The sequence below is a fragment of the Alcaligenes sp. Marseille-Q7550 genome (genome assembly GCF_965112015.1).
In genome coordinates this window covers 1065584-1178162 of sequence record NZ_CBCOPU010000002.1, presented here as the reverse complement: position 1 = coordinate 1178162, position 112579 = coordinate 1065584, and the positions used below count along the sequence as shown (strand labels likewise).

Annotated in this window: 101 protein-coding genes, 2 tRNA genes and 7 pseudogenes (2 of these 110 cut by a window edge); 60 read left to right on the top strand and 50 right to left on the bottom strand. The window is 63.9% G+C overall.

Annotated features, from left to right (window positions below; all coding sequences use genetic code 11):
- From ACWPWO_RS14995 to ACWPWO_RS14970, 6 genes and pseudogenes are all read left to right on the top strand, one after another.
- Positions 1 to 390: the final stretch of a CgeB family protein gene (locus tag ACWPWO_RS14995; protein ID WP_454007256.1), read on the top strand. It extends 696 nt beyond the left edge of the window; only the last 390 of its 1086 coding nucleotides appear in the window; its start codon lies beyond the left edge, outside the window; the stop codon is at positions 388 to 390.
- Positions 391 to 402: 12 nt separating this feature from the next.
- Positions 403 to 1881, top strand: coding sequence for a glycosyltransferase (locus tag ACWPWO_RS14990; RefSeq protein WP_454007255.1), 1479 nt, complete (start codon positions 403 to 405; stop codon positions 1879 to 1881).
- Positions 1862 to 2637 (top strand): annotated as a pseudogene (locus tag ACWPWO_RS14985) (SDR family NAD(P)-dependent oxidoreductase). Before ACWPWO_RS14990 ends, ACWPWO_RS14985 begins: the two are co-directional and overlap by 20 nt.
- Positions 2627 to 4147, top strand: coding sequence for an LTA synthase family protein (locus tag ACWPWO_RS14980; protein ID WP_454007254.1), 1521 nt, complete (start codon positions 2627 to 2629; stop codon positions 4145 to 4147). Before ACWPWO_RS14985 ends, ACWPWO_RS14980 begins: the two are co-directional and overlap by 11 nt.
- A gap of 141 nt (positions 4148 to 4288) precedes the next feature.
- On the top strand, positions 4289 to 5860 hold the full coding sequence (locus tag ACWPWO_RS14975) for a hypothetical protein (protein WP_454007253.1): 1572 nt from the start codon (positions 4289 to 4291) through the stop codon (positions 5858 to 5860).
- A 12-nt stretch (positions 5861 to 5872) separates the two neighbouring features.
- Positions 5873 to 6274 (top strand): hypothetical protein, encoded by a 402-nt coding sequence (locus ACWPWO_RS14970; protein ID WP_454007252.1) that lies wholly within the window; start codon positions 5873 to 5875, stop codon positions 6272 to 6274.
- A gap of 42 nt (positions 6275 to 6316) precedes the next feature.
- On the opposite strand, the gene ACWPWO_RS14965 is transcribed toward ACWPWO_RS14970, so the two are convergent.
- From ACWPWO_RS14965 to pta, 6 genes are all read right to left on the bottom strand, one after another.
- Positions 6317 to 6688, bottom strand: coding sequence for a PIN-like domain-containing protein (locus ACWPWO_RS14965; RefSeq protein WP_454007251.1), 372 nt, complete (start codon positions 6686 to 6688; stop codon positions 6317 to 6319).
- Complete coding sequence (locus ACWPWO_RS14960; protein WP_454007250.1) at positions 6685 to 7356, bottom strand: DUF433 domain-containing protein; 672 nt, start codon at positions 7354 to 7356, stop codon at positions 6685 to 6687. The genes ACWPWO_RS14965 and ACWPWO_RS14960 overlap by 4 nt, the downstream gene beginning before the upstream one ends.
- Before the next feature lie 145 nt (positions 7357 to 7501).
- Positions 7502 to 9094, bottom strand: a complete 1593-nt coding sequence (gene pgi, locus ACWPWO_RS14955; protein ID WP_454007249.1) for a glucose-6-phosphate isomerase — start codon at positions 9092 to 9094, stop codon at positions 7502 to 7504.
- A 97-nt stretch (positions 9095 to 9191) separates the two neighbouring features.
- Complete coding sequence (locus ACWPWO_RS14950) at positions 9192 to 10166, bottom strand: Bug family tripartite tricarboxylate transporter substrate binding protein (protein WP_454007248.1); 975 nt, start codon at positions 10164 to 10166, stop codon at positions 9192 to 9194.
- A gap of 114 nt (positions 10167 to 10280) precedes the next feature.
- Entirely contained in the window at positions 10281 to 10790 is a 510-nt protein-coding gene (locus tag ACWPWO_RS14945; RefSeq protein ID WP_454007247.1) for a DUF3060 domain-containing protein, read from the bottom strand.
- Between the two features lie 82 nt (positions 10791 to 10872).
- Positions 10873 to 11880, bottom strand: coding sequence for a phosphate acetyltransferase (gene pta, locus ACWPWO_RS14940; RefSeq protein WP_454007246.1), 1008 nt, complete (start codon positions 11878 to 11880; stop codon positions 10873 to 10875).
- Positions 11881 to 12036: 156 nt separating this feature from the next.
- Between pta and ACWPWO_RS14935 the strand changes: the two genes are divergently transcribed.
- A complete protein-coding gene (locus ACWPWO_RS14935) occupies positions 12037 to 12831 on the top strand; it encodes an IclR family transcriptional regulator (protein ID WP_394062352.1) in 795 nt (264 codons plus the stop codon).
- 54 nt (positions 12832 to 12885) lie between these two features.
- On the opposite strand, the gene ACWPWO_RS14930 is transcribed toward ACWPWO_RS14935, so the two are convergent.
- On the bottom strand, positions 12886 to 14589 hold the full coding sequence (locus ACWPWO_RS14930; protein WP_454007245.1) for a cobaltochelatase CobT-related protein: 1704 nt from the start codon (positions 14587 to 14589) through the stop codon (positions 12886 to 12888).
- On the bottom strand, positions 14586 to 15560 hold the full coding sequence (locus ACWPWO_RS14925; RefSeq protein ID WP_454007244.1) for an AAA family ATPase: 975 nt from the start codon (positions 15558 to 15560) through the stop codon (positions 14586 to 14588). Before ACWPWO_RS14925 ends, ACWPWO_RS14930 begins: the two co-directional genes overlap by 4 nt.
- 222 nt (positions 15561 to 15782) lie before the next feature.
- Between ACWPWO_RS14925 and xsc the strand changes: the two are divergent.
- The 9 genes and pseudogenes from xsc (at position 15783) to ACWPWO_RS14880 (ending at position 26021) form a co-directional block, all read left to right on the top strand.
- Positions 15783 to 17600, top strand: a pseudogene (xsc, locus tag ACWPWO_RS14920) (sulfoacetaldehyde acetyltransferase).
- Between the two features lie 63 nt (positions 17601 to 17663).
- Positions 17664 to 18458 carry a thiazole synthase gene (locus ACWPWO_RS14915; protein WP_394062344.1) on the top strand — a complete coding sequence of 265 codons (795 nt, stop codon included), beginning with the start codon at positions 17664 to 17666 and terminating at the stop codon, positions 18456 to 18458.
- Positions 18459 to 18552: 94 nt separating this feature from the next.
- On the top strand, positions 18553 to 20091 hold the full coding sequence (gene pdxR / locus ACWPWO_RS14910) for a MocR-like pyridoxine biosynthesis transcription factor PdxR (protein ID WP_454007243.1): 1539 nt from the start codon (positions 18553 to 18555) through the stop codon (positions 20089 to 20091).
- Positions 20092 to 20201: 110 nt separating this feature from the next.
- Positions 20202 to 20597: a nuclear transport factor 2 family protein gene (locus ACWPWO_RS14905; RefSeq protein WP_394062340.1), complete on the top strand. Its 396-nt coding sequence runs from the start codon at positions 20202 to 20204 to the stop codon at positions 20595 to 20597.
- Between the two features lie 3 nt (positions 20598 to 20600).
- Positions 20601 to 22040, top strand: a complete 1440-nt coding sequence (locus ACWPWO_RS14900) for an NAD(P)/FAD-dependent oxidoreductase (RefSeq protein WP_454007242.1) — start codon at positions 20601 to 20603, stop codon at positions 22038 to 22040.
- Between the two features lie 71 nt (positions 22041 to 22111).
- Positions 22112 to 23110, top strand: a complete 999-nt coding sequence (locus tag ACWPWO_RS14895) for a TRAP transporter substrate-binding protein (protein ID WP_454007241.1) — start codon at positions 22112 to 22114, stop codon at positions 23108 to 23110.
- Positions 23111 to 23197: 87 nt separating this feature from the next.
- Positions 23198 to 23770 (top strand): TRAP transporter small permease, encoded by a 573-nt coding sequence (locus ACWPWO_RS14890; protein WP_454007240.1) that lies wholly within the window; start codon positions 23198 to 23200, stop codon positions 23768 to 23770.
- A 48-nt stretch (positions 23771 to 23818) separates the two neighbouring features.
- Complete coding sequence (locus ACWPWO_RS14885) at positions 23819 to 25108, top strand: TRAP transporter large permease (RefSeq protein ID WP_454007239.1); 1290 nt, start codon at positions 23819 to 23821, stop codon at positions 25106 to 25108.
- A 4-nt stretch (positions 25109 to 25112) separates the two neighbouring features.
- A complete protein-coding gene (locus tag ACWPWO_RS14880; protein ID WP_454007238.1) occupies positions 25113 to 26021 on the top strand; it encodes a cache domain-containing protein in 909 nt (302 codons plus the stop codon).
- Positions 26022 to 26060: 39 nt separating this feature from the next.
- On the opposite strand, the gene ACWPWO_RS14875 is transcribed toward ACWPWO_RS14880, so the two are convergent.
- The 10 genes from ACWPWO_RS14875 to ACWPWO_RS14830 form a co-directional block, all read right to left on the bottom strand.
- Positions 26061 to 26939: a helix-turn-helix domain-containing protein gene (locus ACWPWO_RS14875; protein WP_454007237.1), complete on the bottom strand. Its 879-nt coding sequence runs from the start codon at positions 26937 to 26939 to the stop codon at positions 26061 to 26063.
- 143 nt (positions 26940 to 27082) lie between these two features.
- Entirely contained in the window at positions 27083 to 28429 is a 1347-nt protein-coding gene (locus ACWPWO_RS14870) for an MFS transporter (protein ID WP_454007236.1), read from the bottom strand.
- A 63-nt stretch (positions 28430 to 28492) separates the two neighbouring features.
- The gene (locus ACWPWO_RS14865) at positions 28493 to 29299 is read right to left on the bottom strand and encodes an enoyl-CoA hydratase/isomerase family protein (protein WP_454007235.1); all 807 of its coding nucleotides are present in this window, start codon (positions 29297 to 29299) and stop codon (positions 28493 to 28495) included.
- Positions 29296 to 30867: an AMP-binding protein gene (locus tag ACWPWO_RS14860; protein ID WP_454007234.1), complete on the bottom strand. Its 1572-nt coding sequence runs from the start codon at positions 30865 to 30867 to the stop codon at positions 29296 to 29298. Before ACWPWO_RS14860 ends, ACWPWO_RS14865 begins: the two co-directional genes overlap by 4 nt.
- The gene (locus tag ACWPWO_RS14855) at positions 30860 to 31369 is read right to left on the bottom strand and encodes a (2Fe-2S)-binding protein (RefSeq protein ID WP_454007233.1); all 510 of its coding nucleotides are present in this window, start codon (positions 31367 to 31369) and stop codon (positions 30860 to 30862) included. Before ACWPWO_RS14855 ends, ACWPWO_RS14860 begins: the two co-directional genes overlap by 8 nt.
- The gene (locus ACWPWO_RS14850; RefSeq protein WP_454007232.1) at positions 31366 to 32211 is read right to left on the bottom strand and encodes an FAD binding domain-containing protein; all 846 of its coding nucleotides are present in this window, start codon (positions 32209 to 32211) and stop codon (positions 31366 to 31368) included. The genes ACWPWO_RS14855 and ACWPWO_RS14850 overlap by 4 nt, the downstream gene beginning before the upstream one ends.
- On the bottom strand, positions 32168 to 35212 hold the full coding sequence (locus ACWPWO_RS14845) for a xanthine dehydrogenase family protein molybdopterin-binding subunit (protein ID WP_454007231.1): 3045 nt from the start codon (positions 35210 to 35212) through the stop codon (positions 32168 to 32170). The genes ACWPWO_RS14850 and ACWPWO_RS14845 overlap by 44 nt, the downstream gene beginning before the upstream one ends.
- A gap of 335 nt (positions 35213 to 35547) precedes the next feature.
- Complete coding sequence (mnmH, locus tag ACWPWO_RS14840; RefSeq protein WP_454007230.1) at positions 35548 to 36642, bottom strand: tRNA 2-selenouridine(34) synthase MnmH; 1095 nt, start codon at positions 36640 to 36642, stop codon at positions 35548 to 35550.
- The gene (selD, locus tag ACWPWO_RS14835; RefSeq protein WP_454007229.1) at positions 36642 to 37676 is read right to left on the bottom strand and encodes a selenide, water dikinase SelD; all 1035 of its coding nucleotides are present in this window, start codon (positions 37674 to 37676) and stop codon (positions 36642 to 36644) included. The genes mnmH and selD overlap by 1 nt, the downstream gene beginning before the upstream one ends.
- Before the next feature lie 524 nt (positions 37677 to 38200).
- Entirely contained in the window at positions 38201 to 39286 is a 1086-nt protein-coding gene (locus tag ACWPWO_RS14830; RefSeq protein ID WP_454007228.1) for a hypothetical protein, read from the bottom strand.
- A gap of 314 nt (positions 39287 to 39600) precedes the next feature.
- On the opposite strand from ACWPWO_RS14830, the gene ACWPWO_RS14825 reads away from it, so the two are divergent.
- The 4 genes from ACWPWO_RS14825 to ACWPWO_RS14810 all read left to right on the top strand — a co-directional run bounded on the left by ACWPWO_RS14825 (position 39601) and on the right by ACWPWO_RS14810 (position 42715).
- The gene (locus ACWPWO_RS14825; RefSeq protein ID WP_454007227.1) at positions 39601 to 40569 is read left to right on the top strand and encodes a Bug family tripartite tricarboxylate transporter substrate binding protein; all 969 of its coding nucleotides are present in this window, start codon (positions 39601 to 39603) and stop codon (positions 40567 to 40569) included.
- 10 nt (positions 40570 to 40579) lie between these two features.
- A complete protein-coding gene (locus ACWPWO_RS14820) occupies positions 40580 to 41191 on the top strand; it encodes a glutathione S-transferase family protein (RefSeq protein ID WP_454007226.1) in 612 nt (203 codons plus the stop codon).
- Positions 41192 to 41237: 46 nt separating this feature from the next.
- Positions 41238 to 42020 (top strand): aldolase, encoded by a 783-nt coding sequence (locus ACWPWO_RS14815; RefSeq protein ID WP_454007225.1) that lies wholly within the window; start codon positions 41238 to 41240, stop codon positions 42018 to 42020.
- Between the two features lie 80 nt (positions 42021 to 42100).
- Positions 42101 to 42715 carry a helix-turn-helix domain-containing protein gene (locus ACWPWO_RS14810; RefSeq protein WP_454007224.1) on the top strand — a complete coding sequence of 205 codons (615 nt, stop codon included), beginning with the start codon at positions 42101 to 42103 and terminating at the stop codon, positions 42713 to 42715.
- Here the strand turns inward: ACWPWO_RS14810 and ACWPWO_RS14805 are convergent.
- Entirely contained in the window at positions 42694 to 42966 is a 273-nt protein-coding gene (locus tag ACWPWO_RS14805) for a hypothetical protein (RefSeq protein WP_454007223.1), read from the bottom strand. The genes ACWPWO_RS14810 and ACWPWO_RS14805 overlap by 22 nt on opposite strands.
- Positions 42967 to 43062: 96 nt before the next feature.
- Between ACWPWO_RS14805 and ACWPWO_RS14800 the strand changes: the two genes are divergently transcribed.
- Positions 43063 to 43881: an AraC family transcriptional regulator gene (locus ACWPWO_RS14800; protein ID WP_454007222.1), complete on the top strand. Its 819-nt coding sequence runs from the start codon at positions 43063 to 43065 to the stop codon at positions 43879 to 43881.
- Here ACWPWO_RS14800 and ACWPWO_RS14795 read toward each other — a convergent pair.
- The 14 genes and pseudogenes from ACWPWO_RS14795 to ACWPWO_RS14730 form a co-directional block, all read right to left on the bottom strand.
- Positions 43839 to 43934, bottom strand: a tRNA-Sec gene (locus ACWPWO_RS14795). The genes ACWPWO_RS14800 and ACWPWO_RS14795 overlap by 43 nt on opposite strands.
- Positions 43935 to 43953: 19 nt before the next feature.
- A complete protein-coding gene (gene selB / locus ACWPWO_RS14790) occupies positions 43954 to 45900 on the bottom strand; it encodes a selenocysteine-specific translation elongation factor (protein ID WP_454007221.1) in 1947 nt (648 codons plus the stop codon).
- Positions 45897 to 47332 (bottom strand): annotated as a pseudogene (selA, locus tag ACWPWO_RS14785) (L-seryl-tRNA(Sec) selenium transferase). The gene selB and the pseudogene selA overlap by 4 nt, the downstream one beginning before the upstream one ends.
- 73 nt (positions 47333 to 47405) lie before the next feature.
- Positions 47406 to 48331: pseudogene (gene fdhE, locus ACWPWO_RS14780) on the bottom strand (formate dehydrogenase accessory protein FdhE).
- A gap of 85 nt (positions 48332 to 48416) precedes the next feature.
- Positions 48417 to 49070: a formate dehydrogenase subunit gamma gene (locus ACWPWO_RS14775; protein WP_454007220.1), complete on the bottom strand. Its 654-nt coding sequence runs from the start codon at positions 49068 to 49070 to the stop codon at positions 48417 to 48419.
- A complete protein-coding gene (gene fdxH, locus ACWPWO_RS14770) occupies positions 49063 to 49980 on the bottom strand; it encodes a formate dehydrogenase subunit beta (protein ID WP_394062305.1) in 918 nt (305 codons plus the stop codon). Before fdxH ends, ACWPWO_RS14775 begins: the two co-directional genes overlap by 8 nt.
- Positions 49981 to 49989: 9 nt before the next feature.
- Positions 49990 to 53058 (bottom strand): annotated as a pseudogene (fdnG, locus tag ACWPWO_RS14765) (formate dehydrogenase-N subunit alpha).
- A 415-nt stretch (positions 53059 to 53473) separates the two neighbouring features.
- On the bottom strand, positions 53474 to 53953 hold the full coding sequence (locus tag ACWPWO_RS14760; RefSeq protein WP_454007219.1) for an NUDIX domain-containing protein: 480 nt from the start codon (positions 53951 to 53953) through the stop codon (positions 53474 to 53476).
- Complete coding sequence (locus ACWPWO_RS14755; protein WP_454007218.1) at positions 53911 to 54519, bottom strand: adenylyltransferase/cytidyltransferase family protein; 609 nt, start codon at positions 54517 to 54519, stop codon at positions 53911 to 53913. The genes ACWPWO_RS14760 and ACWPWO_RS14755 overlap by 43 nt, the downstream gene beginning before the upstream one ends.
- A 24-nt stretch (positions 54520 to 54543) precedes the next feature.
- The gene (gene pncB, locus ACWPWO_RS14750) at positions 54544 to 55773 is read right to left on the bottom strand and encodes a nicotinate phosphoribosyltransferase (RefSeq protein WP_454007217.1); all 1230 of its coding nucleotides are present in this window, start codon (positions 55771 to 55773) and stop codon (positions 54544 to 54546) included.
- 91 nt (positions 55774 to 55864) lie between these two features.
- Positions 55865 to 57007, bottom strand: coding sequence for a YbfB/YjiJ family MFS transporter (locus ACWPWO_RS14745; RefSeq protein ID WP_454007216.1), 1143 nt, complete (start codon positions 57005 to 57007; stop codon positions 55865 to 55867).
- A complete protein-coding gene (locus tag ACWPWO_RS14740) occupies positions 57004 to 57879 on the bottom strand; it encodes a LysR family transcriptional regulator (protein ID WP_454007215.1) in 876 nt (291 codons plus the stop codon). Before ACWPWO_RS14740 ends, ACWPWO_RS14745 begins: the two co-directional genes overlap by 4 nt.
- A gap of 158 nt (positions 57880 to 58037) precedes the next feature.
- Positions 58038 to 58997, bottom strand: a complete 960-nt coding sequence (locus ACWPWO_RS14735) for a carbon-nitrogen hydrolase family protein (RefSeq protein WP_394062293.1) — start codon at positions 58995 to 58997, stop codon at positions 58038 to 58040.
- A gap of 18 nt (positions 58998 to 59015) precedes the next feature.
- Positions 59016 to 60335, bottom strand: coding sequence for an MFS transporter (locus ACWPWO_RS14730; protein ID WP_454007214.1), 1320 nt, complete (start codon positions 60333 to 60335; stop codon positions 59016 to 59018).
- Positions 60336 to 60471: 136 nt separating this feature from the next.
- Between ACWPWO_RS14730 and ACWPWO_RS14725 the strand changes: the two genes are divergently transcribed.
- From ACWPWO_RS14725 to ACWPWO_RS14705, 5 genes are all read left to right on the top strand, one after another.
- Positions 60472 to 61377 (top strand): LysR family transcriptional regulator, encoded by a 906-nt coding sequence (locus ACWPWO_RS14725; RefSeq protein ID WP_454007213.1) that lies wholly within the window; start codon positions 60472 to 60474, stop codon positions 61375 to 61377.
- A 49-nt stretch (positions 61378 to 61426) separates the two neighbouring features.
- On the top strand, positions 61427 to 61672 hold the full coding sequence (locus ACWPWO_RS14720; RefSeq protein WP_454007212.1) for an AbrB family transcriptional regulator: 246 nt from the start codon (positions 61427 to 61429) through the stop codon (positions 61670 to 61672).
- A gap of 159 nt (positions 61673 to 61831) precedes the next feature.
- Positions 61832 to 62926: an AbrB family transcriptional regulator gene (locus ACWPWO_RS14715; protein WP_454007211.1), complete on the top strand. Its 1095-nt coding sequence runs from the start codon at positions 61832 to 61834 to the stop codon at positions 62924 to 62926.
- Between the two features lie 139 nt (positions 62927 to 63065).
- Positions 63066 to 64253, top strand: coding sequence for a hypothetical protein (locus tag ACWPWO_RS14710; RefSeq protein WP_454007210.1), 1188 nt, complete (start codon positions 63066 to 63068; stop codon positions 64251 to 64253).
- Between the two features lies 1 nt (position 64254).
- Positions 64255 to 64983, top strand: coding sequence for a ferritin Dps family protein (locus ACWPWO_RS14705; RefSeq protein WP_454007209.1), 729 nt, complete (start codon positions 64255 to 64257; stop codon positions 64981 to 64983).
- Positions 64984 to 65053: 70 nt separating this feature from the next.
- Here the strand turns inward: ACWPWO_RS14705 and ACWPWO_RS14700 are convergent, their stop codons facing one another.
- From ACWPWO_RS14700 to ACWPWO_RS14690, 3 genes are read right to left on the bottom strand one after another with little or no spacing between them, the layout of a single operon-like run.
- Entirely contained in the window at positions 65054 to 65560 is a 507-nt protein-coding gene (locus ACWPWO_RS14700) for a pyridoxamine 5'-phosphate oxidase family protein (RefSeq protein WP_454007208.1), read from the bottom strand.
- Between the two features lie 35 nt (positions 65561 to 65595).
- Positions 65596 to 66150, bottom strand: coding sequence for a superoxide dismutase [Cu-Zn] SodC (gene sodC / locus ACWPWO_RS14695; protein ID WP_394062277.1), 555 nt, complete (start codon positions 66148 to 66150; stop codon positions 65596 to 65598).
- A gap of 32 nt (positions 66151 to 66182) precedes the next feature.
- Positions 66183 to 66503 carry a hypothetical protein gene (locus ACWPWO_RS14690; protein WP_454007207.1) on the bottom strand — a complete coding sequence of 107 codons (321 nt, stop codon included), beginning with the start codon at positions 66501 to 66503 and terminating at the stop codon, positions 66183 to 66185.
- Positions 66504 to 66761: 258 nt separating this feature from the next.
- On the opposite strand from ACWPWO_RS14690, the gene ACWPWO_RS14685 reads away from it, so the two are divergent.
- Together ACWPWO_RS14685 and ACWPWO_RS14680 are read left to right on the top strand one after the other, a co-directional pair.
- Positions 66762 to 67016, top strand: a complete 255-nt coding sequence (locus ACWPWO_RS14685) for a type II toxin-antitoxin system Phd/YefM family antitoxin (RefSeq protein WP_454007206.1) — start codon at positions 66762 to 66764, stop codon at positions 67014 to 67016.
- Entirely contained in the window at positions 67013 to 67432 is a 420-nt protein-coding gene (locus ACWPWO_RS14680) for a PIN domain-containing protein (protein WP_454007205.1), read from the top strand. The genes ACWPWO_RS14685 and ACWPWO_RS14680 overlap by 4 nt, the downstream gene beginning before the upstream one ends.
- A gap of 148 nt (positions 67433 to 67580) precedes the next feature.
- Here the strand turns inward: ACWPWO_RS14680 and ACWPWO_RS14675 are convergent.
- Positions 67581 to 67656 (bottom strand) — tRNA-Phe (locus ACWPWO_RS14675).
- Positions 67657 to 67938: 282 nt separating this feature from the next.
- Here ACWPWO_RS14675 and hemA point away from each other — a divergent pair.
- From hemA to ACWPWO_RS14650, 5 genes are all read left to right on the top strand, one after another.
- Positions 67939 to 69213, top strand: a complete 1275-nt coding sequence (hemA, locus tag ACWPWO_RS14670) for a glutamyl-tRNA reductase (protein ID WP_454007204.1) — start codon at positions 67939 to 67941, stop codon at positions 69211 to 69213.
- 100 nt (positions 69214 to 69313) lie between these two features.
- Positions 69314 to 70393, top strand: a complete 1080-nt coding sequence (prfA, locus tag ACWPWO_RS14665) for a peptide chain release factor 1 (protein ID WP_394062270.1) — start codon at positions 69314 to 69316, stop codon at positions 70391 to 70393.
- Complete coding sequence (gene prmC / locus ACWPWO_RS14660; protein ID WP_454007203.1) at positions 70390 to 71205, top strand: peptide chain release factor N(5)-glutamine methyltransferase; 816 nt, start codon at positions 70390 to 70392, stop codon at positions 71203 to 71205. The genes prfA and prmC overlap by 4 nt, the downstream gene beginning before the upstream one ends.
- 21 nt (positions 71206 to 71226) lie before the next feature.
- Positions 71227 to 71553, top strand: a complete 327-nt coding sequence (gene grxD, locus ACWPWO_RS14655) for a Grx4 family monothiol glutaredoxin (protein ID WP_454007202.1) — start codon at positions 71227 to 71229, stop codon at positions 71551 to 71553.
- A complete protein-coding gene (locus tag ACWPWO_RS14650; RefSeq protein ID WP_394062264.1) occupies positions 71550 to 72131 on the top strand; it encodes a UbiX family flavin prenyltransferase in 582 nt (193 codons plus the stop codon). The genes grxD and ACWPWO_RS14650 overlap by 4 nt, the downstream gene beginning before the upstream one ends.
- A gap of 50 nt (positions 72132 to 72181) precedes the next feature.
- On the opposite strand, the gene ttcA is transcribed toward ACWPWO_RS14650, so the two are convergent.
- The 3 genes from ttcA to ACWPWO_RS14635 all read right to left on the bottom strand — a co-directional run bounded on the left by ttcA (position 72182) and on the right by ACWPWO_RS14635 (position 75475).
- A complete protein-coding gene (ttcA, locus tag ACWPWO_RS14645; RefSeq protein ID WP_454007201.1) occupies positions 72182 to 73222 on the bottom strand; it encodes a tRNA 2-thiocytidine(32) synthetase TtcA in 1041 nt (346 codons plus the stop codon).
- A 61-nt stretch (positions 73223 to 73283) separates the two neighbouring features.
- On the bottom strand, positions 73284 to 73643 hold the full coding sequence (gene folB, locus ACWPWO_RS14640) for a dihydroneopterin aldolase (protein ID WP_454007502.1): 360 nt from the start codon (positions 73641 to 73643) through the stop codon (positions 73284 to 73286).
- Positions 73644 to 73696: 53 nt separating this feature from the next.
- Positions 73697 to 75475: a M61 family metallopeptidase gene (locus ACWPWO_RS14635; protein WP_454007200.1), complete on the bottom strand. Its 1779-nt coding sequence runs from the start codon at positions 75473 to 75475 to the stop codon at positions 73697 to 73699.
- Positions 75476 to 75509: 34 nt separating this feature from the next.
- Here ACWPWO_RS14635 and ACWPWO_RS14630 point away from each other — a divergent pair.
- The 10 genes and pseudogenes from ACWPWO_RS14630 to ACWPWO_RS14585 all read left to right on the top strand — a co-directional run bounded on the left by ACWPWO_RS14630 (position 75510) and on the right by ACWPWO_RS14585 (position 84009).
- Positions 75510 to 76285 (top strand): annotated as a pseudogene (locus ACWPWO_RS14630) (enoyl-CoA hydratase).
- Between the two features lie 295 nt (positions 76286 to 76580).
- Positions 76581 to 77066: an ATP synthase subunit I gene (locus ACWPWO_RS14625; protein ID WP_454007199.1), complete on the top strand. Its 486-nt coding sequence runs from the start codon at positions 76581 to 76583 to the stop codon at positions 77064 to 77066.
- Positions 77067 to 77122: 56 nt separating this feature from the next.
- Positions 77123 to 78004 (top strand): F0F1 ATP synthase subunit A, encoded by an 882-nt coding sequence (atpB, locus tag ACWPWO_RS14620; RefSeq protein WP_394062253.1) that lies wholly within the window; start codon positions 77123 to 77125, stop codon positions 78002 to 78004.
- Between the two features lie 103 nt (positions 78005 to 78107).
- Positions 78108 to 78350, top strand: a complete 243-nt coding sequence (gene atpE / locus ACWPWO_RS14615; RefSeq protein WP_009464117.1) for a F0F1 ATP synthase subunit C — start codon at positions 78108 to 78110, stop codon at positions 78348 to 78350.
- Positions 78351 to 78500: 150 nt separating this feature from the next.
- Positions 78501 to 78971, top strand: a complete 471-nt coding sequence (locus ACWPWO_RS14610; RefSeq protein WP_454007198.1) for a F0F1 ATP synthase subunit B — start codon at positions 78501 to 78503, stop codon at positions 78969 to 78971.
- Positions 78972 to 78985: 14 nt separating this feature from the next.
- Complete coding sequence (locus tag ACWPWO_RS14605; RefSeq protein WP_454007197.1) at positions 78986 to 79525, top strand: F0F1 ATP synthase subunit delta; 540 nt, start codon at positions 78986 to 78988, stop codon at positions 79523 to 79525.
- A gap of 36 nt (positions 79526 to 79561) precedes the next feature.
- Entirely contained in the window at positions 79562 to 81103 is a 1542-nt protein-coding gene (atpA, locus tag ACWPWO_RS14600) for a F0F1 ATP synthase subunit alpha (protein ID WP_394062245.1), read from the top strand.
- 96 nt (positions 81104 to 81199) lie between these two features.
- A pseudogene (gene atpG, locus ACWPWO_RS14595) lies at positions 81200 to 82110 on the top strand (F0F1 ATP synthase subunit gamma).
- A gap of 45 nt (positions 82111 to 82155) precedes the next feature.
- On the top strand, positions 82156 to 83577 hold the full coding sequence (gene atpD / locus ACWPWO_RS14590; RefSeq protein ID WP_454007196.1) for a F0F1 ATP synthase subunit beta: 1422 nt from the start codon (positions 82156 to 82158) through the stop codon (positions 83575 to 83577).
- A gap of 9 nt (positions 83578 to 83586) precedes the next feature.
- Complete coding sequence (locus ACWPWO_RS14585) at positions 83587 to 84009, top strand: F0F1 ATP synthase subunit epsilon (RefSeq protein WP_454007195.1); 423 nt, start codon at positions 83587 to 83589, stop codon at positions 84007 to 84009.
- Positions 84010 to 84072: 63 nt separating this feature from the next.
- Here ACWPWO_RS14585 and ACWPWO_RS14580 read toward each other — a convergent pair whose 3' ends face one another.
- Genes ACWPWO_RS14580 through rfbB form a run of 5 tightly spaced genes read right to left on the bottom strand, consistent with a single transcriptional unit; the run spans position 84073 to position 87526 of the window.
- Positions 84073 to 84228: a hypothetical protein gene (locus ACWPWO_RS14580; protein ID WP_454007501.1), complete on the bottom strand. Its 156-nt coding sequence runs from the start codon at positions 84226 to 84228 to the stop codon at positions 84073 to 84075.
- A 5-nt stretch (positions 84229 to 84233) separates the two neighbouring features.
- Complete coding sequence (gene rfbD, locus ACWPWO_RS14575) at positions 84234 to 85055, bottom strand: dTDP-4-dehydrorhamnose reductase (RefSeq protein ID WP_454007194.1); 822 nt, start codon at positions 85053 to 85055, stop codon at positions 84234 to 84236.
- Positions 85052 to 85609 carry a dTDP-4-dehydrorhamnose 3,5-epimerase gene (rfbC, locus tag ACWPWO_RS14570; RefSeq protein WP_454007193.1) on the bottom strand — a complete coding sequence of 186 codons (558 nt, stop codon included), beginning with the start codon at positions 85607 to 85609 and terminating at the stop codon, positions 85052 to 85054. The genes rfbD and rfbC overlap by 4 nt, the downstream gene beginning before the upstream one ends.
- A gap of 1 nt (position 85610) precedes the next feature.
- A complete protein-coding gene (rfbA, locus tag ACWPWO_RS14565; protein ID WP_454007192.1) occupies positions 85611 to 86477 on the bottom strand; it encodes a glucose-1-phosphate thymidylyltransferase RfbA in 867 nt (288 codons plus the stop codon).
- The gene (gene rfbB / locus ACWPWO_RS14560) at positions 86474 to 87526 is read right to left on the bottom strand and encodes a dTDP-glucose 4,6-dehydratase (RefSeq protein WP_454007191.1); all 1053 of its coding nucleotides are present in this window, start codon (positions 87524 to 87526) and stop codon (positions 86474 to 86476) included. Before rfbB ends, rfbA begins: the two co-directional genes overlap by 4 nt.
- A 485-nt stretch (positions 87527 to 88011) precedes the next feature.
- Between rfbB and ACWPWO_RS14555 the strand changes: the two genes are divergently transcribed.
- Positions 88012 to 89187, top strand: coding sequence for an O-antigen ligase family protein (locus ACWPWO_RS14555; protein WP_454007190.1), 1176 nt, complete (start codon positions 88012 to 88014; stop codon positions 89185 to 89187).
- On the opposite strand, the gene ACWPWO_RS14550 is transcribed toward ACWPWO_RS14555, so the two are convergent.
- On the bottom strand, positions 89188 to 90465 hold the full coding sequence (locus ACWPWO_RS14550) for an exopolysaccharide biosynthesis polyprenyl glycosylphosphotransferase (RefSeq protein ID WP_454007189.1): 1278 nt from the start codon (positions 90463 to 90465) through the stop codon (positions 89188 to 89190).
- Positions 90466 to 90864: 399 nt separating this feature from the next.
- On the opposite strand from ACWPWO_RS14550, the gene ACWPWO_RS14545 reads away from it, so the two are divergent.
- From ACWPWO_RS14545 to ACWPWO_RS14520, 6 genes are all read left to right on the top strand, one after another.
- On the top strand, positions 90865 to 91689 hold the full coding sequence (locus tag ACWPWO_RS14545) for a glycosyltransferase (protein ID WP_454007188.1): 825 nt from the start codon (positions 90865 to 90867) through the stop codon (positions 91687 to 91689).
- Positions 91690 to 91728: 39 nt separating this feature from the next.
- Complete coding sequence (locus ACWPWO_RS14540) at positions 91729 to 92520, top strand: ABC transporter permease (RefSeq protein WP_454007187.1); 792 nt, start codon at positions 91729 to 91731, stop codon at positions 92518 to 92520.
- Between the two features lie 10 nt (positions 92521 to 92530).
- Positions 92531 to 93286 (top strand): ABC transporter ATP-binding protein, encoded by a 756-nt coding sequence (locus ACWPWO_RS14535; protein ID WP_454007186.1) that lies wholly within the window; start codon positions 92531 to 92533, stop codon positions 93284 to 93286.
- Positions 93283 to 95583, top strand: a complete 2301-nt coding sequence (locus tag ACWPWO_RS14530) for a glycosyltransferase family 4 protein (RefSeq protein ID WP_454007185.1) — start codon at positions 93283 to 93285, stop codon at positions 95581 to 95583. Before ACWPWO_RS14535 ends, ACWPWO_RS14530 begins: the two co-directional genes overlap by 4 nt.
- Positions 95584 to 95681: 98 nt before the next feature.
- Entirely contained in the window at positions 95682 to 96767 is a 1086-nt protein-coding gene (locus ACWPWO_RS14525; RefSeq protein WP_454007184.1) for a class I SAM-dependent methyltransferase, read from the top strand.
- A gap of 74 nt (positions 96768 to 96841) precedes the next feature.
- Complete coding sequence (locus ACWPWO_RS14520) at positions 96842 to 98812, top strand: glycosyltransferase (protein ID WP_454007183.1); 1971 nt, start codon at positions 96842 to 96844, stop codon at positions 98810 to 98812.
- Between the two features lie 87 nt (positions 98813 to 98899).
- Here the strand turns inward: ACWPWO_RS14520 and ACWPWO_RS14515 are convergent, their stop codons facing one another.
- Genes ACWPWO_RS14515 through ACWPWO_RS14505 form a run of 3 tightly spaced genes read right to left on the bottom strand, consistent with a single transcriptional unit; the run spans position 98900 to position 101529 of the window.
- On the bottom strand, positions 98900 to 100189 hold the full coding sequence (locus ACWPWO_RS14515; protein WP_454007182.1) for a hypothetical protein: 1290 nt from the start codon (positions 100187 to 100189) through the stop codon (positions 98900 to 98902).
- A complete protein-coding gene (locus ACWPWO_RS14510) occupies positions 100173 to 100583 on the bottom strand; it encodes a GtrA family protein (RefSeq protein ID WP_454007181.1) in 411 nt (136 codons plus the stop codon). The genes ACWPWO_RS14515 and ACWPWO_RS14510 overlap by 17 nt, the downstream gene beginning before the upstream one ends.
- Positions 100570 to 101529, bottom strand: coding sequence for a glycosyltransferase family 2 protein (locus tag ACWPWO_RS14505; protein WP_454007500.1), 960 nt, complete (start codon positions 101527 to 101529; stop codon positions 100570 to 100572). The genes ACWPWO_RS14510 and ACWPWO_RS14505 overlap by 14 nt, the downstream gene beginning before the upstream one ends.
- A 198-nt stretch (positions 101530 to 101727) precedes the next feature.
- Here ACWPWO_RS14505 and ACWPWO_RS14500 point away from each other — a divergent pair, with 198 nt between their 5' ends.
- The 7 genes from ACWPWO_RS14500 (at position 101728) to ACWPWO_RS14470 (ending at position 109515) form a co-directional block, all read left to right on the top strand.
- A complete protein-coding gene (locus tag ACWPWO_RS14500; RefSeq protein ID WP_454007180.1) occupies positions 101728 to 102756 on the top strand; it encodes an ABC transporter substrate-binding protein in 1029 nt (342 codons plus the stop codon).
- Complete coding sequence (locus ACWPWO_RS14495) at positions 102753 to 103580, top strand: ABC transporter permease (RefSeq protein ID WP_454007179.1); 828 nt, start codon at positions 102753 to 102755, stop codon at positions 103578 to 103580. The genes ACWPWO_RS14500 and ACWPWO_RS14495 overlap by 4 nt, the downstream gene beginning before the upstream one ends.
- On the top strand, positions 103568 to 104305 hold the full coding sequence (locus ACWPWO_RS14490) for an ABC transporter ATP-binding protein (protein WP_454007178.1): 738 nt from the start codon (positions 103568 to 103570) through the stop codon (positions 104303 to 104305). Before ACWPWO_RS14495 ends, ACWPWO_RS14490 begins: the two co-directional genes overlap by 13 nt.
- A 137-nt stretch (positions 104306 to 104442) precedes the next feature.
- Positions 104443 to 105480 (top strand): ABC transporter substrate-binding protein, encoded by a 1038-nt coding sequence (locus ACWPWO_RS14485; protein WP_454007177.1) that lies wholly within the window; start codon positions 104443 to 104445, stop codon positions 105478 to 105480.
- Between the two features lie 110 nt (positions 105481 to 105590).
- Complete coding sequence (locus ACWPWO_RS14480; protein WP_454007176.1) at positions 105591 to 107246, top strand: ABC transporter permease; 1656 nt, start codon at positions 105591 to 105593, stop codon at positions 107244 to 107246.
- 72 nt (positions 107247 to 107318) lie between these two features.
- Entirely contained in the window at positions 107319 to 108419 is a 1101-nt protein-coding gene (locus ACWPWO_RS14475; RefSeq protein ID WP_454007175.1) for an ABC transporter ATP-binding protein, read from the top strand.
- Between the two features lie 31 nt (positions 108420 to 108450).
- On the top strand, positions 108451 to 109515 hold the full coding sequence (locus ACWPWO_RS14470; protein WP_454007174.1) for a mandelate racemase/muconate lactonizing enzyme family protein: 1065 nt from the start codon (positions 108451 to 108453) through the stop codon (positions 109513 to 109515).
- A gap of 99 nt (positions 109516 to 109614) precedes the next feature.
- On the opposite strand, the gene hpaR is transcribed toward ACWPWO_RS14470, so the two are convergent.
- The gene (gene hpaR, locus ACWPWO_RS14465) at positions 109615 to 110049 is read right to left on the bottom strand and encodes a homoprotocatechuate degradation operon regulator HpaR (RefSeq protein WP_394062193.1); all 435 of its coding nucleotides are present in this window, start codon (positions 110047 to 110049) and stop codon (positions 109615 to 109617) included.
- A 32-nt stretch (positions 110050 to 110081) separates the two neighbouring features.
- Here hpaR and hpaH point away from each other — a divergent pair, with 32 nt between their 5' ends.
- The 3 genes in view from hpaH to ACWPWO_RS14450 are tightly spaced (at most 22 nt apart) and all read left to right on the top strand, a layout consistent with a single transcriptional unit that may run on beyond the window.
- Entirely contained in the window at positions 110082 to 110885 is an 804-nt protein-coding gene (hpaH, locus tag ACWPWO_RS14460) for a 2-oxo-hept-4-ene-1,7-dioate hydratase (protein ID WP_454007173.1), read from the top strand.
- 22 nt (positions 110886 to 110907) lie between these two features.
- On the top strand, positions 110908 to 111714 hold the full coding sequence (gene hpaI, locus ACWPWO_RS14455; protein WP_454007172.1) for a 4-hydroxy-2-oxoheptanedioate aldolase: 807 nt from the start codon (positions 110908 to 110910) through the stop codon (positions 111712 to 111714).
- A gap of 20 nt (positions 111715 to 111734) precedes the next feature.
- Positions 111735 to 112579: the 5' portion of an NAD-dependent succinate-semialdehyde dehydrogenase gene (locus ACWPWO_RS14450; protein WP_454007171.1), read on the top strand. It continues 610 nt past the right edge of the window; 845 of the gene's 1455 nt are visible here — the first part of the coding sequence; it begins with the start codon at positions 111735 to 111737; the stop codon falls past the right edge of the window.

The following is a 112579-nucleotide window of genomic DNA, read 5'->3' as shown; positions in this document are numbered from 1 at the left end:
TTCGAATTCCGCTTTCCGTCGGGGCCGCAGTTGCAGGTCCACGGCAGCGTGCCGCATCGCGAGACCGCGCGCATCTACAAGGAGCACGTGATGTCCTTGAATGTGAATTCGGTCACGGACTCGGACACCATGTGCTCCCGGCGTCTGCTGGAAATTCTGGCCTGTGGCGGGATCGTGGTGACCAATCCGGGCCGCGCGGTGGACCGCTATTTTCGCGACTACTGCCATGTGGTCCATACGCGCGAACAGGCGGTCGAGCTGTTCGCGCGCCTGCGAGACGGGCCTTCGTCCGAGGATTACGAGCGGGCCGCGGCCGGCGCGACCTATGTGCGGCAGTTCCATACCTGGGAGCATCGTCTCCAGGAGTTGGCCGACGTGGTTCGTTTCTAGGTACGGACGCCCATGATTGTGAGTTTGTTTTCGTATCTGGTCCAGGCCCTGTTCTTGCTGGTGGTCTGTGCGTTTGCCCTGTATGTGTTCCTGGAGCTTCGGGTCCTGCTGATTTCCCGGCGTGTGGAGCGGCGCAAGCTGACCGAGCTGGCGAATGCCCTGCCGGGAGCCGGGGACGCGTTTTTTCCTGCCGTCAGCGTGCTGCTGCCGATCTGCAATGAAGCGGCGGTGGTCGAGCGCCTGATCGATGACGCCAGCCGCTTGCAGTACCCGGCCTCGGCCCTGGAAATCCTGGTCCTGGATGATTCGTCCGATGCCACTTCCAAGCTGGCGCAGCGCAAGGTCCGGCAACTGGCCAAGCAGGGCGTGCCCATACGATTCGTGCGCCGCAAGGATCGATCCGGCTACAAGGCGGGCAACCTGGTGCACGGCATCAAGCATTCGCGGGGCGAGTTCTTCGCCATCTTCGATGCGGACTTTGTGCCGCCCCAGGACTTCCTGCTCCGGACCATCCCGCAATTCAAGGATCCCAAGCTTGGCTTTCTGCAAACAGGCATAGGCTACGAAAACCGCGACGCCTCGTTCCTGACCCGCTTTCAGGCGATGGAAATGGGGCATCAGCAGTATGTGACGGTGGGCCTCAGCGAGGACGGCGACATGGCCTCGCTCAGCGGCAGTTCCTGTGTATGGCGCCGCACCTGCGTGGAGGCCCTGGGCGGATGGAACGCTTCTACAGTGACGGAGGACGTCGATCTGGGGTATCGCGCCCAGTTCGGGGACTGGAAATACGCCTATCTGCGCGATGTGGTGTCGATGTCCGTGCTGCCGGAAAGCATCAGCGCGTTCCGCGTGCAGCGCGAGCGCTGGGGGCGCGGGCTGATACATAGCGGCTTCAAGCACGTCGGCCAGATGTGGCGGCAACGCATGCCGCTGATGAAGCGGCTGCACGCCTTCTCCATGATGTTTTCCTCCGTGATGCTGGCCGCCATCTACGTGCTGGTGCTCTTGAGCCTGCCTTTGAACTATCTGGTCGATTTCGACACGGAAACCTTGCAGTGGGGAGCGCCGCTATTCTTTCTGCTGGTGGCGGTGTGGGCCCTGGACAACGCCTTCGGCGCCCGCAAGGGGGCGCGTTTCGAGGATCGTCCGGGCGTGTTGAGCACCTTGTGGCATACCTATCTGTACGTGGCGATGTTTCCGCCCATGGCTTGGTATTATTTTGCCGGCGGGGTCCGGGCCTTGTTCGGCGTGTATGGCGAATTCCACCGTACGCCCAAGGGCAAGGACGAGCAGCGCTCCCGCCAGCCCCGCATCAATACGGTGCTGCTGGCGGGCGAGGTCTTCACCTTCCTGTACTCGGCCCTGGCGCTGTGCGTGGCCGTGCGCATGGGCAACTACTTGCTGGTCCCCTTGAATGCGACCGTGTGCGTGGGGTTCGGCATGGTGCTGTACTGGTCCTATCGAGAAAGATATGCACGTGGACGCGACTGAAGCCGGCTGCCGGCGCATCCTGATCACCGGCGCCACCAGCGCCATCGGCTCGGCCCTGGCGGACTACTACGCCTGCGCGGGGTGGAGCTGGTCTTGCACGGGCGCAATGAAGCCATTCTGGACCAGGTCGCCGAACGCTGTCGGCGCGCGGGAGCGCGGGTTGCCACGCAGCGCCTGGATCTGCGGGAGCTGGACGCCTTGCATCAATGGCTCTCTGAAAGCGAGGCCTTCGACCTGGTGATCGTGAATGCCGGCATGAATACCCACGTCGGTCCCCATGGCGAGCCCGAGCCGTGGCCGGAGTGCGAGGCGTTGCTGGATCTGAATGTGAAGGCGACGATGCGTCTTGTGCAATCGGTGCTGCCGGCCATGCGACGCCGCGGCACGGGGCAGATTGCCTTGCTCAGCTCCCTGGCGGCTTATTTCGGCCTGCCCTCGACCCCGTCCTACAGCGCCAGCAAGGCGGCCGTGAAGGCGTATGGCGAAGCCTTGCGCGGCTGGCTGGCGCCCGAGGGCATACGCGTCAATGTGATCATGCCGGGCTACGTGCGCTCTCCCATGTGCGACGACATGCCCGGACCCAAGCCGTTCCTGTGGTCGCCCGAGCGCGCCGCCCGGGTCATCGGGCGCGGACTGGCGCGCGACAAGGCGCGCATCAGCTTCCCCTTCCCATTGAATCTGGGGTGCTGGTTCCTGGCGGTGCTGCCGGCGCGTCTTTCCGTATACATCCTGGGCAAGCTGGGTTATGGCGCCTGACGCGGGTTTCTGGACCTCCATTCTGGCAGCCCTGGCCGGCCTTGGCCTGTCCGTGGGGATAGAGCGCCTGATGAGGCCGGCCGCGTCCCTGGCCCGCCCCTGGGCGGCCTGGGCGCTGCATGCCGGGCTCTGGCTGCTGGCTTACGATGTGTTCGTATTGCTGCTGGGCCGTCCTGTGTTCGCCGTCGCGCTTGTGTCCGCTTTTCTGCTGATGCTCGTGCTGGTCAACAATGCCAAGTTCAAGGCCCTGCGCGAGCCCTTCGTGTTCCAGGATTACGAATATTTCACCGATGCCATCCGCCACCCCCGGCTCTACATTCCATTCCTGGTATGGGGCAAGTTCCTGTTGGCGGCGGCGGGATTCGTGTCCGCCGTGGCGACCGGCTTGTGGGGGGAGTCCGTTCCCGCGCTGCGCTGGTCCTGGTCCGGCCAGGGCGGAGCGTTGGCCGTATTGGGCGGGCTGTCGCTGGTCCTGCTGAGTTGGGGCAGCCGGCGGCGCCTGCCTGTCAGCCTGTCGCCTGAACGGGATCTGCCTGCACTGGGCTTATTGGCAAGCCTTTGGCGCTATTGGCAGCAAGGGCGCCGACGCCCCGATGCGCAGTCCCCTATGGGAGCCCTGGAGGGGGCCGGGCATGCCCCGGTCCTGCCGCACCTGGTGTCCGTGCAGAGCGAGTCGTTCTTTGATGCCAGGACGCTGTGGGACGGCATCCGGCGGGACATCCTGGCCGAATTCGACCGTTTCAAGGCGGAAGCGGCTGTCCAGGGCGGCTTGCGCGTGCCGGCATGGGGGGCGAACACGGTCCGTTCGGAGTTCTCTTTCCTGAGCGGCATAGCCAACCATGCGCTGGGAGTGCATCGCTTCAACCCTTATCGGGCCGTGTCCGCGGGCTGGCAGGTGGAGACACTGGCTTCCTGGCTCAAAGGCCGGGGCGATCGCACGATCTGCATCCACCCCTATCCCGCCAGCTTCTATCAGCGCGATCGCGTCTATCCACGTTTCGGGTTCGATGAGTTCCTGGATATACGCGCCTTCGCGGATGTCGCCCTGACCGGGCCGTACGTGGGCGATATCGCCGTGGCCGAAAAAGTGGCGAGCCTGCTGAGCCAGGCTCGGGAGCCGGTCTTCATCCATGTCATCACCATGGAAAACCACGGTCCGCTGCATCTGGAAAAAGTGGCGCCGGAAGATGTGGAGCGCCTGTATTCGCGGCCGCCGGAGGCGGGGTGCGACGACCTGACCATTTATCTGCGGCACGTGCGCAATGCCGATGCCATGCTGGCCCGTTTGCGGCAAAGCCTGATGAACTGCGGCCGGCCCGCCAGTTTGTGCTGGTACGGCGATCACGTGCCCATCATGCCGTCGGTCTACGCGGCCTTGGGGACACCGTCTGGAGAAGTGGATTTTTTCCTGTGGAATACAGGCTGTGGAGCATCCACGCAAATACGGGCGGATCTGGACGTGCATGAGCTGGCGCAGCAGTGGATGCGGGCCAGCGGAGTATCAATCTGAGTATGTCCTAGCACAAATAGGGCGACACTTGTAGCTGTCAGATATGACATAAATGTCGCCGGCTTACAATTGAGCCGGCGCAAGCCTTGCCATTCTTGGCCATGGTCATATTTCCTCGCTGATCATTGCGTGGAGAATGACATGACTGTAATTCGGAATCTGGGGTTTTTTATTGCCTGGCTGATCGGCCTGGCAGGGCTGTGCGCGTCCGCCGCCGTGGCGGAGGGCAGACGGGCGGTGATGGATTCGGACCTGGGAGCCCCGGGGCGGCCTTATGTACTGGATGCAGCGCCTTTGTCCATCCAGGGCAGTTTCCGTACGGAACGCATCGCCTGGATCGCCGGAGCGGCAACCGTTGATGTGGCGCCGGGCGTGTGGTTCGAAAGCGCGGGCGAGCTTGGATCGGACGCTGTTTTCTATGCGCCGCTGCGCAAACAGGGGGGTGGACAGTGGATCGTTTCGGCGCCCAACCGGGTATGGGGGCCTTTGCAACTGCTGGAAGGCGGTTTGTCTTTGCGTCATCCCCAGGCGGTAGGCCCGAATTCGCATCTGGACGTCATGGCGGGCGCCTGGCTGGCGTACGCCTCCGGCCTGCTTGCCGACTTTCCGGTGCAGGGGCATGCGCGATCGGGACAGCCCGCCATCGATTGGCATGTGGCCCAGGGCGAGGCCACGCAGCGCGGTCCCGTGTTCGGCAATGCTGTCTGGATGAAATCCGGGCAGGGCCTGCTTTGGCTGGATCAACGGCAAGGAGGCAGCTTGAACGGCCGCTTTCTGGTGCGGCAGGGCGCGCTGGGACTGCGCGGCGATGTGCCAGCGCGTGTGCAGGTGGCGGATGGCGCCGTCCTGCGGGCCCAGGATGCGCTGGTGCGCGCCCTGGCCGTGCTGCCGGGCGGCAGCCTGCACCTGGGCAGTCCGGGGCGGCCTTTGAGGGTGCTGGAGGACCTGCGGCTGGATTCGGGTTCCGTGCTGCGCATGCGCGTGCTGGGCGATGGCCGCTTCGATCAGTTGCATGTCCAGGGCAAGAGCTTGCTGGCCGGCGCCTTATGGGTGGAGCTGGCATCTTCGGGGCTGGATGGCGATTACCGCATCGTGCAGGCCGATGGCGGGCTGGCCGGTCGTTTCGAGTCCTTGCACCTGGATCGGGACGCCGCCCTGGCAGGACTGGACTACGATCCGCAGGGCGTGACCCTGCGTCTGCGGCCGCTTGGGATCGAAGGCGGGCCGGCTGTTCCGCGCGTCTGGTTGCGTCACCCCCTGAACGTCTGGCGGGCGCAATTGATACAGGACGCCGGGTACGCCATGCAGGCATGGCGCGATACATCGCACAAGCCCGCATCGGGAGGGGCATGGGCAAGCTATCGTCATGCCGGACAGCAGGGCCTGCAGGCGGCGGGCATGGAGCTGGACCGGCAACTGGACCAGTTGATCATGGGCGTGGAGCGTCCGTGGCGCCGGGGGCGCCTGGGCGGTAGGGCGGTCTATCAGACTTCGCGCTTGCGGGACGCCGTAGAAGCGGTGCGCAGCGACACCCGTTCCTACTATGTCGGCGTCTATGGGCAGCAGCCTTGGCATGGGCTGGAGACACGGCTGACCTTGATGGCGGGCCGTCATCTTGTACGGCATGCCTGGCCGCATCGGCAGGGGCGTGGTCGTGCCGACAGTGTCCAATTGCTGCTGGGCGCGGCGTATCCGATATGGCGGCAGGGCTAGCATGCCTGGAGCGTGGAGGTAGACTGGCGCGCCATGCGCATCAGGCAGTCAGGATTGGAGCTGGAGGCCAGGGAGCGCTGGCAGGCAGGCGCCCAGCGCAATCACGCGCTGGATAGCCGGCTGCTGCTGACCTGGCGTTTCGACGATGAGGACTCGCAGGCTGTGAGTTGGCGCGCATGGCTGGGCTGGGAGCGCCAATGGAACCGGCCCGCCGCCACGCACGACTGGCAGGTGAACGGCCTGCCCGCCGGCGACGCAGCCCCGTATCGCAGCGCCCGCCACGCATGGTTGATGGGCCTGCGCATGCAAGCCTCCTTGTCGGATTCCTCCTGGCTGACCCTGTCCTATCAGGCCCGCCGCTCAGGACACCTGCAGGACCACGGCTTTGAACTGCAGGGGCGGTGGTTGTTCTAGCTTTTTGTGCCTTATCTGTTCAAACCGACCTGTGCCAAAACGCTATGGGACTCTGACGGCAGCACCGCCACGCACGCGTTTCACATAATCTTCGATGGACGGCCACCAGCGAATCAGATTGTGCGCCTTGTCCCAGTAGGGTTGGCGGCTCCACTGTCTGGACAGGACAAAGATGGGCAAACCGCATGCACGCAGAGCTTCCCTTTCCAGATCGTTCTTTCGGATGCCATCCTGGGAAACGATGGCCCATCCGCCCTCCGGGGCCAGTGCGTTGATCCAGATGTGGTCGGCGGTTGTTTGCGGGAATTTGGATTTGAGGTGATGGACCTGGTTGCCGGTCACGCTACCGCGACACAATGCGTCAAGCCCCGCAGCCAATGCGGGAGAAAGATTGTTGTCCAGGAAGAACTTCAAGCGGCGAGCGGTTGCTCTTCGAATTTCACCGCTGCCCGCACATCGGCGACGGGGATTTCGAACTGGGCCGCAACCGCTTTGGCGTTATTGCTTTCGGCTCGCATGGCTTGAAGGATAATTTCCGTGGGTATCCCGAATTTTGTCAGCACTGGGCGGCCAAACGATAAGTCTGGATCCAATACGATGGTTTTGTGTTTTTCGGGAAACCATCGTACGGCAGCGCCGTCCGATGAAAATTCGATACCTTCATAAAGCTGGGGTCTGATGATCTCTTCAAAGACCAGTTGGCGCCGGACGAGATCTGTCATTTCCATGCTTTCGCGGTCAATCGCCTCATGGAAAATAGTACGTCCGTCGGTCAGGAATCGATGAGAGGTAAAGGGATAGTGGGCGCCAAAAATTTCCTGGGCATGTTTGAGTGCGGTTCGGATCACGCGAAGCGGAACGCCATGTTTTACAAAGGCTTTGACCACTCGCAGCTCCATCAGGTCCCGGAACCCAATGACTTTTTCGTCACAGCCTTCCAATTGGGTGGACCATAAAGGGTCATGGACTTTGCCTTGATTGGTTTTGTACCCAAACAGCCAGCGGCTGACTTCCGGGGCTGAGGCTCCAGATAAGCGTGCCGCCTGCTGCAATGTGTAGAGTCCAACCCCGATCAGCTTCATAAGTGTCCAAATGCCGGAAAATTGGCTTTAAAACTGATTAACTCTACTTTAAATGGGTTGAGTAGGCAATATGGCCCGGTTAGGGGCCAAGTGCTTCGCGTCTTATCCAAACGTGTTCCACAGGCGCTCAACGGCGGTGGTTGTTCTAGCCCCTGAAGGCGCGTATCCAGTGGCTGGTGGAGGCGTCGTGCTTGTTCTGCACGGGCTGTTCGCCGGACAGCTCGTCCATGATGCCGCTGGCCAGCACTTTGCCGTATTCCACGCCCCATTGATCGAAGGGGTTGATGCCCCAGATCAGGCCCTGGACGAAGATCTTGTGTTCGTACATGGCCAGCAGGGCGCCCAGGGCGAAGGGGGTCAGGCGAGGCAGCACGATCAGGGTGTTGGGGCGTCCGCCCGAGTGCACGCGGTGGTGCGCCAGCTGGGCGGCGTCTGCGTTTGCGCCGCCGTTGCGGCATTCCGCCAGGGCTTGCTCGTAGTTCTTGCCGCGCATCAGGGCTTCGCGCTGCGCCAGGCAGTTGGCCAGGAGCAGGCGGTGGTGTTCCTGGTTTTCGTGGTCGGCTTGCTGGCAGATGATGAAGTCGACCGGCGCGCCGTCGCTGCCCTGGTGCAGCCATTGGTAGAAGGTGTGCTGGGCATCCGTGCCGGCCAGACCCCACACCGCCGGGCCGGTCGGCACGCCTACGGGCTGGCCGTCCAGGGTGACGGATTTGCCCAGGGACTCCATGTCCAGCTGCTGGATGTAGGGCACCAGATTGCCCAGGCGGAAATCGTAGGGCGAGATGTTCAGCGAGCCATAACCCAGCACGCTGCGGTTGACGATGCCGGCCAGCGCCATCTGCACCGGCACGTTCTGGGCGATGGGCGCTTCGAGGAAATGCTGGTCCATGGCGGCGGCACCCGAAAGCATGCCGGCCACCACGTCGGCGCTGACAGCCAGCGCCGTGGTCAGGCTGACGGCGGACCACAGGGAGAAGCGACCCCCCACCCAGTCCCAGAACTGGAAGATGTGGCCTTGGGGCACGCCCCAGCGGGCCGCGGCGTCGGGCCGGGCCGTGATGGCTACGATCTGCTCGTAGGGGTTGGCGACGCCGGCCGCCTGCAGCCATTCCAACGCGCGCTGGCCGTTTTGCAGTGTTTCGGTGGTGGTGAAGGACTTGGAGGCGATGACGACCAGGGTGTCGTGCGGGTCCAGCCCCGACAAGGCGTGCTCCAGGGCGTGTCCGTCGATGTTGGCCAGGAAGCGCACATTGCGCCAGCTGCGGCGGTAGCCGAAGGCCGCCAGGGACAGGCGCACGCCCCAGTCGCTGCCGCCTATGCCAATGTGCACGATGTTGCGCCAGCGGCGCTCCGAATCCGCGACGCGCACGAACTCGTTCATGCGTTCCCTTTCCTTGATCACCTCCGCAATGGGCGCCGGAGCGCGCAGCGCGCTGTGCCAGGCGGCGCGCTGCTCGGTCGGGTTGGCGATCCCGCCTTGCAACAGGTTGGCGCGCGCCGCTTCAAAATTGCGCGCCGCCAGCAATTGCGCGCCGGCTTGTTGCAGTTCGGGCGAATAGCGCTGGCCGCTCAGGTCCACCTGGATGCCGGCGGCCTTCAGGCAATGCAGTTCGAAGGCGTATTGATTGGCTTTATGAGCGGCGTCGCAGAAACACTCCCATTCCGGCAGGGCAGGCAAGGGAGGCGTGGGCCGCGTGACAGAAGGGGCGTCGGGCAGGGCGTCTGTATGTGCGTTCATGGCATGAGATTGTGCTTGCGTCGTCGCCATTGTACGAGGCTTTGCGGACTGAACGGCGATAGGATGTTGCGGGCCGTATCGCTTGTTGCCCAGATGTTTACATGGGCGGTATCTGCGCCTGCCGCACCAGTTCCCGGTTGCGTTCCTGGGTGCGTATGATGGTGCGGGCAAAGGCATCGGGACTGTCGCCGATGGGGCTGGCGCCCAGTTGTTCAAGCCGGTTCTGGACGGCGGGTTCGGCCAGGGTCTGCACCACGGCCTGATGCAGCAGCGCCAGCTTGTCGTCCGGCAGGCCTATGGGCGCGACCAGTCCGAACCAGGACGCGTCGTTCACGGCCTCCAGGTCCAGTTCGGCGAAGGTGGGCACGTCCGGCAGGGAGGCGACCCGTTCGGGCGAGGCCACTGCCAGGGCATTGAGCTTGCCGCTCTGGATGTGGGGCAGGGCGGAGGGCAGGTTGTCGAACATCAACTGGACCTGGCCGGCCAGGGTGTCGGTCAGCGCCTGTCCCGAGCCTTTGTAGGGCACGTGCAGCAGGTCGGTGCCCGAGGCCGATTGAAAGAGCTCGCCCATCATGTGGGCCACCGAGCCATTGCCGGCGGAGGCATAGCTGAGCTTGCCCGGTTCCTTGCGCGCGCGCTCCAGCAGGGCGGGCATGTCCTTGATGCCCAGCTTGGGCGTGGCCACCATCACATTGGGCACGGCGGCCAGATTCGTGATGGGCTGGAAATCCTTCAGGGCGTCGAAAGGCAGCTTCTTGTATACCACGGGATTGATGCCATGCGTGCTGACGGTGGCCAGGCCCAGGGTGTAGCCGTCCGGCTTGGCGGCGGCCACCGCGGCGGTGCCGATGGAGCCGCCCGCGCCGGCGCGGTTCTCCACCACGACCGGCTGCCCTAGCTTGCCGCCCAGGTGCTGGGCGACCAGCCGCCCGATCAGGTCGGTGGTGCCGCCCGGCGCGAAGGGCACGATCAGGGTGATGGGCTTGTCGGGAAAGGCGGCCAGGCCGGTCTGGGCGGCCAGGGCAAGCACGGCGCCGCCCAGGCATCGGATAAGGAAAGAGGTGATTCGCATGGCATCTCCGCGGGTTGGAAGGCGGCGGGCCGCCCGTGGTCGGAAAAAGCAGCGTGGTCAAGCCTGCGTCAGCCCTTAGTAATAACAGCAAACCGGGGGCCAGGGAAAGGCCGGTCAGTCCTGGGTGATGCGGTTCCTGGCTCCATGCTGGACGATTCTGGGGTCGGGCGCATCGGCCACGCGCCGCCAATGCAGCGAGTTGTCCGCGCCGTCCAGGGCGATGTCGGCCTGCGAGGCGACTTGCAGGTTCACGCGGTGCCCCGCGCCCTTGATGCGGGCCTGAACGGCGTGCGAAGGCTGGCGCAGCGTCAGCTCCAGCGTGTTGTCCTTGCCGAAGGCCTCCAGTTCCTGGGCCGTGCCGCCGCTGACGTGGTGGCGTACGCCGTGTACGGCCAGATGGTCGGCCTGGGTGAAGCTGACGGTGTTGTCGGCCCCCTCCACCCGGATCTCGGCGCAGTGCCCCTGTATGGTGGCCGTGTTGCGCTCGCCGGCGATCAGCAGGGCGTCGTTCTGGCAGGTGATGGTCTGCGTCTGGTCCGAGCCGTGAATCTGGATTTCCGAGGCCTGCGCGCCGGCCTGGGCGCAGGCGAGCAACGTCAGCCCGAACGCGATGTTTTTGTACATGGTTCTGTCCTTCGGGCCCCGGGGCAGGACCCTCGCGCCGGCCATTATGGCCGCAAGCCCCGGCAGCGGGTGTAGCGTTTTGCTACCGGGCCGTCTCCTGCAGGCATTGCACTCCCGTCACGGCGATGACGTTGTAGATGTCCTGCGTGGAGCAGCCGCGTGACAGGTCGTTGGCGGGCTTGCTCAGGCCTTGCAGCAAGGGGCCGATGGCGATGGCGCCGCCCAGGCGCTCGGCCATCTTGTAGCCGATGTTGCCCGCTTCCAGGTTGGGGAAGATCAGCACATTGGCCTTGCCGGCCACGGCCGAGCCCGGCAGCTTGCGGGCGGCCACTTCTTCGATCAGGGCGGCGTCCAGTTGCACGTCCTCGTCGATGGCCAGGTCGGGGCGGCGCGCCTTGATCTGGCGCGCGGCCTGCACGACCTTGCTGACCCGTTCGTGCTGGGCGCTGCCGGCCGTGGAAAAGCTCAGCATGGCCACGCGCGGGGCTTCGTTCAACAGAAGCTGCGCGCTGTCGGCCGCGGCCAGGGCAATGTCGCACAACTGGTCGGCATCCGGATCGATCACCAGGCCGCAATCGCTGAAGATCAGCCCGCCCTTGCGCGGATGATCCTGCTTGCACAGCATCATGATGAAGAAGCTGGACACCAGCCTGGCGTGGGGCGCCTTGCCGATCAGTTGAAGGGCGGTGCGCACCACGTCGGCGGTGCTGTGCACGGCGCCCGCCACCGAACCGTCGGCCAGTCCGGCATGCACCATCATGTTGGCGTAGCACAGCGGCTCGTCCAGCCAGCGCTGCGCCTGTTCGTTCGTCAGCCCCTTGTCCTTGCGGCGTTCCAGCAGAGCCGCCAGCAGGGCGGGCCGATTGGGCGAATTGCAGGGGTCTTCGATCCGGATATCCCCCGGATCCAGGCCGAGTTCAACGAAGCGGGCGGCGATGCGTCGGGGATCGCCCACCAGCGTGATGTGGGCGACGGCATCCCGGCTGGCCTGGCAAGCCGCTCGCAGGATGCGTTCGTCGTCGGCTTCGCACAGTACGATGCGGCGGGGCCGGGCCTGGGCGGCGGCGATCAGATGTTCGATGAGCTTCATGCCCTGTCTCCGTGGTATTCGTGTTTATGGAACTTTTTGTTTTGTTTTTTGAGATATATGGCAAAATCTAGCGGTAAACGCCGAGACAGTCAATGATCGGTTCCATTTACTGGTATAGAATTTTGTGAAAATTGCCCCGATTACGAGAGCTTCTTTATGTCCGAGATCCAAACCGACGTCGCTGAAGGCGCGCGCCTGAGCGGCGATACGCCCACCATGCGCCTGTTTGCGTTGCTGGAAGTCATGGCGGGCCAGGACCGGCGCTACACATTGCAGGACCTGGTGGAGCTGACCGGCCTGCCCAAGCCCACTGTGCACCGCATGCTGCAGCAACTGGAAGGCAGCGGGCTGCTGCTGCGCGAAAGCGATGGCCGGCATTACGGGATCGGTTCGCGCCTGCGCCGCCTGGCGGAAAACCTGCTGTTGCACGATGCCAAGCACGGCGCGCGCCATGCCGTGCTGCGCCATCTGGTGGACGAGCTGGGCGAGACCTGCAATCTGACGGCCCTGTCGGGCACGGACGTGTTGTACCTGGACCGCGTGGAAACCGCCGCGCCGTTGCGCTTCTACCTGTATCCGGGTTCGCGCGTGCCGGTGCACTGCTCGGCCAGCGGCAAGGTGCTGCTGGCGCAGCTCAGCGCCGCCCAGCGCAAGCGCCTGCTGTCGCACACGCCCATGGAGCGCTACACGCCCAACACGCTGACTTCGGTCGAGGACTACGAAAAGGACATCGCCCAGGTCAAGCTCAACGGCTATGCCTTCGACAACGAAGAGTTCCTGTCGGGCCTGTTCTGCGTGGCGGTGCTGGTGCCGCGCAAGGACGGCAAGTCCAACATGGCCGTGGCCACCCAGGCGCCCATCATGCGCATGACGCCGGAAAAGGCCTTGCAGTGCCTGCCCGCCCTGCAGCGAGCCGCCGCCGCCCTGGCGCGCATCGAAGAAGACTTCTGATCTCGCGCGGCCTTTGCCGGGGGCATGGGGCCGCCCGGCCCCGGTCCGTACCGCCTAGCGGAGCAGGCGGCGGGGCGCCAGGCTGGCGATGAAATCATCCAGGAATTGCTGGTCCAGCCCTTTCTCCATGTGGGCGATCAGGGTGTGCCGGTACAGCGCGCCCAGGTCCAGCCCCAATCCTATGCCCGTGATTTCGACGCCCTGGCGCTCGTAGGCGCGCATCACCTGCAGCAGATGCTGGTCCAGGTAGTCCGGGCCGTTGGCCAGCACCGTGGCGCTGTCCATGGGGCTGGCGTCCGAGATGACATACACCAGGCGGCGCCGCGCCGTCAGCGCCAGGCTGCGCTGGCAGGCCCAGGCCAGCGCCTCCCCGTCCACGCCTTCGCGGTACAGGTCCTGCTTGAGCAGTGCGGCGATGGCCGGACGCGATTGCCGCCAGGTGGATGCTGCGCTTTTGAAAATGCGATGGCTGATCTCGTTCATCCGGCCGGGCTGGGCGGGCTTGCCGCGCGCCAGCCAGCGGCGGTAGGGCCGTCCGCCGTTCCAGGCCTCCGTGGAGAAGCCCAGCACTTCGGTCTGTGCGCCGCTGCGCTCCAGGGCGCGGGCCAGCACGTCCACCATGACGGCCAGAGTCTGCGCCTGGTCCTTCATGGAGCCTGAGCAGTCCAGCAGGAAGGTGACCGCGCACTGATTGCGCAAGGGCTCGTCCACCTGCTTGAACAGGCGGCGCTCCTGGGGGAGCTGATCAACTGGGCCAGCCGCCGGCCATCCACCAGCCCCTCGGTCTGGCCGTACTGCCATTGATCGCGCAGGGGCTGGCGCAGCACTTTGCGCATGCGCGCCACCAGCCGCGGCAGCGGAATGGCATAGGCGGCGATGGCCTGGTCCAGTTGCTCGCGCAACTGGCGCAGCAGGGGCGCCCGTACCAGGCAGGCCATGCGCTCTTCCTTCGTCGCTGCGGTCGAACACGCGATAGCCGCCCTGGGCCGCTTCCCGCGCGGCGCGGTCCTGGTCGTGGCGCACGCCTCCGTAGCTGGGTTCGTCGCTGTCGGGCAGCAGCAGGGCGAAGGCTTGCAGTTCGGGCGCATCCCCGCCTTCCTGGCGCGGCCTGGACGGGCGCAGCCCCTGCACGGTCAGGCCTATGCGTCCGGCCAGCTCCAGGGCGGCCAGCCCGTAGCGGTCCTGGTCGGGGGCGCTGCGCTTCAGGGTCTGCAACAGCCCTCCCATCATGGGGGCGATGCCCGCGCGCGTGGATTCGATCAGGTCTTCGGTTTCTTCCAGGACGGGCCAGCCGTTGAGCCGGCTCCACACCATCTGCGCCACCGTGTAGACCAGCAGCCCCAGTTCGCTGCGGGTGTGGCCGTGGTGGTGGTAGCCGGCCGACCAGCGTTCGAAGCGCGCCCGCAGGTTCCTGCGCACGCCCGGCCAGTGTCGTGCGGCCAGGGTCTCGGTGCGCAGCAGTTCCAGCCAGTCGAAGAACAGGCGGGACACGGGCTCGTCGGGCAGGCGCGCGGCATGCAGGGCGCGGTCGGTATGCAGCAGGCGCAGGGCCAGGCTGTCCGCGACGCCGCGCAGGCTGTGCGCATCGTCCTGCGGATCGGGGCGCAGGTGGGGCGCCAGGCTGGCCAGGCGCAGCTCGCCTCGGTAAAGCGCCTGCTGGCGGTGGTGGACCAGCGGGTCGTCCGTCAGCGCGCGGGCCACGGCCGCGCCCAGCTCGTGGGCGCGGTGCAGGCGGCGCAGGAGTGTGGGATCCCTCATCCGGCGTGCTCCCCGGCCAGGGGTTCCAGGGCCAGCTCCCGGCCAAAACAGCGTTGATAGTATTCCGCGATCAGCGCGTGTTCGGACAGGTCGCACTTGTTCAGGAAGCTCAGCCGGAAGGCCAGTTCCAGGTCGTGGAAGATTTCTTCGTTCTGCGCCCAGGTGATGACGGTGCGCGGGGACATCAGCGCCGACAGGTCGCCGCAGGCGAAGCCATGGCGCGTCATGGCCGCCAGCGCCACCATGGCTTGCACCTGTTCGCGCCCGGCCGGCGTGTCCTTGCCCGGCACGCGCGCCAGCACGATGTCCGTTTCCTGGTCCGGATGCAGGTAGTCCAGCCGCGCCACGATGTTCCAGCGGTCGAGCTGGGCGTGGTTGAGCAGCTGCGTGCCGTGATACAGGCCGCTGGTGTCGCCCAGGCCCAGCGTGTTGGCCGTGGCGAAGATGCGGAATTGCGGATGGGGGCGGATGACGCGGTTCTGGTCCATCAGGGTCAGGCCGCCGTCCTGTTCCAGCAGTTGCTGCACCACGAACAGGATGTCGGGGCGCCCGGCGTCGTACTCGTCCAGGATCAGCGCCATGGGGCGCTGCATGGCCCAGGGAATCAGGCCTTCCTGAAAGCCCGTGACCTGCAGGCCGTCCTGGATCTGGATGGTGTCCTTGCCCACCAGGTCCAGGCGGCTCAGGTGCCCGTCCAGGTTCACGCGCAGGCAGGGCCAGTTCAGGCGGGCGGCGACCTGTTCGATATGAGTGGATTTGCCAGTGCCGTGGCGGCCCTGCACCAGGACGCGGCGGTTGTGCGTGAAGCCGGCAAGAATCGCCCGGGTGACTTCCGGATTGAATCGATAGGCCTCATCGCGCGCGGGCACCTGGGCGGCGCCGGGCTGCAGGGCCAGGGCCTGGCCGTCCAGGGGCAGGCCGAAGGTGTCGCGGATGCCGACCATGTGGTCGGGCAAAGTGGTGATGGTCATGGAACCCCCATTTCGTGCGGGCCGGCGGGCGGCGCGGCGTGAATGTTCGTACGTCGATATGCAAAAATAAAACAAAAATCGGTACGTTGAATATCGATAATTGAGATTCTATGTTGACACTGTGCATTTGTCTCGATAAAGTTCATAAAAAATCTCGAAAAACAAGATTTTTCACTTTATGACCGGGCCGCCCCTGGCCCGTCGCGCAATGGAGACTGAAACATGAGCCAGGCCAATACGGACAATCGCAGCGTAGTCAGCGGACCAACCAAGATGACGCCTTCCGAGGCATTTGTGGAAACCATGGTGTCCTACGGGGTCACCGATATGTTCGGCATCATGGGCTCGGCCTTCATGGATGCCATGGACATTTTTGCTCCCGCCGGCATCCGCCTGATCCCGGTGGTGCACGAGCAGGGCGCCGCCCACATGGCCGACGGCTACGCCCGCGTGTCCGGCCGCCACGGCATGGTGATCGGCCAGAACGGCCCCGGCATCAGCAACTGCGTGACGGGCATCGCCGCCGCCTACTGGGCGCACAGCCCCGTGGTCATCGTCACCCCTGAAACCGGCACCAACACCCAGGGCCTGGGCGGCTTCCAGGAATGCAACCAGCTGCCCATGTTCCAGGAGTTCACCAAGTACCAGGGTCACGTGACCAATCCCAATCGCATGGCTGAGTTCACGGCGCGCTGCTTTGACCGCGCCGTCAGCGAAATGGGTCCCACCCAGCTGAACATTCCCCGCGACTACTTCTACGGCGAAATCACCTGCGAAATCCCCAAGCCCGCCCGCGTGGACCGCGGCCCGGCGGCGCGCGCAGCCTGGACGAGGCGGCTGATCTGCTGGCCCAGGCCAAGTTCCCCGTCATCATCTCTGGCGGCGGCGTGGTCATGGCCGACGCCGTGGAAGAGTGCAAGGCCCTGGCCGAGCGCCTGGGCGCGCCGGTGGTCAACAGCTACCAGCACAACGATTCCTTCCCCGCCAGCCACCCCCTGTGGTGCGGCCCGCTGGGCTACCAGGGCTCCAAGGCCGGCATGAAGCTGATTTCCCAGGCCGACGTGGTGCTGGCGCTGGGCACCCGCCTGGGACCGTTCGGCACGCTGCCCCAGCATGGCATGGACTACTGGCCCAAGAACGCCAAGATCATCCAGGTGGACGCCGACCAGAAGATGCTGGGCCTGGTCAAGAAGATCGCCGTGGGCATCTGCGGCGACGCCAAGGCGGTGGCCCAGGAACTGGCCAAGCGCCTGGACGGCCGCGATCTGGCCTGCGACGCCACCAAGGCCGAACGCGCCGACAAGATCGCCGCGGAGAAGGCCGCCTGGGAGAAGGAGCTGGACGAGTGGACCCACGAGACCGATCCCTACAGCCTGGACATGATTGCTGAAAACGCCAAGGAGAAGCCCTTCAGCGGCGGCGAATACCTGCATCCGCGCCAGGTGCTGCGCGAGCTGGAAAAAGCCATGCCCAAGGATGTGATGGTGTCCACGGACATCGGCAACATCAACTCGGTGGCGCACAGCTACCTGCGCTTCGAGCGTCCGCGCAGCTTCTTCGCGCCCATGAGCTTCGGCAACTGCGGCTACGCGCTGCCCACCATCATCGGCGCCAAGACGGCCGCGCCCGAGCGTCCCGCCATTGCCTACGCCGGCGACGGCGCCTGGGCCATGAGCATGATGGAGATCCTGACGGCCGTGCGCCATGACATCCCCGTGACGGCCGTGGTCTTCCACAACCGCCAGTGGGGCGCCGAGAAGAAGAACCAGGTCGAGTTCCTACAACCGCCGCTTCGTGGCGGGCGAACTGGACAGCCCTTCTTTCGCCGGCATCGCCCGGTCCATGGGCGCCGAAGGCATCGTGGTGGACAAGCTGGAGGACGTGGGCCCGGCCCTGAAGCGCGCGATCGACATGCAGATGAACGAAGGCAAGACCTGCGTCATCGAGATCATGTGCACCCGCGAGCTGGGCGACCCGTTCCGTCGCGACGCGCTGGCCAAGCCCGTGCGCCTGCTGGAGAAGTACAAGGACTACATCTGATCGTGACCCTGGCCTGGCCGGCTCAGCCGGCCAGGCGCTTGATTCATCTGTAGGAGCAGGGCCATGAACGACCCATTGATCATTGCCGGCAAGTCGTACCAGTCGCGCCTGCTGGTAGGGACAGGCAAATACAAGGATTTCGAGCAGACCCGCGAGGCCATCGAGGTCAGCGGCGCGGAAATCGTCACGGTGGCCATCCGGCGCACCAATATCGGCCAGGATCCGGGCGAGCCCAGCCTGCTGGATTACGTGAGCCCCGAGCGCTACACCTACCTGCCCAACACGGCCGGCTGCTTCACCGCCGAAGATGCGGTGCGCACCCTGCGCCTGGCGCGCGAACTGCTGGACGGCCACCCGCTGGCCAAGCTGGAGATCTTCGGCGATGCGCAGAACCTGTACCCCAACATGCCCGAGACCCTGAAGGCGGCGCGCACGCTGGTGCAGGAGGGCTTCCAGGTCATGGTGTACTGTTCGGACGATCCCATCCAGGCGCGCATGCTGGAGGACATGGGCTGCGTGGCCATCATGCCGCTGGCTTCCATCATCGGCTCCGGGATGGGCATCCTCAATCCCTGGAACACGCGCCTGATCATAGACACCATTTCGGTTCCCGTCCTGCTGGACGCGGGCGTGGGCACGGCTTCGGACGCGGCCATCGCCATGGAGCTGGGCTGCGACGCGGTGCTGATGAATTCCGCCATTTCCTACGCCCAGGACCCGGTGCGCATGGCGCGCGCCATGCGGCGCGCGGTGCAGGCCGGGCGCGACGCCTACCTGGCCGGGCGCATGCCGCGCAAGGCCTACCAGGCCCAGGCGTCCTCTCCCATGACCGGCTTGATAACCCCGGCGACGACCTAGCTGTTTTCCCCTTGGCGGCGGAAACAGGATAGTGTGTCGGACTCACAAGAAAAACACATCCGTCCAGAGACGCTGTACATGGCAAGGAGGAGACATGAATTCACGATCCAGCGGCATCATGTGGCGCCAGCTGTTCCTGCGCGGCGCCGATTCGGGCCTGAGCCTGCAGGGCCAGATCCGGCAGATGATGGTTTCCCTGGTGCTGGACGGCCAGCTGCCCGAGGACCTGCCCATTCCGTCCAGCCGCGACATGGCCGCCATCCTGGGCGTGGCGCGCAACACGGTGGTGATCGCCTATCAGAACCTGGTGGACGAAGGCTATCTGGTCTCGCGCGAGCGCCGGGGCTATTTCGTCAATCCCATGATGCTGTCGGGTCATGTGCCCGTTCCCTTGCCGCCGGCCGCCGCCCCGCAGGGATTGGCGCCGGACTGGGAGAGGCGTTTTCGCTTCGCGCCCGCGCGCCAGCGCAACATCCGCAAGCGCGCCAACTGGCGCAGCTACCCCTATCCCTTCATCTACGGTCAGTTCGACGCCGACCTGTTTCCCATCTCCGCCTGGCGCGATTGCTGCCTGCGCACGCTGAGCGCGCTGGAAGTGGGCGAGTGGGCGCAGGACATGATCCTGCGCGACGATGATTCCCTGATCAAGCAGCTGCGCAGCCGCGTACTGCCGCGTCGGGGCGTGTGGGCGGGCGAGGACGAAGTGGTCATCACCGTGGGGGCGCAGCACGCCCTGTACCTGATCGCGGACCTGCTGCTGGGACCGGACACTCCGGTAGGCATCGAGGATCCCGGCTACCCCGATGCGCGCAATATCTTCGCCAGCCGCAGCAACAAGCTGGTGCTGCTGCCCGTGGACGAGGACGGCCTGATTCCGGGCGAGGCCCTGCGCGGCTGCGACTACGTGTATGTGACGCCCAGCTACCAGTGCCCGACCACCGTCAGCATGTCGCTGGAGCGGCGCCGGCAATTGCTGCAGATGGCCGATGAATTCGACTTCGTCATCATCGAGGACGACTACGAAAGCGAGTACCGCCTGGACGGCGAGCCCCTGCCGTCGCTCAAGAGCATGGACACCAGCGGGCGGGTGATCTACATCGGCAGCTTCTCCAAGCAGCTGGCCCCGGGCGTGCGCCTGGGCTATGTGGTGGGCTGCTCCGCCTTGATCGAGCACCTGCGCGCCGTGCGGCGCCTGAACATACGCCATCCCACCGCCTACCTGCAGCGGGTCTTCGCCCTGTTCATGTCGCTGGGGCACCTGGACGCGCTGCTGCGCCGGCGGGCCGGCGTGCAGCAGGAAAGGGCGGTCATCCTGATGAGCGCGCTGGATCGGTATTTACCCGGGCTGCGCTATACGCCCATACGCGGCGGGGCCTCCTGCTGGGTGGAAGGGCCGGCCTGGCTGGACGCGGCCGCGCTGGCGGCGCGAGCCGAGGAGCTGGGCGTGCTGATCGAGTTGGGAGAGGTGTTTTTCGCCGACGATCAAGCCAATAAACGGTTTTTCCGCCTGGGATTTGCCTCCATCCCCATGTCGCACATCGAACCCGGCATCGCCCGTCTGGCGCAGGCGCTGCGGGACATTGCGCCCATGGCGGACAGGCCTGCTTCCAGGCCCGTTCTGCTGGACCAATAGATAGCATCCAGCTGGTGCTATGGGGCTTTGCGTGAATTGCGTATCTTGCTCAAAACATCTCTTCAAACGCTAAAGGTTGAAGGATGAACAAGATGCACATGGAGGAAACAATGTCCCAACAAGAACAGCTTCTGCAACTGCTGAAGGATTTTGGAAAAGCCTGGAACGACCATGACCTGGATGCCTTGATGAGCATGGTCACCGAGGATTGCGAGTTCCACACCGTGGCCGGCCCCGGCGTGCTGGGCGCCAGCCACAAGGGCGCCCAGCAGGTGCGCGCCGCCTTCGAGCAGGCCTGGATCACCTTCCCCGATGCCGCCTGGCTGGACGGCGAGCATTTCGTGACGGGCGATCGCGGCGTGTCGGAAACCACGTTCCAGGGAACCGCGGCCGACGGCTCCCGCGTGCAGGCCCGCATGGTGGACGTATTCACCTTCCGCGACGGCAAGATCGCCGTCAAGAACGCCTTCCGCAAGCAACGCCCCGTATTGCCAGCCGGGAAATGAGCCATGGATCTTGCCGACAAAGAAGTGGCCCGGACCCTGAGCGCCGCCACGGCGCCCCGGGCGGCCTACGACCCCGCCTATGACCCCTTGCTGGATGCCACGCCCGGGCAGGGGCGCGACTACGCGCCCACGTACTGGATAGGAACGGCGGGCGAGCCGCCGGGCGATGACGGCCCGGTCACGAAGGACATGGATGCCGACGTGGTCATCATAGGCTCGGGCTTCACCGGGCTGACCACCGCCATCTTCCTGGCCCAGGAATACGGCATCAAGGCCACCGTACTGGAGGCCAACCGCACGGCCTGGGGCTGCAGCACGCGCAACGGCGGCCAGGCGCAATGCGCTTCCGGACGCCTGAAGCGCTCGCAGTGGATCGCCCGCTGGGGCCTGGACACGGCGCTCAAGATGCACCGCGAATGCGTCGAGGGCATGGAGAACTTCAAGGAGCTGATCAAGGACATAGACTGCGATCCGCAGCCGGGCGGCCACTTGTATGTGGCGCACCGGGCCAAGGTCATGCCTGTACTGGAAAAAGAAGCCGCGCTGCTGCGCGAGACCTTCGGCTACAACGCACGCATCTTCGATGCGCAGACGGTGCGCAATGAATGGGTGGACGATCACGAAGCCCAGGGCGCCATGCATGAGCCCGAGGGCATAGGCGTGCATGCCGCCAAGCTGGCCTTCGGCTACCTGAAGAAGGCCCGGGCGCTGGGCGTCAAGGTGCACCCGGCCAGCCCCGTGCAGGGCTGGGAAACCCGCAACGGCCAGCACTACCTGCGCACGCCCGGCGGCATCGTGCGGGCCCGCGCGGTCGGCGTGGCCACGGGCGGCTACACGGCCAACGCCCTGAACCCGGAATTCCGCAACCGCCTGTTCCCCATCCTGTCCAATTCCATGGTGACGCGGCCGCTGACCCAGGCCGAGATCGAGGCCTGCAATTTCCGCACGCACCAGGTGCTGACCGATACCCGCGTGCTGCGCAACTACTATCGGCTGCTGCCGGACAATCGCCTGCAGATCGGCAGCCGCAGCGCGATCACCGGCCGGGACGCGCCCCAGGCGCAATACCGCCGCAACCTGGAAGAGGCCATGGCGCGCAAGTTCCCCGCGCTCAAAGGCATCCAGATCGACTATTCCTGGTGGGGCTGGGTGGATGTCAGCCATGACATGATGCCGCGCATCGTCCAGCCCAACAAGGACGAGACCCTGTACTACGCCATGGGCTACGGCGGCAACGGGGTGATGTACTCGGCGCAGGCCGGCCGGCGCCTGGCCCAGCTGATCGCCGGCAAGGGCGGCGAGCTGGACCTGCCCATCTTCCAGTCCCGGCTGCCTTTCCCCAACGTGCGCGAGATGGTGACCTCGGAGGTGTTCGCCCCCTTCCGCCGTCTGGGCCATCGATTGCTGTACCGCTGGTATTACTTGAAGGATGAAGTCTTGTAAGCAGTCATTCCCTGTTGTTGCGCCTCATACCATCAATAAATAAACCTCCCAAGAGGAGGACGGAGACAAGTATGAAATTTGTGCGAAAAATGATCCTGCCCGCGCTGCTGGCCGTGGGCGCCGCGATGGCCGTTCCGGCCGCCCACGCCGCCGCGTTCAAGGTGGCCATCGGGGACGCCGCCGGCGGCACCCAGTACGAGCTGGGCAAGGCCTTTGCCGAAAGCCTCAAGGCCAAGACCAACGGCCAGGCCACGGCGGACCTGTTCCCCAACAGCCAGTTGGGCGATGAGCAGGATACGGTCAACAATGCCGCCATGGGCCTGCTGGATTTTTCCATCCTGGCCATCAACAACATCACGCCCTTCTCGCCGTCCGTGGCGGTGCTGACGCTGCCCTACGTGATCCAGAGCCCGGAAGACGCCCGCCAGCTCACGCAGGGCGAGGTGGGCAAGCAATTGACCGAGAACACCATACGCGATGCGCAGGTGCGCATCATAGGCTGGTCGTATTCGGGCTTTCGCGTGCTGACCAACTCCAAGCGCCCGGTGTCCACCCTGGACGACCTGAAGGGCCTGGTGATCCGCGTGCCCAAGAACGAGCTGATGATCGCCACCTACAAGGCCTGGGGCATCAATCCCAGCCCGCTGGCCTGGTCCGAGACCTTCACCGCCCTGCAGCAGCGCGTGGTCGATGGCCAGGACAATCCCTACATCACCGTCTCGGCCATGAAGTTCAACGAGGTGCAGAAGTACATCACCCCGATCCGCTACCTGTTCTCGCTGGAACCCCTGATCGTGAGCGAACAGGTCTTCCAGTCGCAAAGCCCCGAGATCCAGAAGGCCATACTGGAAGCCGGCCAGGAGGCGACCGAGCATAGCTTCAAGTACCTGCAGGATACGGAGGACCGCATCAAGAAGGAACTGGTGGCCGCGGGCATGGAGATCACCGAACCGGCCGATGGCGAGAAGGCCTGGATCGAGGCTGCGCAGACCAAGGTCTGGCCGCAGTTCTACGATGCGGTGGGCGGCAAGGAAAAGCTGGACGCCGTGCTGGCTTCGCTCAAGCGTTAAGACTGGAAAGGCTGGACGCCCCAGCCCGCGCCGGCGGGCGGGGCGCCCCGGATCCCCCTTCACTGAAGATCGTTGCAGGAGGTCGCCATGAGTCTTAAGCGCGTCTTGATTCACCTGGTCAACCACATTGAAGAATACGTCTGCGGCCTGTTGCTGGCTGTTTTCGTCACCTTGCTGTTCGTGCAGATTCTGGTGCGCCAGTTTTTTGCCTATTCCATTCCCTGGGGCGAGGAAGTCGCCACCTATATGTTCGTCTGGTTCGCCTATCTGGGCGCCGTGGTGGCGGCCAAGATGCAGGCGCACAATCGGGTCACGTTCCAGTTCATGTTCTTTCCGCCCATCGTGAAAAAGGTGTCCGAAGCCCTGGCCGACCTGATCTGGGTGGCGTTCAACCTGTATTTCGCCTGGCTGGCCTACGACTTCGTATTCAATCGCATGAACCTGTTCTGGAAGTCGCAGACCACGGGCATACCCATGAAGTATTTCTTCATGATCCTGCCGGTCGCCTTTGTGCTGATGTCGCTGCGCATCCTGTGGAACAACTACCTGACCCTGTTCAAGTCGGTGCAGATCGTCGATCCCGAGCAGGCCGAGATCGAGGCCATCAAGCGGGCTGCGGCGCAGCAACAGCCGGCGGCCGGCCTGCAAGGAGGGCAATGATGGAACAATCCGTCGTAGGCATCTTGTTCGGCAGCTTCATCGTCCTGCTTGATCGGCGCGCCCATCACCGTGTCGCTGGCCGGCGCGGCCATGGCGGCCTTCCTCATCCTGGGCAAGAACCCCATTTCCTTCGTGCAGATCGCCTTCACGTCCGTGGGCAGTTTCCCGTTGATGGCCCTGCCGGCCTTCGTGCTGGCCGGCGCCTTGATGGAAGCGGCGGGCATATCGAAACGGCTGGTGGACATTGCCGAGAGCCTGGCCGGGCCCATTACCGGCGGCCTGGGCGTGGCCACGGTGCTGGCCTGCCTGTTCTTCGGCGCCATCTCGGGTTCGGGCCCCGCCACCACGGCCGCCGTGGGCATGCTGATGATCCCGGCCATGACGCGCCGCAAGTACGACCTGCGCTATGCCTCGGCGGTGACGGCCTCGGCGGGCGGCCTGGGCATCATCATCCCGCCGTCCATTCCCATGGTGATCTTCGGCATCTCGGCCCTGGGCATGGCGCCGCCGCCGGATGCCGTCGCCAAGCACGGCGCCTTCGCATCGGTGTCCATCTCCAAGCTGTTCATCGCCGGGGTGATACCGGGCCTGGTCATGGCTTCTAGCCTGCTGGTCCTGAACTACGTCATTTCCCGCAAGCAGGGCTACAAGGGCCTGAGCGAAGGCTGGAGCCTGGGCGAGGTCGGGCAGGCGCTGCGCCGAGGCGTCTGGTCCATTCTGGCGCCCGTGTTCATTCTGGGCGGCATCTACGCCGGCATCTTCACGCCCACCGAATCGGCTGTGGTCGCCATCTTCTACACCTTGTTCGTGGGCCTGTTCATCCACCGGGAGCTGACCTTCAAGTCCCTGTTCAATTCGCTGCGCACGACCACCTGGATCACGGGCCGCGTGCTGCTGATCCTGTTCGCGGCCACGGTGTTCGGCCGCCTGCTGGTCGAGCAGCGGATTCCGGCCACGATCGCCGATTCGCTGCTGGGCTGGACGGACAATCTGTACCTGATCTGGGTCATCCTGATCGTGTTCCTGCTGTTCGTGGGCATGTTCATGGAGACGCTGGCCGCCATCATGATCCTGGTGCCCGTGCTGCTGCCGGTCACCTATATGCTGGGGGTTGATCCCACGCATGTGGGCATCGTGGTGATCTGCGCGCTGTCGGTGGGTTTCATCACGCCGCCGTTGGGGGAGAACCTGTTCGTGGCCTCGGGCATAGGCGGAGCCTCGGTCGAGTCCATCGTGGGCAAGGCGCTGCCGTTCATCTTCGCGCTGACCGTGGCCATTTTCATCATTGCCTTCGTGCCCGCCATCTCCCTGTGGCTGCCGACGAAAATGGGGTACTGACATCATGAGCACTGATTTTCGCAAGACCTGGCTGGCCGGCGCCGCGTTGTCGGCGGGCCTTGGGCTGGGCGGCGCGGCCTGGGGGCAGGAGGCGCACCAGGCCGCGCCACAGGCCGCCGCGCCGGCCGGCATCGAGCAGCGCGTGCAGGACCTGCTGGCCCGCGCCGTGGAGCACGTGCGCAAGAACGGTCCGGCCGCCGTCAATGACTTCAATCGCGACGCCCGCTTCACCGACAAGGACCTGTACGTATACGCCTTGAGCCGCGACGGGATGATGCTGGCCAGCGGCGGCTGGTCGGCCACGCTGATCGGGCAGTCGGTGCTGGAGGAAACCGACGCGCGCAACCGGCCTTTCTTCAAGGAGATGCTGGAACAGGCGCAGCGCCAGCCGGCCGGTTCCCTGGAGTACTACTGGTTCAATCCGGCCGAAGGCCAGCCCGAAGTGAAGCTGGCCTACTACCAGGACGTGGACGGCGTCGTGGTGGCTACGGGCTACTTCCCCGCGCGCGCCACCGAGAACCAGGCCAAGGAGCTGCTGGACCAGGCCGTCAGCAGTTATTTCCAGGATCCGGAGCAGGCGCTGCGGCGCTTTGCCAACCGCCAGGGCCAGTTCACGCGGCGCGATCTGTACGTCTTCGTGTTGGACATCCCCAGCCGCACGGTGGTGCTGAACGGCGCCAACCGCCGTTTCGACGGCAAGCCCATCGCGGACTTCAAGGACCTGCACGGCAAGGCCTTCCTGGAGGACATGCTGGCGAACGTGGATCGCAACGTCATCCATGCCATCGACTACGACTGGATGAATCCGCAGACGCGCCGCGTCGAGCGCAAGCGCGCTTTCTACCAGCGCGTGGGCGATGCGCTCATCGGGGTGGGCAGCTATTATCCGGAGTTCAAGCCGCCGGCGCCGTAGCGCGCCGGGATGTTCGCGGGGCTTGGCCCCGCGAATGTCTTACGGCAAAGGCATGGCGTCGTGGTCGGGCTGGCAGACGATGTCCACGGCGCGCCGGTAGTCGCTGGGCGTGATGCCCAGGTGCTGGCGGAAGAAACGCGTGAAGTGGGCCGGGGCCGAGAAACCGATGTCGTATGCGATGTCGCTGATGTTCTGCCTGCGGTCGCTCAAGCCCTTGATGGCGCTTTCGACGCGCAGGACATTGGCGTAGACGCCGGGCGTCAGGCGGGTGCTGCTCTTGAACAGCTCGAAAAAATGCGCGCGCGACAGGCCGCAGTCCGCCGCCAGGCGGTCCATGTCCAGTCCGCACATCAGGTTTGCCTGCATGGTGGTGATGGCGCGCCGTATGCGCGGGTCCGCGGGCTTGCCGCGCAGGCTGTAGAGCAGGGAATTGAAGTTGCGCAGTTCCGAGTTGTGCTCGACGGTGGCGATGAACACATCGAAGATGCGGCTCTCCAGCACGTCGGCCGGCATGTCGTCGCTGATCATCATCTCGGCGGCCAGCGCGTTGGTCAGCCTGCGGGCGGCCGGAGGCAGCAGGGCGCAGGAGCGCGGGAAGAACTGGGGATGGCTGCTGACGGTCAGGGCCTGCAGGATCTCGGCCAGCCAGGAAGGCTCCAGGTAGAAGGCCATCAGGATGCAGCGTCCCTGTCCGTGATCGGTGTGGGCATAGGCATGCGGCTCCCAGGCGTTGACCAGGACCACGCTGTCGTCCGTCAGAGGCTGCTTGCGTCCCTTGACGATGAAGGCGCTGTCCACGCCGCTGACCTTGATCAGCGCGTGGCAGTGGTGGTGGGCGTGCGTGACCAGCGGCTTGCTCATGTCGAGCAGCGAGACGCGGCCAAACTTTCCCTGGAATATTTTCAGTGCGGTCGACATGGGCGAACCTGTGGTGAGCGAGCCTTTCCTGCGTGTTGGTCTTTCTTGTCCCGGTGATTATCGATGGCTTTTGTTTAGGGTTGAATTAGTATTGTGCCTAAGCGGCGGCCCGGCGAAACAGGTTCGCCGGGCATGCTGCGGCCTCAGTTGAAGTTGCCTTTGGTTTCGGGCACCACCAGTGCGCCGACCAGGTACACCGCCGCCAGGCAGGCCGAGCAGATGGCCAGCACCTGGGGGATGTGGCCGGGGCTGGCGCTGACCAGCGACACGACTGTGGGCATGATGCCGCCCAGTGCGAATCCGATGTTCCAGGACAGGCCGGTGCCGCTGGCGCGCAGCACCGTGGGGAAGCGTTCGTTCAGGAAGATCAGCACCGGGGCGATGATGCCGCCGCCCAGCACCGAAATGCCGAAGGTCATCAGCGTGATCTGGCCAAGCTCCAGGCCGGGGGCGATGCGCGTGAACAGGCTGGGCAGGCCGACCAGGCACAGGGCGCCCAGGATCAGGAAGGTCTTCTTGCGGCCGATGCGGTCGCTCATCGCGCCGAAGAACAGGGCGCCGGAAATGGTGCCGATGGAGCTGATGATGAGCACTCCGGACGCGTCTTCATGGCTGACCTTGGCCACCATGTCCAGCAGCGTGGGCAGGTAGCCGGCCGTGATGTAGTAGGTGGCGCCGCCGCCGAAGGTGATCAGCAGGTTCAGCAGCATGGTGTTGCGGTACTCGCCCAGGAACAGCGTGCGCAGCGGCTTTTCAGGCTTGGCCGAAGGGCCTTTCTTCAGACGTTCGGCCTGCATCTGCTTGAAGGCGGGGGTTTCGTCGATCAGGCGGTACATGATCAGGCCGAAGAAGGTGCTGATCAGGCCGCAGAAGAACATGACGCGCCAGCCGAAGGCCTCGAATTCGGCGCCGGGATACAGCCGCGAAAGCACGAAGTAGGCGAAGGAGGCCATCATGGCGCCCATGCCGGCGCCGCCGCTGCCTATCAGTCCGGACATCAGGCCGCGGTGGCGCGGCGAGATCGATTCCGTGCCTATGGTGTGCGTGGAGGCCACGATGCCGCCCACGAAGATGCCCTGGATGATGCGCAGGATCAGGAACAGGACGGGCGCGACCAGGCCGATCTGGTGGATGGTGGGCAGCAGGCCGAAGGCCGCGGTGGACAGGCCCACGCCGACCATGGCGATCAGCAAAGCGCGCTTGCGGCCGTGCTTGTCGGCGTAGCTGCCGAAGATGGCCGAACCCATGGGGCGGACCAGCAGTGCCACGGCGAAGGAGGCGTAGACGGCCGCCAGCGACAGGGTGGGCTGGCTGGACGGAAAGAACAGGCGGCCGATGATGGGCGCCACGTACAGCAGAATGAACAGGTCGAACAGGTCCAGCGCCCAGCCGAAGGTGGAGGCCAGGCCGGCAAAGAAGGCCTTGCGGGGCGGCAGGGTGGCGGCGTGCTCGGGCAGACTGGGCGAATCCAGGGTCTGGTTGGCTTGCATGGAGTGTCTCCGGATATTGTTGTGGGCGCGGCGGCCGTTGCGGGCCGCCGCAGTCAGGTCGTGCTACCGGCCGGTGAAGACGGCCTTGCGCTTGGCGTGGAACGCTTCCACGCCTTCGCGGAAATCCTCCGAGCTGCGCAGCCGGCTGTAGCAATGGCCTTCGAGCTCGATGGCGGCGCTCAACGAGCTGTTCTCGCTGTCGTTGAGCAGTTTCTTCGCGGTGCGCTGCGCCAGCGGCGAGAACTCCAGCAGTTCGGCCACCAGCTTGTCGGTGGCGGCTTCCAGTTGTTCGTCGGGCACGCATTCCAGGGCGATGCCCCAGTCGCAGGCCTGGGGGCCGGGGATGCGGCGCGAACGCATCACGATGTCCTTGCTGCGGCCTATGCCCACCATGCTTTGCAGGCGAGCCGAGCCGCCCGACCCGGGGATCTGGCCCAGCTTCTGTTCCGGCAGGGCGTACTGGGTGGTGTCCGTCACGATGCGGAAATCGCAGGCCAGCGATATCTCGAAGCCCACGCCGAAGCAATAGCCCCGGTTGGCGGCGATGACGGGCTTGGAGCAGCGTTCGGGCGCGGCGATGGCCCAGGCCAGCTGGGAGACACGTCCGGGCGTGGCGTCCAGGAAACCGCGGATGTCGCCGCCGCTGGAAAAGTGTTCGCCCTGCGCGCGCAGCACGATGACGCGCACCTGGGGATGTTCGTCCAGGGCTTCGAACACCAGGCGCAACTGGTCGCGCTGGTGCATGGAGATGGTGTTGAAGGGAGGGCGCCCGAGGATGATGTCGGCGCGCTGCCGGGCTTCATCGATCTGGACCTGGAAGCCGTCCAGGTCGTCCAGCAGGGAGTGGGCGGGGTGGTGCAGGGAAGTCATTGGGCATCCTTCATGTCAGATAAAACGGGAGTCGGGGGGACGTCCGCGGGGTCGAGTTCGTATTCGCCCGCCAGCAGCTTGCGGCGCAGGATCTTGCCCACGGGCGATTTGGGGATTTCGGCCACGAACAGGTAGTCGCGGGGGCGCTTGAAATTGGCCAGGTCGGTCTGGCGGCAGTAGTCGTCCAGCGCCTGGGCCGAGAGCGCATGCGAGCGTTTCACGAAGGCCACCACGCGCTGGCCCCAGCGCTCGTCGCGCAGTCCGACCACGGCGACCTCGTCCACGCCGGGGTGCAGCGACAGCACCGATTCGATGTCCACCGGCGAGATGTTCTCGCCGCCGCTGATGATCATGTCGTCCACGCGGCCGCTGACGAACAGGTCGCCGTCCTGGTCCATGTAGCCGGTGTCGCCGGTGAAGTACCAGCCCTGGCGCAGGGATTTGGCGTCGGCGTCGGGGCGGTTCCAGTAGCCTTCGAAGGCTTCGTCGCTGTTCAGGTCGGCGATGATCTGGCCTTCCTGCATGGGGCCCAGGCAGGCGTTCGGATCGGTGCTGCCCAGTTCGATGATGCGCAGCCGCCCGTTGATGCCGGCGCGGCCGGACGAGCCGGCCTTGGCGCGTGCGTCCTGGCTGATGGAGAAGGTGTAGATCTCCGAACAGCCGTAGTGGTTGACGAACAGATCTGGCTGGAAGGCCTCGTCCAGGCGGCGCAGCAGGGATTCGGGCATGGGCGCGCCCGCAAAGCCCAGCTTGCGCACGCTGCCGGTCGCGGTCCGGGTGAAGGTGGGATGAGCGAGGATGTCGTGGTAAAGGGTGGGCACCAGGTACAGGTTGGTGACCTGCTCGCGTTCGATCAGGGCCAGGGCCTGGGCCACGTCGAACTTGGGCATGCAGACAAAGCAGCCGTCGATCAGGGCCATGGCCAGCAGCGAGCGCACCCCCATAGTGTGGTAGAGCGGCATCACGCCCAGCGTGCGTTCGCCATGGCCGTACAGGTTCTGGGCCACGTGGGCCACGGCGGCGGCGCGTTCGTGGCGATGACGGCGCGGCACGCCTTTGGGCTTGCCGGTGGTGCCGGAGGTGTACAGCATCAGGGAGAAGTCGTTTGCGCCGGCGCGCGGTCGGCCGTCGAAGGGCTCGGCGCGCAGCAGTTCCTCGAAGTCGTGGCTGGCCGGCAGGCCGGCGTCGATGGTGATGCGGGGAATGGCCTGGGCGCGTTCCGAGCCCGCCACGGCCTGGGCGCAGGACTGATCGAAGACCAGGGCGCGCGCCTGGGAGTCGGCCAGGCAATAGTCCAGCTCGTCGGGCTTGGAGCGCCAGTTCAGCGGGGTGACGATGATGCCCAGGAACTGGCAGGCCCAGTGCAGGGACGCCATTTCCCAGCGGTTCTGGCAGGCGATCGCCAGATGATCGCCATGTTTCAGGCCGATGCTCTCCAGGCCCCCGGCCAGCGCGCGTATGGCCTCGAACCATTGCGCGTAGCTCAGGCGCCGTTCGCCGGCCACGATGGCGCAGGCGTGGGGACTGCGTTCCACGCTTTGCAGGAAGGTGCTTCCGAGATCAAGCATTGCTGCTCTCCATGGTTTTTGTCGTTGTTTGCTGGCGCGCCACCTCCAGTACGGCCTGGACGATGGGCGTGTAACCCGTGCAGCGGCACAGGTGGCCCGAGAGCATGTCTCGGAGCTGTTCTTCGCTGGGCTGGGGCACTTCCCGCAGGAAGTGCACGCAGGACATCAGGATGCCGGCCGTGCAGAAGCCGCATTGCAGGGCGTGGTGCTTCTTGAAGGCGGCCTGCAGTTCGTGCAGGACCTCGCCGGCCAGGCCTTCTACGGTTTGGATCTGGGCGCCGTCCGCCTGGACGGCCAGGCACAGGCAGGCGCGGCTGGCCACGCCGTCGATCAGCACGGTGCAGGCGCCGCATACGCCGTGTTCGCAGCCCACATGGGTGCCGGTCGCGCCCAGGTCGTGGCGCAGGAAATCGGACAGCAGGCGGCGGCTTTCCACCAGCGCGGAGCGCGCCGATCCATTCAGTTGCAGCGACACGCGCTGCGCTTGCCGGGAGGCGGTCATGATGGCTTCCTTTGTGAGTCCAGCGCCTGGCCTGCCCGTTGGATGGCGTTCCAGGCCATGTGCCGCACGAGGTGGCGCCGGTACACGGCGCTGGCGTGCTGGTCGTCCTGGGCCTGCAGGGACCAGGCCAGGTCGTTGATGCGTTCGCGCAGGGCGGGCTCGTCCAGGCGGGGCCAGTCCGCCACGACGGGACGGTCGGCCACGCCGCCTATGCCCAGGCGCAGGCCCGCGTCGTGCAGGTCCACGGCGCAGGCCACGATGGCGAAATCGCCGCGGCGCAGGGAGAATTCGTCAAAGACGTAGGCATGGCCCGGCCTGGCCAGGGGAAAGCGCTCCTCGGTCACCAGTTCGTCGGGACGGCGGGCGGTGGTCAGCATGCCTTGCTGGAAGTCCGCCGCCGCCAGTACGCGCCGTCCCTTGGCGGACTGGAGCACGACCTCTCCGCCCAGCGCGGCCAGGCACAGCGGCAGCTCCGCGCTGGGGTCGGCATGCGCGATGGAACCAGCTACAGTGCCCCGGTTGCGGATCTGGAAATGGGAGATGAAAGGCAGGGCCTGGGCCAGCAGGGGCGCGTCCTGCGCCAGCGTCGGCCAGGCGTGCAGTTGCGCCTGGGTGACGGCGGCGCCTATGCGCAGTTGATTCTTTTCCACTTGCAGGAAGCGCAGTTCCTCGCAGCGCGAGATGTCCAGCACGAGGGCGGGCTGGGACAGGCGCATGTTCAGCACGGTGACCAGGGACTGGCCTCCGGCCAGGATGCGGGCGTCCTCGCCGGCGCGCGCCAGGGCCTGGCAGGCTTGTTCAACGGATTGGATGCGTTGATAGTCGAAGGCGGCGGGTTTCATCGGGCAGCTCCCAGCAGCTTGAGCAGGCGGCGCCACAGGGACGGCCTGGACAGGGGGCGCCGCCTGCCTGGCGGCCCAGTTGTTCAAACAATTGGCCGAGCACGATCCTGGCCGCGCCCTCCAGCATGCGTCCGCCTACCGAGGCCACCTTGCCGCTGACTTCGGCTTCGTAGCGGTATTCCATCAGGGTGCCGCCTTCCACGGCAGTCAGCGTGATGTCGCCCTGGCCCTTGGCGCCGCCCAGCGAGGAGACGCCTGCGCCTGACAGGCGCAGGCTGTGCGGACGCCGGATGTCGGACAGGGCGATGGTGGCTTCGTAGCGGGCCTTGATCATGCCGATGCGCAGGGTGACCTCGGCCTTGTACGTGTCGGGCCCGGTGCGGTGCAGCTCGTCGCAGCCCGGGATCACCTTGGCCAGGGCCTGCGGGTCCATGAGGACGTCGAAGACGGCGTCGGGCGGGGCGGGAATGCGGGTGCTGCCGTTGGCGCTCAGGGCATGGCCGGCGCCGCGCCTGGCGGCCTGGGCGGGTGCGGCGGCCTGCTCCCCCGACGATGGCGCGGGGTCGTCCATGCCCAGCAGGTCCAGGACCCGGTTGGGGCTGAGCGGCAGGCGGATGTCGACGATGTCGCGCTCGGTCGACAGGGCGTCCGCCAGGGCGTTGGCGATGCAGACCGGCGTACTCATGTTGTTGCCTTCGCCCAGGCCCTTGGCGCCCAGCGGCGTGAAGGGGCTGGGCGTTTGCAGATGCACGATGACCGGGTCGGGAACTTCGTAGCTGGTAGGGATCAGGTAGTCGGCCAGGGTGCCGGACTGGAAGCTGCCGTCTTCGCCGTAGCGGAATTCTTCCATCAGCGCCGCGCCCAGGCCCTGCGCGAAGGCGCCGCGTATCTGGCCGTCGGCCAGGGCGCTGTTCAGCAGCGTTCCGGCATCGTGGGCGGTTATATAGCGGTCGATGCGCACCCGGCCGGTATGGCGATCCACTTCCAGCGCGCAGATGTCGAAGGCGAAGCCGTAGGCGGCGGAGGTATTGACGCGGTCTTCGGTATCGGGCGCGCCCAGGGAGGGCGGCGTCCAGAACTCGGTGACGCGCATGTCGGGAGTTTCGCCGGCCGGCAGCTCGCCCGGGGACCAGTGCGCCGTGCTGGCCACCCGTCCGAAGGGCAGCGCGCGTTCGCTTTGACCGGCGGGATGGATGCGTCCGTCGGCAAAGACCAGTTCTTCGCGGGAGCAGCCGAACTGGTGGGCGGCAATGCGTTCGACCTTGGCCCGCAGTTTGCGGGCCGCCAGGAATACGGTGCCGGCCACGGCGCCGGCAAAGCGGCTGGAGTAATTGCCGGCGGCCACCGACCAGGCATCCTTCTGCGTGTCGAAATCCACGTTGACGCGGATGTCCTGGGGGCGCAGGCCGAACACGTCGGCCAGCATCCGGGCGCAGCCGGTCATGTGGCCCTGGCCGGCCGGCGCCGAGGCGATGTTGACGGTAATACTGCCAAGCAGGTCGATGCTGACGGTGGCGGCGGCGACGGCGCCGTTCTTCGGGCCCGCCTTGGCGCGCTGCTCGGGCGTCAGGGCCGTGGTGATGTAGCCCATATTGGACACGGAGGGCTCGACGATGGCGGCGTAGCCGATGCCGTACAGGCGGCCCTGCGCGCGCGCCTGCTCGCGCCGTTCCAGCAATTGTTCCAGCCCGCCCTGCAGGCAGGCCTGCTCCAGCGCCCGGGGGTAGTCGCCCGAGTCCAGCAGGGCGCCGGCGGCGGCGCTGTAGGGAAACTGTCCGGGCTGGATGAAGTTGCGGCGGTAGAGTTCCAAAGGATCCATGCCCAGATGCAGGGCGATGCGCTGCATCATGCGCTCCAGTGCAAAGTAGACCTGCGGTCCGCCGAATCCGCGCACCAGCCCCGTGGGCGTCTTGTTGGTCAGCACGACGCGGTTGCGCACCCGCAGATGCCGGATCTGGTAGGGGCCGGTCAGGCAGCCGTGCATGCGGTAGAAGGTGGCCGGTTCGGGCGCGCGCAGATAGGCGCCCACGTCGTCCATCTGGTCCAGGTCCAGGGCGGCGATGCGGCCGTCCGAGCCGAAGGCGGCCTTGATCGTGGTCTTGCGCGCCGTGGCCGAGGTGGCGGCGGCCAGGTGCTCCAGCCTGTCCTCGACCCATTTGACGGGCGCGCCCCCCGCCTTGCGCGAGGCCAGGCACATGAGCACGGCCGAGGTGAAGACGCTTTGCTTGACGCCGAAGCTGCCGCCCGAGTCGCGGGGGTAGCGATGGCGCAGCCGGTTGCCGCTGACCTTCAGGGCCATGGCCATGACGGCGTGCATGGAGAAAGGCCCCATGAAATTGGATGTGATCTCGTAACCCTCGTCGCCGGGCAGGTGCTCGGCGATCACCACCCCGCATTCAATCGGAGTGCACGAGTTGCGCGGGTAGTGGATGGTCAGTTCCAGGCGGTGTTCCGCCTGCTCGAAGGCGGAGTCCGGGTCTCCGTAGCAAAAGCGGCGGTCGTGCGGCACGTTGCCGCCCAGGGCCTCGTGCAGCACGGGGGCCTCGGGCGCGATGGCGGCGTCGATGCCGGCGACGGCGGGCAGGGTCTCGTAGTCGACCTGGATCAGTTCCAGGGCGTCTTCGGCCAAGTAGCGGTTTTCGGCCACCACCACGGCGATAGGCTCGCCGACGTAACGCACCTTGTCCATCGCCAGGGCCCACAGCTCCGTACCCTGCTTGATGCCGGAGATGAAGGGCTTGGACCAGGCTTTGACGTCGTCCGCCGTCAGGACGGCGCGCACGCCGGGCAGTTGTTCGGCGCGGCTCGTGTCGACGTGCAACAGCCGGGCGTGGGCGTGCGCCGAGCGATAGACGGCGGCGTGCAGGGTGCCGGGCTTGACGGCCAGGTCGTCGGCGTAGCTGCCGCGGCCGGTCAGCAGGGCGTCGTCTTCCAGGCGCTCCAGCGGCTGACCGATAAAGGGTCGGGCCGCAGCGCCAGCCAAGGGTTCAGGGGCTGACATAGCTGTCTCCACGGTACTGTCCGGGAAACGCCGGCACGGATGCGCAATGCCCGTTGCGCGTGCAGGGGCAGGCTCTGGGGCGGCGCGCCGTACCAGTCCTGGGCATGTGTTTCCGAACAGGTTTTGGACAGGATGGGCCTGAGCCCATCCCGGTGTTTTCTGTAATGCTTGCCTGTTGCGGCGCTGTGTCGCGCCGTCGGAAAAAGTATAGGAAGGCCCGGCGGGCCGAAACTTACCCAGGAGTGTGGAGAATTACCTTATCGTCTGATTTTCTGTGCCGAGCGCGCAGGACGGCACCGCCCGGCGTGCAGGCGCAACACGGGGACGGGGTATGGCTAGCTCTGGCGGCGCAGGTAGTCCAGCACGGCGGGAGCGTCCCCCTGGAAGATCACGCGGCCGGCTTTTTGCTGGCGCTGGTAGGCGTACATGGGGTCGTAGTATTGGATCAGCAGGCCGCTGATCCAGTCGCGGTGTCCGTCAACCATGCCGCTGCGCCTTTGCTCGGCCAGGGCGGCGTCCATGATGGCGGCCAGCTGCTCGTGGCGCTGGCGGCCCAGGCGCTTGACGATGCGGTCCAGGCTCTGGCGCAGACGCTGGGCGAACAGCTCGAACCCGGCATCCTCGCCGTGGGCGGCCGTGAATTCGGCCCGCAGATCCACCACATAGTCGCGCAGGATGCGCTCGATGCGGTTCTCCAGGCTGTCTTCCAGCCAGACGATGGGCCATTCCTGCATGCCCCGGTACAGCTCCAGGGGCAGGCTGCAGCTGCCGATGAGCTGGCTTTCGTCTTCCAGCACGAAGTGCCGGTGGCCGCGGGCGGATTTCTTCAGCATGTCGATAGACAGCCGGTTTTCGAAGTCGATCTGGGCCGGCTGCGGCGCGGCATGCTTGCCGAAGCTCGATCCGCGGTGATGGGCGTGGCCTTCCAGGTCCAGGCTGTGGTCCAGCTGCTTGAGCACGTCCGTCTTGCCGGTGCCCGTCATGCCGCCCAGCACGGTGAAGCGGGCGGCGGCGATGGTTTGATCGATATTGTCCAGCAGGAAGCCGCGCATGGCCTTGTAGCCGCCGATGACGCGCGGGTAGGCCACGCCGGTCTCGGCCAGCAGCCAGGCCTGCGTGATCTGGGACCGCAGGCCGCCGCGAAAGCAGTACAGGTAGCCGTCCGGGTGCGCCTGGACGAATTGCGCCCAGGCCTGGAGGCGCCGGCGCTTGATATCGCCGCTGACCAGCCGGTGGCCCAGCTCCATGGCGGCGTTCTGGCCGTGCTCCTGGTAGCAGATGCCGACCTGACGGCGTTCCTCGTCGTTCATCAGGGGCAAATTGACGGCGTTGGGAAAGGCGCCCTTGCTGAATTCGACCGGTGCGCGGGCGTCCATCAGGGGAACGTCGTTCAGGAACAGCTCGCGGTAATTCTGGGTGTTCTGGCGCATCAACGGACTTCGACGGCGTGGGCCTGTTGCCGAACCAGTTCGCCGATGGGCTCCAGCGCCAGGCCCAGTTCGGCCGCCGCGGCCAGGAACTCGGCCTCGCCGGACGGCTCCACGGCCACCAGCAGCCCGCCGCTGGTCTGCGGATCGCACAGCAGGTCGACCTGATCCTGGCTGATGGCGGCGATGCGGTGGCCGTAGCTGTCGAAGTTGCGGCCGGTGCCGCCGGGCACGCAGCCCTCGGCCAGGTAATGTTCTATGCCGGGCAGGCGCGGGACGCGGTCCACGTCCAGGAGCGCGGTCAGGCCGCTGCCGTCGGCCATCTCGACCAAGTGGCCCAGCAGGCCGAAGCCGGTCACGTCCGTCATGGCCTTGACGCCGGCCAGGCGGCCGAAGCGGCTGCCGGGCTTGTTCAGGGTGCACATCCAGTCGCGCGCCAGGTTGACGTCTTGCGGACGCAGCTTGGCCTTCTTCTCCGCGGTGGTCAGGATGCCGATGCCCAGCGGCTTGGTCAAGTACAGCCGGCAGCCTTCGGTGGCGGTGTCGTTGCGCTTCATGCGGGCCTTGTCCACCACGCCGGTCACGGCCAGGCCGAAGATGGGTTCGGGAGCGTCGATGGAATGGCCGCCCGCCAGCGCGATGCCGGCGGCGTCGCAGGCAGCCCGGCCGCCGCGCACCACTTCGCGGGCCACCTCCGGCGGCAGCACATTGACCGGCCAGCCCAGGATGGCGATGGCCATCACGGGGTCGCCGCCCATGGCGTAGATGTCGCTGATGGCGTTGGTCGCGGCGATGCGGCCGAAGTCGAAGGGATCGTCCACGATGGGCATGAAGAAGTCCGTGGTCGAGACCACGCCGCGCTCCTCGTCCAGCCCGTACACGGCCGCGTCATCGCGCGAGGCGTTGCCCACCCACAGGCGCGGATCCAGGTTCTGGGCGCCGCTGCCCGCCAGGATCACGTCCAGCACCTTGGGCGAAATCTTGCAGCCGCAGCCGGCTCCATGACTGTATTGGGTCAGGCGAATGGGAGTATCCATGAGGTGTGCACGCAATGAGTGGGGTGAAGTTGAAATGATACTAAATTGTGTGAGGACGTATTGACTGTTTGATAGCAGAGTGAGTCTTTGTGAAGACGCCGTTCAAGACGTGTGCGAGCCAGGCTGGGCTGACTGTTTGCCGGTGCTGCGCACCGGTTCCCTTGTCGGGGGATTGCTCCGGGCGCGTCCTAAACTCGCGGGGTGTCTCGTCCAGTGGACGAGACACAAGCGTCCCGCTCGAACAGGTGAATAAGGGCCTGCTGGGCAATCCCCCGCCTGCGGCAAACCGCCTGACCCGCCCTACCTGGCTCGCACACGTCTTGAACGGCTCACAATGATCACTGCATCAACCATCTGGTAATGGCGGCACAGCCATGAAGACTTGATTAACAGGTACTGGCCTTGCGGGCTAGGGCCGATTCTATTGATGGCTTTGGGGCGGATTGTGCGAAACGTATTGCCTGTTTGATAGCGAAGGGAGTCTTTGCGAGGCAGTCGTTCAAGAGGGATACAAAGACATGTGGTCAGGGAAATATCAGCGGCTGTGTGATCTGCGCCAGCTTGTCCTGGTCTACCCACTGAGCGAATTGATCGCCCAGGCGCTGGCTTTGGGTGACGGCGTTTTGCCAATGTCGGCGCCTTGCCGGGTCGGGCAGGCGCTTGTAGTCGGAACGATCCGGTATTTTCCGTTCCTCGAGCCGGTCCAGGAAACGGGGGGTTGGGCAGATCATGATGAGATCGTCCAGCATGTGGGGGCGGCGGGCTTTCTGCCAACGAGGCAGGTATTTGTCGAACCAGTTGGCGCTGATGGTCTGGCCAAAGTGTGGGAACAAGGTGAAGCCGGGGCCCGTCAAGCCCAAGGTGCAGAAGTTGTAGTCGACCAGGCCGCCGTCCCGATACATTCCAGACGGCCAGTTGGATGCGGCGCTGACTGCCTGGATGGGCAGCGGAATAGCTGTCGTTGCCGTCAGGGTGTCAAAGAGGTTGCCTTGCTCGAGCGCTGCATAACTGGCCTGTTCTTTGTGCATTTCGTGGACAGGCAAGGGCGCCCGCGGGTCGTGAACGATGACGCGCTCAAAGAACAGTCGGGGAATGGAAGAGTGCAAATAGTTGCCTAGCAGGCACGCGCCCAAGGCAAGGCTCAGTTGTCTGTGATTGTCGGAGCAGGTCCAGCCTTTGCAGCGTGCAATGCTGATAGCGAGGCGATAGCGTGGGTTGTCGATGATGGCGGATTGCTCGGCTACGCTTCCGATCAGCGAGCGCAACATGTCGTGCGTGGCGCGCGTGATGTCCGAAGCACATGCTCGTACGGGCAGCGAGCATTCCACATAAAGCTGCGCAAAGTGTTCGAAGGCGGCGCGAGACTCAGGCTGGGCAGCGCGCGCAATTCGCAAGGCGGCGATGGAGCTGCCGAAAAGCCAGAGCGGTTGCCGGCTTGTCGTCAGCCAATCGCCAAACAGGTACTGATCCAGGCCCGTCAGCGCCAGCGCTTTTGGTCCACCGGCGCTGCCGATCAATTTGCCGATGTCTTTTGCCTGCAAGCCATTGCTTTGAATATGCCGGTAGGCGCGTGCGCCTGCATAGATGGCGAGATCAGCTGCGGTAGACATCGAAAGTTGGCTCCTGACCTTCGGTTTTCTGAACATTGAGGCAAAGAGCCCCAGTCTACCTTTGTTTTTTAAATTACGTAATTTGACGCGTTTTGCTGAAAGTTGTTGGTTGGTTTTTTGCAGAACGCGCAGATTGGTTCTGTAGTTTGGATATGGCAACCCAATGTGCAACAGAAAAGTGAGCTCGGTCTTGTTCAGCAGTCTGCAAACAGACACATCATCATGGAAACAAATTCCTCTACTTGACACATCGTGTCTTTAAAAGAAGAATGTGTCTTGAACAATTCAAAATTCAAAAGTTCAGGAGACATCACATGAAGAAGACTGTGCGGATGCTGGCGGCCGGGTGGGCGGTCGCCATGGCCATGGGGACGGCGCAGGCCGCGGAATTCCCGAGCCAGCCCTTGAGGCTGATCGTGCCCTTCGGGGCCGGCGGCATCACGGACCTCATCGCGCGCCAGCTCGCCCAGCAGATGGGGCAGCAGCTCGGGCAGACGGTGATCGTGGAAAACAAGGCGGGCGCGGGCGGCATGATCGCCGCCCAGGCGGCGCAGAGCGCCAGGCCGGACGGGTACACCATATTCATGGGCACGGTGGGCACGCAGGTGGTCAATCCCCTGATCATGTCCAGGGTCAGCTACGATCCGCAGGCCTTTTCGCCCATAGGCATGGTGACGGGCTCGCCCTACGTGCTGGCGGTGCGCTCGGACCTGGGCGTGGACAGCTACGCCCAACTGGTCGACAAGGCCCGCCATGCGCCGGGCAGTCTCAATTTTGGTTCGGCCGGGGTGGGCAGTTCGCCGCATCTGGGCATGGAACTGTTCAAGCTGACCGGACAGGTCGATGTGCTGCACATTCCGTTCAAGAGCGGCGGCGAAGCCGTCAGCGCCGTGGTCGGCAGGCACGCGGACATGGTGATGGACGCCATTCCCGTGGTCATGCCGCAGGTCCAGGCGGGCAAGCTCAAGGCCCTGGTGCTGGCCGACGGGCAGCGTTCCGCGGCTGCGCCCGAGGTGCCGTCCAGTGCGGAACTGGGCGCGCCGGACCTGCAGATCAGCTCCTGGAATGCTTTGCTGGCGCCGCCAGGCACGCCGCCGCAGGTCGTGGCCGCGCTGGGCCAGGCCCTGCAGCGGACCCTGGCCGATCCGGATTTCAAGGCGCGCATGGCGCAGCAGGGCAGCCAGGTCTATGCAGGCACGCCCCAGGAATACCAGGACTTCATCGCCGCCGAGCGCCGCAAGTGGCGGCACATCGTGCAGACGGCCCGGATCACCCTTGATTGAGGAACGAATCATGACGACACCCGCCCTGGAATTGGTCGACACCGTTTATTCCGGCAATGGCTGGAAGGTGCGCCTGCTGTGCGGCTACCTGGGCCTGACCGTGCGGCGCCGCAGCCTGTCCATCGTGGACGGCGACCTGGAAACGGAGGATTTCCGGCGCATCAATCCCTGGAGACAGGTGCCGGTGCTGCGCACCGTCGAGGGGCCATGGCTGGCGGAATCCTGCGCCATCCTGTGGCATCTGGCCCAGGACACGGGCTTCCTGCCCAAGGACAGGCTGGGCCAATCGCAAGTGCTGCAGTGGCTGTCCGTCGAGCAGACCGAGCGCACGGTCAATCTGGCCCAGCCGCGCCTGTGGGTGCATCTGCGCCGCACCATGTCGCCGGACGCTCCACCGCCGGTGGCGCGGCGGGAGCAGGGCTGCCGTGCCCTGGCGCACATGGACAGCCATCTGCGGACCCGTTCCTGTTTCGTGGGCGAGGCGCCCAGCATCGCGGACGTCGCCTTGTTTCCCTACACCTATATGGCGGGTGAAGGCGGCTACGATCTGCAGCCGTATCCGCACGTGCGCGACTGGCTGGCGCGCATGCAGGCCCTGCCGGGCTATGTCCCGCTGCTATGAAGACCTTGAACAGGTTTCAAGACATCCATTTGTTGAAGGAGTTGATATGAGCGACACCATGAGCCTGCCCAAGTCGGTATTGATTGCGCAGGCGCAAAGCCAGATGCAGGCCCAGTTCGAGATACCCGAACGCAGCGTGCGCGAGAAGCTGGCCCTGACCTGCCGCATCCTGTTCGACGGCGGCCACGATTCAGGGCTGGCCGGGCAGATCACGGCCAGAGGCGAGCAGGACGGCGTCTATTTCACGCAGCAGCTGGGCTTGGGGTTCGACGAGGTAACCGCATCCAACATCCTGCTGGTGGACCAGGACCTGAACGTGCTCGAAGGCCGGGGCATGCCCAATCCGGCCAACCGCTTCCATTCCTGGATCTACCAGGTCCGGCCGGACGTCAATTGCATCATCCACACCCATCCCCTGCACGCCGCCGCCCTGTCCATGCTGGAAGTCCCGCTGGAAGTGTCCCACATGGACAACTGCCCCTTGTACGAGGACTGCGCTTTCCTGAAGGACTGGCCGGGCGTGCCCGTGGGCAATGAGGAAGGCCGGATCATCTCGCAGGCTCTGGGGGACAAGCGGGCCATCCTGCTGTCGCACCACGGCATGCTGGTGGCCGCTGAATCCATCGAGGAGGCCTGCGTACTGGCCCTGCAGTTCGAGCGCGCCGCCCGCATGCAGTTGCTGGCGATGTCGGCGGGCCGCATCAAGCCCATCGCGCCGGAGCTGGGGCGGGAGGCGCACGACTGGATCCTGAAGCCGCGGCGCTCGCAGATCGGGTTCGAATATCACGCCCGGCAGGCTTTGAAACGCCACGCGGACGTTCTTGAGTAGAATAAGAGGCTGCTTTTTACACGGGCGCTCCGGCCGGCCTGCTTCAGGCCGGCGCCGGGCGCCACGCCTTTTGTTCGCCCATGACCAATCTTCCTTTCCGGCTGCGCGCCCTGCGCCGCCAACACAGCCTGTCGCTGGAACAACTGGCCCAGCGCACCGGCCTGACCAAAAGCTACCTGTCCAAGCTGGAGCGGGCCGTCAGCGCGCCATCCATCTCCACCGTGGTCAAGCTGGCCCAGGCGTATGGCATGGGCGTATCGCAACTGATCGGCGAGGCCGACCTGGATCAGGACGAAAGCGTGTGCATCGTGCGCCGGGCCGACCGCCTGCCGCTGCCGGGCCATCGGGGCCAGGACGGCTATCGCTACGAGGCCATGGCGGGACGGCGGCGTTTCCGTCTGATGAATCCCTTCATCATCTATCCGCCCCATGAAAAGCAGGAGCAGGCCTCCACTTTTCCGCACTCGGGCGAGGAGTTCGTCTTCGTGGTCGCGGGGCGGATCCAGGTCACCATTGCCGAGCACAGCTTCACGCTGGAAGAGGGGGATTCGGTGTACTTCGATTCCGAGCTGCCTCACAGCGTGCTTAGCCTGGGGCCCGAACAGGCCCAGGTGCTGGCGGTCACCTGTTCAGAAGCTGGCGCTATAGGGGGGCCTGCGCCGGGCCGGGACGATCAGGCTCGGTTGACGCCCTGATCGTCCAATCCCAGGTAGGCGGCCAGGGCCGGGTCCCGGACCGCCAGCACCTCGAATAGCCCCAATGCCTGCAGCGCGGGCAGGATGGCCCGCATGTCCCGGCCGGCGCGCCCGCGTTCCGGTTCAGGGGCGGCGGGGTCGGCCCATAGTCGGGCGCTGGCCAGAAACGCGCCCACGCTGCCTTTGCGTATGACGACGCCGTTGCGGCTCACGTGATTCTGGTCGTCGGGCAGGATGTCTTCGGCTCGCATGATGTTCTCCACTGAAAAAGATTCCATCATGTTAGGTAGCAGGCCATGGCTTGTGTGCGTTATAAAAGCCAATCCATAGCTCATTCACGCCAATTCATGACTTTGCCGCTTATTTCGCCTTTGCTGGCCGGTTCTGAAGATGGGCCCGCCGTGCTGGCGGTGGCCCGGCAATCCGGCGAGCAGCGCGCCACGCCGACGCATCGCCATGCGCGCGGCCAGTTGCTGGGCGCCTCGCAAGGGCTGTTGACGGTGGAGGCGGGACGCCACCGCTGGGTGGTGCCGGCCACCCATGCCGTCTGGGTGCCGCCGGGGCTGATGCATAGCCTGCGTTCGCATGGTCCGTTCGCCGGCTGGAGCGTCTATGTGCAGCCGCAGGCGTGCCGGCTCCTGTCCAACCGCGCCTGCGTGCTGCAGGTGTCCGGCTTGCTGCGGGAGGCGGTGATCCGGGCCGCGACCTGGGAAGGGCAAGCCTGGACGCCGGAGCGGCAGCGTCTGGCCGCGGTGTTGCTGGACGAGATACGCGCTTTGCCCGAGCAGGACCTGGGCTTGCCTCTGCCCGCCGATGCGCGCCTGCTGCGCATTGCCCAGGCCTTGATCGACCGGCCGGGCGACGATCGCAGCCTGAACGCCTGGGCGCAGTGGGCGGGATTGGCGCCGCGCACGCTCAGCCGTCGTTATGTCGCGGAAACCGGCTTCAGCCTGATGGCTTGGCGTCAGCGCGTGCGTCTGTTGCGCGCGCTGGAATTGCTGGCGCAGGGTCGGGCGGTGGGAAGTATTGCCTTGGAGCTGGGCTATGACAATATCAGCGCCTTCATTGCCTTGTTCCGGCGCGAGTTCGGCGTGACGCCGGGCCGCTGGCATGAAGGGAAAGATGGCGGAAAGCAGCAGGAGTCGAACCTACCTGGGAACGTCTGACGCCCCCAACCGGGTTTGAAGCCCGGCCGTGCCACCGGGCACGGATGCTTTCCGCGAAGCCCACATCATACTTTAGGGCAGGTCGGCCTTCAAATTCGTCCCGGGCGCATCCGGCCAGGTCTCGCCGCGCCGGACGTGGCGGTCGCGCAGGCGGCGAGTGTAGCCGATGCGGTCGAAAAACTCCAGGATCTGGATGGCACGCTTGCGGCCCAGGCCGGTGGCGTCGCGAAACTGCGCGGCGCTCACGCCCTTGCCCGCGTCCAGCTCGGCGACGACAAGGGCCAGCCGCGCCGTCTGGTCGCGGTGGTAGAACAGGTCATGCACGATCTGGAACAGTTCGCCCTGGCGCACCAGCCGGCGCAGCAGGGCGCGCACGCGTTCTTCCGATTCGCCCAGCTCGCGGGCCAGGTCGCGCATCCAGGGGGGATCGAAGCCGCCGGCCTCGATGCGCGGCAGCAATTCTTCCGCCAGGGCGGCGTCCTCGGCCGTCAGGGCGACGCGGTGCCCCGGACGATGCAGCCAGGCGCCCTGGCGGACCAACCGGCCCAGGGCCAGCAGTTGTTCGCAGACCAGTTGCCAGACGGCATCGGGCATGGTGGGAGCCGCCATGCGCCGCAGCCGGCTAGGGGACAGGCCGGGCTCGTCGGGGTTGCGCTCATGGAAATCCAGTGCGGCGTTTTCCACCTGGGCACAGAGCGCTTCCAGACGCGCATCGCTCAAGAGGATGCGCTCGCCTTGCGGGCGGGCGGGGTCGTGCCACCGAGCCCTAGGCGGCGGGACCAGCCGGTCGGCGCGGCCGCCGGCCAGGCGCAGCAGGGCGGATTCCTCCAGCCCGTAGGGCGCCTGGTCCAGCAGGTCGGCCAGGTCGCCGCCGCGCGCCCAGCCCGCCAGGGCGTCCAGCCAAGCCAGCCGGGCTGCGGAGCGGCGCTTGCGGTCCGGCGCGCCGGGATCCAGCACGATGCCGCCGCCCACGGTCTCGCGGGCCTGGGCGTTGCGCAGGATGAAGCGTTCGCCCGTCACCGTGCAGATCGCTCGTTCAAAGACCAGTTGGACCTTGCCGGTCTGGCCGGGCTGCAGCGCCTCGCCGTCCAGCGGCACAGCGTGCGCGGTCAGGTGGGCGGCGCCCAGATGCACATGCCAGGGTGACCAGGCGCGCAGCGGACCATCGGCCTTGTCCAGCAGCGTCAGTTCCACGTCGATGCGCGCCGACGGGACGAAGCAGCGCGCATCGGCCAGCCAGTCTCCCCGCGAGATGTCCTGTACGTCCACGCCGCCCAGGTTCAGGGCGCAGCGCTGGCCGGCCAGGGCCTGGCGGGCCGGCCGGTTCTGGGCATGGATGCCGCGCACGCGTACGGGCCTGCCCTGGGGCATCAGGCGCAGGTCCGGAAGCGGGCCGTCCAGGTCCAGCAGGCCGCCGTGCACGGTCCCCGTCACGATGGTGCCGTGCCCCTGCAAGGTGAAGACGCGGTCGATGGCCTGCCGGAAGTAACCTTCCCTGTCCTGCACGGCCGACTGCATGGCGCGTTCGTGCAGGTGGCGGCGCAGCGGCTCCACGCCGGGCGCGCCGCTGGAGACGGCATCCACCACGAAAACCGGCGCGTCCTGCAGAAAAGTGGATTGCACCAGCGCGGCGACCTCGGAGCGTACCTGGGCGATGCGCTGTTCGTCGGCCCGGTCGGCCTTGCTCAGCACGATGGCGCCTTCCCGCAGGCCCAACAGCTCCAGCACGGCCATGTGTTCGCGCGTCTGCGGCATCACGCCGTCGTCGGCCGCCACGATGAGCAGGCCGAAGTCTATGCCCGTGGCTCCGGCGACCATGGTGTGGACCAGGCGCTCGTGGCCGGGCACGTCGATGAAGCCCAGCACTTCGCCGTTGGCCAGCGGCGTGTAGGCATAGCCCAGTTCGATGGAGATGCCGCGTTTCTTCTCTTCCTGCAGCCTATCGGTGTCCACGCCCGTCAGGGCGCGCACCAGGGTGGTCTTGCCGTGGTCGATGTGTCCTGCCGTGCCGACGATCATGTGCTTTGTTCTGCAGTCAGTTGCGCGGTGAAATCGGGCTCCTGGCTTTCTTCCAGGCAGCGCAGGTCCAGCCACAGCGCATCATCGGCGATGCGTCCGATGACGGGCCTGGGCAGTTCGCGCAGCCGGGTTTCCAGGCGTGTCAGGTGCCGCCCCGGACGGCCCGGCCCCGCATGGCGGATGCGCAGGCCGCAACTGGGCAGCACGTCCTCGGGCAGGGCGCCGCTGCCGATCTGGCTGAACAGCGCGGCCGGTTCCACGGCGAAATCCGCGCCCGCCCAGGACTGCAGGACGGGCACCAGGCGGGCGGCCTGTTCCGTCATGGCCGAGGCGGGGCGGGTGAACAGGCGCAAGGTGGTCAGGCGTTCGGGCAGCAGCTCGGGCGCGCGGTACAGGGCCAGCACGGGCTCCAGGGCGGCCAGGGTCAGCTTGCCCACGCGCAGGGCGCGCTTGAGCGGGTTCTTCTTGATCTTGCGGATGAGTTCGGCGCGGCCCACGATCAGGCCGGCCTGCGGGCCGCCCAGCAGCTTGTCGCCGCTGAAGGTGACGATGTCCGCGCCCGCCTGTATGGTTTCGCGCACGGTGGGCTCGGGCGGCAGCCCCCATTGCGCCAGGTCCACCAGCGTGCCGCTGCCCAGGTCCACGCTGGCAGGCAGGCCGTGCGCATGCGCGATGTCGGCCACCTGGCCCACGTCCACGCTCTTGGTGAAGCCCTTGACCGCGTAGTTGCTGCAATGGACCTTCATCAGCATGGCCGTGCGCGGGCCGATGGCGTTTTCATAGTCGGCGGCATGGGTGCGGTTGGTCGTGCCGATCTCCACCAATCGCGCGCCCGCGCGCTTCATGATGTCGGGAATGCGGAAGGCGCCGCCGATCTCGACCAGTTCGCCGCGCGATACCACGCTTTCGCGCCGGTCGCTGAGGGTATTGAGCATCAGCAGCACGGCGGCGGCATTGTTGTTGACCACGGTGGCGGCCTCCGCGCCGGTCAGTTCGCACAGCAGCGGCTCGATCAGGTCGTCCCGGTCGCCTCGTCCGCCGGTTTCCAGGTCGAATTCCAGGTTGGCGGGGAAGTCAGCGCACGGACCACGGCTTGCACGGACTGGTCCGGCAGCAGGGCGCGGCCCAGATTGGTGTGCAGCACGGTGCCGGTCAGGTTGTAGACCGGGCGCAGCCGGGATTCGTTGCGCGCCGCCAGGCGGGCTTGCAGGGCCTGGGCCAGGGCCGGCGTGTCCAGGGCGCTCCGGTCCAGCTTTCCTTGCAGGGCGGCGTCGCGCAAGTCCTGCAGGCAGGCGCGCATGAGCTGGCCGACCTGGGTGTGGCCGTAGGCCTGGAGCAGCGGTGCGAACTCGGGCGAGCGCAGCAGGCGATCCAGCGATGGGATGTCTTTGGCGCCGGCCGGCGCCTCGGGGGAAAGAGTCGCAGTGTTCATCGTGCAAAGGCTACCACGGAGTCCGGATGGAATCGACAGGCGGACGCCGCCGCCGCCCGTCTGCCGGTTCAGATCAGGACTGCTGCCACAGCAGTGGGTTGCCGCTGGAGCGGGAGTAGCCTTCCTCGCCCATGAGCACGTCCAGGGCCAGGCTGGCCAGGTCGTCGGCCACCGGGTCCACGCCCAGTTGCTTTTCCTGGTAGAAGATCTTGCGATAGGTGTGGCAGTTGTCGCAGGACTCGGCCTTGATGCCTTCGGGGCCGTCCTCGATGGCATGATAGGCCACGCTCTTGGTGCTTTCGCAATGCGAGCAGGTGACGCGCACCAGGTGCCATTCCAGCGAGCAGCGCGGGCAGCACAGGTAGCGGCAGCCGTCCTCGCGTCCGCCCACGCGCACGATGCTGGCCACGGGCAGGCTGCCGCAGGCCGGGCAGACGCCGAAGGGACTGGTGACCGGGAGCTGCCTTTCGTCCAGCGAGCAGGCCAGGTGGGTCCAGTAGACCTGCAGGGCCGCCATCACGAAGGGGCGGCGGCGCCGTCGTCCTCGGCCAATTGTTCGGCCAGCAGGGCGTCGGCCAGTTCCTCGATGGCCTGCGGCTGGTCCTGCAATTGCGCCAGCAGGCCCCGGCACACGTTCACGGCGGCCTCAGGCACGCCCGGCGCTTGCGTCATGTGGTTCAGCAGGCCGGTCAGGATGGCGCGCCAGCGGGCGTCGCGCTTCCAGCCGGAGGCCAGCAGCGGCGGCATGCCGTGGGTGCGGGCGGTCTCGATCAGCTCGGCCGGCAGCGGCGTGTCGGGCAGGGCGGCCAGTTCGCGGTGCTGGCCGTCCACCAGGACGGCCAGCAGGTTCAGGTAGGCGCCGGCGGGATTGTCGGCGGCCAGCTGGCGCAGGCGGGCGGCGCGGTCGGCAAAGACGCTGGCCCGCACCGGCAGGCGCAGCCGGGGGATGGACGTGTGGTCCAGACTTTCGATCTCGCCGCGCGGAAGGATGCGTTGCAAGGCAGACTCCTGAAACAAGGCAGCCATGCGCGCATGCGGGCATGGCTGCCGGTGGTTGGCCCGGGATCGCCGGGCCGGTGACGACCTACTTGGTCTGGCGGGTGGGGCGCTTGCCCACTTCTTCGCGGAACCAGGCCCTGTGGTGCTTCCAGGCCCAGCCGCGGCTGACGGTGCCGCGCGTCATGGCCTTGACCGAGCCCTTGACCCAGATGCCGGCGTAGATGTGCACGATGATCGCGCAAATCATCAGCAGCGCGAAGACCGCGTGCAGCACCGAGGCCAGGCGTATGGCCCAGATGGGGAAGTAGAGCGAGAAATACTCGCGCCACATCACCACCCCGGTCACCAGCAGGCCCAGCACCAGCAGCACCAGCGCGAAGAACAGGACCTTCTGGCCGGCGTTGTAGCGGCCCACGTCGGGGATGCGCTCGTCCCTGGCATTGAGCACGTCGTTGAAATGGCGCAGCCAGGTCGCGTCGCCGCGGTCGAAGGTGTTGTGGCGCACCATGCGGGCGGCGAACACGAAGAAGCACACGAACAGCACCACGCCGATGAACGGATGCAGGATGCGCGTCCAGGGGCCGCCGCCGAACAGGTTGCTCAGCCAGAACAGGGAAGGGTGGAACAGCGCCAGCCCCGACAGCGCCAGCAGCACGAAGCTGATGGCGATGATCCAGTGGTTGATGCGCTGGCCGGCGGTGTAGCGCACTATCATTCTGTCGCGTTTATGCTCAGTCATGATGGACCTCCTCGATCCGTCGTGCTTCCTCATCGGCGCGGCGTTCGTCTTCCTCGTCCGTCTCGTTCGGGCCGGTACGGATGTAGTGGAAGAAGCCGAACAGGGCGGTCAATGCCATCGCGGCCACGCCCAGGGGCTTGGCCACGCCTTTCCAGAGCGAGACCATGGGGCTGATCTGCGGGTCCTTGGGCAGGTCGCTGTACAGTTCGGGCTTGTCGGCGTGATGCAGCACGTACATGACGTGCGTGCCGCCCACCCCGGCCGGGTCGTACAGGCCGGCGTTCTCGAAACCGCGCGACTTCAGGTCTTCAATGCGTTCGGAGGCGTGCTGCTTCATGTCCTCCTTGGTGCCGAAGACGATGGCCCCGGTCGGGCAGGTCTTGGCGCAGGCCGGTTCCTGCCCCACGGCCACCCGGTCCGAGCACAAGGTGCACTTGTAGGCCTTCTTGTCCTTTTCCGAGATGCGCGGGACGTCGAACGGGCAGCCCGTGACGCAATAGCCGCAGCCTATGCAGTTCTCCTCGTGGAAATCCACGATGCCGTTGGTGTACTGCACGATGGCGCCCGGCGAGGGGCAGGCCTTCAGGCAGCCCGGATCCTCGCAGTGCATGCAGCCGTCCTTGCGGATCAGCCATTCCAGGTCGCCGGCGGGGTTCTCGTACTCCGCAAAGCGCATGATGGTCCAGGACTTGTCGGTCAGGTCCGCGGGGTTGTCGTACACCCCCACGTTCTCGCCGATTTCGTCGCGCACGTCGTTCCACTCCATGCACGCGACCTGGCAGGCCTTGCAGCCTATGCACTTGCTGGTGTCGATGAGCTTGGCCACCTCCCCGCCCACGGGCTCGCGCACGCTGGGCGAAGGGGTGGTGGTGGCGGAGCGCCGCTTGATATCCAATGATTGCAATGCCATGGCTTACTCCTATACCTTTTCAAGCTTGACCAGGAAGGACTTGGTCTCGGGGGTTTGCGAGTTGCCATCGCCCACCGGCGGGGTCAGCGTGTTGGCCAGGAAGCCCGGCTTGGCCAGCCCCACGAAGCCCCAGTGGATGGGAATGCCCACCTGGTGCATGGGCTTGCCGTCCACGGTCAGGGCCTTGATGCGCTTGGTGACCACGGCCACGGCCTTGATGTAGCCGCGGTTCGAGGACACCTTGACGCGGTCGCCGTGCGCGATGCCCACCTCCTTGGCCAGTTCTTCGCCGATCTCCACGAACTGTTCGGGCTGCACGATGGCGTTCAGGCGCACGTGCTTGGTCCAGTAGTGGAAGTGCTCGGTCAGGCGGTAGGTGGTGCCCACGTAGGGGAACTCCTCCACCTTGCCCATGGAGGCCAGGTCGTCCTTGAAGACGCGTGCGGCCGGATTGCTGACGGCGCGCGGCTCGTCGGGACTGAGCGGGTTGTAACCCAGCGGAGTCTCGAAGGGCTCGTAGTGCTCGGGGAAGGGGCCTTCGGCCATGCCCTTGCGGGCGAAGAAGCGCGCCACGCCTTCGGGGTTCATGATGAAGGGGGACATGCCGCCGGCCGGATCCTCGTCGATCTTGAAGTCGGGCACGTCGGCGCCCACCCAGCGCTTGCCGTTCCAGTTCACCAGGCTGCGGCGCGGATTGAAGGGCTTGCCTTCCAGGTCGCAGGAGGCGCGGTTCTACAGCACGCGACGGTTGGCCGGCTATGCCCAGGCCCAGTTCAGGGTCTGGCCTATGCCGGTCGGGTCGCTGTTGTCGCGCCGCGCCATCTGGTTGCCCTGCTGCGTCCAGGCGCCGGCGTAGATCCAGCAGCCGCTGATCGTGGTGCCGTCGTCGCGCAGTTCGGCAAAGCCGTCCAGCTGCTCGCCGGCCTTGCGCGTGACGCGGGTCGGGTCGTTCGGATCGGTCAGGTCCGCAAGGGCGCGTCCCGAGTATTCCTTGGCCAGTTCGGCGGCGCTCGGATCGTCCGGATTGGAGTATGGCCAGTACAGGTTCAGGATGGGGTCCGGGTAGGCCCCGCCTTCTTTCTGGTACATGGCCCGCAGGCGGGTGAACAGCGTGCCCATGATCTCGATGTCGCTCTTGGCCTCGCCGGGCGGCTCGGCCGCCTTCCAGTGCCATTGCAGCCAGCGGCCCGAGTTCACCAGCGCGCCTTCCTCTTCGGCAAAGCAGGTCGTGGGCAGGCGGAAGACCTCCGTCTGGATGGAGGCGCTGTCCACGTCGTTGTGCTCGCCGTAGTTGCGCCAGAATTCCGACGTTTCCGTGACCAGCGGGTCCATGATGACCATGTACTTGAGCTTGGAGAAGGCGCGCAGCAGCTTCTTCTTGTAGGGCGCGGCGGCCAGGGGGTTGAAGCCCTGGCAGATGTAGCCGTTCATCTTGCCCTGGTCCATGAGCTCGAAGACCTGCAGCATGTCGTACAGCTTGTCCAGCTTGGGCAGGTAGTCGAAGGCCCAGTTGTTCTCGGCCTGCGCGGCATCGCCCCACCAGGCCTTCATCAGGCTGACGTGGAACTTCTTGTAGTTGCGCCAGTAGCTGAGCTGGTTGGGCCGCAGCGGCTGCTGGGCGCGCGCGGCGATGTAGCCGTCGAATTCCTTCTCCGCCTGGTTGGGCAGCGTCAGGTAGCCGGGCAGCAGGTTGGACATCAGCCCCAGGTCCGTCAGGCCCTGGACGTTGGAGTGCCCGCGCAGCGCATTCATGCCGCCGCCGGCAATGCCGATGTTGCTCAGCAGCAGTTGCACCATCGCGCCGGTGCGGATGATCTGCGAGCCGATGCTGTGCTGCGTCCAGCCCAGTGCGTACAGGATGGTGCCGGCGCGATCGGGCGAGGCCGTGGAGGCCAGCATTTCACAGACCTTCAGGAACTTGTCCTGCGGCGTGCCGCAGACGCGCTGCACCATCTCGGGCGTGTAGCGCTCGTAGTGCTTCTTGAGCAACTGGTACACGGTGCGCGGATGCTGCAGCGTGGGGTCGGTCTTGACGTAGCCGTCCTCGCCCAGTTCGTAGTCCCAGGATGTCTTGTCGTAGCTGCGCTTTTCCTCGTTGTAGCCGGAGTACAGCCCCAGCTCGAAGTCGAAGTCCTCGCGCACGATGAACGACATGTCCGTGTAGTTGCGCACGTATTCGTGCTGGATCTTGTCGTTGTCGAGCAGGTACTTGATGACTCCGCCCAGGAAGGTGATGTCCGTTCCGGTGCGCATGGGCGCGTAGAAGTCCGCCACGGACGCCGACCGCGTGAAGCGGGGATCCACGACGATGAGTTTCGCCTTGTTGTGCGCCTTGGCCTCCGTGACCCATTTGAACCCGCAAGGGTGGGCCTCGGCGGCGTTGCCGCCCATGATCAGCACGATATCCGCGTTCTTGATGTCGACCCAATGGTTCGTCATCGCGCCACGGCCAAACGTCGGGGCAAGACCTGCCACCGTCGGGCCGTGTCAGACACGAGCTTGGTTGTCGAACGCCAGTACGCCGAAGCTGCGGATGACCTTGTGCGTGATGTAGCCCACTTCGTTGCTGCTGGCCGAGGCGGCCAGCATGCCCGTGGTGAGCCAGCGGTTGACCACGGTGCCGTCGGCGGCGGTGGCCTCGAAGTTGGCGTCGCGGTCTTCCTTCATCAGGCGGGCGATGCGATTGAACGCATCTTCCCAGGAAATGCGTTCCCATTTGTCCGAGCCGGGGGCGCGGTATTCGGGGAATTTCAGGCGGTTGGGGCTGTGGATGAAGTCCACCAGGCCGGCGCCCTTGGGACAGAGCGTGCCGCGGTTGACCGGGTGATCCGCATCGCCTTCGATGTGCACCACGCTGGGCTGGGCGTTCTTGGCGCCGTCGCCGCGGGAATACAGCAGCACCCCACAGGCGACTGAACAATAAGGACAGGTGTTGCGCGTCTCTGTCATGCGGGTCAGCTTGTACTGCCTGACTTCCGCCATGGCGGGGGTGGGCGCGGCGCCCAGCAGCACCATGCTGGAGCTGGCCAGCGAGGCCCCCGTCACTTTGAAGAACTGACGCCGACTCATGTTGACCATGCGGCTCTCCAATAGAGTGATTATTGGTGTTTCAAAATCGGACGGGCGCGGCCTTGTGAGCGTTGCAACCCGTTTCATGGTTAGACAGTATAAGCCTGGGGGAGTCGGAAAACGAAACGCCAGGGGTTTTTCTGTATCGAAAACAGCTTTGATTTAATTGATGTTTTTGCAATTGGGAATCAATCGCATTGGTCGGCCGGATATTGTCCTATGTTTTATAAGGATAATTGATGTTTCACTTTGTCCTTTTATGGAATCCGATATAAAAACTGCCGGAAAGCTCGAACTGGACGCGGCAAGCCGCCGGGGACTGAATCCTGACGCTCAGTACGACGTCGATGGACGCCTCCCTGGTCATGATGGTCGCCGGAGCCCTCAACGTGCTGCCGGCGCCGTGGGTGCGGCAGCGGTTCTTCTAGTCCGCGGCGGTGCGCGCGGCGTCCATGAAGGGGATGAAGCGGTCCAGGATGACGGCGTGGTCCTCGAACAGTTCTTCCTCTATCTCGGACAGGCGTTCCACGGGCCACCAGACGGCTTCCTTGGCGTCGTCCTCGCCGCGTACCTCGGGCAGGCGGTTCAGGGCCTGCCGGAAGTGGAAAGCCTTGGTGACCAGGCGGCCGCGCGGGCTGCGGGTCGGGTCGTCGAAGACGGCCTGGGCCTGCAGGGCGGCGTCCATGGTGGCGCGCAGGGGCTTGTAGCCGGTTTCCTCGCCCAGTTCGCGCAGGGCGGCGCGGTAGAACGTCTCGTGCGGATCGACGAAGCCGCCGGGCAGCGCCCATTGGCCGTGGCCGATGTTGCCGCCGCGCCGGATCAGCAGCACGTGGCCGTTGATCTCCAGCACGCTGTCCGCCGTCAGGTAGCAAGGCCCGGTGTACCTGGCCCTGTAGGCGTCCACCGCCTTTTTTCTTCCAGCCGCTCTCGGTATTCGGGCAGGGCTTTCCAGCCCTGCAGGTAGGCGATCACGCCCGGGTGCACATAGGGCGCCAGCACGCGGGCAAAATCCCCTTCGCTGAAGAACACGTCGCGCAGGGCGGCGCCGTCCACTTTCATGGCGCTGCCCGAATCCACGAAGCGCCAGTTGGGGAACAGGTCCAGGTAGTAGCTGGATTCATTCTTGTTGAAGCCCACCAGGCAGATGTCCGGGCGGGCCGCCGCCTCGCGCGCCGCCAGGGACTGCACGCCTTGCTGGACGGCGTGCACCCAGCGCTTGTCGTCGTAGTAGTCGCGCACCGGCAGAAAGCGCACGCGGGCGCGCTGCTCGTCCTCGAGCATGCTGTCCAGCATGGCCTGGCGTTCGACGGCCGTAAAGGGGTTCTTGGGATTGCGGGAGCGCCGGGCCGAGCCGATGACCACCACCACGGTATCGGCCAGCTCGAAAGCCTTGCGGATCAGGGCCAGATGGGCCAGGTGGGGCAATTGCCAGCGGCCTATGACCACGGCGATGGAATGCGGGTTGCGCATGGGGGTTCCTTATGTGCGCCGGGCTCAGAGCGGGTGCTTGAAGACCTGGCTCAGGTAGTTCAGGAAAGTGATGTCGTCGCACAGCGTCTTGCCGGGCGAATCGGAAAGCTTGGCTACGGGCTGCTCGTTGCATTGCACCAGCTTCATGACGATGTTCAGGGGCGTGTGGCCCAGATCGTTGCTCAGGTTGGTGCCTATGCCAAAGCCCAGCTGCACGCGATCGCCGAAGTGGCGGTAAAGCGCCAGGGCGGTGGGCGCGTTCAGCCCGTCCGAGAAGGTCAGCCGTTTGGTGTGGGCGTCGATGCGCAGCCTGGCATAGTGCGCCAGGGCTTTTTCACCCCACAGAACGGGATCGCCCGAATCGTGGCGCAGCCCATCGAAGAGCTTGGCGAAGTACAGGTCGAAGTCGGCCAGGAAGGCGTCCATGCCGACCACGTCGGTCAGCGCCGTACCCAGGTCGCCGCGGTACTCCTGCACCCAGGCCTCCAGGGCGGCCTTCTGGAAGTGGCGCAGCTGGATGCCGACAGTCTGGAAGGTCTGCAGATATTCGTGCGCCATGGTGCCGATGGGCACCAGGTCGAACTTCCGGGCCAGGTACACATTGGAGGTGCCGCGAAAGCAGGCGGGCAGGGCGTCTTTCAGCGTGCCCACCACTTCTTCGTGCCAGGGGCCGCTGTAGCGCCGCCGCAGGCCGAAGTCGAAGAACTCGAAAGGATGGCGGCGCTGGTTCGCGGGATCGTCCAGTTCGCCGCGCAGCAGGGCGATTTTCTCCTTCAGGCGGATGCGGCCCGTCTCCAGGGTCTGTTCCTGGCTGTCATGCGTCAGACGCCTGAAATAGAGCTCGTTGACGATGGCCAGCACGTAGATCTCGAACAGCATCACGTGGATCTGCGGGCCTTTGGCGACGATTGCCAATGCCTCGCCTTCGGCGCGCGCCTGGATGAAGGGACGATGCAACTGGAAGATGCGCAGGAACTGGATGAAGTCGGGCTTGATGTAGCGGCGGTCGGCCAGGTAATCGAGTTCGTCGGGGGCGAAGCGCAGCGAGCACAGGTGGTCCAGCTGCGCATTGACCGCCTCGGTCAGCTCGGCCAGCGGGAAGGCCGGCGTGCTGCGGCATACGAAGCGATACTCCGCCGTGTTCATGGGGTAGGCGTGCAGGATGGCCTGCAGCATGGTGAACTTGTACAGGTCCGTCTCCAGCAGGGAGCGGATCACGGGAAGGTACAGGTCGGGCAGGGTGGCAGGCGCCATGCGGGCTCCTTTGGATAAGGTATTTTCACTATACCTGGAAGCGCCCGAGGATTCGCGCCGGTTCTCGAAGGAGCAGGCCCCGGCTGCATGGCTATAGGCGTCGCAGGCTGATCGCCACGCCGGCCAGCAAGGCGGCCCCGGCCGCCCAGAGTGAGCCGTCCAGCGTCCCGCTGACCGCGAACAGGGCGTTGGCCGCCATGGGCCCCACGATCTGCCCTATGCCGTAGACCAGCGTCATGGCCGCCATCAGGTTCCCCCGCGCCTGGCCGGCCAGCCGTGCGGCGGGCATGGCGATGGTCACGGTCCCCATGAAAGTGCCGCCGACCAGCAGGGCGCTCAGCAAATAGGCGGCGGCATGATGCGCCGCGACGGGCAGCATGACTCCCAGGGCCTGCGCGCCCAGGTTCGTCGCCAGCGCGGAGCGCGTGCCAAGACGCATGTGCAGGCGATGCCAGAGAAAGCAGGGCGGCGCCGCGCCCAGTCCGAATGCCGCCCATACATGCGCGGCGTCCAGCTCCGGCAGGGCGGCCCGCGCCAGCAGCGGCAGATAGGTTGCAGTGATGATGTAGCCGAAGCCGGCCAGGCCGTAGATGGCGACCAGGGGGCCGGGCCGCACGGGAGGCGGCGTCTGTGCGGCGGCAAGCCGTGTCGTCCTGCCGGGCGCGGCCCCCGACAGCAGGCCTGGCGCGATCGCCGCGCTCATGGCGGCGCTGACGGCGCCCAGCAGGAGCCATAGTGCCTTGCTGTCCAGTCCCGCGCCCGCGCCGGCGGCCAGCAACTCCGACGACAAGGCGATGCCTAGTCCGACCCCGGCATACAGCAGCGGCGCGCGGTGCATCTGCTGCTGGCGCTCCAGCAGCCATAGCGATGCCGCCACAATGGCCAGCGCGCTGAAGACGCCCGCCAGCCCGCGGACCGCCAGGATGATGGCGACCGATTCGACCGCTCCCAGGACGGCCAGGCAGGCGGCCGTGCCTGCGCTCGCCCACAGGCACAGGCGATGGGCCGTGCGGGCTCTGAGCCTGAAGGCCAGCAGTGCGCCGAGCAGATAGCCGGCATAGTTGGCGGAGGCCGCCAGGCTGCCGTCGCGCAGGCTCAGCAGGTTTTCCTCGACCATGTGCGGGTAAATCGCCGTGAAGGCAAAGCGCCCGAAGCCCATGCCGATCGCCATGACCAGGGCGGCCTCGATGGCAGGGCGCCAGTTGGGTTCATGGACGGCGGTTGCGCGTCTCATGCCGGAATGCCTTCCAGCTGCTCGAGCATATTCCGTAAGGCGGGCGTGTCGTAGCCTGTGCGCCAGGCCAGCCAGGTATGGGCGTGCCGGATGCTCAGGCACGTCAGGTCCGGCGGCATGCGGGTCAGTTCCAGCACGCTTCTGGGCAGGAGCGCGACGCAGGCGCCCGCGGCTACGCAGGCGACCATGCCGTGATAAGACCCGACCTCTTGAACCGACCATTCGGCGCTGCCAGCCATGCCCAGCCATTCCTCGGCCATGGCCCGGTAGGCGCAGCCTTGCTTGAACGCCGCCAGCGAACGGATCCGGATGTGCTTTGCGGTGCGCACCGGGGCGTGGCCGGCGGGCAGAAGCATCACCAGTTCTTCCTGCCAGACCTGTCTGGCCGACAGGCCCAGGTCGGCCAGCGCTTGCGCCTCGTCCAGAGGCGGCGCCAGGGCGACAAAGGCGCAATCCAGCCTTCCGTTGCGCACCTGCTCCAGCAACTGGCGGGACGGGCCGGTATCGACTTCCAGTCGCGTCGCGGGAAAATGGGCGTGGTAGCTCGCCAGCAGGTCAGGCAAGCGGCTGGCTGCCGTGCTTTCCATGCTGCCCAGATGAAGGACGCCGCCGTGCCGGCCGCCCGTCACCACTTGGCGAGCTTCTTCCTCGAGGGCCAGCATGCGTTGCGCATAATCCAGGAAATGTTCGCCGGCCATGGACAGGGCCATGCGCTTGCCGGTGCGCACGAACAGTTCGACTCCCAGGTCCGCCTCCAGTTGCTGGACGCGGGTGGTGACGTTGGACGGCGCGCGACCCAGCCGGGCGGAAGCTTGCGTGATGCTCAGTTCGGCAGCCACGGCCTTGAATATTCGGAGGGATTCCAGGTCCATTTTGTTCTTAAAAAAAGAATAATATTGAACTAATATTATCTAAACAAGAACAAAAGGGCAAACTGCTTCGACAGGACCATCTTGCCGCGGTCAAGAATCAGGGGGCGGGGTAAAAGTTCTGCCGGGCGCCTGCCGCAGCCGGCTCCCGGCAGAAGGCCTCAGCGCGCTTGCTCAGGCGCGTCTTCAGCCTGGAACTTCACGGCCTGCTTGGCCCGGGTGTCGACGTGCAGCGAGAAGATGTCGGGGCGGGAATAGTGGCCGCACACGTCGAAGTCCAGGTTGCCCTGTTTCAGCAAGCCCATGTCCAGCTCGGCATAGAGCTCGGTTTCCTCGTCGTAGACGGGGCCGGCCAGGACCTCGCCGACCGGACTGACGATCATGCTGCCGCCGTGCATGATGTAGCCGTCTTCCGATTCATGGCCGGGCAGGTCGAACTCCCGGCGGAAGGACTCGGGGTAGGCCGACAAGCGGATGGCCTGGCAGGCCGACAGTACGAACACCCGTCCCTCCAGCGCGATATGGACCATGGAGCTGGGCCAGGTCTTGCGGTCGTCGGCGGTGGGGGTGCAATAGATTTCCGTGCCCTGGGCGTACATGGTCTGGCGCAGCGCCGGCATGTAGTTCTCCCAGCAGATCACATTGCCGATGCGGCCATGCGGCGTATCCACCGTGCCCATGGTCGAACCATCCCCGAATCCCCATACCAGCCGCTCCTGGCCGGTGGGCATCAGCTTGCGGTGCAGGCCCACGACGCCCTTGCCGGGCGCCAGGGTCAGGGCCGTGCAGTACAGGGTGCGACCCATTTTTTCGATGACGCCCATGACGGTATGCACGCCGCTTTGCGTGACGGCGTCGGCCAGGGCCTGCAGCTCGGGGCCGTCCAGGGAGACGGCGCCGTCCACATACATCTGGTAGAGTTCGCGCCCTTCGGGGCGGCGGTTGCCCACGACGCTGCCAAAGCTGATGCCTTTGGGGTAGCCGCCCAGGAACGCTTCGGGAAAGACGGCGATGCGGGCGCCGTTCCCGGCCACGCGGTGCAGGATGTCGGCCGCTTTTTCCACGCTGCGGGCGGAATCGAAGGGAATGGACGCGGCTTGCACGACGGCGACTTTGGTCATAGTGGTCTCCATGGTTGATCAGCCTGCGGAAAGATCGATGTCTCTGGTTTCGGGCAGGCGGGTATACAGAATCAGAAAGCACACCAGGGATACGGCGGCCAGATACCAGGCGGGCACGTTGGGGTTGCCGGTGTACTGGATCAGCGCCGCCGCGATGAACGGGCCGGGGCCGGCCAGCAGCGCCGAGGATACGTTGTGGCCCAGGGCCGCGCCGGTGGAACGGATGGATGCCGGAAAGACTTCCACCAGCAGCACGACGTTCATGACGGCCGAGATGCTCACCAGGAAGGCCAGGATGATCAGGCCCAGCAGGATCAGGCCGGTCTTGCCGGAGTTCAGCATGAGGAAGACGGGGTAGGCCATGATGGTCAGCCCCAGCGCCGCGAACAAGGCCGGCTTGCGGCGGCCGTGGCGATCCGAGAAGCGCCCCACCAGCGGATGCAGCACGCAATACGCCACCAGCGAAATGCTGCACAGCCACAGCGCCGAGGTCTTGCTCATGCCCAATATGGAGACCAGATGATTGTTGGCGTAGGTGATGAAGTAGTAGAGCGAGACCAGGAACAGCGCGGGAAAGGCAAAGGACTGCAGGAAGGCATTGAACTTGTCTTTGCGGGAGACGCGCTCCAGGGTGTTGTTGGCTTTTTTCTCCTGCAGCTCGTGGTAGACCGGCGTATCGGACAGCTTGCGCCGGATGAAGACGGCCACGAAGGTCATGACGATGGACAGCACGAAGGGCAGGCGCCAACCCCAGTTGATGAGTTGTTCATCGCTCAGGGCGGTGCTGATCGCGGCGGCGGTTGCCGTGCCGGCCAGAAAGGCAATGCCGGCGGTGAAGGGCACGACGCTGGCGGGGCTGGCCCGACGGTTCGGAGGAGCGCTTTCCACCAGGAAGATGCCGGCGGCGGACCATTCGCCGCCCACCATCATGCCCTGAAGAAAGCGCAGGATCACCAACAGGATGGGCGCGGCGATTCCGATCGTGGCATAGCCGGGCAGCAGGCCGATCAGGGTGGTGAATACGCCCATGCCGAATACAGTGATCATCAGGACGATCTTGCGGCCGAAACGGTCGCCGATCGGGCCCAGGATGAGCGCGCCGAAGGGACGGGACATGAAGCCGACGGCAAAGACGGCCAGCGACGACAGCAGGGATACCCCGGCTGCGTCCGAGGGGAAGTAGATGCTGCCGATGATGGCGGCAAAGTAGCCATAGATGGCGAAGTCGAACCATTCCATGAAGTTGCCGATGCCGACCGCGACGACCTGTTTTCTGTTCAGGCCGGGACGGCCTGGGACGGCGGCGGCGCCGTGGCGTGGGGCAGCAGTGATGCCCATGATAGTGCTCCTCGTGCAGAACAAGTTTGGGATGGCCTTTGTTGTGGTTGTGGCCGATTTTCAGTCTAATCACGGCAGGTAATTATTCAAACTAATTCGATAAATGACCTCGATAAACATTGCTAATATCAGGCGTGTGGATCTGAACCTGCTGCTGGTTTTCCAGTGCCTCATGAACGAGCGCAGCGTGACCAAGGCGGCCAACGTCCTGTTCGTGACGCAAGGCGCCGTCAGCGCTTCCTTGCGCAAGCTGCGCGTGATGTTCAACGACGAGCTGTTCACGCGCGGCTCCCACGGTATGGCGCCCACGCACAAAGCCCTGGAGATCGCGCCGCAGATTTCGGAGGCCTTGAAGAGCATCTCTGCGCTGGTGACGCCGGAGCAGCATTTCGACCCGCAACGCTCCAGCCGGGTATTTCGCATCGCCTTGTCCGACGATCTGGAGAACATGCTCGCCAAGCGCATGATCCGGGCTGTGGACCAGCGTGGCTGGTCCATCAGTTTTTCCTTCTATCAGACCAATAGCTATGTATGGCCGCAAAGCATGGCGGAGCATGATGCGGACCTGGTCATCTGTTCCAGTCCCAAGCACCTGAGCGCCGTGCACAAGTCACAGGTGTTGTTCTCGGCCTCTTACGCCTGTTTGTACGATCGCGAGTCGACGAACTTTTCCACGCCCATCAGCAAGCAGGAGTACCTGGAGGCGCAGCACGGGCGCGTCTCCTATGACGGCTTGCGCGGCTTTGTCGATGAACTGTTCGATGCCGAACATGTCCAGCGCAAGGTCAAGGCTTCGTTCACCCATTTTTCCGGCGCCGTCAATGCGGTGATCGGCAGCCGGCTGGTGCTGACCTTGCCGGATTACGCGGCGCATTCGTTCGCCGAGTCCAATCGCCGCCTGGCGGTGTCGGCGGCGCCGCTGCGCGTGCCTTCCTTCATCGTCTCCATGATCTGGGACATCAATGCGGAACATGACGAGGAGAACCGCTGGCTGCGCCGCTTCGTCCTGGAGTTGACCGGCGAGCCTGCCGGGTCTTATTAAAATGAAGAAGAGGGGCGCCAGGCCCGGTCCTGGCTTTGTGGTTTTGCAGATGAACATATGGATTCGAATCGCCATCGGCTTCCCCTATCTGCTGTTTCGCCTGTCGAGCATTCCCTATCCCACGCTGGTGCTGGGGGTCAGCCCCGGCGGCATCGCGGAGATGGCCATCACCGCCAAGGTCCTGCAGCTGGGTGCGCCCATGGTCACCTCCTTCCAGGTGGCGCGCATGGTCTTCGTGCTGGTGCTGACCGGCCCCCTGTATCAAAGTCTGGCGCGGCTGCTGCGCGTATCCTGAGCGCGCGGCGTCGTCAGTCGTGCCGGCCCTTTTGCAAAGCCCAGTCCGCGGACTGGGCTTTTTCGTCGAGGGCATGGAACTTGCTGGCTTGGCAGTCGTGTCGAGACCCATCGGCCGGCGCATCTGTACCGGTTCAGGGACAAGCGGCAACTGGCGTGCATGGACGTCGCTGGCCGTCAAATAGAACCAGCCCCTGGATTTAGGGGTTTGCAAATGAATATAGGGATTCGGGTCTGCATCGGCGTTGTCATAGCGCTGCTCGGCGCTTTGGGCGCGGGCCGGCTCCATATACCCATGCCCTGGATGCTGGGGGCGCTGATCCTGACCGCCGTCACCAAGATGGCGGGCAGCCCCGGCGTCTGTCTGCCTGCGTTGCGCAATGCGGGCCAGTGGGTCATCGGCGCCTCGCTGGGCCTGTATTTCACGCCGGCCATGGTGCGACTGATCGCCGGCAATGCGCCTTTCATCCTGATGGGAATGCTGTTCGCTCTGGTGCTGTGCTGCCTGGGCACTTTCATGCTGACCCGTTTCGCAGGCTTGGATTTGCGCACGGCCTGGTTCGCCAGCGCGGTGGGAGGCGCCAGCGAGATGACCGGGCTGGCCGAACGTTATGGCGCGCGGCCGGACATGGTGGCCTCGGCGCAAAGCCTGCGCGTGCTGATGGTGGTGTTGATCATTCCTTTTGTCTTCGAGGTTCTGGGGGTTTCCGGCGAACAGGCCGGCGCGGTGCTCAGGCCGGACTTCCTGTATCTGCCCGGCCTGGCCCTGCTGATGCTGCTGAGCAGCGCCGCAGGCGGGCTGTTTCAGGTGTTGAGCCTGCCCAATCCCTGGGTGTTGGGTCCACTGCTGGTCGTGGCTTTGCTGACCTACAACGATGTGGTGCTGTCGGGCCTGCCGGTGGAGATGACCAACCTGGGCCAGCTATGCATAGGCTGGTCGCTGGGCGACAAGTTCGGCTCGGACTTCTTGCGCCGGGCGCCGCGCTACCTGGGCGTGGTCGCGGCGGCCAATGTGCTGAACCTGGGTCTGGCCTTCGGCTTCGCCTATCTGCTGTTCCGCCTTTCGGACATTCCCTACCCCACGCTGGCCTTGGGCGTCAGCCCCGGCGGTATCGCGGCGATGGCCATCACCGCCAAGGTCCTGCAGCTGGGTGCGCCCATGGTCACGTCCTTCCAGGTGGCGCGCATGGTCTTCGTGCTGGTGATGAGCGGCCCCTTGTATCAAGGCCTGGCGCGGCTGCTGCATGCAGATTGAGCGCGAAGCGCCGGCCGGCGCGTCGGTCCCTTGGAGAGTCCGGCCCGCGGACCGGGCTCTTTCATCCAGGGCATGGAACTTGCTGGTGTGGCAGCCGTGCGCACCACGACCGTCACTTCAACGAGCAGGGAGAGAGTCTATGAGTTTATTGAACAATGTATGGGACCAGCCCGGCACGCCGCTGGACAGGCAGAAATTCACCTGGCGGGACATGGTGGGCCAACCCATCAGCAAGCTGGACGACGACGCTTTCACGCGGATCCGCATCATCCTGCTGAATGGACTGGAGCTGGACGCCTTGCGTCTGAAGCACATCGCTGCGCGTTTCAACCGGGATCTGCGCTTGCCGCTGGCCCGCCTGCGGCGGGTGGAGCAGCATCAGGCCACCCTGGTGAACTGGCTGCTGTCGGCCGACCATTCTCCCCTGGAGACCACGATTGCCTATGAGCAGGTGGCCATCGAAGTCACCGCCGCCGTCGCCAAGGCCGAGCTCGATCCTTACCAGGCGCAGACCTACCGTTTCGGCCTGCTGGAGGATTTCGACCACTTGTACCGCTACAGCGCCATGCTGGACAGGCTGGAGGGCAAGGACGCCAACAACATCATCCAGGGATATACCGACATCGTGCCGGGAAGGCCCACCGCGGACGAGCACCGCCATCCCGACGACGACGTGCGTCAGCCCTACGACCGCGCGCGGGCCCACATCCTGACCAAGGTGCATGCCACATTGATCACGGCGGCCGAATACCAGACCCATGATTACTACATGAACATCGGTCCCCTGTTCGCCGATCCGGTGGCGCGCCAGCTCTATGCCGAGATCGCCTCCATCGAGGAGCAGCACGTCACGCAGTACGGCTCCTTGCAGGATCCGGAGGAGTCCTGGCTGGAGAAGATCCTGATCCATGAGGCCACCGAGGTCCACACCTATTACAGTTGCGTGGAATCCGAGACCAACCCGCGCATCAAGGCCATCTGGGAGCGCTTCCTGGATTATGAGCTGGGCCATCTGACGGAAGTGTGCGAACTGTTCAAAAAGCATGAACGCCGCGATCCGGCCGAGGTGCTGGGTACGGCCATGCCGGCGCCTCTGGGCCTCAAGCCGCAACGGGAATTCATCCGCAGCGTGCTCGAGGCCGAAGTGGACCTGCGCGCCAAGGGGACGAACTACGTGCCCTTGGAGCAGGAAAGCCCGCAGTCCCTGCGCCAGCGCGCCATTCTGAACGCCGACGGCTCGCCGACCAATACGGTGTCGGCCGGATATCAGTGGGCGCCGGGCACGCAGTTGAACCATCGCATTCAGATCGATACGGCAAGGAGCTGACATGGAAAACCAGACCAAGGTAGGAATGAATCGCACCGGCATCCAGATGGCGCCGGTCATGGGCCCCGATCAGATCGAGTATGCGCGGACCTGGCCCGCCCAGCCGCTGGAGGGCAATGAAGACGCCATCGCCGCCCTGCGGGGGGACTACATCCGTCATGCCGAGCGGGTGGGCGCGGTGCCCATGCCCGTGACCGGCAGGGGAATCGCCACCACCGCGGTGGGAGAGCTGATGGGCCGCCGCCCCGCCGTCCTGTTCGACAAGCTGGGCGAGCGGGCGGCCTACGAGCGCAGCGGCGTGCGGCTCTACCAGGCCATGATAGGCAAGGTGAAGGCGTGCGAGTATGCCGAAAAGACGGCCCTGCTGGCCGACCTGCACTACATCATGAACGAGGAACTGCATCATTACCAACTGGTGGTCAGGGCGATCAAGGAGCTGGGCGGCGACCCTACCGCGCAGACCCCGTCGGCCGACGTGAGCGCCGTGGCGTCCATGGGCATCATCCAGGTGCTGACCGACCCGCGCACCACGCTGGCGCACGGACTGCAGGTTCTTCTGACGGCGGAAATGACGGACAAGGCCTGCTGGGAGCTGCTGGTCGAACTGGTGCGCGACGCTGGGCAGGATGATATGGCGGCATTGTTCCAGGACGCGCTGGAGATCGAACGCGAACACGAGATTCGGGTCAAGCGCTGGCTGCAGGTGTTGCTGAGCGACGAAGGCGCGTAAGCGGGCACTGGTGCGAAAACTGAAAAGCCCAGCTCGACGGCTGGGCTTTTCGGGCTGATTCCGGGCAAGTCTAGTCGATCTTGCCGTGCTTGCCCATATCGGCGGGACGCTCGCCCATGATGGCGGCCTTGACCATCTTGGCCATCTGGGTCAGCTTTCCTTCTTCCACATTCCAGTATTCGGCGGAATGGATCTGCACGCAGACCAGGGTCAGGTCGGGATCCTCGATGCCTTTGGGAAACCAGGCCTCGGTCATGGTATTCCAGAAGCGTTCCTTGTGGTCCATGTCGTCGACCAGGCTGGCCGTGCCGGCCACGGAAACGTAGGTGTCGTGCCTGCTGTCCGCATAGCTGACATTGACGCGCGGGTCGGCCAGCAGCTCTGCCACGGGCTCGCTCGAGCGCGACATGAAGAACCAGAGCTTGTCGTCGTCCGGCCGCTCCATCTTGGCCTTCTGGGTCGTCATGGGCCGGGCATGCAGGACATCGCCGGCGCCGTGAGTGGTGAACATCGCAAAACGGATGTCCTTGATGAGGTCTTGCAGGCGTTTAAAAGAAGATTCCACTTGTCCGTTCATAACGTCTCCTTGGAGAGGTTGAAAAAGCCGGAAGCCTATTTTTCAATGACGCCGCACGCGATCCGGCCGGCGCCTCCGCCAAGCGGTTCGGGATGGTCGGAGTGGTTGTCGCCGCCTTCGTGGATCATCAGGGCGCGGCCGCGGATCTGATCCAGCGACTTCAGGCGCGGAGCCAGCACGGGCGTTGTCGCCGTCCCATCCGCGCCGACGTACAGCGCCGGCAGGTCGCCCAGGTGGCCATCGCCCCAGGGAAAGCCATGCTTGCCCGTCTTTTCGGGATCCAGGTGACCTCCCGCCGCCCCGGCCGGCGTCACTTTGCCTTCTTTTTCGGCGGGATCGCAGTCGGGTTTTTCATGGACGTGAAACCCATGGATTCCGGGTTTCAGCCCCTCGAGCTCCGGCGTGAAGACCAGGCCGTAGTTCGTCTGGCTGACGGACACCTGCCCAATCTTGTCCGCAGATCCATCCTTGGTGGCCAAGGCCATGGGAATCGTGATGTCGTCGGCTAGGGCCGGCGCCGCCAGCCCCAGGCTTGCGGCCGCGCCAGCCGCGACGAATGCGTGTCGAACATAGACTGAAAAAAGACGCATGATTCTGGCTCCTCTTGAAAGGCAAACAGATATCAGGCCAGCCTAGCATCGATCGCAGCCGCACATTTAAGTAGACGTTTCTCTTTGTCAGCAAAGCCCGAATCGGGGGCGGCCTTACTCCAGAGTCTGAGGCGGGGCCGTTGCGTTAAAACGCGAACTGCGTTCTTCCAGGAGATCGGCATGGCCAGTAGCAATGTGTCGAGAGGCGGATGATCGAAGCCCTCGCCAGCCAGTTTTCCCGTCGCCAGGAGTACACGAGGAGCATCTGGCGGCAGTGCTTTCAGATCGTCCACCAGTGCTGCTCGCTGCTTTTTCGACATGCGGCCGCGCAAGACAAAGGGTGCTGGTTTCAAGTTGTCGAGTTCGACTCATGGCATTGAGGTGCTCCGTGCGTTCGGTCAGAACCAACACCTTCCGATCCTGCATGCGCGCATCGCGGATTTCGGCTGAGATGGCTGCTGTGTACCGGAGAACCCCGCACCAACTGGCGCAGCCACTTTGGCCAAATGGGGTTTTACCTGAGTTGGCCCTGAAGACGCCACAAAAACTTGAAAAAGCGCTTCTCTTGTAGTAATGTACCTACATGTCATTTTGGTGCAGGAGACATCGCCATGACCATCACGACCCTATCGAGCAGAGAGCTGAATCAAGACGTGACCCGTGCTAAGAAAGCAAGCAAAAGCGGCCCCGTGTTCATCACGGATCGCGGTAAACCGGCGCATGTGCTTTTGAGTTTCGAGGAGTACCAACGGCTGACCAAGCAGCGACGTAACATCGCAGATGCGCGGGCAATGCCAGATGCAGCGGACATTGATTTTGAGCCGCCGCGTGCAGACCTTAGGATCCAACCGGCTGATTTCTCATGATGTATGTGCTCGATACCAATGTGGTGTCCGAATTACGCAAGGTGCGACTTGGCAAAGCGGATGTGAACGTTGCCGCTTGGACGGAAAGTGTCGATGCAGCAGACCTCTTCGTGTCAGCCATCACCATCATGGAGCTGGAGCTTGGCATTCTGTCCATCGAACGCAAGGATCCAATCCAAGGTGCCATGTTGCGTTCTTGGCTAGAGCAACATGTCTTGCCGGAGTTCTCCAGCCGCACGTTGCCGGTTGACACAGCCGTAGCGCAACGCTGCGCCCGATTGCAAGTGCCTGACAAGCGAGGTGAGCGCGACGCGCTGATTGCGGCAACGGCGCTCGTTCATGGCATGACGGTCGTTACGCGCAATGTGCCGGATTTCAAAAATACCGGCGTGACCATTATCAACCCCTGGGTATGAGCGCATTGCGCCAGGTGGTCCGAGAGAACGACCGCATGCTGGTCTTAGCCCAGTGCGGCTGTTTATGGGGTAGAGCCAAAGTCAGCCCGAGCCGATCAAGCTGACAACAAAAAGCCCAGCGGTTAAGCTGGGCTCTTTGAAGCGATTCTGGTGGCCTGGGGCGGAATCGAACCACCGACACAAGGATTTTCAATCCTCTGCTCTACCGACTGAGCTACCAGGCCATGTGCTGCTCGGTAAAAACGAAACTATAACACAGGTTTTGAAGTGTGCGCGCAAAACAACAAAAAATTTTGCACTTTCCTTGTTTCGCCTCCTGGAGAAGGTCGATCGTGACGTCAAACCGGTCCTTTCGCAGGAGGGCAGATTATAATCATAAAAAACGGCGTCGCGGAGCATTTTTGTCAAAAAGCATCCCGGCGGCGTAAAATCAGGTGCATCGCACGCGGCTTGCCCAGGCAGGGCCGCCTGTTTCGGTCTTTTCAGGGCCTCGGCCCCTATCGCTCATGTCAGTAGATGTCCTCACCTTCGGTCTGAATCACGTGTCCGCGCCGGTCTCCGTGCGCGAGCGCGTGGCGTTCCCGATCGACGTGTTGAAGCCGGCGCTGGACACCTTGCGTTCCACGTTCGGCAACGGCGTGCGCGAAGCGGCCATCCTGTCCACCTGCAACCGCACGGAAATCTATTGCGCGGCCGAGCCGCACGTGGCCGAACGCCTGCCCGAATGGATGGCGGACTTCAACAGCCTGCGTTCCACCGAACTGACTCCGCACCTGTACCGTTACAACCAGAACGAAGCCGTGCGCCACGCCTTTCGCGTGGCCAGCGGCCTGGACTCCATGGTGCTGGGCGAGCCCCAGATCCTGGGCCAGATGAAGGACGCCGTGCGCGCCGCCAACGAGGCCGGTTCGCTGGGCACCTTGCTGCACCAATTGTTTCAGCGCACCTTCTCCGTCGCCAAGGAGGTCCGCACGCAGACCGCCATCGGCGCGCATTCGGTGTCCATGGCGGCTGCCGCCGTGCGCCTGGCCGAACGCGTCTTCGGCGACCTGTCCCAGGCCAAGGTGCTGTTCATCGGCGCCGGCGAGATGATCGAGCTGTGCGCCACCCACTTCGCGGCGGTCAACCCCTGTAGCATCGTGGTGGCCAACCGCACGCAGGAGCGTGCGGAAACCCTGGCTTCGCGCTTCCTGGCCACCACCATGAAGCTGGCCGACATCCCCGACCGCCTGGCCGAGTTCGACGTGGTCGTCTCCTGTACGGCCAGCACCCTGCCCATTCTGGGCCTGGGCATGGTCGAGCGCGCCGTGCGTTCACGCCGCCATCGCCCCGTAGTCATGGTCGACCTGGCCGTGCCGCGCGACATCGAAACCGAGGTCGGCCGCCTGGACGACGTCTATCTGTACACGGTCGACGACCTGGGCCGCCTGGTCCAGCGCGGCACCGACGCCCGCCGCGCCGCAGTGGTGCAGGCCGAAGCCATCATCGACACCCAGGTGCAGCAGTACATGCACTGGCTGCGCAACCGGGCCATCGTGCCCACCATCCTGGATGTCCAGCAGTCGGCCGAGCAGGTCCGCCAGCACGAGCTCGACCGCGCCCGCCGCATGCTGGCCCGCGGCGACGATCCCGCCGACGTGCTGGAATGGCTGGCCCACGGCATGACTCAGAAGTACCTGCACGGCCCCATGGCCGAACTGACCCGCAGCGAAGGCGCCGAGCGCGAGCAGCTGCTGGGCCTGTTGCCTCGCCTGCTGCCTTCCACCACGCGTCGGCGTTAGCGTTTCTGGCGGCTTGTTTCACCGACTTCCTGCGGTGCAGCCAGATGTGTAGCGTCGCCCTGCGCCCAGGCCTTCTGATTTCCCTTTAGGCTTTTCCCCTATGAAAGACTCTATGCGCAGCCGGCTGGAGCAACTGGCCCGCCGTCTCATCGAAGTGGATGCCATGCTGGCCGAGCCCGAGATCGCCGGCAATATGGACGAGTTTCGCAAACTGTCGCGTGAGCGTGCCGAACTGGAACCCGTGGTGACCGCGTTTTCCGCCTATGAATCGGCCGAGCAGGACCTGCAGGCCGCCCAGGACATGATGTCCGATCCCGAACTGAAGGAAATGGGCGAGGAAGAATTCAAGCTGGGCAAGGAGCGCATCCAGCAACTGGAAGACGAGCTGCAGATCCTGCTGCTGCCGCGCGACCCGGATGACACCCGCAACGTGTTCATCGAGATCCGCGCCGGCGCCGGCGGCGACGAAAGCGCGCTGTTCTCGGGCGATCTGCTGCGCATGTACATGCGCTACGCGGAGAACTGCGGCTGGCGCACCGAGATCATGTCGGCCAGCGAGGCCGACCTGGGCGGCTACAAGGAGGTGGTGGTGCGCATCGAGGGCCAGGACGTCTACGGACGCCTGAAATTCGAGTCCGGCGCCCATCGCGTGCAGCGCGTGCCGGAAACCGAGGCGCAAGGCCGCATCCACACGTCCACCTGCACCGTGGCCGTGCTGCCCGAGGCCGAAGGCCTGAGCGAGATCGTCATCAACCCGGCCGACCTGCGCGTGGACACCTTCCGTGCCAGCGGCGCGGGTGGCCAGCACGTCAACAAGACCGACTCGGCCGTGCGCCTGACCCACCTGCCCACCGGGCTGGTGGTGGAATGCCAGGACGACCGCTCCCAGCATCGCAACCGCGAGAAAGCCATGCAGGTGCTGGCGGCCCGCCTGAAAGACAAGCAGCAGCGCGAGCAGGCCGACAAGGAGGCCGCCCAGCGCAAGAGCCTGGTGGGCACGGGCGACCGTTCAGAGCGCATCCGCACCTACAACTTCCCGCAGGGCCGCATGACGGATCATCGCATCAACCTGACGCTGTACAAGCTGGGATACATCATGGACGGCGATCTGGACGAGCTGATCAAGGCCCTGCTGTCCGAGCACCAGGCCGAGCAACTGGCCGCGCTGGCGGAGGCATGAGCCTGACTCTGCGCGCCTTGCAGGCGGACAGCGCCTTGCCGCGCCTGGAGCGGGACATGCTCTGGATGCAGGTGCTGGGCGTCTCCCGCTCCTGGCTGATCGCCCATGACACGGACGAGCTGCCGCAGGACAGGGTCCAGGCCTATCGCCGCCTGGAAGCGCGCCGCCTGGCGGGCGAGCCCATGGCCTACATCGTCGGCGTGCGCGAGTTCATGGGTCATGAATTCCTGGTCTGCCCGGACGTGCTGATTCCCCGTCCCGATACGGAAACCCTGGTGGAACAGGCGCTGGAGCGCCTGCGGGACGTCGCGGCGCCGCGCATCCTGGACCTGGGCTGCGGCAGCGGCGCCATCGCCGTCTCGCTGGCGCTGGCGCGACCAGATGCGCAGGTGGTGGCCACGGACATCAGCGCCCCGGCGCTGGAACAGGCCCGCCTAAACGCCCAGCGGCTGTGCGGGAAAGTCGAGTTTTGCCTGGGGAGTTGGTACGATGCCGTGTCGGGTCTGCCGCCCTTTGACCTGATCGTGTCTAATCCGCCGTACATCGCGGCGGACGATGCGCACCTGGACCAGGGGGACGTGCGCTTCGAGCCGCGCCATGCCCTGACGGACGGGGCTGACGGCTTGACGGATTTGCGTACAATAGTTCAAGGGGCCGGGTTGCATTTGCGCCCGGGGGGCAGTCTTCTCATGGAACACGGCTGGGATCAGGCCGACCATGTGCAGAATATGCTGCGTCACGCCGGATTCACCCAGATCGCCAGCCATGCCGATCTGGCCGGGATACGGCGGGTCACAGGCGGTCAACGTTAATTCTTTTCTTACGAGAACATCATGAGTGAAGTTCAAGATTTCATCCGCGAAACGGTCACGGAAAACCCTGTCGTCCTGTTCATGAAGGGCACCGCCCAGGCTCCCCGATGCGGCTTCTCCGCCAGCACCGTGCAGAACCTGCGCGCCGTGGGCCTGAGCCAGGTGGTCATCGTCAATGTGCTGGACGACGCGGAAGTGCGCCAGGGCATCAAGGATTACTCCAACTGGCCCACGATTCCCCAGCTGTACATCAAGGGCGAATGCGTCGGCGGTTCGGACATCGTGTCCGAAATGTACGAGAACGGCGAGCTGGAAGCCATGCTGCGCGAGGCCGGGGCCCTGGAGTGAGCGCCAGGCGACGCCTTGTCGTCGGCATGACCGGGGCCACGGGGGCCGTCTACACCGTGCGCCTGCTCCAGGTGCTGAAGACCTGTCCGGATGTCGAGACCCATCTGGTGATCTCGCCTTCCGGGGTGCTGAACATCAAGTACGAGCTGGACATAGGCCGGCACGACATCCAGGCCCTGGCCGACCAGGTCCATAATTTCCGGGACGTGGGCGCGACGCTGGCCAGCGGCAGCTTTCCCACGGCCGGCATGGTCATCGTGCCCTGTTCCATGCGGACCCTGGCGGCGGTGGCCCACGGGCTTTCGGACAATCTCATCACCCGCGCGGCGGACGTCACCCTGAAGGAGCGCCGCCGCCTGGTCATGATGGTGCGCGAGACGCCGTTCAACCTGGCGCACCTGCGCAACATGACGGCGGTCACGGAAATGGGCGGCATCATCTTCCCGCCCATGCCGGCCTTCTACCTGCGCCCCAAGAGCATAGACGACATCGTCGACCACACGGTGATGCGGGTGCTGGAGCTGTTCGACATTCAGGTGCCCGGCGAACGCTGGGACGGCTCGCAGAAGCCGGCCTGAAACAAAAAAACCTGGCTTTGCAGCCAGGTTTTTTTTGTCTGCCGATCGGCCTATTGACCTGATCGACGCTTGCTGACGAAGATCATCTTCTGCTCGCCCGCGGCGGCCGGCTGGGCCGGGGTGAAGGCGTCCCTGCGGGCGTCCTCCTCGTCGGCCAGGTCGGCAGGGCTCAGGCCCGCGGGCAGGTGGTCGTCGAAGTAATCCTGGTCGAAGCCCGTATCGCCGTCCGGATCGGCCTGGCCGGTCACCTTCAGATCGGTGAAGTTGTACAGCTGCGAGTCCATCAGGTGCGAGGGAATGACGCGCGTCAGCGCGCCAAAGACGTTCCAGGAGCGGTGCGGGAATTTCTTGTCCCATTCCGCGATCATGCGGTTGATCTCCTGGCGCTTCAGGTTTTCCTGCGAGCCGCACAGATTGCAGGGCATGATGGGAAACTGCTTGAGCTTGGCGTAGGCGATCAGGTCTTTTTCGGGCACGTAGGCCAGCGGGCGGATCACGATGTGCTCGCCGTTGTCCGACATCAGCTTCGGAGGCATGCCTTTCATGCGCCCGCCGTAGAACAGGTTCAGGAAGAAGGTGGCCAGGATATCGTCGCGGTGGTGGCCCAGGGCGATCTTGGTGGCGCCCAGCTCCTTGGCGACGCGGTACAGGATGCCGCGGCGCAGACGCGAACAGAGCGAACACATGGTCTTGCCTTCGGGGATGACGCGCGTCACTACCGAATACGTGTCCTGGGTCTCGATGTGATAGGGCACGCCGAGTTTTTCCAGGTAGTCGGGCAGGATGTGGTCCGGGAAGCCGGGCTGCTTCTGATCCAGGTTGACGGCCACGATGTCGAATTTGATGGGCGCGCGCTTCTGCATGGTCATGAGCACGTCCAGCAGGCCGTATGAGTCCTTGCCGCCGGACAGGCAGACCATGACTTTGTCGCCGTCCTCGATCATGTTGAAGTCCCCGATGGCGCGGCCCACTTCGCGCATGATGCGCTTGCTGAGCTTGTTGTCGTCGACGCGCTGTTTGCGTTCGGCCTTGGTGGCGAAGGCGACGGCGTCGGTCTCGGGAGCGGGAAGGGTGCTGGTGTCTTGGGACATAGGAAAAGCGATAGGAGTGTCATTTGCCCCGTCCCGCCGGCGGGCGGGCGTGCGCGCGCAATCAGCGGCTGCGTTCGATTTCAATGCCGACGGCGTCGCAGTCGGGGAAGGCCTGGGGCTTGCTGACCCGGATTTTAACGCGTTCTATGGCCGGGAATTCGTTCTGTATGCGATCGGCCAGTTGTTCGACCAGGGTTTCCAGCAGATTGGTGTGATGCAAGGTGCTGACCTCGATCAGCGCCTGGCGCAATTGCCGGTAATCCAGCACGCTGTCTATGTCGGCGTCGTCCACGGTACGGGTGATGGCGGCGTCGAATTCGGCGTCGATGTGCAGGGGCTGGCGGCGGGCCAGTTCGTGGTCCAGGATGCCGATGGAGGCGTCCACGACCAGGTTCTTGATGAAAATGCGGCGGGTGGGCATGACAGGCAGGAAGCGGGAAGGGCGGCCGGGGAGGCGGCCGCCGGGGTTGATCATCAGGCCGGCAGGCGGGCCAGGATGCATTCGTCCAGGGCGGGGCGGGCCAGCTGCAACGTGAAGCAGCGCAGCTCGTCACGGCGGAAGACGTGGATCTGCACGGTCTGGCCGGCTTCATAGGCGCCCAGCAGCCGCTCCAGGCCGGCGCTGTCGCTGATGCGCAGGCCGTCCAGCGCCACCAGCGTGTCGCCGGCCGACAGGCCGGCCTGATGGGCTGCGCCGTCCGTGAATACCGTGGCCAGCTGGCATTGACCGCCGTTCTGGCGCAGGCGCGCCTGCAGGCTGGGCAGTTTCGAGGCGGCTTTCCAGTCCAGTTGCACGCCTTGTCCGGCCAGCCATGGCTTCAGGGGCAGGTCCTCGCAGCCGTCCACGTAGCGGGCGATGAAATCCGTCGCGTCAAAGCCCGTGGCCTCCAGGATCAGGGCGGGCATGGCGTCTTCCGGCATGCCTTGCGGCTTGCCTTGATAGAAATCGCGGCCATAGCGCTCCCACATCAGCCGCATGACGTCGTCCAGGCTTTTTTCCTGGCCGCTGTGGGCGCGGATGCACAGGTCCAGCCCCAGGGCGATCAAGGCGCCCTTGGTGTAGTAGCTGACCAGGGCGTTGGGGGAGTTCTCGTCCTGCTTGTAGTAGCGCGTCCAGGCATCGAAGGAGCTCTCCGCCGCCGACTGCTTGAAGCGGCCGGGGCTGCGCTGCACGGCGCTGATGTTCTTGGCCAGCAGGCCCAGGTATTCGGGCTCCGAGACCACGCCCGAGCGCAGCAGCATCAGGTCGTCGTAGTAGGAGGTGAAGCCTTCGAACACCCACAGCAGGCGGGTGTGGTTCTCGCGGCTCAGGTCGTAGGGCGCGAAGGCGGCCGGCTTGATGCGCTTGACGTTCCAGGTGTGGAAGTATTCGTGGCTGACCAGTCCCAGGAAGGTCTGGTAGCCGGCGCTCTTGACAGCCTTGTCCTGGCCCTGGGCGGGCAGGTCGCGGCGCGAGGCCATCAGGGCGGTGGAGGCCCGGTGCTCCAGTCCGCCATAGCCGTCGTCGGTCACCATGGTCATGAAGACGTAGCGCGAGCTGCTGTCCAGGAAGGGCGCGCGCCGGGTTTCAGGTTCGAAGAAGGCGATCTGCGCGGCGCAGATCTGCTCGACGTCGCGGGCGATGCGGGCCAGGTCCAGGTTGGGCAGCACGCCGGTGAAGACCAGTTCGTGTTCGGCGCCGTGGGCAAAGAAGCTGATGACCTGCGGCGTGCCCATTTCGACGGGATGGTCTATCAGTTCGTCGTAGTCGCGGGCGCGGTACAGGCCGAAGCCATGGCGCGCGGCCGCGCCGGGATGGCCCTGGGCTTCGGGCAGGCTGGTGTAGACGTTCCAGTGGGCGATCTGCTCGTTCTCGACCAGCTCCAGCAGGCAGGGGTGGTCGGTCTGGCCTTCCACGGCCAGCAGTGCGCCGGCGCCGTTGAAGAAGGCATGGGTCTCGTCGATGTGCGCGCCGCGCACCGACAGGTCCCAGGCATAGACCTGGTACTGGATGTGCAGCGGCCCCTGGCAGGGCGCGCATTGCCAGCGGTGATTGTCCAGCTTGCGCACGGGTACGGGCGTACCCTGGCTGGAGGCGGCGATGCTTTCGATCTGGCGCGAAAAGTCGCGGATCAGGTAGCTGCCGGGAATCCAGGCGGGCAGGCTCAGGATCTGGCCTTCGGGGTTGGGGGAAGTGATCTGTATCTGGACAGTCAGGCGATGGCCGGATAGATCTTCCGGCAGGGCGCGGTAAAGTACGGGTGTAGGTTCCATTGCCTTATTCTATTTAATTTTGTTGGGAGTCAGCATGAACGAACCCTTGGTCAAAGCAGAGGTGCATGGTCGTGTTGCTTTATTGACATTAAACCGGCCCAAAGCCCTGAACGCGCTCAGCAACGAAGTCATCGCCGAACTGTATGCATTGGTGCAGAAGTTCGAGGCCGACGACGGGATAGGCTGCCTGGTGCTGACCGGCAACGAAAAAGCCTTCGCCGCCGGCGCCGACATCGGCGCCATGAAGGACTGGAACTACCATGATGTGTCTTCCCAGGACTACCTGGGCGGCCACTGGCAGGAGCTGCGCCGCATCCGCAAGCCCATCATCGCCGCCGTGGCCGGCTATGCGCTGGGCGGCGGCTGCGAGCTGGCCATGCTGTGCGACTTCATCATCGCCGCCGACACGGCCCGCTTCGGCCAGCCGGAGATCAAGCTGGGCGTCATCCCCGGCTTCGGCGGCACGCAGCGCCTGCCGCGCGCGGTGGGCAAGGCCAAGGCCATGGATCTGGTGCTGACGGCGCGCATGATGAACGCCGACGAGGCCGAACGCGCCGGGCTGGTCTCGCGCGTGGTGCCGGCCGACAAATTGATAGACGAAGCGCTGGAGGCGGCCACGGTGATCGCGAGCATGTCGCTGCCGTCCGTGCTGATGGCCAAGGAATGCGTGAACCGGGCGTTCGAGTCCTCGCTGGAGGAAGGCCTGCTGTTCGAGCGGCGCAACTTCCATGTCCTGTTCGCCACCGAGGACCAGAAGGAGGGCATGCGCGCTTCGTGGAGAAGCGCAAGCCGGAATTCAAGCATCGCTAAACTGTTTAAAAGTCAATGAAAACATAGGGGTTGTTGTAAAGTTGCTGCAGTGCAACGTTACAAAATTTCCCGACCCCTTGTTCTCCTTGATTCTTCGTCTTCGAAACCCTGCGGCCAAGCTGAAACAAGCCTGACTCAATTTGCTTGCAACAAAAAAAAGACGCTATACTTTATGGGTTTGACGCCAGCGGCTTTTTAAGGAGCCGATAACTTTGCGCGGATGGGGTGGCGCGGCCTTTTGGGCCTGTAGTTGTAGCACATCCATCCACACAACTTTATCCGAGTTTTTCCTACTATGAATCAGCCGGTCGATCAGCAGACGGGCACCGCGGACACGGTGCAGGCAGCAGGGAAAGCCTCTTCCTTTCCACAACCCGTGGTTCTCACACCGGAGCAGCGCGCCCGCCTGGCGCGCCGGGCAGGCAAAGGAATCGCGCGCACCCTGATGGCCCAGGCTTTCATGGCCTTGTTGGCGATCGGTCTGTCCGCATGGGTTTCCGGCGCGAATGCAGCAGCCTCGGCACTGATTGGTGCGGCTGCTTATTTTGTGCCCAACGCCTTGTTCGCGCTGCGTCTCCTGCTGGGCTTGATGGGCGGCGGCAACGCCGGCGCGCTTTCCTTCTTCTGGGGGGAGGCCTTCAAGCTGGGCTTTGCAGTACTGACATTGGCGCTGGCCGCCTGGGCGAATACGGGCTGGCTGGTCTGGCCGGCCCTGCTGTTCGGCCTGCTGTGTGTCTTGAAGGGCTATGTGCTGCTGCTGGTTTTCCGCAAGCTGCCATAACGGATTTTTGTTTCACGGGCTTGTCCCTTAGCGTATACGTCACAGGGTAAATACAGATGGCTGCTGCTAGTGATATTTCGCCTCAGTCAGGGTACATCCAACACCACTTGGTTCACTTGAATAACCTGGGTGAAAAACAGGATGTTCTGGCCAACTTCGGTGTCATCAACTACGACTCCATGTTCTGGTCCCTGCTGATGGGCCTGGTCGTGGTCTTCTTCATGTGGCGCGCAGCCGTCCGCTGCACCGCCGGCGTACCCGGCCGCCTGCAGTCCTTCGTCGAAATCCTGGTCGATTGGGTCGAAGACCAGGCCAAGTCCATCGTGCACAATGCGGAATCGCGCAAGTTCGTCTCGCCGCTGGCCCTGACGGTGTTCCTCTGGATCGTCATGATGAACGTCCTGGATCTGGTCCCCGTCGACCTGCTGGCCTGGATCTTCCATTCGACCGGCCTGGGCACCGAGCACGGCGATCCGCTCTATTACCACCGTATTCTGCCGACCGCCGACCTGAACGTGCCCATGGGCATGTCCCTGGGCGTGCTGCTGCTGATGTTCTACTACGGCATCAAGATCAAGCACCCCGGCGGCTTCGTCAAGGAACTGTTCACTGCACCATTCACTGCCAGCGGCATCATGGCCGTCGTGCTTGCCCCCTTCAATTTCCTGCTGAACTGCATCGAGTACGCAGCCAAGTCGGTTTCCCTGGGCATGCGGCTGTTCGGCAATATGTTTGCCGGTGAGTTGGTCTTCATGCTGATCGCTCTGCTGGGCGGTGCATGGACTGGGTTTAATGGCGCCAGCCTCGGACTGGGCATCGGCCACGTTCTGGCCGGCTCTGTATGGGCGATCTTCCACATCATGATCGTTCTGCTGCAGGCATTCATTTTCATGATGCTTACCCTTGTCTACATCGGGCAAGCTCACGAAGGCCATTAATCAGTTTCCGGCCGGGCAATGGGGTCTGGCCGGGATGCAAGTTCGCTTGCTCACGCTTTTTTGATTTTTTGATTTACACCTGATTTTTAACCAAGGAGTTGTCATGACCAACGTCGCTCTCGTTGCTCTTGCTTGCGGTATCATCATCGGCCTGGGCGCTTTCGGCGCTTGCATTGGTATCGCCCTGATGGGTGGTAAATATCTGGAAGCATCGGCTCGTCAGCCTGAACTGATGAACGCCCTGCAGACCAAGATGTTCCTGCTGGCCGGTCTGATCGATGCTGCCTTCCTGATCGGTGTCGGTATCGCCATGCTGTTTGCATTCGCCAACCCATTCGTCGGGTAACAAGGCGGGTCCGCTGCGCTTCCGCATGCGGACAGGCAGTCGTTGGCGGTGCAGCGCTCGTTCGTGAACATGCACCGCTTCCGACTTGAACATACAGGTGTCGGGACGCAATCCAGCATCCGGCACAAGTGGTATTGAAGGGATACGACCGTGAACTTAAACGCGACTCTCTTTTTCCAGATGATCGTGTTTTTCGTTTTGGCCTGGTTTACGATGAAATTCGTATGGCCGCCATTGACGAAAGCAATCGATGATCGTCGTCAGAAAATCGCCGACGGCCTGGCCGCTGCCGACAAAGGCAAGGCAGGTCTGGGCGAGGCGCAAGCGCGTATCAGCCTGATGGAAGCATCGGCCAAATCCGAAAATCATCAACGGATTGTCGACGCCGAAAAACAGGCGACTGCCCTGCTGGAGCAGGCTCGTCGTGAAGCTGAAGCCGAAAAGGCCCGCATCATCGCCCAGGCTCAGCAAGACGCCGCCCAGGAAGTGCAACGCGTGCGTGAAGGTCTGCGTGGCGAAGTCGCCGCCCTGGCCGTGAAAGGCGCCGAGCAGATCCTGCGCCGCGAAGTTGACGCGAAAGCGCACGCTGAGCTGCTTGAGCAGCTCAAGGCTGAACTTTAAAATCAAGGCAGGCCATGGCTGAACTATCGACTATTGCCAGACCTTACGCCGAGGCCCTGTTCGCCGCTGTGCGCGACGACAGTCTGGGCCTCGAATCGTGGTCGGCCCTGTTGTCCGAAATGGCTCAGGTGGCCGGTCTTCACGATGTGCGCGAGGCACTGAACGATCCGCGCCTGAACAATGGGCAGCGTCTCGAACTTTTTACAGGCCTGATCAAGTCCCAGGTCCCCGAAAAGGCTCGCAACTTTCTCGAACTGCTGGTGGACAATCAGCGCATCTGGCCGCTGCCTCAGATTGCAGAGCAGTTCGATCTATTGAAACACCAACTCGAAGGCACGGCTCAGGCGCAGATCACCAGCGCTTTCCCGCTCAGCGACGCTCAGGTCAGCGAGCTGGTCGCCGGCCTCGAAAAGAAGTTTGGCCTGAAGCTTAAGCCGACAGTGACCGTCGACGCTGATCTGATTGGCGGTATTCGGGTGGTCGTTGGTGACCAGGTGCTCGACACTTCCGTGCAGGCCCGGCTGGCCAGCATGCGCGATACGCTGACCGCATAAGCGCGAGTCAGTAAACAGGATTTCAGGAGTCTGAACATGCAACTTAATCCGTCCGAGATCAGCGAACTGCTCAAGAGCCGCATCGAAGGCCTGGGCGCGTCGACTGACGTTCGTACACAAGGTACGGTCGTATCCGTGACCGACGGTATTACTCGCATCCACGGTCTGTCCGATGTGATGCAGGGCGAAATGCTCGAATTCCCGAACAACACGTTCGGTCTGGCCCTCAACCTCGAGCGCGACTCCGTCGGCGCCGTGATTCTGGGTGAATACACCGGTGTTTCCGAAGGCGATCCCGTCAAGACGACGGGCCGCATCCTGGAAGTGCCCGTGGGTCCCGAGCTGCTCGGCCGCGTGGTCGATACGCTGGGCAACCCCATCGACGGCAAGGGCCCCATCAACGCCAAGCTGACCGACGTCATCGAAAAGGTCGCTCCCGGCGTGATCGCCCGTGAATCCGTGTCCCAGCCCATGCAGACCGGCACCAAGGCCGTGGACTCCATGGTGCCGATCGGCCGCGGCCAGCGCGAGCTGATCATCGGCGACCGCCAGACCGGCAAGACCGCCGTGGCCGTGGACACCATCATCGCCCAGAAGGGCAATGGCGTGAAATGTATCTACGTTGCCGTGGGCCAGAAGGCTTCCACGATCAACAACGTGGTGCGCAAGCTCGAAGAGCACGGCGCCATGGAATACACCATCGTCGTGGCCGCCTCCGCTTCGGAATCGGCCGCCATGCAGTACCTGGCTCCGTACTCGGGCTGCACGATGGGCGAATACTTCCGTGATCGCGGCGAAGACGCCCTGATCATTTACGACGACCTGACTAAGCAAGCCTGGGCCTACCGCCAGGTGTCCCTGCTGCTGCGCCGTCCTCCAGGCCGCGAAGCCTACCCCGGCGACGTGTTCTACCTGCACTCCCGCCTGCTGGAGCGCGCTGCCCGCGTCAACGCCGAATACGTTGAAAAATTCACCAACGGCGAAGTCAAGGGCAAGACCGGTTCGCTGACCGCCCTGCCCATCATCGAAACTCAGGCCGGCGACGTGTCCGCATTCGTGCCGACCAACGTGATTTCGATTACCGACGGCCAGATCTTCCTGGAATCGGACCTGTTCAACGCTGGTGTGCGTCCCGCCATCAACGCCGGTATCTCGGTGTCCCGCGTGGGCGGCGCCGCCCAGACCAAGGTCATCAAGAAGCTGTCCGGCGGTATCCGTACCGACCTGGCCCAGTACCGTGAGCTGGCCGCCTTCGCCCAGTTCGCCTCCGACCTGGACGACGCCACCCGTCGCCAGCTCGAGCGCGGCAAGCGCGTGGTGGAACTGCTCAAGCAGCCCCAGTACCAGCCTCTGGCCGTGTGGGAACTGGCCGTGAGCCTGTACGCCGTGAACAACGGTTACTTCGACGATCTGGACGTGTCTCAGGTCCTGCCTTTCGAGAAAGGCCTGAAGGATCACCTGCGCAACAAGTTTGACGCACTGGTCCAGCGCATCGAAAGCAAGAAGGAACTGGTTAAGGAAGACGAGGCTGAGCTGGTTGCAGCCATCCAGGACTTCAAGAAGCACGGCGCTTTCTAATCACTGCAGGCAGGCGCCGGAGTGCTTCCGGCGTCACGATTAGCGGGAGGCGGCGGCCTCGCCAGTCTCCCGACAATGCCCTTACAGGAAAGTGTGATGGCCGGAATCAAGGAAATTCGTACTAAGATCAAGAGCGTGCAAAACACGCGCAAGATCACCAAAGCCATGGAGATGGTGGCGGCATCCAAGATGCGCAAGGCGCAGGAACGGATGCGGGCCGGCCGTCCCTATGCAGACAAGGTGCGCGAGATCGCTTCGCACCTGATGCAGGCGCACCCCGACTACACTCACCCCTACATGGTTGAGCCCGCCGAAATCAAGGCTGTTGGCATCGTCGTGGTCAGCACGGACAAAGGTCTGTGCGGCGGCCTGAACACCAACATCCTGCGTCTGGTGCTTGCGCGACTGCGCGAGTTCGAGGACAAGGGCATTTCGGTGCAGACGACCGCTCTGGGTGGGAAGGCTGCCGGCACGTTGGCTCGTGTCGGCGCCAAGCTGGTCTCCCAGGAAGTCGGCCTGGGCGACGCGCCCAACCTGGAACGTCTGATCGGCGCCATCAAGGTGCAGATCGACGATTTCGTGGAAGGTCGCATCGACGCCGTCTATCTGGCGACCAGCCGCTTCGTCAACACGATGAAGCAGGACCCGACGTTCATTCGCCTATTGCCTCTGCCCACCGGCCTGAAGGATCCGTTCCAGGCCGGCGACCAGGTCAACGCAGAAACTGGCGTTGCCAATTCCTCCGAATACGGATGGGATTACATCTACGAACCCGATGCCAAGTCCGTGATCGACGACTTGCTGCTGCGTTACGTGGAAGGTCTGGTGTATCAGGCAGTCGCCGAGAACATGGCTTCCGAGCAGTCTGCCCGCATGGTGGCCATGAAGGCCGCTTCGGACAACGCGAAGTCCGTGATCGGCGAGCTCCAGCTGGTCTACAACAAGACCCGCCAGGCGGCGATTACCAAGGAAATCTCCGAAATCGTGGGGGTGCCGCTGCGGTGTAAGACACGGCAAGGCACACCATCAAAGTTATATTGCAAGGACTAAACATGAGCAACGGTACCATCGTTCAGTGCATCGGCGCCGTGGTGGATATTCAGTTCCCCCGCGACAGCATTCCAAAAGTCTACGACGCCCTGACGCTCGTTGACGAAAGCTCGGCCTTCGCTGAAAAAGGCCTGACGTTTGAAGTACAGCAACAATTGGGCGACGGCGTGGTTCGCACCATCGCCATGGGTTCCAGCGACGGTCTGCGTCGCGGCATGGAAGTGGCCGGCACCGGCGCTCCCATCTCCGTGCCCGTGGGCACCGGCACCCTGGGCCGCATCATGGACGTGCTGGGCCGCCCCATCGACGAAGTGGGTCCCATCCAGTCCGACGAGCGTCGCTCCATCCACCAGGAAGCCCCCAAGTTCGACGAACTGTCGCCTTCGGTGGAACTGCTGGAAACCGTCATCAAGGTGATCGACCTGGTCTGCCCGTTCGCCAAGGGCGGCAAGGTCGGCCTGTTCGGCGGCGCCGGCGTGGGCAAGACCGTGAACATGCTGGAACTGATCAACAACATCGCCAAGCAGCACAGCGGTCTGTCCGTGTTTGCCGGCGTGGGCGAGCGTACCCGTGAAGGTAACGACTTCTACCACGAAATGGCGGACGCCGGCGTGATCCAGATGGACAACCTGAGCGACTCCAAGGTCGCCATGGTGTTCGGCCAGATGAACGAGCCTCCAGGCAACCGTCTGCGCGTGGCGCTGTCCGGCCTGACCATGGCCGAGAAGTTCCGCGACGAAGGCCGCGACATCCTGTTCTTCGTGGACAACATCTACCGCTACACCCTGGCCGGTACCGAAGTGTCCGCTCTGCTGGGCCGTATGCCTTCGGCCGTGGGCTACCAGCCTACGCTGGCCGAGGAAATGGGCAAGCTGCAGGAGCGCATCACCTCCACCAAGACCGGTTCGATCACGTCCATCCAGGCCGTGTACGTTACAGCCGACGACTTGACCGACCCTTCGCCCGCCACCACCTTCCTGCACCTGGACTCCACCGTGGTGCTGTCGCGTGACATTGCTGCTCTGGGTATCTACCCCGCCGTGGATCCTCTGGACTCCACCAGCCGCCAGCTCGACCCCCAGGTCGTGGGTGAAGAGCACTACCAGGTCGCCCGCGGCGTGCAGCAGACGCTGCAGCGCTACAAGGAACTGCGTGACATCATCGCCATTCTGGGCATGGACGAACTGTCGCCGGAAGACAAGCAGATCGTGGCTCGCGCCCGCAAGATCCAGCGCTTCCTGTCGCAGCCTTTCCACGTGGCCGAAGTGTTCACCGGTGCTCCCGGCAAGTACGTTCCTCTGTCCGAAACCATCCGTGGCTTCAAGATGATCGTCGACGGCGAGTGCGACGCCCTGCCCGAGCAGGCGTTCTACATGGTCGGTTCCATCGACGAGGCTTTCGAGAAAGCCAAGACTATTCAGTAAGGATTGCTCATGGCTAAGCTTCATGTTGACGTGGTCAGTGCCGAAGAATCGATCTTCGCCGGCGAGGCGAAGTTCGTGGCGCTGCCCTGCGAGGCCGGGGAGCTGGGCATTCTGCCCGGCCACACCCCGCTGATCTCGCGGATTCGTCCCGGCACGCTGAAGATCGTTATGGACGATGGCCGTGAAGAGCACATCTTCGTGGCTGGCGGCATACTCGAAGTTCAGCCCGGGAAAGTCACCGTATTGTCGGACACCGCGATTCGCGCTCACGACCTGGACGAGGCCAAGGCACTTGAAGCCCGCAAGCGTGCGGAAGAAGCCCTGCGCAACACCAAGGACAAGGCCGACATCGCCGTGGTGGAAGCCGAGCTGGCCATGCTGGCCGCCCAGGCAGCCGCCGCCCGTCGTCTGCGTGACGTTCGCAAGCACTGATCCAGTCTGGCGACTTCCACAAAAAAGGCACCCGAAGGTGCCTTTTTTGTGTCCGTTTTCGGGTCAAGTCACTTCGCGCAGCGCCAACAGGCTGAGGTGTACGCCTGCGCGCCAGTCCCTGGGTATCGCATCCTTGCCCAGCAGCGAGTCCAGCCTGTCCTGGCTCAAGGCCGACTGCGCCGGCCGACGCGCCGGGGTCGGGTATTGACTGGCGGGGATCGGGGTCAGCGCGGGGGCTTGGCCAGCAATCCCAGCTCCACCGCCTGACGAAAGATGTCCTTGGCGAAGTCATGCCAGCTGACGGTCGGCTGCCCGGCGTAATGGTAAATTCCGGCTGGCGTGCAGGCTCCAGGGCGGGCGGGTTCCCTTTGCTCTGCGCCGGCGTTCGGGCCTGCCTGCCCGGCGTCCTGGAAACGCGGCTTCCGGTCCTGCGCCATCCTGCCGGCCAGCTCCAGCAGCACCTGGGCAATATGCGGGGCGTAGCTGGGGCCGCCAAGCTGGTCCGCCACGATGTTCAATTCGCTGCGCTCCCGGCCCAGGCGCAGCATGGTCTTCAGGAAATTATTGCCGAACTGGCTGAAGACCCAGCTGGTGCGCAGCACGACGGCCGAGGGCAGGGCGGACAGGACGGCCTGCTCGCCTTCCAGCTTGCTGCGACCGTAGGCGCTGACCGGCCCCGTCGGCGCGTCTTCCGCATAGGGCGTGGCCGCCTGGCCGTCGAAGACGTAATCCGTGGAAACATGCAGCAGCCCTATGCCGCGGCTGGCGCAGGCCTGCGCCAGCAGGCCGGGCGCGATGCCGTTGACGAGCCGCGCCAGTCCGGGCTCCGATTCGGCCTTGTCCACGGCCGTGTAGGCGGCGGCGTTGATCAGCACGTCGGGTCGGTGGCGCTCCAGGGCCTGCGCAATCGACTCCGAGTCGGTAATGTCCAGCTCGGCACGGCCCAGCAGAATGGCATCCGTGGCCGGACTCGCCTGTTGCTGGAGCAGCCAGGAGAAGGATTGGCCAAGCTGTCCCTGAGCGCCCGCAATCAGGAGGCGAGTCATGAGAGGGGGCCTTGCCGGCCTGTAAGAAATTGCTCCAGTCCGGGGTGCCGGCTGTCTTTAGCGGACAGGATGGGATCGTGGATTGGCCAGTTTATGTTCAGACGAGGGCAATCCCACGCGAGTCCGCCTTCATCATCAGGGTGATAGTAGTCCGTGCATTTGTAGCTGAGGTCCGCTTCCGGGCTCAGTACGCAGAAACCGTGCGCATAACCGGGGGGCAGCCAGAGCTGGCGGTGATTGTGCTCGCTCAATTCAATGCCTACATGGCGGCCGAAGGTGCTTGAGTCCGGGTTTATGTCCACGGCGACGTCATAGATCGCGCCCCGGACCACGCTGACCAGTTTGCCTTGCGGCCGGGTCTTCTGGAAATGCAGTCCACGCAGTACGCCCTGTTGGGAACGGGAGTAATTGTCTTGTACGAACGGCAAATAGATGCCGGCCTGATCCCGGTAGCGCCGTTCGCTGAAGGTCTCCTTGAAGAAACCACGCTCATCGCCAAATACCAGAGGTTCGATGATGAGGACGCCGGGCAGGGCCGTGGTCAGAACATTCATATCAGTCCTGCAGCAGCCTTAATAAATATTGGCCATAGCCGGTCTTTCCCAAGGCATGGGCCTGTTCGCGTAATTGTTCCTGGCTGAGCCAGCCTTGATTGAAGGCGATCTCCTCCAGGCAGGCGACTTTGAGGCCTTGGCGATGTTCGATCGCGCGTATGAACGAGCCGGCTTCCATCAGGCTTTCATGCGTGCCGGAGTCCAGCCAGGCGAAGCCACGCCCCAACATGCAGACCTGCAGTTCGCCTGCTTGCAGATAGGCATTGTTCACGTCTGTGATTTCGAGCTCACCGCGGGCCGAAGGTTTGAGTCCGCGGGCGATGTCGACGACGCGATTGTCATAAAAATATAGGCCTGTGACGGCGACGTTGGATCTGGGCTGCATGGGTTTCTCTTCGATGTGGATCGCTTTGCCCGCCGCATCGAATTCCACGACGCCGAAGCGTTCCGGATCTGTGACCTGATAGCCGAAGATGGTTCCGCCCACGCGGCGGGAGCGGGCTTCCCGGAGCATCTGACTGAAGCCGTAGCCATAGAAGATGTTATCGCCCAGGATCAGGCTGACATTGTCCCTGCCGATGAAGTCGGCGCCGATGACAAAAGCCTGCGCCAGCCCGTCGGGCGAGGGCTGCTCGGCATAGGAGAGCGCCAGGCCGTAACGCGAGCCGTCTCCCAGCAACTTGCGGAAGTTGGGCAGGTCCTCAGGCGTAGAGATGACCAGGATCTCCCTTATTCCTGCCAACATGAGTACAGACAGGGGATAGTAGATCATAGGTTTGTCATAGACGGGTAGCAGTTGCTTGGACACGCCCAGGGTGATGGGATGCAGGCGGGTGCCCGAGCCGCCGGCCAGAACGATTCCTTTCATGCCTTGTTCCCCATGCGTTCCAGTCGGTAGGCGCCGTTGAGCACGCGTTCCCACCATTGAGCGTTATCCAGGTACCATTGCACGGTCTTGCGCAGGCCTGATTCGAAGGTTTCCAGGGGACGCCAGCCCAGCTCGCGCTGAATCTTTGTGGCATCGATGGCGTAGCGCCTGTCATGTCCGGGCCGATCTTGCACGAATGTGATGAGATCTGCGTATGGCCTCAGGCCGGGGACCAGCTCGTCCAGCAGTCTGCAGACTGCGGTGACGACATCCAGGTTCCTGCGCTCGTTGCCTCCGCCGATATTATAGGTTTCCCCAACGCGGCCCTGTGTCAGGACGGTCAAGAGGGCGCGGGCGTGATCTTCCACATACAGCCAGTCCCGGACCTGTGCCCCGTCGCCGTAAACGGGCAGGGGCTGGCTCTGGAGAGCGGTGAGAATCATGTGGGGAATCAGCTTTTCCGGGAACTGGCATGGACCGAAATTATTCGAGCTGTTGCTAATCAAAATGGGCAGTCCGTAGCTGCGGTGCCAGGCGCGCACCAGATGGTCGGAACCTGCCTTGCTGGCGGCGTAGGGCGAGCTGGGAGCATAGCGCGTGGCTTCTGTGAAGAGGCCGCCAGTATCGCCCAGGTCGCCGTAGACCTCGTCTGTCGAGACATGATGAAGGCGAAACGCCGCCTTGCGGGTCGGCTCCAGACCGCTCCAGTAATTTCTGCAGGCCTCCAGCAGCGTATAGGTGCCGACAATGTTGGTCTGGATGAAGGGCGCCGGCCTGTCGATGGAGCGGTCCACATGCGACTCCGCCGCCAGGTGCATGACGGCGTCGGGTTGGAATTGCGCCAGTTGCCGGGTGAGGGCGTCGGTATCGCCGATATCCACCTGGCCGAAGTGGTAGCGATCATTGCCGGCCACCGCTTCCAGCGAGTCCAGATTGCCTGCATAACTGAGCTTGTCCAGATTCAGTACTGTGTGCGAGGTGTGTTGGATTAGATGGCGGATGAGCGCCGAACCGATGAAGCCGGCTCCTCCGGTGACGAGAATGCGCATGTGGATGGTTGTCTTGTAGTGAAGCGGGCTGACGCCCAAGCTGTGCTAGATGATACAAAAATGCGAGCGAACCGTTTGCATCATGGTGGTACAGAGGTATCTAAGCAGATGGCCAGGCAGGTCGCGCCGTTCCCTGGCTGCGGCCAATCCGCCGCCTTTTGGCCTATGGGATCGGCGAGCACATCGTATTAGTTTGACATGGGGCGTCTGTGCGGGGCGATTAATCGCACTTAAACCGCTTGGGTTTGACGCTCTATGGTTACAATTTAGCACCGCCCTATGCAAGCAAGGCCGACTTTTTCTGCAACGTCGGCCTATTATTGGAGCGGCGTCGCGCAGGGCAGGCTATTCCGGCTTGCGTCAAAAGCGAACAATACCTGACTTGGATGATTATCTTTTCCTGACCCATGGCTCTTGCTACTCTCTTTTCCCGCCAAGGCCATCGCATCACGTCGATACTGGTATTTCTTTTCCTCGCGAGCCTGTTGTCGACGAAAAGCGGGTACTCCTACGTGCTTGGCGTACTGGCCCTTTATTCGCTCTGGCTGGTTGGCCGCGCTCCCCGCATGGCGCTTGAGTCCTCGGAAGGCTGGGTGCTGATCTGGATGGGCGCATTCGCCGTGCTGGGCGTGGTGGCGGCGGCCTGGCATGGCGACCCGGCCGACGCCTATGAAGTCCCGGCCAAGTTCGCTCTGGGTGCGGTGTTGGTCTTGGCTTGTCTGAAACAGCCGCCGAAGTCGGCGGCATTCTGGTCCGGTCTGGTCGTGGGCGCGATCAGCGGCCTGGCGGTAGCCTATTGGAAGATGATGCAGTCCGGTGAGTTCAAGGCATATGGCTACACTGGCGCCATCCAGTTCGGCAACCTGGCCTTGACGATAGGCGTAATGTTGACCGTGGGCTTGTGCTGGGCGCTCTGCCAACGGTGTGCATATCGCCGGCTTTGGATGGCGGCGCTGGCGGCCGGAGCCGTCTGCGGCCTGCTCGGCTCTTATTTTTCAGGCACGCGAGGCGGCTGGGTGGCGATTCCGGTTTTTTTGATGCTGTTCCTGCTGTCTTATCTGCGGCGGGGCAATCTGCTTTCCTGTCTGCTGGCCTCGGTGGCCATCGTCGCGTCCGGTGTCGTCGTCACCCTGTATTCGCCTATTGTGCAGGAGCGGATTCAGGAAGTCTCCCAGGACCTTGCCGAATATCAGGACGAGGGCGCCGAAAGCTCCAGCTCCCTGGGTGCCCGCTTCGCCATCTGGCAGACGTCTCTGGAGCTGCTGAAGGAAAAGCCGGTTCTGGGCTGGGGAGAGGTCCAGTTCCGACAGGAACTGCGCGAACGCGCCCAGGCGGGCCTGCTGGGCCAGGTGCCCGCCAGCCTGGCCAATACGCATAATACCTTCCTGGAGGTCTGGGTGATGTACGGCGGCCTGGCCCTGATTGCTCTGATCTGTTTGATGATCAGCTCCGCCTGGCATTTTCTGGTCTGCCTGCGTCATCCTGATACCGTAATGCGCAGCTATGCTCTGGCGGGGGTGTGCCTGGTGCTGGGCTACAGCGTATACAGTCAGAGCCAGGTCATGCTGATACGCAACAATACTCTGATGTTTTTTCTGTTGATGCTGGCTGTGTTGATGGGTTTGTTGCGCCAGCGCCGGCAGGAGCTCGCGCCGGGCTGATCAGCGGGCGCCGAACCCGGTCAGCACGGTGCGCGCCGTCAGCAGCAGGATGTAGATGTCCAGGTAGATCGATGCGTGCTTGATGTAGTAGAAGTCATGCTCGATCTTGGCCTGCGTGTCGTTCTCATCGGCCGCATAACCGTAGCGCACCTGTGCCCAGCCGGTGATGCCGGGCTTGATCACGTGCCGATAGGTATAGAACGGCAAGGTCTGGTCGAACTGTTCCACGAATTCGGGCTGCTCCGGGCGGGGGCCGATGATGGCCATGTCCCCTTTCAGGACATTGAGCAGTTGTGGCAGTTCGTCGATGCGCAGCTTGCGGATGACATGACCGACGCGGGTGATGCGCTGGTCGTCCTCCTGGGCGAACCGGGCTTCTTGCTGCAAGCAGGCCTCGGTCTTCATGCTGCGGAACTTGTAGATGCGAAATGGCTGGTTGCCGCGGCCGATGCGGGTCTGCGTATAGAAGACAGGCCCAGGGCTGTCCAGGCGTATGCAGAGCGCGGTTACCAGCAGCACGGGTAGCAGCACGGGCAGGGCGAGGATCACCAGAATGATGTCCAGTATGGTCTTGAAGCGCTCATATCCACGCGACGGCAGCAGCGCGCCCAGGTTGTTGTCCGTCATGCGTACCAGGCGCACGCGTCCGGTGATGGCCTCGTACATGACCCGGGCGTCATAGACGGCGATGCCGTTCAGGACGCACTGAGTGATGAAGCGTTGCCAGGTGTCGTCGAGTACGCTGAAGTCGGCCACGACGGCGTCGTAGCGCACGCCGGCCAGGTTGGGAGCCGTCAGCACTCGGGAGTCGATCTCTCCCAGCGGGATCAGTTCATTGGCCATGCCTCCGGGAATGATGGCGATCTTCGCCTTCAGGTATCGTTTTGTGAGCAGGTGTTCGGCGATGAACCAGTTGATGCTGATGAAAGTGCTGATAAGCAGCATGTAGCGGGAGAGCTCCACGCGCAGGAGCAGCGCTGCCACTGCGCCCACCAGGTAGATGACCAGGACATTGGAGATGATCAGCCCCATGCTTTGGCCGCCCGGATAGTTGTTGACTGTGCGCGAAATGCTTATATAGGAAAGCAGCAGGCAGGCCGAGACCAGGGTGATGGCGGTCCAGCGTCCGGGATCCTTGGCTTCCCAGAATGGATGACCCCAATAGAGGGTCGCCGGAATGGCGACCGTCAGAAGCCAGCCGCACAAGAACGAGAAGGTGCGTGAAAGCAGAACCTGTTCGTGAAGCTTGGTGTAGCGTCTGGTGTGTAGATGGGTCATAGGAGGATGCGTATCAAGCGGTGGCAAAGTTTACACGACTTGCCCGACCGCCGGACGTTGAACCTGGGGTTGGCGGACATCGTATGACACAGGTTGATGCTGAAGGCGGACGGGCGCCTCGATCCTGAAGACTACGATACCCCATTCCCATGGTAAAGATAGGGGACTTGCCCGGATGCGCTTAAGGTTATGACGATTTTGTTGCAACGCAATGTAGAGTTATACATACGTTGTATTCTTGCACGGCACGGCTTGCTGTCGTGGAACGTCGTGTTACAAACTTAGGCTGTCCCGCTCTCCGATTCCCTTCATCATGACGTCCTGATGGCGTCACTCAGGTTGTGCCCGCGCTTGTGCTGCCTCGCGGGATGCGTCAACCGCAAGCGCCCGATTTTTTCTATGTCTGTACCGTTCAGTTTGCTAATGTCCGCCTATCGAGGGGACGATCCCCAGTATTGCCGGCAGGCGCTCGAGAGCGTCTGCCAGGGCAGCGTAGTGCCTGATGAACTTGTCCTGGTGCTGGATGGACCCGTGCCGGCGCCATTGCGCGAAGTGATCGAGTCATTTCGTGAGCGCCTGCCTCTCACCCTGGTGCCTTTGCCGGAAAACCGCGGTCTGGGCCCCGCATTGGCGGCAGGCCTGCCGCACTGCCGCCACGAGTGGGTTGCGCGCTTTGACACGGATGACCTGTGCATGCCGGACCGCTTCGAGCGGCAGTTGGCCTTCATCGAGGCCCATCCGGAGATTGACGCATTCAGCTCGCCCATCCTGGAATTCGAGCTCAGCCCCCAGGAGACAGGGCTGCTGCTCAAACCCGTGCCCTGCGGGATGCGTGAACTGGCTCGTTACGCACGCTGGCGCAATCCGTGCGATCATATGGCCGTCATGTTCCGCAAACAGCGGGTTCTACAGGTCGGCAGCTATCAGGATGACCGGTATTTCGAAGATTACGCCTTGTGGGTCCGTTTGCTTCTGGATGGGGCGCGGCTGGACAATATGCCCGAGCCTACGGTCTGGGCGCGTGCCGGTCGTTCAATGCTGGCTCGTCGGGGAGGGCGGTATTATGCGCGTTTTGAATACGCCATCCAGCGCAAGTTTTTACGCTGGGGTTTCATTAACATTTTTGAGTTTGCCCGAAATTTAAGTATTAGAATTCCGGTGCGCCTGCTCTCGGACTCCCTGCGGGGGGGCATCTATGCCGGTCGGTTGCGGCGTCGGGTCTGACGGCAAGGCCTGCGGACCGGCTTTTTTTTAGGTTAGGGAATGAATCGATTCTTCAGTATCGGCTATCGGGACATGGCGCAGAGCGTCCGGTCCAGTAGCCTGTGGCTCCTGCTCGGCTGGGTGGAAATTCGTCAACGCTACGCGCGCTCCAAGATCGGGCCCTTCTGGCTGACGATCAGCATGGCCATTCTGGTGACGGCTCTGGGCCTTGTGTACGGCACTTTGTTCAAGGCCGAGCTACGCGAGTACCTGCCTCTGTTGGCTATCGGCTTCGTGTTCTGGGCGTTCATCTCCACCACGATCAATGATGGCTGCAATGCCTATATCAGCGCCAGCCCCTACTTGAAGCAGGTGCCTCTGTCGCGCGGGGTGTTCGTGTTCCAGACCCTGTGGCGCAACATGATCGTGCTGGCGCACAACTTCGTCATCGTGATCCTGGTGCTGCTGATCTTCCAGATAGACTTCTTCCACCAGCTGCATTTCTTTGTCCTGGGTTTTGCCCTGGTGGTGTGGAACCTGCTTTGGGCGGTCACCTTGCTGGCGCTTCTCTGCGCCCGGTTTCGGGACCTGCCGCAGATCGTGGCCAGCTTCATTCAGGTCATTTTCTACATCACTCCCATCCTCTTCAAACGCGACATGCTGCAGAAGTACCCGCTGTTGATCGATCTGAATCCGTTTGCCCATCTGATCGAGGTGGTGCGGGGCCCCTTGCTGGGCACCTCCGTCCCTTTGTTGAGCTGGATGGTCTGTCTGGGGCTGGCCGTGGCAGGGACCCTGTTGAGTCTTTTCATGCACGGCAAGTACCGTGCACGCATTCCGTACTGGGTCTAGGAGCAGCCGAATGTCTCACGTAAAAGCACAGAATCTTGTTGTGGAGATGCCGGTCTACGAATTGAGCGGCCGCTCCATGAAAATGCGCATGCTCAACAAGCTGGCCTCGGGCCGCATCGGCGCGGGCGACAATGGCATCACCGTGGTGCGCGCCCTGCAGGACGTCAGCTTCGAGTTCGGCGATGGGGACCGTGTCGGCCTGATCGGTTCGAACGGCTCAGGCAAATCCACCCTGTTGCGCGTGCTGGCCGGCATATACGAGCCGTCGTCCGGGCGCCTGGACGTTCAGGGCAAGGCAGTGGCCCTGCTGGAAATGGGCCTGGGCATGGACGACTCCATGACCGGCTACCAGAACATCAAGCTGCGCGGCATGCTGCTGGGCATGACGCCCGACGAAATCGAGGCCAAGACGGCCGAGATCGCCGAGTTCACCAATCTGGGCGACTACCTGCACCTGCCCATCCGTGCCTACTCGTCCGGCATGCGCATTCGCCTGGCCTTTGCCATCTCCACGGCCGTCGAGGCCGAATTGCTGCTGCTCGACGAGGTCATCGGCGTAGGCGACGCCGCCTTCCTGGAAAAGGCCAATGCCCGCCTGAAGGCCTTCCAGGACAAGGCCAATATCGTGTTCATCGCTTCGCATTCGGGAGCCGTTATTTCTGACATGTGCAACAAGGTCATGTGGCTCGAGGGCGGTCATCTGAAGTTCATTGGAGATGTCGCCGAGGGGCTCAAGGCTTACTCGGACTACCTGGAGCAGAAATGAGCGCGGGCGCTGATCCGTCCGCCGCAGGGCAGGGCATGCAGGCCGCCCTGGCGGTAAAGCCGCGCCGCATGGCCTTCATCGTGGATATCCGTGGCTGGGCCTTCGACATCATCGCCCAGTCCATGCAGGCCCGGTTGGGGCCTTTGCTGGATGCTTGCGACATCATTTATTGGGAAGACTTCGACGATCCGAACGCCCTGGTCAGACATGTCAATGGTCAGGGATTGGATCTGGTGCACTTTTTCTTCCGTGAACACCTGGACCTCATCCTCAAGACGGTGGCGGGACAAAGTGACGCGTTCACTGCTTTTTGCCGCCATGCGTTTACAACGCATATTCCGGATTATCTGTACGCGAGCAGTTTTGAATTAGCAGCGCGGGCTGGCCTGTTTGATTTCGTCGACGGCTATTTCACGACGTGCAGGGATTTGTTCGACATCTATTCGCACGATCCGCTGGTTCGCGATCCGGACGGCGTGATCTTCGATTGGCCGGAGATCTCTTCTTTACCGGCCATCCCCTCCAAATCCGACGGCAATGGCTTGCGGGTGCTCTGGTCGGGCAATTCCAAATGGGGCGAATACGCTGGCTTCATGGACTACAAGGGGCTGGCGACGGTCATTCGTCCCGCCTTGGAGCTGGTACAGGAGAAGTTCCCGAATGTCGAGTTCGTGTGTTTCGACTCGGCGGAGAAAAAGGTCCCGCACGAGACGATTCTGGCCGAACTGGAAAAAGCGGACATCTTGCTCATCGCTTCGGAAAAGGAAGGCACGCCTTTGACCTTGATCGAGGCGATGTCCCGTGGCTGTGCCGTGGTTTCGACCCCGGTGGGCATTGCGCTCGATGCACTGCCTGAGCAGCAGCGGCCGTTCATTTGCCCACGTGATGCGGGTGCTTTCGCGCAGGCGCTGATTCGCCTTTGCAGGCAGCCGCAGGAGCTTCGTAGTTTGCAGCAAGCCAACTGGGAGGCTTATCAGGCGCAATTCGGGCCTGACAGCCCTTTGTTGGGCAAATGGGTGGACTTCCTGAATCTGGCCTATGAACGTCATCAGGATCAAGGTCTGTCTCGCAAGCAGGCCTTGGCCAAGGCGGCCGCCGGCAGCGCAGCCAGGCGGATGCTTGTAACGACCTTGCGTTCGTCTGTACGGCTTGCCAAGCGCCTGGGCCTGGTCGACAGGCTCAATCGGCTTTCACCGCGATTCGCTGGTTTCTACAACCGGATCCTGCATGGCGGTAACCAGCAGGGAACCCCGGACTACGAGCGTATAGGCTTATCGTATCGGCAATTGCTGGAAGAATGGCCCGACGGCCGGCCTTTGGTGGTGTATGCGCCGATGTGGAAAGGTGTGGCTGCGTCGACGGAAACCCTGTTCGGCCCTCATGTGCTGCGTTTTCCCTATTTCGACTCCGAGTTCCCGGAGGTCGAGCGTCACGCTTATCTGGAAGACCTGGCCAAGATGCTGGCGGACAAGCTACGGGTTCCTTTGGTTTATAGCGGGGGGTCGGTACTGCATCTGGCGCTGGCGCGCCGCCTGCATCAATTGAATCCGGGCCTGCGCCAGTTTTTCATGTGGCATGGCTCGCCGGCGCAGTGGGTGGATAAAGGGCAGGCGGCGCATTTTCAGATGTGGCAGGCCGCCTATCGGGAAGGCGTGATCAGGGGGATGGTGCCGGTGAAGCCTGGGCTGCATCTGGCCTTGGAGCGGATCGGCATCCGAGCCTGGGACCTGTTCAATCCCGTCCCGGACCTGCCCGTTGCCGGCCGAAGCTTCAGGGGCAGTGGCGAGTCCATACAGATCGGCCTTTTTTCCGCCATCAGCTCCTGGTACAAGAATCCCCATGTGCAGTTGCTGGCGGTGGCGGGACGCCCTGACGTTGTGCTGAACACCAATCTGCACGAGGACGATATTCGCCATGTCGATTTGGGCGTCAAAGCGGTCCGGCACTATCACCATATGCCGCGCCCCAATTTCCTGCAGCTGATCGCCCAGCAGGACTTGAACCTTTACGTGACCAATACGGAATGTTCCCCGATGACTGCCTTGGAAAGTTGGGCGATGGGTGTGCCTTGCATCGTGGGGCCGGCGGGGGACGTGTATTCAGCGGTCTCGCCACGTCTAGCGGAGCTGCTCGTAGAGCCCAAGGTGGATGATCCGACGGCCATTGCAGCACGGATCGACCTTGTGCTGGCGCATCGCGACGAAGTGCGTGCTTTATTGGCCAGATATCGTGACCCCTACAATCTCGCGTTCAGGCAAAAATTGAATCAACTGCTGCAAGATCTGTGCAAAGACTGATCAGTAGACTCTGTCAGCTCGTTGGTTTGTTTCCGCCATTCACCATATTGCTGGAAATGGAAAAGACGAGCGTGAATTTACTCATTTGAAAAGAGATTATGGAACGCTTAGACTTATCCGCCCGCCCGGAACATCCGACGCAAGAGTCGACGATACATTTGGCCCGCTATGCCAGCATTCTGCCTTTTGTGAAAGATAAGGTTGTGTTGGATATTGCCTGTGGCGAAGGCTATGGATCGGCCTTGATGATGCGGGCAGGCGCTCGCCGCGTGGTAGGCGTGGATATATCTGCAGAAGCGGTGGAGAAGAGCCACCGGGTATTTGCCGCGTCGGGGGCGGAATACATTCAGGCCGATGCCACGAGTCTGGATGATTTGTTCGAGCCGGGCATGTTCGACGTGGTGGTCTCCATAGAAACGATCGAACATGTCATGGATCACGAAGCCTATTTGAGCGCGCTCAAGCGCGTCGCCAAACCCGAGGCTGTTTTCCTGGTGTCCTGCCCCAATGATTATTGGTATTACCCTAACGAGGATCAGGCCAATCCCTATCACTTGAGGAAGTATCGCCTGGAGGAGTTTCAGGCGGTCAGCACCAAGATCCTGGGCGACAACGTCCATTGGGCGCTGGGGTCGGCCGTGTTCGGATTCGGAACCGCTCCGCTGGACGGGACCTCATTGGAGCCGCTCTACAGTTCGTGGATGAAGGCCAATGAGCTGGGTGCGGCATTCGTAGTCGAAAACGACAGTTTGATGCCGCTGGCGACGGAGAACAGCAGCTATTTCATGGGTTTGTGGAATACGAGCGGCTTTTCGCATGGCGCAGCGTATTTCGGCGTGAGTATGGACGCTTATGCGCGGATGTTCGACGCTCTGGCTTTCGATTCGGTTTCCGATTTGAAGGCCGCTTTGGAGCATGCAGCTACCAGGGAGAGGGAGTTGACCCAGTCTTTGGAGCTGGAGCGTCAGGAGTTGCGCAATAAAGCTTTGTTGCTGGCGGCCGTACAGTCCGAGAACAAGGTGATCCGCGAGAACATCAATGGCTTGTGGGACGAGATCAATCGTCTGAATGGTGTCATTGGCGTTATGCAGGTGGGCTATTGGCGCTATCGTCGCATCAGCGACAAAATTCCCGAGAGCCTGCGCCGAGCCGTAGTTAAATGTGTACGGATTCTGAAGAGATAATTCCGGATGAATAAAAAAGTAGATTTGGTTGGGGGCTGGCTTCGCTTCCGTATGTTTACGAGCCGAATCATCATTTGCTCAACAAGGACCTGATTGCCAAGGGCGGGGCGAATATTGGCCTCGATGGGGAAAATCTAACCATCACGTTCCTGTCCATGAACAGAGCGTCGCTATCGGAAAAATTGTTGCGTTCCATTCGGGCTCGGATGCCTGGGTACAAGGGCAAGGTCCTGATCATCGACAACGGGTCCAATGTCGAGGAATTGGATAAGCTGCGGGCCGTGTTGCATGAGCTGAAGCTTGATGCCAAGCTGGTCGAACTAGGCCGCAATTACGGGGTCAGCGGCGGCCGAAATAGAACCATACCCCATGTCGAAACCGACTGGATCATGTTCCTGGACAACGACATTTACTTTGTCCGGAATCCTTTGCCGCGCATCCAAAGCGACTTGTCGCTGTTGGGTTGTCACTTTATGAGCCTGCCTTTGCTGGACCCTGATGGCAAGACCTTGTTTGCCAAAGGGGGGAATATTTATGTCAGCTTCGATGACAAGCATGTCCATGTTGGCGCTGGCAGCGTCTCTCCCCAGGTGGAAACTTCCGATTTCGACGGGCAGGGTTTTCTGTCCACCTTTTTGTTCGGCGGCGCATGCGTGCTCAAAAAGCAGTCCTTCCTGAAGTTGGGTGGCTATGACGAAGCCATGTTCATTGGCTTCGAGGACATTGATTTTTCCATACGATTGTTCCAGGAAGGCGCCAAAGTAGGTACGACGGGCGCCGTGGCTCTGATCCATGATCATCCTAAGCCAGTGACGACGGAGGACATCGAGTACGAACGTACTCGCTTTACACGCGACATACTGCATCAGGCCGCCAAGCACCTGGAGCGCAAGCATGGCTTTCAGTTCTGGTCGACGGGAGTGGAGTTCTGGCTGAGGGACAAGCACCGTTCTCTCGATATTTCGGCCGGTGCCCCCCTGGAGGGCAATGATGAGGTGCTTGAGCCGGCTTTGGCGCCCGCGCAAGTGCATGGCAAGCCCAAGATTGCATTGGTTGTGGATTCGGATCATTGGGCGTTCGCCAACATTGCGAGGCAGATAGTCAAGCACCTGGGGCATCGATTTGACTTCCAGATCATCCCCACCGAGGTGGTCGACAACATCGATCAGATCCTGGTCATGACCGCCGATTGCGCCGTGACGCACTTTTTCTGGCGCGAGTACCTGAATCTGGTCCGGCACGAGTTCGCGCAGGGCTATGCGCGGATGATGGGCTTCAAGCCTGACGTCTTCGTTCAGAAATACGTACGGGATCGGGTGATAACAACCTCGGTTTACGACCACCTTTTCCTGAGCGATGATGAAATTCAGGCGCGTATTCCCTTGTTCAACGAATTGGTCAAAGGGTATACCGTCAGTTCCCAGCGCCTGTTGGATATTTACAAGAACATCGAAGCATACCCGGCCCCGGCCGAATTGGCCGAGGATGGCGTCGACCTAAGCCTGTTCAAGCCTGTGAATCTTGAGCGTTTCAATACCCTGGGCCAGCGTACCCTGGTGATAGGCTGGGCGGGCAACTCCAAATGGGCGGCAGGGCAAGGCGAGGACTTCAAGGGTTTTCACAGCATTTTGAAACCGGCCGTCGAGCAATTGCAGCAGGAGGGCCTGGACATACGTCTGGAGCTGGCGGACCGCCAGCAAGGGTTTATCGCGCACAAAGACATGCCGGCCTACTATGCGAAGCTGGACGTCTACGTGTGCCCATCCAAGATCGAAGGCACGCCGAATCCCGTCCTTGAGGCCATGGCCTGCGGGGTGCCGGTAATTACGACGGATGTAGGCGTGGTGCCGCAGGCGCTAGGTAATGATCCATTCTCCCTCATCCTGCCCGAGCGCAGCATCGATGCCCTGAAAGAGCGGCTGAAGAAGTTCTATGCCGGGGGGCATCCGAGGCGGCGGCGATCTCCCGGGACGGGCTGGAAAAAATCCAGGAATGGGATTGGTCTAAGAAGGTCAAGAGCTTCGAGCGCTTGTTTGATGGCTTGATCGAAAAATAAATCGCCATGGAGCTCCCGGGCGGTGGCGGACACCCGGGAGCAAGAAAGCAAGCTTGGCTGCCAGCGCGCAAACGCGTCAGCGGGCCGGTCCGGAACTTTGCCGCGCCAGCAGAAGGCCCGCCATGCAGCACGCTAGTATGGACCAGTAAAAATATCTGAAATAGGGCGCGTTTGCGACCAGAAGGTAGGAAAACAAGTTGATCATTGCCGACAGGCAAAGCACTGCCGCCAGTCCTGCGTTTTCACGGGAGCGCAGGCGCCAGCTCTGGATCAGCAGCAGGCTGGCCGCCAGCAGCCAGAACCAGCCTGTAAACAGGAACGGCAGCGTCTTGGCTATTCTCGTGACATATTTGCCGACCAGAATACGCAAGCGGTTGGTTTTTGTTGATTCGTAGGAATAGGGCTCCCAATAGCTGTAGCTGGGCTTGTTCAGGTCGAAGGGGGCAGGCAGGGAAATGCCCATGAAGCGCGCATAGGCCTTGAGCCGGAAGCTCAGGTAATCCCAAGGGTGCTTCTGTATGGCGTGACGCCAGGCCGCCTGGATGCTTTCAAAGGAAAGCGGCGGTTCGCCTTTGTCGTGCAGGCGGAAATAATTGTCGTTGATGGAGGCCTTGTAGCTGTCCTGCAGTTGCGTCAGGCTCAGTCCGGGAATCAAGGATTCTTGCCGGGCGACGGACAGGTGGGTCAGGTCATCCACCAGGATGACGACGGACGGGTTGTCCTTGCGGGTGTTGAGTATGCCTGAATTGAAAGCCTGAACCGCGGCATATACAGCCGCCATGGCGACCGCGGAGGCGACAAGCAGTGCTGGCCAGCGCATGCGCTGGAAGCGTTGATGGAAATACAGGTACAGCAAAGGAAATATGGACAGCGCCGTGTTGTAGCGGTAGCCCACGGCGACGAAGGCGCATAGCCAGAACGTGGCGGCGGGCGCATGACCGCGCCTGTGCAGCAGCGCGGCGGACAGCAGCAGAAAATAGGCGGTGCCCACGTCTTTCCAGATGACGCCGCTGATACCCAGGATGAATGGCAGCAGGCCCAGCCCCAGGTACCAGAGCGGGGATTGGCCGGGATTCAAGCGGGACAGGTAGAACAAGGTGCTCCAGAAGACGGCCAGGTGCAGCACGAGCAGGCCGGCATGATCGGGTACGACGAAGTTGCTCAGGCGCCAGAGCCAGGCCATCAGGGCGGGATGCCAGTCGCTGTAGGTGTTGCTGTCGGCTTGCGCCAATTGGGACAGGGAGTCCGGCGTGACGATGCCTGGGTAGAAGATGGCCAGGTTCAGTATGGCGGCGCACAGAAACAGGAGGGTGGTCGCCCAGAGAGGCATGCCTTTTCCCATCATGTGCTTAGCGATGGCCAGCATGATGATCGGTCTTGAACAACAACAGCTTCATCTGTGCGTAATTGACGAGCATGCCCGCCAGGCTGCCCAGGGCCACGCCGATGACGGGGTATTCGCGCACCGTGTGCAGGTTATGGACGGCCAGGACATAGACGAGGTAATTGACTGCGCCGCCGAGCATCATCATTCCCAGGTATCGTATGAATTCATGCGCCAGAGGAAGCCGGGAAGGGCGATGCTGGAAGGTCAGGCTGCGATTGATGAGCCAGGTTCCGAGCACGGCGCATAGAAACGAGGCGACGCGCGCCAGGTACAGACCGAGCGCGTCCTTGAGCATGTAGAGCATGGCGCTGTCGATCAGGAAGCCAGCAGTGCCAGCCAGTCCAAAAAAAATAAGTTCTCTAAGTTTGGGCATCGCGCTCGGGGGTTCTATGCAGTGGAATGGCCAGATAGGCAAAGCGCCTCATTTCCCGACGTGCCCGTGTCAGGGAATCAAGGATGATGCCAGTGACGAACATGAGCAGGCTGACGATGGACAAGCCCGTGGCCAGGATGGCCGTGGGTAGGCGGGGCACCAGGCCGTCCTGGAGGTAATCAATGAACAAGGGAGTTGCCAATATCAGCGCCAGCAGGGCCAGTAGGCCGCTGATGATGCTGAAGCAGGCCAAGGGGCGTTCGAACATGTACAGTCGGCCTATCGTGCGCAGAATGCGGATGCCGTCGCGATAGGTGGAAAGCTTGCTGACGGATCCTTCAGGCCGGGCGCCGTAACGTGTGTCCATTTCCCCGTAGGGCATGGACATCTCCAGCGCATGCACAGTCAGTTCGGTCTCAATCTCGAAGCCGGCGGACAGGCTGGGAAAGGACTTGACGTAGCGACGGGAAAAGACCCGATAGCCGGACAGCATGTCGGTGAATTCGCCGCCGAATATGTTCTTGACCGAACCAGTCAGCATGCGATTGCCGAAGCGGTGGCCGCGACGGTAGTTGGCTTTCTCACCGCCGTCCGTCCGGCAGCCCACCAGCATGTCAAGATTCTCCGAGATCAAGCGACGCACCATTTCGCCAGCGCAGGAGGCGTCATAGGTCGCATCGCCGTCCACCATAATGTAGTAATCAGCATCGATATCGGCAAACATGCGGCGCACCACGTTGCCTTTGCCTTTTTTGTGCACGTGGAACACGGTTGCTCCGGCCGCCCGTGCCGCTTCCTGGGTACGGTCGGTGGAATTATTGTCGAAGACATAGACGTCGATCGTGGGAATGGCCAGCCTGAAGTCCCGCACGACGGCCGCGATGGCCGCCTCTTCGTTGTAGCAAGGGACTATCAGGGCGATGTGATGCTCGGAGAGATTAGGCATGGTGGACATGAACAAGTGATTGGGAAGCACTGCATGGAGCGTCCTGTGGTCCGAGGAAAATATAGTTATGTACTAATCAGTATAGCTAGAGTTTCCATACAGAAAGTGAACATGTTATTTCTCATGGTTATAAGCAAATAAAGATACGTCTCCCCAACAGGTTTATGCTTCAATTTTGGCCTGTTTTTCGAGTTCTTCATGTTTTTTCGTTATGTAGCCGCCAGCGTGCTGGCCTTGTCCGCTTCCCTGCCCGCCCATGCTGCGGAGCAGGCCTTGGAGATCGGCTATCTGCCCATCCTGCCGGCCGCCCAGTTGTTCGTGGGGCTGGAGTCGGGCGCCTTGCTGCCTGAAGGCGAACCTGCGCCCAAGCTGGTGTCCTTCCAGAGCGGTCCGGCCCTGACCCAGGCGCTGATCGCCGGCCAACTGGATGTGGCGTACGTGGGCATCGGTCCCGCCCTGGTGGCCAAGGCCAAGGGCGCCGACGTCAAGGTGGTGGCTTCCAACATCGTGGAACAGGTCAATGTGGTCGCCATCGGCGACCTGGCGGCGTATTTCGATCCGGCCAAGCCTGTCGGCGCACCCGACTTCGCGGCGGCGGTGGCCCGCTTCACGCAGGAGAAGGGCCGCAAGCCCCTGATCGCCAGCTATCCCAAGGGCGCGGTGCCCGAGGCGGCCCTGCAGTACTGGCTGCGCAATGTGCTCAAGTTGAAGCCCGATGCCGTGGAACTGATCTACCAGGGCGAGGCCCAGATCCAGCAGGCGCTCAGCAATCATGCCGTGGACGCCGCCGCCATCCTGGAGCCCACGGTCAGCCAGATCCTGAAGCGCCAGTCCGACGCCAAGGTGCTGGCCCGCGGAGCGGAGCTGTTTCCCAACCAGCCGGGCGCCGTCTTGCTGGTGCGCGAATCCCTGATCCAGAACAAGCCTGAACTGGTGCAGCATCTGGTCAGCGCTCAGGTGCAGTCCCCCGCCCTGCTGCGCGATGACCCCGCCAAGGCCACGCCCTATGTGCAGAAGTACGTGGGCGGCGGACGCCTGCCCAAGGACGTGGTGCAGGGCGCCATCGAGCGCTCCCACGACCAGTTCCAGGCCGATCCGGGCAAGATCATCGAAGCGACCCGCCAACTGCAGGACTTCCAGGCCACGCTGGGCACGCTGAGCACCAAGCTGGATGACGTGCAGAGCCTGTTCGATACGCGCTTCTATCAGAAGGCGGTCAGTCAATGAGCGTCGCCAAGCAAGCCCCCCTGGCCGCGCCCGCCGCCTCGCAGGCCGGCGCGGCCGCCGCCGCCTTGTGGCAGCGCGGGCTGGAGCGGATCGTGTACGGCCTGGCCGGCCTAGCCCTATTCATCTTGATATGGCGCCTGGCCTACGTGCTGGACTGGGCGCCCAGGGGCACCTTGCCGGATCCCCTGGCCCTGCCGGCGGCCTTGATGGCGGAGATCGAGTCCGGCCGTCTGTGGCCGGCCGCCCAGTCCAGCCTGGTGCATTATTTCTGGGGACTGGGGCTGGGCACGGCGCTGGGCATCCTGTTCGGCCTGGCCTCGGCCACCTTGCGCCGCCTCGACCTGCTGCAGGCCTATCTGGTGCGTTTGCTGAGGCCTATCCCGCCCTTGGCCTGGGTGGTGTTCGCCATCGCCTGGTTCAAGGTCAGCCATGCCGGCGCGGCCTTCGTGATCGCCATCGGCGTGTTCTGGCTGAACTATTTCGCCACCTACAGCGCGGTTCGTTCGGTGGACCCGCGTTATTACGAGCTGGCTTCGGCTTTCGGGCATGGGTCTTATTTCGCGCGCGCCTGGACGGTGACCTTGCCGGCCATCGCGCCCGGCCTGCTCAGCGGCGTGCGCGCCGGTATCGGGCAGGCCTGGATGACGCTGATCGCCGCCGAACTGCTGGGCGTGCCCGGCATGGGCCAGGAAATGAACGCCGCGGCCGGCGTCGGCGCTTATGACGCCGTGGTGGTGTACATGCTCATCATTTCCGTCGTCTACACCGTGTGCGACATGGTTTTTCTGACCTTCAACAAATGGATTCTCCAGTGGCAGCCTTGATTCAGTTCCAGGGGTTCGGCTTTCAGTACCCTGGCGCGCCGGCTCCCGTGATCCGCGATGTCAGCCTGGACGTGCAGGCGGGGCACTTCGTGGCCATCGTCGGCGGCTCGGGCGTGGGCAAAAGCACGCTGCTGCGAGCGGCTGCCGGTCTGAGCCGGCCCAGTTTCGGCCACCTGCGCTCCAGCCTGACGGACAGCCCAGGACGCCGTTCCAACGCCTTCGTGTTCCAGGACAGCCGCCTGATGCCCTGGCGGCGAGTGGGGGCCAACGTGGCTTATGGCCTGGAAGGCCTGGGCCTGTCGCGGGCCGAACGCGAACAGCGCGTGGATGCGTCCCTGCGCCAGGTGGGGCTGGCCCATCTGAAGGATCGCTGGCCGCATCAATTGTCGGGCGGACAGGCTCAGCGCGTGGGCATCGCCCGGGCACTGGCGGTGCAGCCCGATCTGCTGCTCATGGACGAACCGTTTTCCGCGGTGGACGCCCTGACCCGGCAGGCGCTGCAGGACGAGCTGGTGCAGGTCTGGCAGCGCAGTTCCGCCGCCATCCTGTTCGTGACCCATGACATCGATGAGGCCGTCTTCCTGGCCGATACCGTCATCGTGCTGGGCGGCAGCCCGGCGGGCGTCAGCGCCCGCATCGACATCGATCTGCCGCGTCCGCGGGATCGGGCCGCCGCCGAGTTCGCCGCTTATGTGAAAGAAGTGGGCGCAGGCTTGCAGATCTGATCCCGGCGCGCTATTGGCGCTTTTCAGTACATACCCCAACTTGTAGCGGGTCCCGGTTCTTGGGCATCATGTAATTACTAAACAGGTTAATTAAAAACCTGGAACAACATGACCCGGAACGGGTGCGGAGACAGCTCATGAACACGTGGATGAAGCGGTATTCGATGTTGGGGGTGGCGGCAATCTGGGCGGCGACTTGCGCCGTTCCGGCACAGGCGCAAAGCGCCGCCGTCATGGACAGGCTGGCCCAGGGGGCGGCGGCCAACGGCAAGCAGATCACTTGGTACGAAAGCTCCCCCGAGGACCAGATTTCCAAGGTGCTGGCCGGGTTCAACCAGCGCTACCCGGATGTGAAGGTCCGCTACGTGCGCCTGGTCGGCGGCAACGAGCTGGCGTCCCGGGTGATCCAGGAGGAGCAGGCTTCGGGCAAGAGCGCGGACGTGCTGACCGGCGGGCCGGACCACCTGTGGCAACTGAACCACCGCGGCCTGCTCAAGGACTTGGGCGCCGAAAACCTGGACCTGCCGGCCAAGCTGCTGCCGGTGAACTATTCCGTGCCCACGACGGCCTCGGTCTATGTGGAGATCTGGAACACCCGCAAGGTCAAGGACGAGGAAGTGCCCGCGAGCTGGGACGAACTGATCAACGACAAGTGGCGCGGGCGCATCGGCAACTGGGTGCGGGCGGCGGCCTTTGCCCAATTGGCGCACACCTGGGGCGAGGAGAAGGCGGAGCAGCAGTTGCGCAAGTTCGTCACACTCAAGCCCTACCTGTTCAAGTCCACCTTCCCGCTGGCCCAGGGCGTGGCCTCCGGCGAAGTGGACATCGCCCTGGGCTTCTACCATTCCCTCCAGCCCATCCTGAAGGCCGGCGCACCGGTCAAGTACCGCCTGCTCGACCCTACGCCCATGCACACCATCTCCACCGGCATCACCAAGTCCTCCGCCAATCCGGATGCGGCCATGCTGCTGGCCTTGTGGCTGACCACGCCGGAGGGCGCCAGGATCTACGAGGACGCGACGGCGCGGGGCAATCCCGTGGTGGAAGGCACGCAGACCCACCAGATGCTCAAGGACGTGAAAGTGTCCGAATGGCCCTTCGACCAGAACGACAAGCTGGCCGAACTGAACGACAAGTTCAACGCCATCCTGGCCGAGGGCGCCAAGGTCAAGTGACCGGCGGCTGATTCCTCGTTTTTTCCAATCAGCCCGACCGCGCGCCGCCGCAGCGGCGCCGTGGGGCGGCTGCTGCGCCGTGCGCGGCGCAACCGACAAGGAGAAGAGCAATGGCGGTTGCAGTCGGACCTCGGGCAGGGCGGTTCAGCCTGCCTGTGCTGGCCTTGGTGTTCATCCTGGCCTATCTGGTGCTGGTGCCCCTGGGCATCTTGCTGGTCAGCAGCCTGACGCCCTCGGGCCTGCCCTTCGACCCAGGCTGGACGCTGGGCAACTATTTCAGCGTCTACGGCGATCCGGCCTTCTGGCGCATGGTGTGGGTCACGGTGCAGTTCGCCGTGGGCTCCATGGCCGGCGCCATGGTTCTGGGCATCGCGCTGGCCTGGGTGGTGGAACGCACCGACCTGCCCGGCAAGCGCGGGCTGCGCATCTTCCTGGCCCTGCCCATGGCCATCCCGCCGTTCCTGCTGGCCATAGGCTGGATTTTGCTGCTGAGCCCGCGCATCGGCTTCTTGAACACCCTGCTGCAGGATTGGACCGGGATCGAGGGCATAGGCTTCGACATCTACACCCTGGGCGGCATGATCTTCGTGCAGTCCTTGTCGCTGGTGCCTTCCACTTTCCTGATCTTGTGCCCGGCGTTCCGCAACATGGATCCCAGCCTGGAGGAGGCCGCCATGACGGCGGGGGCGGGGCGCTACCTGCTGTTCCGGCGCATCTTCCTGCCGCTGCTGGCGCCCTCCCTGCTGGCGGCGGCGATCTTCATGCTGATGGTGGGCTTCCTGGTCTTCGACGTGCCCGGCACGCTGGGCATGCCGGTAAACATCTTCGTGCTGTCCAGCCGCATCGTCTACCTGGCCACGGACAGCGCCGGCGGCATGTCGGCCTATCACGTGATCAGCACCATCGCCGTGTTCTTCCTGCTCATCCTGCTGTTGCAGGCCATGGTCTATCACCGCCTGACGCGCAATGCGAACCGTTTCGTCACCGTGACGGGCAAGAACTTCCGGCCTCGCCTGCTGCCCCTGGGGCGGTGGAAGTGGCCTGTCCTGGCCTTGATCATGCTGTATTTCTTCCTGGCCACCATCCTGCCGCTGGGCATCCTCTTGTGGACCAGCCTGATGCCCTGGCTGATGCCGCCGTCCATGGAGGCCGTGGGGCTGATCAACTGGAGCAACCACCTGGCCTTCTTCACCAATCCCCTGACGCTGGGCGCCCTGGCCAATTCGCTGATCATCGGCGTGGTCGCGGCCACCGCGGTGGCGCTGTTCTCGGTGCTGATCTCCTGGGTCGTGGTGCGGCGCGGCGGCAAGAGCGCCAAGGTCGTGGACTTCCTGGCTTTCCTGCCCATCGCCATCCCCGGCACCATGATCGGCGTGGCCCTGATCTATGTCTACCTGAACCTGTCCTTCCTGAATATCTACGGCAGCATCTGGATCATCGCCATCGCTTACGTCACCACCTACATCCCCTTCGGCACGCGCAGCACCAATGGCGTGATGATGCAGCTGCATCGCGAACTGGAAGAGGCCGCGCGCGCATCAGGCGCGTCCTGGCTGCGCGTGATGCGCCGGGTGGTGTTGCCGCTGACCTTGCCGGCGGTGATGGGCGTGTGGATCTGGGTGATCGCCCATTGCATACGCGAGCTGTCCTCGGCGCTGCTGCTGCAGGGGGCGGCAACCAGACCCTGCCCGTGGTGCTGTGGAATTTCTGGGTCGGCGGCGAGCCGAACAAGGCGGCGGCCGTGGGCCTGTGGCTGGTGGTGCTGATGTTCGTGACCATGCTGGTCTGGCAGATGTGGGGCTCGCGCGGCTCCGCGAACAAGCGATAAGAGGGTAGTCATGTTGTCGATTTCGGATTTGCAAGTGCATTACGCCACCGAGCACGGCCTGGTGGAGGCGGTGAAATCCATCAGCCTGGAGATTCGCGAAGGCGAGTTCTGTACCTTCCTGGGACCCAGCGGCTGCGGCAAGACCACCACGCTGCGGTGCATCGCCGGGCTGGAGGAGCCCACGCGCGGCCGCATCGCGCTGGGCGGGCAGGACATCTTCAATGATGCGGGCGGCGTCAACGTGCCCACCCACAAGCGGGACCTGGGCATGGTGTTCCAGTCCTATGCCATCTGGCCGCACATGACGGTGTTCGAGAACGTGGCCTTTCCGCTGGAGACGGCCGGCGTGCCTCGCGCGCAGCGCAGCGAGCAGGTGCTGTCGGCCCTGAAGATGGTGGGCCTGGGCGACTTCGCCCAGCGCTCGGCCACGCAGCTGTCGGGCGGGCAGCAGCAGCGCGTGGCCCTGGCGCGCGCCATCGTGCGCAACGGCAAGGTGCTGCTGCTCGACGAGCCGCTGTCCAACCTGGATGCCAAGCTGCGCGAACAGATGCGCGATGAGCTGCGCGACCTGCAAAAGACCCTGAAGACCACCACCATCTTCGTGACCCATGACCAGGACGAGGCGCTGGCGATGTCGGACCGCATCGTGGTCATGGAAAAAGGGCGCATCGTGGAGCAGGGCACGCCCATGGACCTGTACCTGAAGCCGCGCCGGCATTTCACGGCGCAGTTCATCGGCAAGGTGGACGTGTTCGCCTGCGCTCCCGTCCAGCCCGACGGCGGCTTCGCGGCCGTGGACACGCCTCTGGGGCGTATCCGCGCCAGCGATCCCCACGGCCTGGGCGAACGGGCGGGCTTTTTGATGATACGTCCCGAATCGGTGGAGATCCTGCCCGAGTCGGCCCAGGGCCAGAACCTGGTGCCGGCGACCGTCAGCCACAAGGTGTTCGTGGGCGACCGCACGCATTACAGCTTCGTGAGCGACGGCCGGCAAAACCTGTCCGCGGTGGCCTCGGCCTACCTGGACCTGCCGGTGGGTCGGGCCGTGAAGCTGTCCCTGCATCCGGAGCGCTGCGTGCTGCTGGAGCGCGAAGCGGCGCCGGCCGCCTGAACCCCGACAAGACCGGACACAAGGAGAAGACATGAACCAGGCTTTGCAGTTGAAACCCTACAACCAGGCCCTGCAGGTGCCGTACCGCTGGTCCAAGGGCACCCAGTACGTGCGCCGCGGCTTTCTGGTGCGGGCCGAGATCGACGGCCACGTGGGCTGGGGTGAGTCCGCCTTGCCCCCGCACGTCATCTATGACGGCTGGAGTTTCGCCGCCCACTGCGCGGCGCTCCTGCATGGTCTGGACGCGGCGGACGAAGGCTTCTTCCACGAACTGGCCTTGCGGGAAGTATCGCCGCGCGTGCGCTGCGGCCTGGCTTCGGCCGTGCTGTCGGCCCGCGCCAGCGCCCAGGGCGTTTCGCTGGCGCAATACCTGGCGGGCGATGCCCGGCCGGCGGCGCGCGTGCCGGTGAACGACCTGATCGGCGATGCGGAGCCGGCCGCCTGCGTAGAGCGGGCGCGGGCTGCACTGGAGCGCGGGCAGGACATGGTCAAGGTCAAATGCACGGCCGAGCGCGCCCTGGACCTGGAGCGGGTGGCGGCCATACGCAGCGCCTTTCCCGCGCTGCGCATGCGCCTGGACCCCAACGAGTCCTGGGAATTGGACTGGGCCCTGGAGCAGATCCAGGCCATGGAGCGTTTCGACATCGACTACATCGAAGAGCCCCTGCCGCGCGGCACTGACTTGACGACCTATGCGCAGTTCGCCCGCCGCACCTCCATCCCCCTGGCGCTGGACGACTCCATACGCTCGCCCTTCCATGCCCAGCGCGCCATCGAGATGCAGGCCGCCAAGGTGCTGATCCTGAAGGCGCCGCGGGTGGGCGGGCCGGATGTGGCCGCCCAGATCATCGCGCAGGCGCGCGAGGCCGGCGTGCGCTGCGTGGTCACGGCCAGCCTGGAGACGCCCATAGGGCTGCATGTGGCGCTGCATGCGGCCGCCTTGCTGGCCCAGCCGATCGAACCCTGCGGCATGGGCACGGCGCGGTTCTTCAGCAACGATGTGGCGGTGCCGCCGGCCATCGTCGACGGCTATATGACCGTGCCCCGGCAGCCGGGCCTGGGCGTGGATCTGCAGCCCTGGTGGGACGCCAACTGAGCCGGACGCGGGCGGATTTACTCCGCCTTCGCTAATAAGTTAACATGTTAATTAAATTCTGCTACGATGAGGGCATGAACCGCACGGCGGGAAGGGGGCTCAGCGCGCCTGGATGCGCTCGATCATGACGTCCACGTTGTCATAGAGCGCGCGCAGCAGCTCGGGCCCGATGGCCTGCTCCAGGTCCTGGTAGATGGCCTCGATCCGCGGGCTCAGGCCGGCTACGGTGTGGCGGCCCTGCTCGCTCAGGCTGATGACCTGGCGGCGCAGGTCGTCCGGGTCGGCGCAGCGCTGGATCAGGTTCGCCTGTTCCAGCACCCGCAGCATGCGGGTCAGGCTGGGAGCCAGGATCTGGGCCTGCTGGGCCAGGGTGGCGGCGTCCAGGGAGTCGACGTCGTAGAGGGTGCGCAGGACGCGCCATTGCTGTTCGCTGATGCCTGCTTCGCTCAGAACAGGGCGGAACCGCTGCATCAGCACTTCCCGGGCGGACAGGAACAGATGGGGCAGGTTGCGATGTTTGAATGGGGTTGGCATGAAGTCAGGCTGACCGAGATAAAAAGGATTAGGTGATGGATTCTAAAGTGATTGAACAGATTGCGGCACAACTGGACGCCAGCGAGCAGTCCCGGCAGCAGATCCGCCAAGTGTCGCTGCAGTACCCCGACATGACCATGGATGACGCCTATGCCATCCAGCATGCCTGGGTCAGCCGCAAGGTGGCCGCCGGCCGCGTGGTGCGCGGCCACAAGGTGGGCCTGACTTCGCGCGCCATGCAGTTGGCCTCCAACATCAACGAGCCGGACTTCGGCGTGCTGCTGGACGATATGTTCTACGCCGATGGCGCGGCCCTGCCCATGGAACGCTTCATTGTGCCACGGGTGGAAGTCGAGCTGGCCTTCGTCCTGGGAACGGACTTGAAGGGCCCTGGCGTGACGCTGATGGACGTGCTGCGCGCCACCGAATACGTGGTGCCGGCCCTGGAAATCATCGATGCGCGCTTCCACCAGGTGGATCCCGAGACCAAGGTCACCCGCAAGGTGCTGGACACCATTTCAGACAACGCCGCCAATGCGGCCGTGGTCACGGGCGGGCGCCCTGTGAAAGTGGACGAACTGGACCTGCGCTGGGTGGGCGCCGGCCTGGTGCGCAACGGCATCATCGAGGAGACCGGCCTGGCCCTGGGCGTGCTGAACCACCCCGGCAATGGCGTGGTCTGGCTGGCCAACAAGCTCGGGTCGCTGGGCGTGGGCCTGCGCGCAGGGCAGGTGATCCTGTCGGGCTCCTTCACGCGGCCCGTGTTCGCCCAGAAGGGCGATGTATTTTGCGCAGACTACGGCACACTGGGTACCATTAACTGTCGCTTTGAATGATTGCCACAGGAAAGGATGAGACATGAAACACCCCGTTAACGCGTTCAAGCAGGCTTTGCGCCAGGGCCGGGCCCAGATCGGACTGTGGCAGGGATTGGCCAGCCCCTATACGGCGGACTTGTGCGCCGGGCTGGGCTACGACTGGCTGCTGCTCGATGGCGAGCACGTGCCCAATAACGTGCAGACCCTGCTGGCGCAACTGCAGGCCGTGGCGGCGCATCCGGTTGCGCCGGTGGTGCGCCCGAGCTGGAACGATCCGGTGCAGTTGAAGATGCTGCTGGACATCGGCGCGCAGAACCTGCTGATTCCCATGGTGCAGAATGCGCAAGAGGCCAGGGACGCCGTGGCGGCCGTGCGCTATCCGCCCCAGGGCATCCGCGGCGTGGGCACGGCCCTGGCGCGTGCGGCCCGCTGGGGCGGAACGCAGGATTACCTGGCGCGCGCGAACGAGGAAATCTGCGTGCTGTGCCAGGCGGAAACAGCGCAGGCGCTGGCCAATCTGGATGACATCCTGGCGGTGGACGGCGTGGACGGCGTGTTCATCGGCCCGGCCGACCTGGCCGCCAGCATGGGGTATCTGACCCAGCCCGGACATCCGGAGGTGCGCGCCGCCATCGAGGATGCCATCGTGCGCATCCGCAAGGCCGGCAAGGCGCCGGGTATCCTGCAGTCGGACGTGGCCACCGCCCGTCATTATCTGGAGCTGGGCGCGCAGTTCGTGGCCGTGGGCGTGGACGCCGTGCTGTTGCGCCGCGCCGCCACCGACCTGCTGGCGCAGTTTCGCGACGACGTGAGCAGTGCGCCCGTGCAGGCCGGCGCGGCCTATTAACGTCTATACAGGAGACAAGAATGGAACAATTGCAGCGCAAGGACCTGTTTCGCCAACAGTGTTTCGTGAATGGCCAGTGGCAGGATGCCGATTCCGGCAAGACCCTGGAAGTCCAGAATCCGGCCACCGGCAAAGGGCTGGGCACCGTGCCGCGCATGGGTGCGGCCGAGACCCGCCGGGCCATCGAATCCGCCCGCCAGGCCTGGGCCGGCTGGCGCGCCAAAACGGCCCAGCAGCGCAGCGTGATCCTGCGCCGCTGGTTCGAGCTGATGATGGCGCACCAGGATGACCTGGCCGTGCTGATGACCCTGGAGCAGGGCAAGCCGCTGGCCGAGGCCAAGGGCGAGATCGCCTATGCGGCGTCCTATTTCGAGTGGTATGCGGAAGAAGGCAAGCGCGCCTATGGCGACGTCATTCCCGCCGCCTCGGGCGCCCAGCGCATCGTGGTGGTCAAGGAGCCCATCGGGGTGTGCGCGGCCATCACGCCGTGGAACTTCCCTTCGTCCATGATCACCCGCAAGGCGGGCGCGGCCCTGGCGGCCGGCTGCCCCATCGTGGTCAAGCCCGCCAGCCAGACGCCGTATTCGGCCCTGGCGCTGGCCGTGCTGGCGCAGGAAGCGGGCGTGCCCGACGGCGTGTTCTCCGTCATCACCGGCAGCGCCGCGGAAATCGGCGGCGAGATGACCGGCAACCCGGACGTGCGCAAGGTCAGCTTCACCGGCTCGACCGAAGTGGGCCGTACCCTGATGGCGCAAAGCGCGGAGCAGATCAAGAAGGTGTCGCTGGAGCTGGGCGGCAATGCGCCTTTCATCGTGTTCGACGATGCGGACCTGGATGCCGCCGTGGAGGGCGCCATCGCCAGCAA

What these genes read in the sequence shown, in the direction of transcription:
- ACWPWO_RS14510 (WP_454007181.1), bottom strand. Translation starts at nt 100,583, where the DNA reads ATGCCCAAACTTAGAGAACTTATTTTTTTTGGACTGGCTGGCACTGCT.
- ACWPWO_RS14740 (WP_454007215.1), bottom strand. Translation starts at nt 57,879, where the DNA reads ATGGACCTGGAATCCCTCCGAATATTCAAGGCCGTGGCTGCCGAACTG.
- selD (WP_454007229.1), bottom strand. Translation starts at nt 37,676, where the DNA reads ATGGATACTCCCATTCGCCTGACCCAATACAGTCATGGAGCCGGCTGC.
- ACWPWO_RS14925 (WP_454007244.1), bottom strand. Translation starts at nt 15,560, where the DNA reads ATGACCATCACCACTTTGCCCGACCACATGGTCGGCATCCGCGACACC.
- ACWPWO_RS14480 (WP_454007176.1), top strand. Translation starts at nt 105,591, where the DNA reads ATGGCGGTTGCAGTCGGACCTCGGGCAGGGCGGTTCAGCCTGCCTGTG.
- ACWPWO_RS14800 (WP_454007222.1), top strand. Translation starts at nt 43,063, where the DNA reads ATGACTTTGCCGCTTATTTCGCCTTTGCTGGCCGGTTCTGAAGATGGG.
- ACWPWO_RS14700 (WP_454007208.1), bottom strand. Translation starts at nt 65,560, where the DNA reads ATGAACGGACAAGTGGAATCTTCTTTTAAACGCCTGCAAGACCTCATC.
- ACWPWO_RS14880 (WP_454007238.1), top strand. Translation starts at nt 25,113, where the DNA reads ATGAGCACTGATTTTCGCAAGACCTGGCTGGCCGGCGCCGCGTTGTCG.
- ACWPWO_RS14805 (WP_454007223.1), bottom strand. Translation starts at nt 42,966, where the DNA reads ATGCGAGCCGAAGACATCCTGCCCGACGACCAGAATCACGTGAGCCGC.
- ttcA (WP_454007201.1), bottom strand. Translation starts at nt 73,222, where the DNA reads ATGTCCCAAGACACCAGCACCCTTCCCGCTCCCGAGACCGACGCCGTC.
- ACWPWO_RS14825 (WP_454007227.1), top strand. Translation starts at nt 39,601, where the DNA reads ATGAAGAAGACTGTGCGGATGCTGGCGGCCGGGTGGGCGGTCGCCATG.
- ACWPWO_RS14775 (WP_454007220.1), bottom strand. Translation starts at nt 49,070, where the DNA reads ATGACTGAGCATAAACGCGACAGAATGATAGTGCGCTACACCGCCGGC.
- ACWPWO_RS14525 (WP_454007184.1), top strand. Translation starts at nt 95,682, where the DNA reads ATGGAACGCTTAGACTTATCCGCCCGCCCGGAACATCCGACGCAAGAG.
- ACWPWO_RS14890 (WP_454007240.1), top strand. Translation starts at nt 23,198, where the DNA reads ATGAGTCTTAAGCGCGTCTTGATTCACCTGGTCAACCACATTGAAGAA.
- ACWPWO_RS14505 (WP_454007500.1), bottom strand. Translation starts at nt 101,529, where the DNA reads ATGCCTAATCTCTCCGAGCATCACATCGCCCTGATAGTCCCTTGCTAC.
- ACWPWO_RS14685 (WP_454007206.1), top strand. Translation starts at nt 66,762, where the DNA reads ATGACCATCACGACCCTATCGAGCAGAGAGCTGAATCAAGACGTGACC.
- rfbC (WP_454007193.1), bottom strand. Translation starts at nt 85,609, where the DNA reads ATGAATGTTCTGACCACGGCCCTGCCCGGCGTCCTCATCATCGAACCT.
- ACWPWO_RS14635 (WP_454007200.1), bottom strand. Translation starts at nt 75,475, where the DNA reads ATGGAACCTACACCCGTACTTTACCGCGCCCTGCCGGAAGATCTATCC.
- pncB (WP_454007217.1), bottom strand. Translation starts at nt 55,773, where the DNA reads ATGGCGCCTGCCACCCTGCCCGACCTGTACCTTCCCGTGATCCGCTCC.
- ACWPWO_RS14815 (WP_454007225.1), top strand. Translation starts at nt 41,238, where the DNA reads ATGAGCGACACCATGAGCCTGCCCAAGTCGGTATTGATTGCGCAGGCG.
- ACWPWO_RS14495 (WP_454007179.1), top strand. Translation starts at nt 102,753, where the DNA reads ATGAGCGTCGCCAAGCAAGCCCCCCTGGCCGCGCCCGCCGCCTCGCAG.
- atpE (WP_009464117.1), top strand. Translation starts at nt 78,108, where the DNA reads ATGACCAACGTCGCTCTCGTTGCTCTTGCTTGCGGTATCATCATCGGC.
- ACWPWO_RS14585 (WP_454007195.1), top strand. Translation starts at nt 83,587, where the DNA reads ATGGCTAAGCTTCATGTTGACGTGGTCAGTGCCGAAGAATCGATCTTC.
- folB (WP_454007502.1), bottom strand. Translation starts at nt 73,643, where the DNA reads ATGCCCACCCGCCGCATTTTCATCAAGAACCTGGTCGTGGACGCCTCC.
- ACWPWO_RS14710 (WP_454007210.1), top strand. Translation starts at nt 63,066, where the DNA reads ATGAGTTTATTGAACAATGTATGGGACCAGCCCGGCACGCCGCTGGAC.
- ACWPWO_RS14680 (WP_454007205.1), top strand. Translation starts at nt 67,013, where the DNA reads ATGATGTATGTGCTCGATACCAATGTGGTGTCCGAATTACGCAAGGTG.
- ACWPWO_RS14980 (WP_454007254.1), top strand. Translation starts at nt 2,627, where the DNA reads ATGGCGCCTGACGCGGGTTTCTGGACCTCCATTCTGGCAGCCCTGGCC.
- atpB (WP_394062253.1), top strand. Translation starts at nt 77,123, where the DNA reads ATGGCTGCTGCTAGTGATATTTCGCCTCAGTCAGGGTACATCCAACAC.
- ACWPWO_RS14705 (WP_454007209.1), top strand. Translation starts at nt 64,255, where the DNA reads ATGGAAAACCAGACCAAGGTAGGAATGAATCGCACCGGCATCCAGATG.
- ACWPWO_RS14550 (WP_454007189.1), bottom strand. Translation starts at nt 90,465, where the DNA reads ATGACCCATCTACACACCAGACGCTACACCAAGCTTCACGAACAGGTT.
- ACWPWO_RS14730 (WP_454007214.1), bottom strand. Translation starts at nt 60,335, where the DNA reads ATGGGCATCACTGCTGCCCCACGCCACGGCGCCGCCGCCGTCCCAGGC.
- rfbB (WP_454007191.1), bottom strand. Translation starts at nt 87,526, where the DNA reads ATGCGCATTCTCGTCACCGGAGGAGCCGGCTTCATCGGTTCGGCGCTC.
- ACWPWO_RS14715 (WP_454007211.1), top strand. Translation starts at nt 61,832, where the DNA reads ATGGACGTCGCTGGCCGTCAAATAGAACCAGCCCCTGGATTTAGGGGT.
- atpA (WP_394062245.1), top strand. Translation starts at nt 79,562, where the DNA reads ATGCAACTTAATCCGTCCGAGATCAGCGAACTGCTCAAGAGCCGCATC.
- ACWPWO_RS14540 (WP_454007187.1), top strand. Translation starts at nt 91,729, where the DNA reads ATGAATCGATTCTTCAGTATCGGCTATCGGGACATGGCGCAGAGCGTC.
- ACWPWO_RS14810 (WP_454007224.1), top strand. Translation starts at nt 42,101, where the DNA reads ATGACCAATCTTCCTTTCCGGCTGCGCGCCCTGCGCCGCCAACACAGC.
- ACWPWO_RS14860 (WP_454007234.1), bottom strand. Translation starts at nt 30,867, where the DNA reads ATGCTTGATCTCGGAAGCACCTTCCTGCAAAGCGTGGAACGCAGTCCC.
- ACWPWO_RS14855 (WP_454007233.1), bottom strand. Translation starts at nt 31,369, where the DNA reads ATGACCGCCTCCCGGCAAGCGCAGCGCGTGTCGCTGCAACTGAATGGA.
- ACWPWO_RS14515 (WP_454007182.1), bottom strand. Translation starts at nt 100,189, where the DNA reads ATGCTGGCCATCGCTAAGCACATGATGGGAAAAGGCATGCCTCTCTGG.
- ACWPWO_RS14720 (WP_454007212.1), top strand. Translation starts at nt 61,427, where the DNA reads ATGAACATATGGATTCGAATCGCCATCGGCTTCCCCTATCTGCTGTTT.
- ACWPWO_RS14535 (WP_454007186.1), top strand. Translation starts at nt 92,531, where the DNA reads ATGTCTCACGTAAAAGCACAGAATCTTGTTGTGGAGATGCCGGTCTAC.
- ACWPWO_RS14930 (WP_454007245.1), bottom strand. Translation starts at nt 14,589, where the DNA reads ATGAGGGATCCCACACTCCTGCGCCGCCTGCACCGCGCCCACGAGCTG.
- atpD (WP_454007196.1), top strand. Translation starts at nt 82,156, where the DNA reads ATGAGCAACGGTACCATCGTTCAGTGCATCGGCGCCGTGGTGGATATT.
- fdxH (WP_394062305.1), bottom strand. Translation starts at nt 49,980, where the DNA reads ATGGCATTGCAATCATTGGATATCAAGCGGCGCTCCGCCACCACCACC.
- ACWPWO_RS14735 (WP_394062293.1), bottom strand. Translation starts at nt 58,997, where the DNA reads ATGACCAAAGTCGCCGTCGTGCAAGCCGCGTCCATTCCCTTCGATTCC.
- pdxR (WP_454007243.1), top strand. Translation starts at nt 18,553, where the DNA reads ATGAATTCACGATCCAGCGGCATCATGTGGCGCCAGCTGTTCCTGCGC.
- ACWPWO_RS14870 (WP_454007236.1), bottom strand. Translation starts at nt 28,429, where the DNA reads ATGCAAGCCAACCAGACCCTGGATTCGCCCAGTCTGCCCGAGCACGCC.
- ACWPWO_RS14530 (WP_454007185.1), top strand. Translation starts at nt 93,283, where the DNA reads ATGAGCGCGGGCGCTGATCCGTCCGCCGCAGGGCAGGGCATGCAGGCC.
- ACWPWO_RS14950 (WP_454007248.1), bottom strand. Translation starts at nt 10,166, where the DNA reads ATGCGAATCACCTCTTTCCTTATCCGATGCCTGGGCGGCGCCGTGCTT.
- ACWPWO_RS14875 (WP_454007237.1), bottom strand. Translation starts at nt 26,939, where the DNA reads ATGTCGACCGCACTGAAAATATTCCAGGGAAAGTTTGGCCGCGTCTCG.
- pgi (WP_454007249.1), bottom strand. Translation starts at nt 9,094, where the DNA reads ATGAACGCACATACAGACGCCCTGCCCGACGCCCCTTCTGTCACGCGG.
- ACWPWO_RS14745 (WP_454007216.1), bottom strand. Translation starts at nt 57,007, where the DNA reads ATGAGACGCGCAACCGCCGTCCATGAACCCAACTGGCGCCCTGCCATC.
- ACWPWO_RS14975 (WP_454007253.1), top strand. Translation starts at nt 4,289, where the DNA reads ATGACTGTAATTCGGAATCTGGGGTTTTTTATTGCCTGGCTGATCGGC.
- selB (WP_454007221.1), bottom strand. Translation starts at nt 45,900, where the DNA reads ATGATCGTCGGCACGGCAGGACACATCGACCACGGCAAGACCACCCTG.
- ACWPWO_RS14755 (WP_454007218.1), bottom strand. Translation starts at nt 54,519, where the DNA reads ATGCGCAACCCGCATTCCATCGCCGTGGTCATAGGCCGCTGGCAATTG.
- sodC (WP_394062277.1), bottom strand. Translation starts at nt 66,150, where the DNA reads ATGCGTCTTTTTTCAGTCTATGTTCGACACGCATTCGTCGCGGCTGGC.
- ACWPWO_RS14625 (WP_454007199.1), top strand. Translation starts at nt 76,581, where the DNA reads ATGAATCAGCCGGTCGATCAGCAGACGGGCACCGCGGACACGGTGCAG.
- ACWPWO_RS14830 (WP_454007228.1), bottom strand. Translation starts at nt 39,286, where the DNA reads ATGTCTACCGCAGCTGATCTCGCCATCTATGCAGGCGCACGCGCCTAC.
- ACWPWO_RS14820 (WP_454007226.1), top strand. Translation starts at nt 40,580, where the DNA reads ATGACGACACCCGCCCTGGAATTGGTCGACACCGTTTATTCCGGCAAT.
- ACWPWO_RS14470 (WP_454007174.1), top strand. Translation starts at nt 108,451, where the DNA reads ATGAACCAGGCTTTGCAGTTGAAACCCTACAACCAGGCCCTGCAGGTG.
- rfbD (WP_454007194.1), bottom strand. Translation starts at nt 85,055, where the DNA reads ATGACTCGCCTCCTGATTGCGGGCGCTCAGGGACAGCTTGGCCAATCC.
- ACWPWO_RS14850 (WP_454007232.1), bottom strand. Translation starts at nt 32,211, where the DNA reads ATGAAACCCGCCGCCTTCGACTATCAACGCATCCAATCCGTTGAACAA.
- hpaR (WP_394062193.1), bottom strand. Translation starts at nt 110,049, where the DNA reads ATGCCAACCCCATTCAAACATCGCAACCTGCCCCATCTGTTCCTGTCC.
- ACWPWO_RS14845 (WP_454007231.1), bottom strand. Translation starts at nt 35,212, where the DNA reads ATGTCAGCCCCTGAACCCTTGGCTGGCGCTGCGGCCCGACCCTTTATC.
- ACWPWO_RS14475 (WP_454007175.1), top strand. Translation starts at nt 107,319, where the DNA reads ATGTTGTCGATTTCGGATTTGCAAGTGCATTACGCCACCGAGCACGGC.
- rfbA (WP_454007192.1), bottom strand. Translation starts at nt 86,477, where the DNA reads ATGAAAGGAATCGTTCTGGCCGGCGGCTCGGGCACCCGCCTGCATCCC.
- prmC (WP_454007203.1), top strand. Translation starts at nt 70,390, where the DNA reads ATGAGCCTGACTCTGCGCGCCTTGCAGGCGGACAGCGCCTTGCCGCGC.
- ACWPWO_RS14500 (WP_454007180.1), top strand. Translation starts at nt 101,728, where the DNA reads ATGTTTTTTCGTTATGTAGCCGCCAGCGTGCTGGCCTTGTCCGCTTCC.
- ACWPWO_RS14915 (WP_394062344.1), top strand. Translation starts at nt 17,664, where the DNA reads ATGAACGACCCATTGATCATTGCCGGCAAGTCGTACCAGTCGCGCCTG.
- ACWPWO_RS14900 (WP_454007242.1), top strand. Translation starts at nt 20,601, where the DNA reads ATGGATCTTGCCGACAAAGAAGTGGCCCGGACCCTGAGCGCCGCCACG.
- hemA (WP_454007204.1), top strand. Translation starts at nt 67,939, where the DNA reads ATGTCAGTAGATGTCCTCACCTTCGGTCTGAATCACGTGTCCGCGCCG.
- ACWPWO_RS14485 (WP_454007177.1), top strand. Translation starts at nt 104,443, where the DNA reads ATGAACACGTGGATGAAGCGGTATTCGATGTTGGGGGTGGCGGCAATC.
- ACWPWO_RS14605 (WP_454007197.1), top strand. Translation starts at nt 78,986, where the DNA reads ATGGCTGAACTATCGACTATTGCCAGACCTTACGCCGAGGCCCTGTTC.
- ACWPWO_RS14865 (WP_454007235.1), bottom strand. Translation starts at nt 29,299, where the DNA reads ATGACTTCCCTGCACCACCCCGCCCACTCCCTGCTGGACGACCTGGAC.
- ACWPWO_RS14960 (WP_454007250.1), bottom strand. Translation starts at nt 7,356, where the DNA reads ATGAAGCTGATCGGGGTTGGACTCTACACATTGCAGCAGGCGGCACGC.
- ACWPWO_RS14935 (WP_394062352.1), top strand. Translation starts at nt 12,037, where the DNA reads ATGTCCGAGATCCAAACCGACGTCGCTGAAGGCGCGCGCCTGAGCGGC.
- ACWPWO_RS14545 (WP_454007188.1), top strand. Translation starts at nt 90,865, where the DNA reads ATGTCTGTACCGTTCAGTTTGCTAATGTCCGCCTATCGAGGGGACGAT.
- ACWPWO_RS14905 (WP_394062340.1), top strand. Translation starts at nt 20,202, where the DNA reads ATGTCCCAACAAGAACAGCTTCTGCAACTGCTGAAGGATTTTGGAAAA.
- hpaI (WP_454007172.1), top strand. Translation starts at nt 110,908, where the DNA reads ATGAAACACCCCGTTAACGCGTTCAAGCAGGCTTTGCGCCAGGGCCGG.
- ACWPWO_RS14895 (WP_454007241.1), top strand. Translation starts at nt 22,112, where the DNA reads ATGAAATTTGTGCGAAAAATGATCCTGCCCGCGCTGCTGGCCGTGGGC.
- grxD (WP_454007202.1), top strand. Translation starts at nt 71,227, where the DNA reads ATGAGTGAAGTTCAAGATTTCATCCGCGAAACGGTCACGGAAAACCCT.
- ACWPWO_RS14945 (WP_454007247.1), bottom strand. Translation starts at nt 10,790, where the DNA reads ATGTACAAAAACATCGCGTTCGGGCTGACGTTGCTCGCCTGCGCCCAG.
- mnmH (WP_454007230.1), bottom strand. Translation starts at nt 36,642, where the DNA reads ATGCGCCAGAACACCCAGAATTACCGCGAGCTGTTCCTGAACGACGTT.
- ACWPWO_RS14990 (WP_454007255.1), top strand. Translation starts at nt 403, where the DNA reads ATGATTGTGAGTTTGTTTTCGTATCTGGTCCAGGCCCTGTTCTTGCTG.
- prfA (WP_394062270.1), top strand. Translation starts at nt 69,314, where the DNA reads ATGAAAGACTCTATGCGCAGCCGGCTGGAGCAACTGGCCCGCCGTCTC.
- pta (WP_454007246.1), bottom strand. Translation starts at nt 11,880, where the DNA reads ATGAAGCTCATCGAACATCTGATCGCCGCCGCCCAGGCCCGGCCCCGC.